General features: G+C 66.0%; 73 protein-coding genes, 6 tRNA genes, 1 pseudogene and 1 riboswitch (1 of these 81 running past the window's edge). Of the genes and pseudogenes, 48 read left to right on the forward strand and 32 right to left on the reverse strand.

Going from position 1 to position 82,429, the window contains the following annotated elements; all coding sequences use genetic code 11:
- Positions 1 to 775 carry the 3' portion of an RNA polymerase sigma factor gene (locus V9L18_RS14070; protein WP_337347786.1) on the forward strand. 539 nt of this gene lie to the left of the window's left edge, so only the last 775 of its 1,314 coding nucleotides appear in the window; its start codon lies beyond the left edge, outside the window; it ends in the stop codon at positions 773 to 775.
- A 190-nt stretch (positions 776 to 965) separates the two neighbouring features.
- Here the strand turns inward: V9L18_RS14070 and V9L18_RS14075 are convergent, their stop codons facing one another.
- Complete coding sequence (locus V9L18_RS14075) at positions 966 to 1,187, reverse strand: DUF7455 domain-containing protein (protein ID WP_310164642.1); 222 nt, start codon at positions 1,185 to 1,187, stop codon at positions 966 to 968.
- Between the two features lie 255 nt (positions 1,188 to 1,442).
- Between V9L18_RS14075 and V9L18_RS14080 the strand changes: the two genes are divergently transcribed.
- Positions 1,443 to 3,551 carry a DNA gyrase/topoisomerase IV subunit B gene (locus V9L18_RS14080; RefSeq protein WP_337347787.1) on the forward strand — a complete coding sequence of 703 codons (2,109 nt, stop codon included), beginning with the start codon at positions 1,443 to 1,445 and terminating at the stop codon, positions 3,549 to 3,551.
- A gap of 122 nt (positions 3,552 to 3,673) precedes the next feature.
- Here the strand turns inward: V9L18_RS14080 and V9L18_RS14085 are convergent, their stop codons facing one another.
- Both V9L18_RS14085 and V9L18_RS14090 read right to left on the reverse strand, forming a co-directional pair.
- Positions 3,674 to 4,669 (reverse strand): M56 family metallopeptidase, encoded by a 996-nt coding sequence (locus tag V9L18_RS14085; RefSeq protein WP_337347788.1) that lies wholly within the window; start codon positions 4,667 to 4,669, stop codon positions 3,674 to 3,676.
- Between the two features lie 6 nt (positions 4,670 to 4,675).
- Positions 4,676 to 5,062 carry a BlaI/MecI/CopY family transcriptional regulator gene (locus tag V9L18_RS14090; RefSeq protein ID WP_337347789.1) on the reverse strand — a complete coding sequence of 129 codons (387 nt, stop codon included), beginning with the start codon at positions 5,060 to 5,062 and terminating at the stop codon, positions 4,676 to 4,678.
- A gap of 259 nt (positions 5,063 to 5,321) precedes the next feature.
- Here V9L18_RS14090 and V9L18_RS14095 point away from each other — a divergent pair, with 259 nt between their 5' ends.
- The 3 genes from V9L18_RS14095 to cydD are packed head-to-tail and all read left to right on the forward strand — an operon-like array spanning position 5,322 to position 11,504.
- The gene (locus V9L18_RS14095; protein ID WP_337347790.1) at positions 5,322 to 6,926 is read left to right on the forward strand and encodes a cytochrome ubiquinol oxidase subunit I; all 1,605 of its coding nucleotides are present in this window, start codon (positions 5,322 to 5,324) and stop codon (positions 6,924 to 6,926) included.
- 18 nt (positions 6,927 to 6,944) lie between these two features.
- Positions 6,945 to 7,991 carry a cytochrome d ubiquinol oxidase subunit II gene (gene cydB / locus V9L18_RS14100; RefSeq protein WP_337347791.1) on the forward strand — a complete coding sequence of 349 codons (1,047 nt, stop codon included), beginning with the start codon at positions 6,945 to 6,947 and terminating at the stop codon, positions 7,989 to 7,991.
- A 3-nt stretch (positions 7,992 to 7,994) separates the two neighbouring features.
- Positions 7,995 to 11,504, forward strand: a complete 3,510-nt coding sequence (cydD, locus tag V9L18_RS14105; protein ID WP_337347792.1) for a thiol reductant ABC exporter subunit CydD — start codon at positions 7,995 to 7,997, stop codon at positions 11,502 to 11,504.
- Positions 11,505 to 11,506: 2 nt separating this feature from the next.
- Here cydD and V9L18_RS14110 read toward each other — a convergent pair whose 3' ends face one another.
- Positions 11,507 to 13,024, reverse strand: coding sequence for an FAD-dependent monooxygenase (locus tag V9L18_RS14110; protein WP_337347793.1), 1,518 nt, complete (start codon positions 13,022 to 13,024; stop codon positions 11,507 to 11,509).
- 164 nt (positions 13,025 to 13,188) lie between these two features.
- Here V9L18_RS14110 and V9L18_RS14115 point away from each other — a divergent pair, with 164 nt between their 5' ends.
- Complete coding sequence (locus V9L18_RS14115; RefSeq protein WP_337347794.1) at positions 13,189 to 14,181, forward strand: GNAT family N-acetyltransferase; 993 nt, start codon at positions 13,189 to 13,191, stop codon at positions 14,179 to 14,181.
- Between the two features lie 6 nt (positions 14,182 to 14,187).
- Here V9L18_RS14115 and V9L18_RS14120 read toward each other — a convergent pair whose 3' ends face one another.
- Entirely contained in the window at positions 14,188 to 14,706 is a 519-nt protein-coding gene (locus tag V9L18_RS14120) for a DinB family protein (protein WP_337347795.1), read from the reverse strand.
- Positions 14,707 to 14,715: 9 nt separating this feature from the next.
- Entirely contained in the window at positions 14,716 to 17,223 is a 2,508-nt protein-coding gene (locus tag V9L18_RS14125; protein ID WP_337347796.1) for a DNA gyrase/topoisomerase IV subunit A, read from the reverse strand.
- 89 nt (positions 17,224 to 17,312) lie between these two features.
- Here V9L18_RS14125 and V9L18_RS14130 point away from each other — a divergent pair, with 89 nt between their 5' ends.
- The 4 genes from V9L18_RS14130 to V9L18_RS14145 are packed head-to-tail and all read left to right on the forward strand — an operon-like array spanning position 17,313 to position 22,727.
- Positions 17,313 to 19,994 carry a bifunctional acetate--CoA ligase family protein/GNAT family N-acetyltransferase gene (locus V9L18_RS14130; RefSeq protein ID WP_337347797.1) on the forward strand — a complete coding sequence of 894 codons (2,682 nt, stop codon included), beginning with the start codon at positions 17,313 to 17,315 and terminating at the stop codon, positions 19,992 to 19,994.
- Between the two features lie 42 nt (positions 19,995 to 20,036).
- Positions 20,037 to 20,783 carry a DUF5998 family protein gene (locus V9L18_RS14135; RefSeq protein WP_337347798.1) on the forward strand — a complete coding sequence of 249 codons (747 nt, stop codon included), beginning with the start codon at positions 20,037 to 20,039 and terminating at the stop codon, positions 20,781 to 20,783.
- On the forward strand, positions 20,783 to 22,015 hold the full coding sequence (locus V9L18_RS14140) for an alkaline phosphatase family protein (RefSeq protein ID WP_337347799.1): 1,233 nt from the start codon (positions 20,783 to 20,785) through the stop codon (positions 22,013 to 22,015). Before V9L18_RS14135 ends, V9L18_RS14140 begins: the two co-directional genes overlap by 1 nt.
- Positions 22,008 to 22,727, forward strand: a complete 720-nt coding sequence (locus tag V9L18_RS14145) for a thymidine kinase (RefSeq protein WP_337347800.1) — start codon at positions 22,008 to 22,010, stop codon at positions 22,725 to 22,727. The genes V9L18_RS14140 and V9L18_RS14145 overlap by 8 nt, the downstream gene beginning before the upstream one ends.
- Here V9L18_RS14145 and sepH read toward each other — a convergent pair.
- Positions 22,724 to 24,079, reverse strand: coding sequence for a septation protein SepH (gene sepH / locus V9L18_RS14150; RefSeq protein WP_337347801.1), 1,356 nt, complete (start codon positions 24,077 to 24,079; stop codon positions 22,724 to 22,726). The two genes, V9L18_RS14145 and sepH, sit on opposite strands and share 4 nt — an antisense overlap.
- 292 nt (positions 24,080 to 24,371) lie before the next feature.
- Here sepH and V9L18_RS14155 point away from each other — a divergent pair, with 292 nt between their 5' ends.
- Positions 24,372 to 24,671, forward strand: coding sequence for a DUF4193 domain-containing protein (locus V9L18_RS14155; RefSeq protein WP_337347802.1), 300 nt, complete (start codon positions 24,372 to 24,374; stop codon positions 24,669 to 24,671).
- Between the two features lie 41 nt (positions 24,672 to 24,712).
- Here V9L18_RS14155 and V9L18_RS14160 read toward each other — a convergent pair whose 3' ends face one another.
- Positions 24,713 to 25,201 carry a DUF3093 domain-containing protein gene (locus tag V9L18_RS14160; protein WP_337347803.1) on the reverse strand — a complete coding sequence of 163 codons (489 nt, stop codon included), beginning with the start codon at positions 25,199 to 25,201 and terminating at the stop codon, positions 24,713 to 24,715.
- A gap of 95 nt (positions 25,202 to 25,296) precedes the next feature.
- Between V9L18_RS14160 and dut the strand changes: the two genes are divergently transcribed.
- The 4 genes from dut (at position 25,297) to V9L18_RS14180 (ending at position 27,768) form a co-directional block, all read left to right on the forward strand.
- On the forward strand, positions 25,297 to 25,818 hold the full coding sequence (gene dut, locus V9L18_RS14165) for a dUTP diphosphatase (protein WP_337347804.1): 522 nt from the start codon (positions 25,297 to 25,299) through the stop codon (positions 25,816 to 25,818).
- A gap of 147 nt (positions 25,819 to 25,965) precedes the next feature.
- Positions 25,966 to 26,679, forward strand: coding sequence for a DUF3710 domain-containing protein (locus tag V9L18_RS14170; protein ID WP_337347805.1), 714 nt, complete (start codon positions 25,966 to 25,968; stop codon positions 26,677 to 26,679).
- Entirely contained in the window at positions 26,672 to 27,025 is a 354-nt protein-coding gene (locus V9L18_RS14175; protein ID WP_337347806.1) for a hypothetical protein, read from the forward strand. Before V9L18_RS14170 ends, V9L18_RS14175 begins: the two co-directional genes overlap by 8 nt.
- Entirely contained in the window at positions 27,022 to 27,768 is a 747-nt protein-coding gene (locus tag V9L18_RS14180) for a DUF3159 domain-containing protein (protein ID WP_337347807.1), read from the forward strand. The genes V9L18_RS14175 and V9L18_RS14180 overlap by 4 nt, the downstream gene beginning before the upstream one ends.
- Here V9L18_RS14180 and V9L18_RS14185 read toward each other — a convergent pair.
- The 3 genes from V9L18_RS14185 to V9L18_RS14195 all read right to left on the reverse strand — a co-directional run bounded on the left by V9L18_RS14185 (position 27,735) and on the right by V9L18_RS14195 (position 31,579).
- Entirely contained in the window at positions 27,735 to 28,475 is a 741-nt protein-coding gene (locus V9L18_RS14185) for a potassium channel family protein (RefSeq protein ID WP_337347808.1), read from the reverse strand. The genes V9L18_RS14180 and V9L18_RS14185 overlap by 34 nt on opposite strands.
- Positions 28,475 to 29,146, reverse strand: coding sequence for a potassium channel family protein (locus tag V9L18_RS14190; protein WP_337347809.1), 672 nt, complete (start codon positions 29,144 to 29,146; stop codon positions 28,475 to 28,477). The genes V9L18_RS14185 and V9L18_RS14190 overlap by 1 nt, the downstream gene beginning before the upstream one ends.
- Positions 29,147 to 29,245: 99 nt before the next feature.
- Positions 29,246 to 31,579, reverse strand: a complete 2,334-nt coding sequence (locus V9L18_RS14195) for a SulP family inorganic anion transporter (RefSeq protein WP_443197952.1) — start codon at positions 31,577 to 31,579, stop codon at positions 29,246 to 29,248.
- A gap of 454 nt (positions 31,580 to 32,033) precedes the next feature.
- Here V9L18_RS14195 and V9L18_RS14200 point away from each other — a divergent pair, with 454 nt between their 5' ends.
- The 8 genes from V9L18_RS14200 (at position 32,034) to V9L18_RS14235 (ending at position 43,687) form a co-directional block, all read left to right on the forward strand.
- Entirely contained in the window at positions 32,034 to 34,001 is a 1,968-nt protein-coding gene (locus V9L18_RS14200) for an APC family permease (protein WP_337347859.1), read from the forward strand.
- Positions 33,998 to 35,389, forward strand: a complete 1,392-nt coding sequence (locus tag V9L18_RS14205) for a class I SAM-dependent RNA methyltransferase (RefSeq protein ID WP_337347810.1) — start codon at positions 33,998 to 34,000, stop codon at positions 35,387 to 35,389. Before V9L18_RS14200 ends, V9L18_RS14205 begins: the two co-directional genes overlap by 4 nt.
- Positions 35,390 to 35,555: 166 nt before the next feature.
- Entirely contained in the window at positions 35,556 to 38,366 is a 2,811-nt protein-coding gene (gene acnA, locus V9L18_RS14210; RefSeq protein ID WP_337347811.1) for an aconitate hydratase AcnA, read from the forward strand.
- Between the two features lie 130 nt (positions 38,367 to 38,496).
- On the forward strand, positions 38,497 to 40,470 hold the full coding sequence (dxs, locus tag V9L18_RS14215; RefSeq protein ID WP_337347812.1) for a 1-deoxy-D-xylulose-5-phosphate synthase: 1,974 nt from the start codon (positions 38,497 to 38,499) through the stop codon (positions 40,468 to 40,470).
- A complete protein-coding gene (locus V9L18_RS14220) occupies positions 40,467 to 41,084 on the forward strand; it encodes a DUF402 domain-containing protein (protein ID WP_337347813.1) in 618 nt (205 codons plus the stop codon). Before dxs ends, V9L18_RS14220 begins: the two co-directional genes overlap by 4 nt.
- A complete protein-coding gene (locus V9L18_RS14225; RefSeq protein ID WP_337347814.1) occupies positions 41,081 to 41,641 on the forward strand; it encodes a hypothetical protein in 561 nt (186 codons plus the stop codon). Before V9L18_RS14220 ends, V9L18_RS14225 begins: the two co-directional genes overlap by 4 nt.
- Positions 41,642 to 41,652: 11 nt before the next feature.
- A complete protein-coding gene (locus V9L18_RS14230; RefSeq protein WP_337347815.1) occupies positions 41,653 to 42,630 on the forward strand; it encodes an aldo/keto reductase in 978 nt (325 codons plus the stop codon).
- 25 nt (positions 42,631 to 42,655) lie between these two features.
- Positions 42,656 to 43,687, forward strand: coding sequence for a nucleoside hydrolase (locus tag V9L18_RS14235; protein WP_337347816.1), 1,032 nt, complete (start codon positions 42,656 to 42,658; stop codon positions 43,685 to 43,687).
- Positions 43,688 to 43,709: 22 nt separating this feature from the next.
- Here V9L18_RS14235 and V9L18_RS14240 read toward each other — a convergent pair whose 3' ends face one another.
- Entirely contained in the window at positions 43,710 to 45,134 is a 1,425-nt protein-coding gene (locus V9L18_RS14240) for a mycothione reductase (RefSeq protein WP_337347817.1), read from the reverse strand.
- A 276-nt stretch (positions 45,135 to 45,410) separates the two neighbouring features.
- On the opposite strand from V9L18_RS14240, the gene V9L18_RS14245 reads away from it, so the two are divergent.
- From V9L18_RS14245 to V9L18_RS14255, 3 genes are read left to right on the forward strand one after another with little or no spacing between them, the layout of a single operon-like run.
- Positions 45,411 to 46,265: an ECF transporter S component gene (locus V9L18_RS14245; RefSeq protein ID WP_337347818.1), complete on the forward strand. Its 855-nt coding sequence runs from the start codon at positions 45,411 to 45,413 to the stop codon at positions 46,263 to 46,265.
- A gap of 10 nt (positions 46,266 to 46,275) precedes the next feature.
- The gene (locus tag V9L18_RS14250; protein WP_337347819.1) at positions 46,276 to 47,019 is read left to right on the forward strand and encodes an energy-coupling factor transporter transmembrane component T; all 744 of its coding nucleotides are present in this window, start codon (positions 46,276 to 46,278) and stop codon (positions 47,017 to 47,019) included.
- A gap of 2 nt (positions 47,020 to 47,021) precedes the next feature.
- Positions 47,022 to 48,680, forward strand: coding sequence for an ABC transporter ATP-binding protein (locus V9L18_RS14255; protein ID WP_337347820.1), 1,659 nt, complete (start codon positions 47,022 to 47,024; stop codon positions 48,678 to 48,680).
- Positions 48,681 to 48,744: 64 nt separating this feature from the next.
- Here V9L18_RS14255 and V9L18_RS14260 read toward each other — a convergent pair whose 3' ends face one another.
- The 9 genes from V9L18_RS14260 to V9L18_RS14300 all read right to left on the reverse strand — a co-directional run bounded on the left by V9L18_RS14260 (position 48,745) and on the right by V9L18_RS14300 (position 58,901).
- Positions 48,745 to 50,919: a 3-hydroxyacyl-CoA dehydrogenase NAD-binding domain-containing protein gene (locus tag V9L18_RS14260; RefSeq protein WP_337347821.1), complete on the reverse strand. Its 2,175-nt coding sequence runs from the start codon at positions 50,917 to 50,919 to the stop codon at positions 48,745 to 48,747.
- Positions 50,916 to 52,193, reverse strand: a complete 1,278-nt coding sequence (locus tag V9L18_RS14265; RefSeq protein WP_337347822.1) for a thiolase family protein — start codon at positions 52,191 to 52,193, stop codon at positions 50,916 to 50,918. The genes V9L18_RS14260 and V9L18_RS14265 overlap by 4 nt, the downstream gene beginning before the upstream one ends.
- A gap of 121 nt (positions 52,194 to 52,314) precedes the next feature.
- On the reverse strand, positions 52,315 to 53,661 hold the full coding sequence (locus V9L18_RS14270; protein WP_337347823.1) for an HRDC domain-containing protein: 1,347 nt from the start codon (positions 53,659 to 53,661) through the stop codon (positions 52,315 to 52,317).
- Between the two features lie 39 nt (positions 53,662 to 53,700).
- The gene (locus V9L18_RS14275) at positions 53,701 to 54,351 is read right to left on the reverse strand and encodes a DUF3000 domain-containing protein (RefSeq protein WP_337347824.1); all 651 of its coding nucleotides are present in this window, start codon (positions 54,349 to 54,351) and stop codon (positions 53,701 to 53,703) included.
- A 61-nt stretch (positions 54,352 to 54,412) separates the two neighbouring features.
- The gene (locus tag V9L18_RS14280) at positions 54,413 to 55,519 is read right to left on the reverse strand and encodes a threonine aldolase family protein (RefSeq protein WP_337347860.1); all 1,107 of its coding nucleotides are present in this window, start codon (positions 55,517 to 55,519) and stop codon (positions 54,413 to 54,415) included.
- 30 nt (positions 55,520 to 55,549) lie between these two features.
- A complete protein-coding gene (locus V9L18_RS14285) occupies positions 55,550 to 56,299 on the reverse strand; it encodes an SDR family oxidoreductase (RefSeq protein ID WP_337347861.1) in 750 nt (249 codons plus the stop codon).
- A gap of 14 nt (positions 56,300 to 56,313) precedes the next feature.
- Positions 56,314 to 57,681 (reverse strand): DUF6421 family protein, encoded by a 1,368-nt coding sequence (locus V9L18_RS14290; RefSeq protein ID WP_337347825.1) that lies wholly within the window; start codon positions 57,679 to 57,681, stop codon positions 56,314 to 56,316.
- A gap of 165 nt (positions 57,682 to 57,846) precedes the next feature.
- The gene (gene msrB, locus V9L18_RS14295; protein ID WP_337347826.1) at positions 57,847 to 58,395 is read right to left on the reverse strand and encodes a peptide-methionine (R)-S-oxide reductase MsrB; all 549 of its coding nucleotides are present in this window, start codon (positions 58,393 to 58,395) and stop codon (positions 57,847 to 57,849) included.
- A gap of 14 nt (positions 58,396 to 58,409) precedes the next feature.
- Positions 58,410 to 58,901 carry a hypothetical protein gene (locus V9L18_RS14300; protein ID WP_337347827.1) on the reverse strand — a complete coding sequence of 164 codons (492 nt, stop codon included), beginning with the start codon at positions 58,899 to 58,901 and terminating at the stop codon, positions 58,410 to 58,412.
- 134 nt (positions 58,902 to 59,035) lie between these two features.
- Here V9L18_RS14300 and V9L18_RS14305 point away from each other — a divergent pair, with 134 nt between their 5' ends.
- Positions 59,036 to 60,322 carry an alpha/beta hydrolase family protein gene (locus V9L18_RS14305; protein WP_337347828.1) on the forward strand — a complete coding sequence of 429 codons (1,287 nt, stop codon included), beginning with the start codon at positions 59,036 to 59,038 and terminating at the stop codon, positions 60,320 to 60,322.
- A gap of 87 nt (positions 60,323 to 60,409) precedes the next feature.
- Here the strand turns inward: V9L18_RS14305 and ybaK are convergent, their stop codons facing one another.
- Genes ybaK through V9L18_RS14320 form a run of 3 tightly spaced genes read right to left on the reverse strand, consistent with a single transcriptional unit; the run spans position 60,410 to position 62,306 of the window.
- Positions 60,410 to 60,907, reverse strand: a complete 498-nt coding sequence (gene ybaK / locus V9L18_RS14310) for a Cys-tRNA(Pro) deacylase (RefSeq protein ID WP_337347829.1) — start codon at positions 60,905 to 60,907, stop codon at positions 60,410 to 60,412.
- A 15-nt stretch (positions 60,908 to 60,922) separates the two neighbouring features.
- Positions 60,923 to 61,384, reverse strand: a complete 462-nt coding sequence (locus V9L18_RS14315) for a SufE family protein (RefSeq protein ID WP_337347830.1) — start codon at positions 61,382 to 61,384, stop codon at positions 60,923 to 60,925.
- Between the two features lie 10 nt (positions 61,385 to 61,394).
- Complete coding sequence (locus V9L18_RS14320; protein ID WP_337347831.1) at positions 61,395 to 62,306, reverse strand: sulfurtransferase; 912 nt, start codon at positions 62,304 to 62,306, stop codon at positions 61,395 to 61,397.
- 220 nt (positions 62,307 to 62,526) lie between these two features.
- Between V9L18_RS14320 and zapE the strand changes: the two genes are divergently transcribed.
- Positions 62,527 to 63,564: a cell division protein ZapE gene (gene zapE, locus V9L18_RS14325; RefSeq protein WP_337347862.1), complete on the forward strand. Its 1,038-nt coding sequence runs from the start codon at positions 62,527 to 62,529 to the stop codon at positions 63,562 to 63,564.
- Here the strand turns inward: zapE and V9L18_RS14330 are convergent.
- From V9L18_RS14330 to V9L18_RS14360, 7 genes are all read right to left on the reverse strand, one after another.
- Positions 63,561 to 64,790 (reverse strand): benzoate/H(+) symporter BenE family transporter, encoded by a 1,230-nt coding sequence (locus tag V9L18_RS14330; protein ID WP_337347832.1) that lies wholly within the window; start codon positions 64,788 to 64,790, stop codon positions 63,561 to 63,563. The two genes, zapE and V9L18_RS14330, sit on opposite strands and share 4 nt — an antisense overlap.
- Before the next feature lie 131 nt (positions 64,791 to 64,921).
- Positions 64,922 to 65,194, reverse strand: a complete 273-nt coding sequence (locus V9L18_RS14335; protein WP_337347833.1) for an antitoxin — start codon at positions 65,192 to 65,194, stop codon at positions 64,922 to 64,924.
- Between the two features lie 176 nt (positions 65,195 to 65,370).
- Positions 65,371 to 65,442: transfer RNA gene (locus V9L18_RS14340), tRNA-Val, on the reverse strand.
- A 46-nt stretch (positions 65,443 to 65,488) separates the two neighbouring features.
- Positions 65,489 to 65,561: transfer RNA gene (locus V9L18_RS14345), tRNA-Gly, on the reverse strand.
- Between the two features lie 56 nt (positions 65,562 to 65,617).
- Positions 65,618 to 65,692 (reverse strand) — tRNA-Val (locus V9L18_RS14350).
- A gap of 40 nt (positions 65,693 to 65,732) precedes the next feature.
- A tRNA-Cys gene (locus tag V9L18_RS14355) sits at positions 65,733 to 65,803 on the reverse strand.
- A 48-nt stretch (positions 65,804 to 65,851) separates the two neighbouring features.
- Positions 65,852 to 65,924 (reverse strand) — tRNA-Gly (locus tag V9L18_RS14360).
- 237 nt (positions 65,925 to 66,161) lie between these two features.
- Here V9L18_RS14360 and V9L18_RS14365 point away from each other — a divergent pair.
- From V9L18_RS14365 to hisF, 14 genes are all read left to right on the forward strand, one after another.
- Positions 66,162 to 66,233: transfer RNA gene (locus tag V9L18_RS14365), tRNA-Val, on the forward strand.
- A gap of 104 nt (positions 66,234 to 66,337) precedes the next feature.
- The gene (locus V9L18_RS14370; RefSeq protein ID WP_337347834.1) at positions 66,338 to 67,195 is read left to right on the forward strand and encodes a cytochrome; all 858 of its coding nucleotides are present in this window, start codon (positions 66,338 to 66,340) and stop codon (positions 67,193 to 67,195) included.
- A gap of 64 nt (positions 67,196 to 67,259) precedes the next feature.
- Positions 67,260 to 67,862 (forward strand): peptide deformylase, encoded by a 603-nt coding sequence (gene def / locus V9L18_RS14375; protein ID WP_337347835.1) that lies wholly within the window; start codon positions 67,260 to 67,262, stop codon positions 67,860 to 67,862.
- A complete protein-coding gene (gene fmt / locus V9L18_RS14380; protein WP_337347836.1) occupies positions 67,859 to 68,779 on the forward strand; it encodes a methionyl-tRNA formyltransferase in 921 nt (306 codons plus the stop codon). The genes def and fmt overlap by 4 nt, the downstream gene beginning before the upstream one ends.
- Positions 68,776 to 70,326: an RsmB/NOP family class I SAM-dependent RNA methyltransferase gene (locus tag V9L18_RS14385; protein WP_337347837.1), complete on the forward strand. Its 1,551-nt coding sequence runs from the start codon at positions 68,776 to 68,778 to the stop codon at positions 70,324 to 70,326. The genes fmt and V9L18_RS14385 overlap by 4 nt, the downstream gene beginning before the upstream one ends.
- Positions 70,327 to 70,345: 19 nt before the next feature.
- A complete protein-coding gene (gene rpe, locus V9L18_RS14390) occupies positions 70,346 to 71,026 on the forward strand; it encodes a ribulose-phosphate 3-epimerase (protein ID WP_337347863.1) in 681 nt (226 codons plus the stop codon).
- A 40-nt stretch (positions 71,027 to 71,066) separates the two neighbouring features.
- Positions 71,067 to 71,219: riboswitch (FMN riboswitch) on the forward strand.
- Between the two features lie 174 nt (positions 71,220 to 71,393).
- Positions 71,394 to 72,542 carry a bifunctional diaminohydroxyphosphoribosylaminopyrimidine deaminase/5-amino-6-(5-phosphoribosylamino)uracil reductase RibD gene (gene ribD / locus V9L18_RS14395; RefSeq protein WP_337347838.1) on the forward strand — a complete coding sequence of 383 codons (1,149 nt, stop codon included), beginning with the start codon at positions 71,394 to 71,396 and terminating at the stop codon, positions 72,540 to 72,542.
- Complete coding sequence (locus V9L18_RS14400) at positions 72,542 to 73,177, forward strand: riboflavin synthase (RefSeq protein ID WP_337347839.1); 636 nt, start codon at positions 72,542 to 72,544, stop codon at positions 73,175 to 73,177. Before ribD ends, V9L18_RS14400 begins: the two co-directional genes overlap by 1 nt.
- Positions 73,174 to 73,884, forward strand: a complete 711-nt coding sequence (gene ribB, locus V9L18_RS14405) for a 3,4-dihydroxy-2-butanone-4-phosphate synthase (protein WP_337347840.1) — start codon at positions 73,174 to 73,176, stop codon at positions 73,882 to 73,884. The genes V9L18_RS14400 and ribB overlap by 4 nt, the downstream gene beginning before the upstream one ends.
- Positions 73,881 to 74,624, forward strand: coding sequence for a GTP cyclohydrolase II (gene ribA / locus V9L18_RS14410; protein WP_337347841.1), 744 nt, complete (start codon positions 73,881 to 73,883; stop codon positions 74,622 to 74,624). Before ribB ends, ribA begins: the two co-directional genes overlap by 4 nt.
- 18 nt (positions 74,625 to 74,642) lie before the next feature.
- Entirely contained in the window at positions 74,643 to 75,128 is a 486-nt protein-coding gene (gene ribH / locus V9L18_RS14415; protein ID WP_337347842.1) for a 6,7-dimethyl-8-ribityllumazine synthase, read from the forward strand.
- 96 nt (positions 75,129 to 75,224) lie between these two features.
- Positions 75,225 to 75,488 carry a phosphoribosyl-ATP diphosphatase gene (locus tag V9L18_RS14420; protein ID WP_028270786.1) on the forward strand — a complete coding sequence of 88 codons (264 nt, stop codon included), beginning with the start codon at positions 75,225 to 75,227 and terminating at the stop codon, positions 75,486 to 75,488.
- A 92-nt stretch (positions 75,489 to 75,580) separates the two neighbouring features.
- Positions 75,581 to 76,441 carry an ATP phosphoribosyltransferase gene (gene hisG / locus V9L18_RS14425; protein ID WP_337347843.1) on the forward strand — a complete coding sequence of 287 codons (861 nt, stop codon included), beginning with the start codon at positions 75,581 to 75,583 and terminating at the stop codon, positions 76,439 to 76,441.
- A 54-nt stretch (positions 76,442 to 76,495) separates the two neighbouring features.
- On the forward strand, positions 76,496 to 77,272 hold the full coding sequence (gene hisF, locus V9L18_RS14430; protein ID WP_337347844.1) for an imidazole glycerol phosphate synthase subunit HisF: 777 nt from the start codon (positions 76,496 to 76,498) through the stop codon (positions 77,270 to 77,272).
- A 54-nt stretch (positions 77,273 to 77,326) separates the two neighbouring features.
- Here hisF and V9L18_RS14435 read toward each other — a convergent pair whose 3' ends face one another.
- The gene (locus tag V9L18_RS14435; RefSeq protein ID WP_337347845.1) at positions 77,327 to 77,971 is read right to left on the reverse strand and encodes a TIGR03085 family metal-binding protein; all 645 of its coding nucleotides are present in this window, start codon (positions 77,969 to 77,971) and stop codon (positions 77,327 to 77,329) included.
- Positions 77,972 to 78,083: 112 nt separating this feature from the next.
- Here V9L18_RS14435 and hisI point away from each other — a divergent pair, with 112 nt between their 5' ends.
- From hisI to V9L18_RS14465, 6 genes and pseudogenes are all read left to right on the forward strand, one after another.
- Positions 78,084 to 78,476, forward strand: a complete 393-nt coding sequence (hisI, locus tag V9L18_RS14440; RefSeq protein ID WP_337347846.1) for a phosphoribosyl-AMP cyclohydrolase — start codon at positions 78,084 to 78,086, stop codon at positions 78,474 to 78,476.
- A gap of 120 nt (positions 78,477 to 78,596) precedes the next feature.
- Positions 78,597 to 80,174: an anthranilate synthase component I gene (locus tag V9L18_RS14445; RefSeq protein WP_337347847.1), complete on the forward strand. Its 1,578-nt coding sequence runs from the start codon at positions 78,597 to 78,599 to the stop codon at positions 80,172 to 80,174.
- Complete coding sequence (locus tag V9L18_RS14450; RefSeq protein ID WP_337347848.1) at positions 80,174 to 80,809, forward strand: Trp biosynthesis-associated membrane protein; 636 nt, start codon at positions 80,174 to 80,176, stop codon at positions 80,807 to 80,809. Before V9L18_RS14445 ends, V9L18_RS14450 begins: the two co-directional genes overlap by 1 nt.
- 71 nt (positions 80,810 to 80,880) lie before the next feature.
- The gene (locus tag V9L18_RS14455) at positions 80,881 to 81,168 is read left to right on the forward strand and encodes an HGxxPAAW family protein (RefSeq protein ID WP_337347849.1); all 288 of its coding nucleotides are present in this window, start codon (positions 80,881 to 80,883) and stop codon (positions 81,166 to 81,168) included.
- Positions 81,168 to 81,989 carry an indole-3-glycerol phosphate synthase TrpC gene (gene trpC, locus V9L18_RS14460; RefSeq protein WP_337347850.1) on the forward strand — a complete coding sequence of 274 codons (822 nt, stop codon included), beginning with the start codon at positions 81,168 to 81,170 and terminating at the stop codon, positions 81,987 to 81,989. Before V9L18_RS14455 ends, trpC begins: the two co-directional genes overlap by 1 nt.
- Positions 81,990 to 82,082: 93 nt before the next feature.
- Positions 82,083 to 82,429: pseudogene (locus tag V9L18_RS14465) on the forward strand (tryptophan synthase subunit beta); the annotation flags it as partial.

The following is an 82,429-nucleotide window of genomic DNA, read 5'->3' on the forward strand; positions in this document are numbered from 1 at the left end:
CAGTATGGACCCGAAGTTCAAGCGCGAGCTCGAATTCGTCATCCACGACGGCAAGCGCGCCAAGAACCACCTGTTGGAGGCCAACCTCCGGCTCGTAGTCTCGCTGGCCAAGCGCTACACCGGCCGCGGAATGTTGTTCCTGGACCTCATCCAGGAAGGCAACCTGGGCCTGATCCGCGCGGTGGAGAAGTTTGACTACACCAAGGGCTTCAAATTCTCGACGTATGCCACCTGGTGGATCCGCCAGGCCATCACCCGCGCCATGGCTGACCAGGCCCGCACCATCCGTATTCCGGTTCACATGGTCGAAGTCATCAACAAGCTGGCCCGCGTCCAGCGCCAGATGCTCCAGGACCTGGGCCGCGAACCCACGCCGGAAGAGCTGGCGCTGGAACTGGACATGACCCCCGAAAAGGTCGTCGAGGTCCAGAAGTACGGCCGCGAGCCCATCTCGCTGCACACGCCGCTCGGCGAGGACGGCGATTCCGAGTTCGGCGACCTCATCGAGGATTCCGAGGCCGTGGTTCCCGCGGATGCGGTCAGCTTCACTCTGCTGCAGGAGCAGTTGCACTCGGTTCTGGATACCCTCTCGGAGCGAGAAGCCGGCGTAGTGGCCATGCGGTTCGGCCTCACCGACGGACAGCCTAAGACTTTAGACGAAATCGGCAAGGTCTACGGCGTCACGCGTGAGCGCATCCGCCAGATCGAATCCAAGACCATGTCCAAGCTGCGCCACCCTTCGCGGTCCCAGGTGCTCAGGGACTACCTGGACTAAGACCAGTTGGATTGAAACAGGCACTACACTGCGGGCCGGCTGGCGCCGTGATCTGGTAGATCATGGCGCCGGTCGGTCCGTTTCTTTGTCCTCAACGTTTCCAAGGCGACCGCTTAAGTTTCCAAGGCGACCGCTTAAAAGGATCAGGACCCCTCCGTGGGAGGGGTCCTGATCCTTTTAAGCCTGCTGTCTAGTCGACTGCTACGGGTGCCTTCTCGTGAAGCCGGCCCGTCTCATCGTGCCAGTCGGAGCTCAAGGGCTTGAGTGTTGACTCGACTGCACGGGCATGGTGGCCGCAGAAAAGAAGCTCACCCCCGGAGGACTCGAGTACAACACGGACGTACGCCTGGGCTCCGCAACGATCGCACCGGTCCAGTGCGTTGAGTGTGCGGTCTGCCACTGCTGTTGTCATTTCGGCCTCCTTAGTAGATCTGTATGTCTATGTAACCAGTATTCGTAGCAATTCCATCGCAAGGATTGGGCAAGTTCGCTGTCCGCGTATCCGCAAGACTTGATCAAGAGCCATCTGCCGCATAACGGGAAGATAACGAGTGGCGTCTGCCACAGCTCCGGACAGGCGTGGGAGGCCGGTGTTCGACGCTTGTCAGACTAGGCTGGGGAAGGCGCCTTAGCGCCTGCTGTTCCGTCACTGAAGGAGTTCACAACCGTGGCACCGAGTTCTGATTACACCGCCCGGCACCTCTCTGTCCTGGAGGGCCTTGAGGCCGTACGCAAACGGCCGGGCATGTACATCGGCTCCACTGACTCCCGCGGCCTGATGCACTGCCTGTGGGAGATCATCGACAACTCCGTCGACGAGGCCCTCGCCGGTTTTGGACACGACATCAAGATCATCCTGCACGCCGACAACTCCGTCGAGATCCACGACGACGGGCGCGGCATTCCCGTTGACGTCGAGCCCAAGACCGGACTGTCCGGCGTTGAGGTCGTGTTCACCAAGCTGCATGCAGGCGGAAAGTTCGGCGGCGGCTCCTACACTGCGTCCGGCGGCTTGCACGGTGTGGGCGCGTCAGTGGTCAACGCGCTGTCCTCCCGCCTGGATGTGGAAGTGGACCGTGGCGGGAAAACCTACAAAATGTCCTTCCGGCGCGGTGAGCCGGGAAGGTTCAAAGATCCCGGGACCAAGTCCGACCCCGCTGCCACCTTCGAACCATTTGTTGAGGACTCCGTCCTGGACATCGTGGGCAAAGCCAAGCGCGGCGTCACGGGAACGCGCATCCGATACTGGGCAGACCGTCAGATTTTTACCCCCGACGCCAAATTCTCCTACGACGAACTCGCGGCGCGAGCCCGGCAGACCTCGTTCCTCGTACCCGGCCTGAAGCTGACCGTCCGCGACGAGCGCCGCGTGGCCGGCACTCCGGGCGAAGGCGGCCCGCACGAAGAGGTGTTCCACCACGACGGCGGTATCTCCGAGTTCGTGGATTTCCTCGCCGCTGATCCGGCCGTTACCGACATTTGGCGGTTGCACGGCTCGGGCAAATTCAAGGAAACCGTGCCGGTGCTGGACGAACGCGGCCACAGCCAGCTCGCCGAGGTTGAACGCGACTGCGAAGTGGACGTCGCACTGCGTTGGGGCATCGGCTACGACAGCACGGTCCGCAGCTTCGTCAACATCATCTCCACGCCCAAGGGCGGTACGCACCAGTCCGGCTTTGAGCAGGCGCTGGTGAAGACGTTCCGCAAGGCAGTGGAAAGCAACGCCCGTAAGCTCAAAGCCGGGAACGACAAAATCGAGAAAGACGATATCTTCGCCGGCCTCACGGCCGTCCTGACCGTCCGCCTTGCTGAGCCACAGTTCGAGGGCCAGACCAAGGAGATCCTCGGGACCTCGGCCGTGCGCGCCATTGTGGCCAGGGTTGTGGAGCAGGAAATCAACGCCAAGCTCAACTCAGCCAACCGTAATGACAAGGCCCAGTCGGCACTCTTGCTGGAGAAGATCGTCAGCGAGATGAAGTCCCGCATCTCGGCGCGCGTCCATAAGGAAACACAGCGCCGCAAGAATGCGCTGGAAACATCGTCGATGCCCACCAAGCTTGCTGACTGCCGTACGGACGACGTCGCCCGCTCTGAACTTTTTATCGTTGAGGGCGACTCGGCGCTGGGAACGGCCAAGTTGGCCCGGTCCTCGGATTTCCAGGCGTTGCTGCCCATCCGCGGAAAGATCCTCAATGTCCAGAAGGCTTCGGTAGGGGACATGCTCTCCAACGCCGAGTGTGCTGCCCTGATCCAGGTGGTGGGCGCCGGTTCGGGCCGCAGTTTCGACATCACCGCCGCCCGCTATGGCAAGGTCATCCTGATGACGGACGCCGACGTCGATGGCGCCCACATCCGCACGCTCCTGCTGACCCTGTTTTTCCGCTATATGCGGCCGATGATCGACGAGGGCAGGGTCTTCGCCGCTGTTCCGCCGCTTCACCGCGTGGAGGTGATCAATGCAGGCCAGAAGGCCAACGAGATGATCTACACGTACTCGGAGGCCGAGCTGCACGTCCTCCTGGCCCGTCTCGCCAAAGAGGGCAAGCGCTACAAGGAACCCATCCAGCGCTACAAGGGCCTGGGCGAAATGGACGCGGAGCAGCTGGCGGAAACTACCATGGATCCGCGGCACCGGACCCTGCGGAAGGTAGGGATCGAAAACGCCAAGCAGGCCGAGGACACCTTCGACCTGCTGATGGGCTCGGACGTCGCCCCGCGCAAGGACTTCATTATTGCCGGCGCGGCAAGCCTGGACCGGGAGCGAATCGACGCCTGACCGCGCCCCCATCGATTGCTCCACACCTGCCCTTTTGGACGCTCAAAACGGCCGTTGTGGAGCACTCGATGGTTGCTGATGCACCGAAGTACTCCTCGCTTTGAGGAAAGGTCCGGGCCCGCTCAGCCCAGCAGGCCGGGCACAATCAGCAATGCCGTGGGCAGAGCCAGCAGCAGGACGCAGCCCGCCAGGACACTTCCACGGATGGCAGTCGGGAGCTGCGGGCGCGGTGACAGCAACCTGCTGACCCTCGACGCGGTGGTCCGCGCAGAATCGGCCCCGGTGACACCTGCCGCGGTTTCGAGGCCCTCAAGGGCAAGGCCTGCCTGGCCTGTGGGCTGGAGCTCAGCCCCACGGTCTGCCGACACTGAACCGCTGGCCACGATCGCTATGGCCTTGATGAGGGTTGCCTTGCTCTCTGTTTTCAGGGCGACGTCATCAGCAAGCATCTCGATGAGCGAGTTCACGGACTCCTGCGCGAGCCGCGTGGTGGGAAGCCAGGGCAGGGCTTGCCGCCATGCGGCGAACGCCCAGAGCAGGAGATGGTGACGCTGGCTCAGGTGGGCGTTTTCGTGGATCAGGACGGCGCGCAACTCAGCTGGTTCGAGGGCCGCCATGAGGCCATCGGACAGGACCGTGACCGATCGTGCGCCGCCGGGAAGGCAGTAGGCCACTGGAGAGTCGTGGCTGATGACCACTGTTCCCGCCCCTTGGGTGGAGGGTGAGGCCAACAGCGCAAGGAGCTCGCGATGCCGCCGTCGCTGCCGTTCGATCTTGTAGTAGGTGAGCAGCAGGGTGAAGACCAGGTGTGCCGTCAGCAGGGCCGCGGCGGACAGCGCAAAGAGATGCCAGAAGCCGAGGGCTGTGGTGGGCGCATTAAAGAACACCATTCCCGCGAGTGCCCGCAGCCCGGCGATCAGGTTCTCGCCGATTGGTTCGAGGCCGTACACGAGCATCGCGCCGATCATGGAGAGTCCACCAGCGAGGGCGATGGCCTGCCAGAGGAGCATCGCGGTGAAGGGTGACCTCGCCGGCCACTGGGCGCGGGAAAGGAAGATAGGTACCGGCCACGCCAGGACTATCGCAAGGACCGCCAGCAGGTACGAGGTCCAGAACATGGCCCGCTAGATGTGGCCGAGCAATTTGCGCAGTGTTTCGGCTTCACTTTCGGTCACGGACCCAATGAACCTTGCCAGTACGGCTTCGCGGTCGGGGGCGGATCCCAGTACCTCATGCATGAGCTCCGCCGTGTGGTCTTCCCTGCTGGAAACAGCCTGGTAGCGGTGCGGCCGGGTGCCGCGCTCCCGCTCGACGAGGCCCTTCTTCTCCAGCCGCGAGAGGACCGTCAGTACGGTGGTAACGGCCAATTCCTTGCCTTCATGCCCCGCTGAGCCACCGGTGGCCTCGGTGCTTTGCGCCAACAGATCGCGCAGGGTGTTTGCCGTGGCTGCTTCATGGCCCGCCCAGAGCAGGTCCATCACTGCCCGTTCCAGTTCGCCCAGACTAGCCATTCCATACATCCTTTGATTCCCCGCACCGTTGGGCCCGAAGGCCGCGGTGACAACACCCGAACACTACAGATACAAATTTACCCCGTTTCTCCCTTACTTTCTACGCCAAGTAGAACAGTGGGCGCGCCGCGGCCTTGTGGGCCCGACGTGATGATGGAACTGTTGGTTTACAGTGCCCCACGCATTGTTCTACACTCGGTAGAAGTCAAGTTCTACGGGACGTAGAAAAGTTGAGACCCCGACAACAGTAGGGACTGCCTTGGACGCCTTGGAAATCGCACGCTGGCAATTCGGCATCACCACGGTCTATCACTTCATGATGGTGCCGCTGACCATCGGGCTGGGCCTGGTGGTGGCCATCATGCAGACCATGTGGCACCGGACGGGCAAGCAGGAGTACCTGCGGATGACCAAGTTCTGGGGCAAGCTCTTCCTGATCAACTTCATCATGGGCGTTGCCACCGGCATCGTCCAGGAGTTCCAGTTCGGCATGGCCTGGAGCGAATACAGCCGCTTTGTGGGTGACGTGTTCGGCGCTCCGTTGGCGCTGGAGGCGCTCCTTGCCTTCTTTGTGGAGTCCACCTTCCTGGGGCTCTGGATCTTCGGGTGGAAGCAACTCAAGCCCGCCATCCATCTGGCCTGCCTGTGGATCGCGGTTGTTGGCTCGCTGTTCTCTGCCTACTTCATCATCGTGGCCAACAGTTGGATGCAGCACCCCGTGGGTGTGGAAATGATCGACGGCCGGCCGGTCATGACAGACGCCTGGGCCGTCTTTACCAACAACACGGCCCTGGTTGCCGTTCCGCACACCCTGATGGGCGCACTGGCGGTGGCCGGCGGCTTCCTGCTGGGTATCGCCTGGTACCACCTCTGGCGGCGCCGGCGCGACGGCGTCGACACCGTGGACGTAGACGGCAAGGTGGTTCCGGGTGAGGCAGCGATCCCCGGCCGCGACCGCACCGACCACACAGTCTGGATCCGGTCCCTCCGCATCGGCGCCGTCGTCGCGATGATCTCATTCGCCGGCACCGCCCTCACCGGCGACCTGCAGGGCAAGCTCATGTTCGAGCAGCAGCCCATGAAAATGGCAGCCGCCGAGGCCGCCTGCCATGACGGCACCGGATTCTCGGTCCTGAGTGTCGGCAACCTCGGATCCGGCAACTGCGATGACATCGTGGCACTCATCGAGGTCCCGGGCATCCTGTCCTTCCTGGCGAAGGGCGACTTCACCACCGAAGTCAAGGGCGTCAACAGCCTCCTGGACCAGTACAAGGCCGACTATGGAACCAACCTGCCGGACAACCCGATTTACGGCGACCGCGCCGGCCAGGAGATCCAGTACGTCCCCGTCATGGAGGTCACCTACTGGGGATTCCGGATGATGATCGGGTTCGGCGGACTCGCCGCGCTTGCAGCCCTTGTGGCCCTGTGGGTGACCCGCAAGGGCACCGTGCCCGCGTCCCCGTGGCTGATGCGCCTGGCCGTCTTTGGCATCCTGGCACCATTTGGCGCCAACGCCGCCGGCTGGATCTTCACCGAAATGGGCCGGCAGCCTTTCGTCGTGGCTCCCAACCCCGACCTGAACGGCATCGACCAGGTCTTTATGTTTACCGCAGCTGCCGTCTCCCCGGGAGTATCGGCCGGGGAACTGCTGACTTCGCTGGTGGTGCTCACTGCCGTCTACGCGCTCCTGCTGGTGGTGGAGGTCAAGCTTCTGGTCAAGTACATCCGCGGCGGCATCGTCTCAGCCATGCCTGAGCTGGCCCACGCACCGGTGGACGAGAACGAGGACGCCACCCCTGGCGGCGAGGGTGGCCCCGGTTCCGGTAAGCCCGCGGACGATGTCCTGGCATTCGCCTACTAAGAGCAGAGGATACTTCGAATGGAACTGCTGCCCACTATTTGGTTCATCGCCATCGCGGTGCTGTGGACGGGATACCTCTTCCTGGAGGGTTTTGACCTCGGCGTGGGGATGCTGATGAAGCTCTTTGCCCGCAACAACACCGAACGCCGCGTGCTGCTCAACACCATCGGCCCGGTCTGGGACGGCAACGAGGTGTGGCTCCTGACCGCCGGGGGCGCAACGTTCGCGGCGTTCCCGCTGTGGTACGCCTCCCTGTTCTCAGCCCTGTACCTCCCGCTGCTCGTGGTGCTCGTGGCGCTCATCTTCCGCGCCGTGGCTTTCGAGTACCGCGGCAAGGTGGACACCGAGAGCTGGCGGGCGCGCTGGGACTGGGCCATCGCCCTGGGTTCGTTCCTGGCCGCTTTCGGGGTCGGGGCGGCCTTGGCACTCACCACTACGGGGCTGCCCCTGAACGCAAACGGCGACCGCGAAGGCGGCCCGTTCGCCTGGTTCAGCGGGTACGCCGTCCTGGGCGGGCTGGCAGTTGTCTGCTTCTCGCTGCTGCATGCCCTAACCTTCCTGGCACTGAAGACCGACGGCGACGTGCGGCACCGTGCGCGCAGCTGGTTCATCCGCCTGCTTCCTGTTTTGCTCCTGCCTCTGGCCGGATGGGCCGTCAGCGTCCAGGTCCTGTCCGGCAAGCCCTGGACCGTGGCCGCGGTGGCCGTTGCCGTAGTAGCCGCAGCAGTTGCCTGGTTCCTGGCCCGCAAGGGTGCGGAAGGACGGGCGTTCACCGCCCTCGGAGCCTTCCTGGTGCTGGGCAGCGCCTCGATCTTCGGCGCGGTGTTCCCTGTGGTCCTGCCCTCCACGCTCAGTCCGGAATTCAACCTCACTATTTCCAACGCCTCGTCCTCGGACTACACGCTGGGGCTGATGAGCATCGTGGCGGCGGTAGGGCTGCCCCTGGTCATCGCGTACCAGGCGTGGACTTACTGGGTCTTCCGCCGCCGCGTCAGCGCAGCCCACATCCCGGAAGCGCACAGCTTCCTCCCGGCAGTCGCCGTCAAAGCCTTTACCAAGGGCTGAGCCGTGCGCCCAGGCTTCCCCTCCGGCCCCGTTACCCGCTCAGCGATCTACTGGCTGGGATTCCTGGCGGCGCTGAAGGCGTTGTCCCTTGTCCTGATGGGGCAGGCGGTCGCCTCCATGCTTGCGGGCCTGGCCGCAGCGGACCCCGCGTGGGCGGACGGACTCGGCTGGGGGATGGCCGGCGTCGTCCTGCGGTCCGTCACTGTCTGGGCGCAGGCGGTGGCTGCCCGCCGCGCCGCCCTCGGCGTCAAAGAGGAGCTGCGGTACGGGCTGCTCGCCCGGGCGCTGCGGAACGGGGCCCGCACAGCCGGACCTGCCGACGGCGGACTGGCCGTCCTGGCCACCCGCGGGCTGGATGCGCTGGACAGCTACTACACGCAGTTTCTTCCCGCACTGGTGAACTGCGCGGCCATTCCGCTGCTTCTCGGGGCCCGGATACTGTTCGCCGACTGGGTCAGCGCCGTGGTCATTGTCCTCACTGTCCCGCTGGTACCTCTCTTTATGGTCCTGATCGGCCGGTACACGGAGGATAACGTCCGGGCTGCCCAGGCCACCCTGTCCCGCCTTTCCGCGCACATGCTCGAGCTCGCCAAGGGCCTTCCTGTTCTGGTGGGGCTGGGACGCGCAACAGCCCAGCGCAAAGCCCTCGAGGAGATTTCCGAGGAGTACCGGTCCCGGACCATGGGGACATTGCGCACCGCGTTCCTCTCGGCACTGGCCCTGGAGCTCATCGCCACGATCTCCGTGGCAGTCGTGGCAGTCTTCATCGGCGTGCGCCTTGTCCACGGCGACATGCCGCTGGAGGCCGGCATCCTGGCCCTGATCCTCGCGCCGGACTGCTACCTCCCGCTCCGCGAACTGGGCACCGCACACCACGCCAGCGACGACGGCCGTGCGGCGCTCGCAGAAACGAAGGCGGTCACCTCGGCACCCGAGCCCCGGCCGCTGCCGGCCAGCGAGGCCAAGGGCGGGGCCGCGGCCGGGGGCGCGGAGTCCCCGGGCCCTGAGGACGACGGCGATGCCGCGGCTGGTGCGGCAGCTGGCGGGGGAGTGAGCGTTACCGCACTCACGGTGACCTACGCGGGCAGGTCCGCGGCCGCCGTCGGGCCTCTCACCTTCACTGCGCCGTACGGACAGATCACCGCACTGGATGGCCCCAGCGGCACGGGGAAAAGCACCATTTTGGGCGTGCTGGCCGGGACGATCGGCGACGGTAACGGCACGGCCATCAGCGGCCGGCTTGCCGGCTTCGACCGGGACAGCGTGGCCTGGGTGCCGCAGCACCCGGTCATGGTGCAGGCAACGGTCCTCCACGAAGTGGCGCTGTACCTCGGTGGCGGAAGGAACGCAGCGGCCCCCGACGAAGCAACGGCCCGCGAATGCCTCGCCGCAGCCTCCGCAGGCCACCTTGCCCATAAACACCCGGCCGAACTGAGCCCGGGGGAGTTGCGCCGCGTGGCGCTGGCCCGCGGGCTGGCACGCGTCAGGTCCGGCGCTACGGTGCTCCTGCTCGACGAACCCACGGCACACCTGGACAGCGCCTCGGCGGCGCAGGTGGAGGCTGCCATCCTGGCGCTTCGCGGGCGGGTCACTGTCATCCTGGTGGCCCATGACGCCCGGACCCGGGCACTGGCGGACTATGTGGTGCCCGTGTCGGCCCAAGGCATCACGGATGCTTCCGCGCCGGTCAACCGGGCGCCGGAAGGCGCGGAGGCCGTACTCCCGGCGGGCAGCGACGGTGCCGCACAAGGCACGTCCGCAGCCGTGGCGGCAGCGGCTAGCGGAAGGTCCTGGCGGGACGGGGGCCGCGCTACGGGCCCACTGCTAACCCGCCTCCTCGCGCCCGTCGCGGGGCAATTCACCGGAGCAGCTGTGGTGGGGACCTTGGCGGCACTTTTCGCCGCCGCCCTGTCCGGGCTCTCCGGCTGGCTGATTATCCGGGCGAGCGAACAGCCGCCCATCCTGTACCTGCTCAGCGCTATCGTCGGTGTGCGGTTCTTCGGCATCGGCCGAGCCGTCCTTCGCTACTGGGAACGCCTCCTGGTGCACGATGCGGTGTTCTCCACCCTTACGCGGCTCCGCGGCCGCCTGTGGGAGTCACTCAGCCGCCGCGCACTGTCCCTTCGGCGGCTCCTGCAGGGCGGCAACGTCCTGGGCTCGGTGGTCACCGACGTCGACACCGTCCGGGACTTGCTCCCGCGGGTGGTCCTGCCGCCTGTGACAGCGGCTGCAGTTGCTGTCTCGGCACTCACCGCGACTGCCCTGCTGGTGCCTGCAGCAATTCCTGCCGTGGCGGCGGCCGCAGCCGCCAGCCTGGTCCTGGCCCCCGCGTCGGCGTTGTGGGCGGACCGGAAATCGGCGGCGGCGGAGCAAGACCTACGCGACGGCGTGCTCCGACGAACGTCCGCGGCATTGGATGCCCGGGCCGAGCTCCATGCTAACGGCGTATCCTCCAGGGTGCTCCGGGACCTCGCCGCTGAGGACCGGGCGGCCACCAGGGCTTCCCAACGTTCCGCTTGGGCTGAAGGACTGGGACAGGCTGTGACCACAGCTGCCTGCGGGGTGGCCGCGCTGGCCGTCGCCGTCCTTGCAGCCCCCCAGGTGCTCGCCGGATCACTGGCGCCTGCCACGGCCGCCGTGATTGTCCTGCTGCAGTTGGCGCTGGTGGAACCTTACGCAGCCATGACGACGGCGGTCCGCCAGTTTCCGGCCTTCCGCGACGTCATGCGCAGGATCGGCCGTTCCGGCGCCCTCGAGGGCATGCCACCGGCATCCGACGCCGACACAGGAACCACCGCCCACACAGACGCCGACGGCGTCGTGCGGCGTGATGCCCGCGCCGCTGGGGCGCCGGGCCTGGAACTTGAGGGAGTGGCAGCAGCCTGGCCGGGCGGGGACGCCGTGTTCACCGGGTTGAGTGTTTCAGCGGCCCCCGGACGCTGGTTGGCAGTCACTGGGCCGTCCGGCGCCGGGAAATCCACGCTGTTGTCCGTGCTGCTTGGCTTCCTCCCGCCGTCTGCCGGGCAGGTCCGCATGACCGGACGGGCTGCCTGGTGCCCGCAAGAGGCGCACCTGTTCGACTCCACGCTCCGCGGCAACCTGCTGCTGGGCCGCCCCACTGCGGGCGAGCCGGACACAGCTGACCGAGAGATGGCAGCGGCCCTCGCCGCCGTAGGCCTCAGCCAACTTGTTTCCCGCCTCCCTGCAGGGCTGGACACCAGGATCGGACCGGGAGGGTCGTTCCTCAGTGGCGGCGAGCGGCAGCGCCTGGCTGTTGCCCGGACGCTGATGACCGGGGCTGAGGTCATCCTCCTGGACGAGCCGACGGCCCACCTGGACGCCGAAGCGGGACGGGCCATGCTGGCAGACCTGCGGTCCGGACTGGCGGACCGGACGGTAGTCCTGGTAACCCATAACCTGGCTGACATCCGCCCGGAGGACGACCTCCTGGACCTTGCCCAGCCGGAATTTCCCGGTGCGGTACAACGCCCGGGCATGGTGCCGGCGTCGTAACCCTATGCCGTGGCCGGCGCTCCGAACCAGGTGGCGAGCGCGTCTCCAAGGCCCTGCCGGCCGGGGCTTCCCACCCAGGCCACGTAGCCGTCGGGGCGGATCAGGACGGCGGTGGGGGCTGTGACCGGCCCAAGCGCCGGAAGCTCCCAGGCGCCCTCGTATGTGGCGTCGACCAACTGGACCCGGTCCGGCCGCGGAACGGTGTCGAAGCCACCGGGCTCACCGAGGTTGAGCAGCACAGGCCGGGCATCGTGCAGTAAGGAAAAGACCCGCAGCGGGCCGTCGGCAGTGGCGAGGTCGAGATCGGGCATGCGGCGCCCGAGCAGCGGGTGGCCCTCGCCGAGGTCGTAGTGGATGTCCAGGCCGGACATCATGGCGGCGAAGCGTCTCCGTGGCTCGTCCATGCCCAGCAGTTCGGCCACGGTGTCGCGCAGAGCCTCGATGCGGTCATCGACGCGCATGAGGGCGACCTGCGCCATAGTGTTGCGAAGGACGCGGGCAGCGACCGGGTGGCGCTCGGCATGGTAGGTATCAAGGAGGCTCTCCGGCGACGTTCCGTTGACCACCTGGGCCAGCTTCCAGCCCAGGTTCGCCGCATCCTGCACGCCGGTGTTCAGGCCCTGGCCCCCGACCGGGGAATGCACGTGCGCCGCGTCGCCGGCCAGCAGGACCCGTCCCTTCCGGTAGGCAGCGGCCTGCCGGGTCATATCGGTAAACCTGGAGATCCAGGTGGGACTGTGGACCCCGTAGTCGGTCCCGTAGACGGCGATAAGGAGCTCTCGGAGGTCGCTCAGCGTGGGCTCGCCCGTGCCGATGTGCGGCTCGGCCAGCACCACACCCACGGTTCCACCTGGCTTGTAGATGACTTCTCCGTCCTTGATCTGGTATTCGACCTTGCCGAGGGCGTGCGTGCCGGAGGGTGTGCGGCGGATGCCCAGTTCCGGTTCTTCGGTCATCTCGACTTCGGCGCGCAGGGAACTCGTCGTCGGATCCCAGCCGGGAAAGTCGATACCCGCTGCTTTACGGACCAGGCTGCGTCCACCGTCGCACCCGGCCAGGTACGCCGCCCGCAAGGACTGCCCGTCCGAGAGAGCAACGTTGACGCCGGCTGCGTCCTGCAGAAAACCGGTCACCTCACGTCCCCGATAGAAAGTCACCGGCAGCTCACCAACCCAGCCGGCCAGGATGCGCTCGATGTGGTTCTGCCACAGGCCGAGGCCATAGTTGTGCCGGGTTGGAAAGTCACTCAGGTCCAGGCGGACCGAGGCGAAGCCCGCGACCTGGGCCACCTGCCCCTCAGCAAGGAACCGGTCGGCGATTCCACGCTGGTCGAAGATCTCAATCGTGCGCGCGTGCAAACCCCCGGCACGCGAACCGGGGAGGTCCTGGCTGGCGCGCCGCTCGACAACGGCAACGTCGACCCCCGCCAACGCCAGCTCTGCCGCCAGCATCAGCCCGGTCGGACCTCCTCCGGCGATCACCACGGCGTGCTCCGCATTCCTTGACACACTTTCAGTCATAGTGCTGCCCCCGTTTCCCTGCGTATTGGCGTCCGGCGATTATGCGCCCTCCTTGGGGGCTTGCCGCAAGCCCCCATGGAGGGCATACATTGGAAATGGAAGCGGTCTGCGGATCAGCTGGGAGGCTGGCTTCACGCGCAACATCCCTGGGTTAGCCTGTTCCAATGAACCAGGAACTCACAGTGGACTTTTCGGGGCTCCGGTGGCGGCCGGCAACAGCATCCGACGTACCGGCCTGGGCGGCCTTGATTGCGCGGACTGCCGCCGTGGAGAATCCCGTCTGGTTCGAGCGGGAGGCTGACCTGCAGCAACAGGTGGAATCCCGGAAAAACCCGCCAGCCGAGAACACGGTGCTGGGCCTGGATGACGACGGCGTTCCCCGGGCCTATGCGCGGATCTCCCGCAACCCGGGGGCTGGGAAAGCCCATGGCTTCGGCTGCGTGGACCCGGACTGGCAGCGCCGCGGGATAGGCAGGGCGCTGCTTGGCTGGCTGGAGGAACGCACCCGGCGACGTTTCGCCGCGGACCTTCCCGACGACGGAACACGGCAAGTGCCATTGTTGAGGATTGGCACCGAAGAGCAGCACCACCACCAGGGAAGGCTGCTTGAGTCTTCGGGGTATACCGTGGTCCGCTACTTCAATGAAATGCACCGGCCACTCAACCAGCCGTTGCCGGGGAACGTCCTCGGCAACGGCCTGGAACTGGCCGGTATGGTGCCGGGCCTCCACGAGCCGGTCCGCCTGGCGCACAACGACGCGTTCCGCGACCACTGGGGAAGCGAGCCGCGGGACGAGGAGTCCTGGAATTTCACGGTGAACCACCCGCAGGCCCGTGCCGACCTGAGCACGGTGGTCCTGGACAGCAGCACCGGGCAAGTGGCGGGCTACCAGCTGGCAAGCCACGACCCCGACATCGCCGTCCAGCGCGGCATCCGCGAGGGATATACGGAACTGCTCGGTGTCCGGCGCGAATACCGCGGGCGGGGGATCGCCCAGGCCCTCCTCGCCGACGCCATGCGCCGTTTCACCGACGCCGGCATGGACGTGGCTTCACTGGACGTCGATTCGGAGAACCCCACGGGCGCGCTGGCCCTCTACACCAAGATGGGCTACCGGCCGGTCAACACCAGCATGGCGTGGGACAAAGAGGTTTAAGCCCGCTCAGCCGTCCACATCGTGGAGGTGGTGGACGACGTCGTGCAGGAAGTACTGCGCGAGTGTCAGTACCGTGAACTCCGAGCCGTTGCTGCGCAGGCCTTTACGGTCCCACTCTGCCTGCCTGACGCCGGCAAAGGACTCGGCGACCTGTTCGCCTTCCGCGGTCAGCTCTGCACTGACGACGGCCGGGTCGGCGTTCGCATAATCCTTCTCGACGGCGGTCTGGTCCTGGTCCCAGTTCTCGAACCGGGCGTCATCGGCGTCGAGCATGAGGTTCAGCCGCTGGTCAAAGAGGGTGAAGACGTCGCGGACATGGCATGCGTACTCGAGCGGGGACCACGTGGCCTCGTCCGGGCGGTCGGCCACGTCAGGGCGGCGGAGCACTGCCCGCCACCTCGGAAGCATATTCTGCACCGTGCCGGGAACCGTGGCCGGTGTAACGGTGGAGGCGTCGAAGGAGCATTCCGGGCACGGCCGGGAAAGGACCCAGGTCCAGTCTTTGACATCGGGAACGATAACCATGGCAGCAGTCTAGGCCGGATCCGGCCAGGCCATGGCAGGACCCACCACATCAACTGGCTGGGACAGCGGGATGCCCGAACCATCCCGCCTGCCGTGCTCCTGCGGCAGGGAACGGGCCACGCCGGACGACGACGATGCCTTCGCCGGACCGTGTCCTGCCCAGCCAAGGAGCAGTGTGTCTTCACCCTTGAGGAACCGGTGCGCCCGGACCCCGGCGGTGGCGCGGCCCTTGGCAGGGTACTCGGCGAAGGCCGTCACCTTCGCTGCGCCGGGTGCCGTTCCGGGCAGCGCTCCGTTCGTTCCGGCGATGGTGACCACCACGGCGTCGTCGTCCCCGGGCGCCACCGCGCCGAAGAACACCACCTGGTCACCGGAGGCCAGTTTGATGCCGGCCATTCCGCCGGCCGTCCTGCCCTGCGGGCGGACCGTCCCGGCTCCGAAGCGGAGCAGTTGGGCCTGGCGGGTCAGGAATACCAGGTCCTCCTCCTCGGAAGCGGCGGGCGCAACACCCACCACCTGGTCCTTATCCTTGAGGGCAATGATCTCCCAGTCCTCCCGGTTCAGGGGGTAATCGGGCTGGACGCGCTTCACCACGCCCTGGGCAGTGCCGATGGCCAGGACCTGGTCCAGGGGAGCGAATGCCACCAAGGATTCGCCCTTGAGCAAGGTGATGAACTCCCGGGCCTGGACTCCGCCGGCGAGGTTCGGCAGGCCGGACATCGGGGGCAGGACTGGCATGTCCATGACCTGCAGGCGAAGCATCCGTCCCTGCGACGTCACGGCGGCAATTTCTCCGCGGGCCGAGGTTTTGACGACCGACAAAAAGACGTCGTGCTTCGACCGCGGACCCGATTCCGCGAGCGGCTCCTGGTTGGACGTGCGGGCGATCTGCCCGGACGCCGTCAGGATCGCCCAGCAGGGATCATCGGCGATTTCCAGGGCCAGTGGTGCCGCCTTGCCCTTGCCATTGGGTGCAGCCAATGCAGCGGCCACCGTGGGGGAGACGGCCTCGGACTCAAGCAGCACGGTCCGCCGGGGCGTGCCGTACTTTTCGGCGATTTCGCCCAGTTCAGTGGAAACCAGTTCGCGCAGCCGCTCCTCGGAGCCGAGGATGGCCTCCAGTTCCGCGATCTGGCGGCGCAGCTCGTCCTGTTCCTTCTCCAGCTCGATCCGGGAGTACTTGGTCAGCTGGCGCAGCCGCAGTTCCAGGATGTAGTTGGCCTGGATCTCGGAGAGGTCGTAGATGGACATCAACCGTACCCGGGCAGCCGCGGCCTCGTCGGAGGATCGGATGATCTGGATGACCTCGTCTATATCGACGATGGCCACCAGCAAGCCCTCCACCAGGTGCAGGCGGTCTTTCTTCTTGCCGAGCCGGAACACAGTGCGGCGGCGGACGACGTCGATCCGGTGCCCCACATAGACCGACAGCAACGCCACCAGGCCCAACGTCTGCGGCTGGCCGTCCACGAGGGTCACGTTGTTGATGCCGAAGGAGTCTTCCATCGGGGAGTAGCGGTAGAGCTGCTGGAGCACGGCATTGGGGTTGAACCCGTTCTTGAGCTCGATGACCAGGCGCAGCCCGTGCTTTCGGTCTGTCAGGTCAACGATGTCGCTGATCCCGGTCAGCTTCTTGCCGTTGACGGCGTCCTTGATCTTCTCGATCACCTTTTCCGGCCCCACCATGTAGGGCAGTTCCGTGACCACCAGGCCGGTCCGCCGTGCGGAGAGCTGTTCGATCTCCACCTTCGCCCGGGTCTTGAAGGATCCACGGCCGGTGGCGTAGGCATCGCGGATGCCGTCCAGGCCCACGATCCGGCCGCCCGTGGGCAGGTCCGGGCCGGGTACAAAACGCATCAGGTCATCCAGCGTGGCGTCCGGGTGGGCGATCAGGTGCCGCGCCGCGGAGATCACCTCCACGAGGTTGTGCGGGGCCATGTTGGTGGCCATCCCCACCGCGATGCCGGTGGCTCCGTTGACCAGCAGGTTCGGGAACGCGGCAGGAAGCACGTCTGGCTGGGTCAGCTGGTTGTCATAGTTGGGGACGAAATCCACCACGTCTTCGTCGAGGTGGTCCGTCAGGGTCAGCGCTGCCGCCGCGAGCCTGGCCTCGGTGTACCGCGGAGCGGCCGGGCCGTCGTCGAGCGAGCCAAAGTTGCCGTGTCCGTCAATGAGGGGCAGGCGCAGCGAAAAGTCCTGGGCCATGCGAACCATGGCGTCGTAGATGGCGGTATCGCCGTGCGGGTGCAGCTTGCCCATCACCTCGCCCACAACACGGGCGCTCTTGACGTGGCCGCGGTCCGGGCGGAGGCCCATCTCGCTCATCATGTACAGGATCCGGCGCTGCACCGGCTTCAGGCCGTCGCGGGCGTCAGGCAGGGCCCGGGAGTAAATCACCGAATAGGCGTACTCCAGGAAGGAGCCTTCCATCTCGGACGTGACGTCGATGTCCACGATGTGCTCGGTGTAATCGGAGCTGGAATCCACTGCTGGGGTTGGACTTTGGCGGCGGGCCATGGGGCTGGTAAATCCTTCTGGGGTACTGGTCTTTGCACTGATTGGCGGCACCGGGGTGTGCCGCGGGAGTTTTTGGCTAGGCTAAGCCTATGGTGGATCAGCCCGGGGACGGCGTATATCCGGAATATTGGGAAGCCGATGTCGTCTTGCGGGACGGCGGAACAGCGCATCTGAGGCCCATCCACCCGGCCGATGCCGACGCCGTGCAGGCCTTCCACACTGGCCAGTCCCAGGACTCCATCTACATGCGTTTCTTCGCCTTCAAAGCCAGGCTCTCCAGCAAGGAGCTCAAGCGCTTCACGGAGGTGGACTACAAGGACCGGGTGGCGTTCGTGATCACCATCGGCGGCGAAATCATCGGGATCGGGCGCTACGACCGGCTTGATGACCCTACCGAGGCCGAGGTCGCCTTCAACATCGCCGACGCGCACCAGGGCCGGGGCATCGGCTCGATCCTGCTCGAACACCTCGCAGCTGCCGCCCAGGAAAACGGGATCCGCCGGTTCAGCGCCGAAGTGCTCCCGGAAAACCGGAAAATGCTGATGGTCTTCTCCGACGCCGGTTACGACGTCAAACGCCACTTCGACGACGGCGTGGTCAGCCTCGAGTTCAACATCGGGCCCACGGACAAGTCCCGGGCCGTGATGGAATCACGCGAGCACCGTGCCGAGGCGAGGAGCGTGCGGGACCTGCTGACGCCGTCGTCCATTGCCGTGATCGGTGCCAGCCGCAAATGGGGGACCGTGGGCTACCAGCTGCTGGAGCACATCATCGAAGGCGGCTTCACCGGTCCCGTCTACGCCATCAATCCCGAGGCACTGGAACTCGCCGGGATGCTGTCGTTCGGCCGGCTGGCCGAGGTACCCGGTCCAGTGCAGCTTGCGGTCATCGCCGTCCCGTACGAGGAAGTTTCCACCGTGGTGGACGAGTGTGCCGCTGCCGGCGTCAAGGGCGTGGTGATCGCCTCTGCAGGCTTCGCGGACGACGGCGAACGTGGCCTCGCCCGGCAGCGCGAGCTTGTCCGGAAGGCGCGGGCGAACGGGATGCGCGTCATCGGCCCCGCCTCCCTGGGCATCGTTAACACCCACCCGGACGTATCGCTGAACGCGTCCATGGCCCCCACCCTGCCGCGGCGCGGCGGCCTGGGCCTCTTCAGCCAGTCAGCCGCCATCGGGGTGTCACTCTACGCCGCGTCCAGCCGTCGGCGGATGGGCCTCTCCACCTTCCTGTCGGCAGGAAACCGGGCGGACGTCTCCGGGAACGACATGATGCAGTTCTGGGAGGACGACGCCGACACCACCGCGGTGGCGCTCTACCTGGAATCGATCGGGAATCCCCGGAAGTTCTCCCGCCTGGCCCGGAGGCTTGCCCGCACCAAGCCGGTGATTGTGGCCAAGTCCGAGTCGATGGGCCTGCGCCTCCCGCCCGGGCACGCCGTCCGCACCACCCAGGCCCCTTCCGGTGCATTGGATGCCATGATGCGCCAGTCAGGCGTCATCAGGGTGGAGACCATCGAGCAGCTGATGGATGTGGCGCAGATCGTGGCGGGGCAGCCACTGCCGGCAGGCCCGGAACTGGCCATCCTCAGCAATTCGCAGGCATTGGGCAAAGTGGTGGCCGACAGTGCCATGGCCAATGGCCTGGGCGTGGGCTCCTTGGTCACCGGCCTGGACCTTGACGCCGGAATGTCCGTCGCGCTGCCTGCTCTCCGGCGCAGCCTCCAGGACACGCTGGCTTCGGAGCACGTGCACGCCGTCGTGGCGGCCCTCCTTCCGGCCCGGGGCCTCACCGTAGAGAACATCGCCGGGGTACTGGCCGAATGTGCCGCTGAAGCCGGGAAACCCGTGGTGGCCGCGTTCACCGGAATCCTGGACCCCTCCATCTATGTGGAAGGCATGGTGGGCGAAGCACCGGCCATACCGTGCTTTTCCAATCCCGGGGCGGCTGTGGCTGCGCTCGCCGCAGTGGTCAGGTATGCCGAATGGGTTGCGCGCGACCAAGGCCATTTCGTGGAACCCGTGGGATGCGATCCGGAGGGGGCGCGTGCAAGCCTGGATGAACTGCTCGCCGATGTCCACGGTGAGCAACTCAAACAGCTCAACCAGGCTGAAGCCGCTTCCCTTCTGGCTTATTACGGGATCCGAGTCCTGCCCTCCCTCGGATTTGAAACAGCTGACCAGGCCGTTGACGCCGCGGAGGCGCTGGGGTGGCCCGTAGCCGTCAAAACCACCGACCCCGGACTCCGGCACCGTCTTGACCTGGGCGGCGTGCGCCTGGACATCGAGGACGCCGAATCGCTGCGCCGGAACATCGAGCAGATGCGGCGCTCGCTGGCACCCTATGGCGCGCCCTCACTGGAGGTGCAGTCCATGGCGCCCGTGGGGCAGGCGTGCACCTTCCGGGCCATCGAGGACCCGCTGCTGGGCCCGGTGATCTCCTTCGGCCTGGCCGGCGACGCCGTCAACCTGCTGGACGACTGGGCCCACCGGGTGCCGCCGCTGTCCGCTGCCGACGTCAAAGACTTCATCCGCAGCCCCCGGGCGGCCCGCAAGCTCTTCGGCTACCAGGGCCTTCCCGCGGTGGATGTGGGAGCCCTGGAGGAACTCGCCGGCCGGGTGGCGTGGATGAAGGACAACCACCCGGAGATATCCCTCGTCGAATTCAATCCGGTGCTGTGCGGAACGCAGGGCGTGGCAATCCTTGCGGCGGACGTCCGGATCGGGAACGCGGCACAGCGTACGGACAGCGCCCGCCGTGCCATGCTGGGCTGACCGCAGTTAGCAAGTCCCCGGCCGATCTGTGAAAATGGGGGAATGAGCTCACAGCCTCCCACGTCGACGCCTCAACCGCCCGGCAATGACAACCAGGCCACCCGACCCCACAGCTCACACAGCCACAGCGCCCAGGGGCAGAGCCTTGACGGTGCCCTCCAAAAGGCCGGCTTCTACCCGCGGCTGGTGGCCGACGTCGTTGACGACGCCCTGGACGGCCGCGACTGCGTAGCCCACCTGGTGCACCTGGAGACGCACTTTGACCGGGCCGAAGTCCGGCGCCACATCACGGTCCTGGTCCTCACTTCTGACATGCTGGTGATCACCCACGTGGACGACCAGCAGCTGGACGAAGCCGGCGAACAAATTGTCGCGCAGATCTCCACCGAATCCGTTCCCGTGGCCCAGATCCGCTCTGTGGTGCTCAGCTACATGTATGCGCAGCCGCAAAACTACAAGCCCTCCGATCCCGTGCGCGAGCTGACCTTGGCCATCGCCTGGTCCGGCGGCCAGCGGCTGGATATGGGCCCGGCCAGCTGCGGGGACCCGCAGTGCGAGGCCGACCACGGCTACAGCGGCACTATCGCCCAGGAGGACATTGTGCTGCGGATCAGCGCCGAAGCAGACGGACTCCAGGCCGTTCAGGACGCCAAGCTCTTCGCCCGTGCACTGCGGGCCGTCAACACTGGGTCCACCTCGCCGGTCCTGCACACCGCGCAGTCCATGCAGCCCCGGTCGCGTGCCGGTGTCTTCGGAAACCGCCTCAGCCGCGGTCACCAGCAGCGCTGATGCCCGGCCACGGGAAAACTGCAGTCCCTCCACCCCCGGCCGAAAAAGCAGGTACGGCCACCCTGCCGCACGCTCCCGCCTTCGGTCAGCGCTCCATCGCGGACGTGCTCACCAGCGCCGCGGCAAGCCTGGGCGTGGAAGGGTTCGCCAACACATTGGACCTGCCGCCGTCGTCACGGGTCTGCGTGGTCCTGGCCGACGGACTGGGCCGGAACCTGCTGAAGCAAAAGTCTGCCCACACACCGTTCCTGCGGTCCGTGATGCAGAACGGGCAGGGCTCTGTCCCCGTCTGGCTGGACTCCACTTTTCCGTCCACCACCGCAGCGGCACTGGCCAGTTTCGGAACCGGGCTGGCTCCGGGCCAGCACGGGATGGTGGGCTATGACGTCCTGGACGCGGACCAGGACAAAGTGGTCAACATGCTCGGGAACTGGGACGCCGGCGTTGACCCGCTCACCTGGCAGCCATTCCCCACTGTTCTCGAACAGGCCGCCGCGTTCGTCGACGTCACTACGGTCAGCCTGCCGCAGTTTGGTAACTCGCCGATGACCCAGGCAGCCCTTCGTGGCGGCCGCTTCATCTCCGGCACAACCTCCCATGCCCGGACGGGCTCGGCCGCAGAAGCCATGGCGGCAGCAGCACCTGCCCTGATGTACTTTTACGTCAACGACCTCGATAAGGCGGGCCACCGGTACGGTTGCCAGTCAGAACAATGGGAACACCAGCTCGAGGAGCTGGACGCGACCGTCAAGCGACTCAACGCCTCCCTTCCTGCCGGAACGACCGTCCTGCTCACCGCCGACCACGGCATGCTTGACGTCCCGCCGCAGCAGCGGATCGACTATGCGGCGGATCCCGCCCTTATCGCCGGTGTGCGGCACACGGCGGGGGAGCCGAGGATGGTTCACCTCTACTTGGAAGATGGCGTCGACGGTGCGGGGCGCGACCGCCTCCTGGATGCCTGGCGGAACCGGTTCGGCGACAGGATCTGGGCATTCACCCGCGAAGAGGCGGTGGCCGGAGGACTATTCGGTGCCCTGCGTCCCGCCGTCGGACCGCGGATCGGAGACGTCATGATCGCGGCGCGGGACGCCCTTGCGCTGTATGACAAGCGTCGCGTCAGGCCGGCCGCCATGGAGGTAGTGGGCCAGCACGGCTCGCTGACCAAAGCCGAACGCGAAGTCCCGCTGCTGTGCTTCACTGCCGAAGGCAGAAAGGCCGGACGTGGCTGAGCTGGTGTTCTTCTCGGGGACCATGGACTGTGGCAAATCCACACTGGCACTGCAGATGGACTACAACCATCGTGCCCGTGGACGCGGCGGAATCAGGTTCAGCCGCAACGACCGCGCCGGCGGCTCCCGGATCTCCAGCAGGCTCGGCCTGGAAACCGACGCCGTGGAGGTTACGGACCACACTGACTTCTGGGACGAGGTGGTCACCCGGCGCACCCGCGGACAGCGGGTGGACTACCTGATCTGTGATGAAGCTCAGTTCTATTCGCCCCTGCAGGTGGAACAGCTGGCTCGGCTCGTCGACGAGATCGACGTCGATGTTTTTGCTTTTGGGATCACCGCGGATTTCCGCACGAGGCTTTTTCCCGGCTCCCAACGGCTGATCGAACTCGCCGACCGGGTTCAGGTCCTGCAGGTGGAGGCGCTGTGTTGGTGCGGACGGCGCGCAACACACAACGCACGCACGGTGGATGGCGTCATGGTGATGGAGGGTGCCCAGGTGGTGGTGGGCGATGTGGACATGGCTCTGGACCCTGCCGCGGCCGGTACCGAAGGCCAGCTGCCGGTAGTGGGCTACGAAACGCTGTGCCGCCGGCACTACATGCGGCGGGTCACTGCGCACGGAGCCAACATCATGGCCCAGCAGGACCAGTTGCTGCCGTTCGAGACGGACGCCTGCCTGTGGCGCGGTTCAGGCGGAACCGCGAGTTAGTCGCCCCTGGTCCCGAAAACGATCTCGTCCCAGCTCGGAATGCTGGAGCGTTTTGGCTTGGAAGGCTGCCTTTCGGGAACATCCGCATCGCGGTCGGCACGGCCGGCTGGAGCGGACTCGTCATGTGCGCGGCGCTGATTCCGGCCGCCCAGCAGTTCCTCAAGACCAAAGCTGGCCCCTGTGTGCGCTGGATTCTGCGCCGGCGCTGCAGGAGGAGCAGCCTCCGAAGGGCGGGCCGGGGACGCGACGATGGTGACTTCGCGGGTTTCCGTGCTCACGCCGTCGTGCAGTTTCAGCACGTCGTCGTCGTCTTCGTCTTTGTTGTGCAGGGGAATCAGGCTCAGCCGGGACAACATGGAGGGCCTGGCGTCGCGCCTGCGCGTGAGGGGATCGGCCTGCGCAGCCGGGGCGTCCGGCTCCGAGCCCGGTCCGGAGGGAGCAGCCTCGTGCTGCTCCGGTTCAGGCGGGACCTCGGACGGCCTCGGGTGGGCTGCCGGTACGCCGTGCGTGAGGAGCAGGGCCAAAGCGTCATCGGCGTCCTCATCCACACCAAGCCGCTGGCCGCGGCGGGAACGGAGCATGTCCAGCAGTCCGTCAGCATCCTTGCCAGGCTGCGGGACAGCCGTAGGGCCGGTGTGCACGCCGCCGGAATGGCGTGCGGCCGCTTCAGCGTCTGTCTCAAAATCAAAGGGCCGGTCCGAAACGGCTGTCAGCCGCCGCGCAGGGACAACGCCGTCGAGGGGCTCAAGTTCACTGAGCTGCTGGGCCCAGCGGTTGGCGTTCTGCAGGGACTTGCGGGCGGGGCTGAACGTCCACAGGGCCGGTGGTTCCTCGCCGATGCCGGCTGTGCCATCCTTTTTTGCTTCGAAACGGGCAGCAACAGTCCAGCTGCCGTCAGGGCGCCGCCACGAGTCCCACTCGACTGACGACGGTTCGATGCCGTGCGCCCTGAGCCGGTGCGCCACCATGTCGTCCAGCGACGGCGGGTTGTCGCCAAAAGCGGAACGGTAAGCATCATGACCGGGGGAAGGGGAAGCCACCTCGATTTTCCGGGCCTGCTGGGCGACGTACTCGCGCTCGGCAAGAACGGGCCCCTCATACCGCTCAACCTTGGCCAAGGGCAGGCCGGAAAGCTCCGCCACGTCCGCGGCGGTTGCGCCGCTGCGGATTCTTGCCTGGATATCCCGCGGGGACATGGCAACGGGCGGCACGGCGGATGCTGCCTTGGCCGACGACCGGCTGGCTGCCCGCAATGCTTCATCGATCGGCAGCTGGAACATCTCGCCGCCGGCTCCGCTCAACAGGAGATGCTCCCCGTCGTCGTGTACGCCTACAAGCCGTAGATCCTGCATACAAATCCTCCACCCTGGCATTACTATCAATCGAAACTCTGCCACCCGGCAGTCCCTTTTTGGGTCAAGAGCTAGGGCGCGCCGCGATATTCCGGGCGTTTCCGGGCCTCTCCCGGAAACGGCGGCGCCAGCCACCGCCGTTCTCGGCCGGCCTGGCGAGGGGCCGAAGCAGACTCTGGCTTTTAGCTCCGTCTTGCGGAAAGATGTGCCCCACGCAGGGCACAAACGCATACTGTCCAGCGTTATGCAGGTGGTAAACCGGCCACCGGAACTGGAGCGAGGTTAAGAGGAAATGGCCACCGATTATGATGCGCCGCGTAAGTCCGAAGAAGACCTCAGCGAGGACTCCCTTGAGGAACTGAAGACCCGGCGCTCGGACAAGCCCACGGCGGTGGTGGAGGAGGACGAGAGCGATCTGGCCGCTGGCTACGAACTCCCCGGGGCTGATCTTTCTGGCGAAGAACTCATGGTCCAGGTGGTCCCCGCGCAGGCCGACGAGTTTACCTGTTCGTCCTGCTTCCTGGTCCGGCACCGGTCACAGATCGCCAGGGAAAAGGACGGCCGGTTCTACTGTGTGGAGTGCGAAGGCTGATCCGGGAGCCGACGCGGCGGACCGTTGCCGGCGGGCAACCGCTACTTGCCGGACAGGGCCGCTGTAAGTTCTTCGGGGCGCCTCGTGGACGTGAGCCAGTACGGGGTCCGGTCGGACGGGTCGGTGATTTCGATCCTGACCACGGGGTCGATCCAGCCTCTGATGCAGAGATAGGCCAGCCCGTTGAGCCGGGTGCCCCGCTCGGCCGTCGCTTCCTTGGCCCGGAACGGCTGCACGCTGCCGACGAACCGGCGTTCGATTGTTGCGCGACCGACCGTGAGAGCGTCCTGGGTAACCGTGATGGTAGGGGTGGAGAGCACCAGCAGGACCGCCATGATGCCGAACAGGACTGCTGCCGCGGTGTATCCGGCGGCTGCACTGATGGGGGCGAACACCAGGATTCCGGCTCCGGCGATGCCGGCCACTATGATCCAAACCCACGGCGTTGGCCACAGTTTCTCCCGGAAAACAACCGATGGACTGGCGGAGGGGCTGTTGGGAACCGGCACGGCGGAGCTTGATTCGGGCATGCCCCCAGCTTTCCATCTTTGGGTGGCTATTTCATCTTGGCCCGGAACCGCCCAAGCTAGGCCGAATAAGCAGGCGGGCGTTAGAGTGAGTGACTGTGACTGACGAACTTGCCACGGTAGAAACCGCTTCCGAATCCCGGGCCCCTGCATTGCTCGGTGCCCCCACGCTGCAGGTACAGCTGAAAATGCTCGACGCCGGCCTGGAGGCCCCCTCCTACGCTCACCCGGGCGACGCCGGCGCGGACCTCCGCGCCCGTGAGGACGTGGTCCTGCGGCCGGGGGAGCGGAAACTGGTTCCCACCGGTGTGTCCATTTCCTTGCCTGACGGCTTCGTTGCGCTCATCCATCCGCGGTCCGGCCTGGCCACCAAGCACGGGCTGACCATCGTCAACGCACCCGGCACCGTGGATGCGGGTTACCGCGGTGAGATCTCCGTGACCCTCCTGAATACGGACCTGACGCAGGACATCGAACTGCGACGCGGCGATAGAATTGCACAAATGGTCATCCAACGGGTGGAGTACGCACAATTCGTCCGCGTCGATGAACTGGATGGGTCAGTCCGGGGTGCCGGCGGGTTCGGCTCTACCGGCGGATTCACCCCTCCCACTGCCTGACGCCTGCCGCAGGAGGACCGGTACGCAGCGGACCGGCCGCGCGGCCGCCAGCCGGCACGGATCGAATACGGCAGCTTATTACGGCAGCACCCAAGGGTTGACGGCGGGACCGCCGGCCAGGCACATTCACAACTAAGGAGACGACCCATGGTTTTTGGGCTCGGCAGGAAAGCCAAAAAGGAACAAGAAGCCGAACCGGATGCCCCGGCCTCGCCGGAGGAGTCCCCGGACGAGGCAACGGACGCATCGGGCCGCAGCGTGACCGGGCCTTTTGATATCTCCGAAATCGCCAGCCGTGACGGCTATGTGGACCTGGGCGCGCTCCTCATCGCACCCAGCGAGGGACTCCAGCTCCGGCTTGAAGTTGAAGAAGCCACCCAGCGCGTGGTGGCCGTGACCATGGACCTGAACGGTTCAAGCCTGCAGCTTCAGGCGTTCGCGGCTCCCAAGTCAGAGGGTCTCTGGGACGAGATCCGGGAACAGATCGGCCAGTCCGTGGGAAGCCAGGGCGGTCAGGTCGAGGAGGTCCAAGGCCAGTTCGGCACCGAGCTGGTGGCAAAACTTCCAGCAGGCGCCGCGGACGGAAGCCAAGGTTACCGGGTGGCCCGCTTCGTGGGCATTGACGGACCGCGCTGGTTCCTGCGCGGAGTCCTCGGCGGTGCCGCAGCCATGGACCGTGACGCCGCAGCACCCCTGGAAGCGCTGTTCCGAAAGATCGTGGTGATCCGCGGCGACAGCCCCATGCCGCCCCGCGACCTCCTCCAACTTCGCCTGCCCAAGGACGCCAGCACGACGCCGCCGCCGGGCGCTCCCGCGCTGCAGGAACCCGAACGCGGCCCGGAGATTACACAGATTGGCTGATTCCCCTCAGGGTGCCACATCCCCGCTCCGGGGAGCCGGAGTACCCGTCAGCGAGCTCCCGGACAAGGGTCGTGTGGCGTGCCACGGCTACATCGAATCGGTCACCTATGTCCCGGCCGACCAGACAGCGGCGTTCACGGCCATCGTCACTGATTCGGAAGGTCCCCGGGCGGGCACCCGGCCAGCGAAAGGCCGCCTTCGCGTCATCTGGCTCGGCCGCCGCCGGGTTCCGGGCATCGACGCCGGGACCGAAGTTCGGCTTGAAGGCATGCTGACACACAGCCAGGGCCTGCCCACCATGTTCAACCCACGCTATGAAATACTGTCCCGCCAGGAGAACGAATGACCGCGCCCCAGCAGCCAGAGAAGCCTTCCGAGCCGGCCCAGGAGCCGCCAACGATGGCAATGCTCGCCGAGGGTTACGCGGCCAAAGCCGGCCTGCACCGTACCCACGATGGCCGGATCGACGTTTTGCGCAGCGCCGGCGGTGTCCAGGGGATAGCGGAGAGCATTGTCCCCGGGCTGGTTTTCCTGATCTCCTTCACCATTACCCGCGACCTCACCCCGTCGCTGGTGGCAGCCCTGGCCTCTGCAGCAGTTTTCACTGTGGTGCGCCTGGTGCAGCGGCGGCCCCTGACCCAGGCCCTTGCCGGTGTAGTGGGTGTGGGAATCTCAGCCTGGCTAGCCAACACCACAGGTAAGGCCGAAGACTTCTACCTTCCCGGATTCATCACCAATGCGGCTTACATCGTGGCGATGATGGTGTCGATCTTCGTCAAGTGGCCCATTGCGGGGCTTCTGTTCGGCTTGATCCGCAACGAAGGCTTTGACTGGCGCAAGGACCCTTCCCGCCTGAAGGCCTACCGGCTGGGGACCTGGATCATCGTCGCTGTCCTCGCGCTGCGGCTGATCGTGCAGGTTCCCCTGTACCTCCTGGGCGGTGAAGGGCTCACGGCCCTGGCCACAACCCGGCTCATCATGGGTGCGCCGCTGTACATCCTGGGTGTCTGGATTGCCTGGCTGGTCACGCGGCCTGTCCCGGCGGGCGCCGGAACTCAGCCCTCGAAGCCGTCGTCCTCCGGAACCTGAGCTTCCGCCGGCTGGGCTTGGCGGTCGCCGTCGTCGGAGCCCTCGGCCGGTTCAGCAGAGAGCAGCGCGCGCAGCTCGTCCTCGGCCGCGATGGTGGTGACAAAGAACAGTTCGTCTCCGCCGTCGATCACGTCATCGCGACTGGGGGTTATCGGCGCGTGGTCCCGCAGGATGGCCACGAGCGTGGAGTCCTCGGGCCAGCGGATCTCGCCCACGGTCAATCCGATGGCGTGGGAATCGTGCGGAACCGTGAACTCCACGATCGATGACACCCCGGTCTGGAGCGTAAGCAGCCGGACGAGGTCGCCGATCTCCACTGCCTCTTCCACCAGGGCGGTCATCAGCTGCGGAGTGTTGACGGCCACGTCCACTCCCCAGGAATCGTTGAACATCCAGTCGTTCTTGGGATTGTTGACCCGGCCCACGGTGCGGCCGACGCCAAACTCGGTTTTGGCCAGGAGGGACACCACAAGGTTGACCTTGTCGTCGCCGGTGGCTGAAACCACGACGTCGGCGTCTTCCACTTTGGCGCCCTGCAGCGTACTGAGCTCGCAGGCGTCGCCCACCAGCCAGTGCGCACCGCGGAGTCCGCTGCGCCCAATGACCTCCGGCTTGAGGTCGATGAGCAGGATTTCATGCTTGTGCGCCAGCAACTCCCTGGCGATTGATGAGCCGACACTGCCGGCGCCCACGATGACGACTTTCACTACAACTCCTTGGCGGGTGCTTTGGCCAGAATGTGGGCGACCTGTGGGCTCCGGTCCACCAGCAGCATGGCGTGGACAGTGTCGCCGTCCTGGTAGGCCATGCCGGGTTCGGGAAGGATGCCCTCACCGAACCGGGTGAGGTAGGCGACCCGGATGTCAGCGGCCTTCTCGATCTCACTGATCCGGTGCCCGATCCAGCCGGCGTCGAGGTCCAGTTCCGCCAAGACCAGGCGGCCCGACGGTTCGCGGAAATCGCCGGCGAGGTGCTGTTCGGGAAGGATGCGCCGCAGGACCTGGTCCGCGCTCCAGCGCACGGCCGCGACCGTGGGAATACCGAGCCGTTGATAGATCTCCGCGCGGCCGGGATCGTAGATCCGGGCCACCACGTGCGGGACATGGAACGTCTCGCGGGCAACGCGGGTGGCCAGTATGTTGGAGTTGTCGCCGCTGGACACTGCTGCGAAGGCATACGCTTCGGCAACCCCCGCCTGCTTCAGCGTGTCCCTGTCGAACCCCACACCGGTGACTTTCCGGCCCGTGAAGCCCTGCCGGAGCCTGCGGAAAGCGCGGTCATCCTGGTCGATGATGGCCACGGAATGGCCCGCATCCTCGAGTGTGTGCGCCAGCGTCGCCCCCACCCGGCCACATCCCATGATCACGAAATGCGCCACCCGTATCTCCTCAACTTTCCTTGCCCGTTACTGCTGCTAGAACTCTACCGGCACGGGCACCGCGATCGTTCCGCACGGAGCGTCACAGGCACGGGCGGGCTAGCCAGACGCCACTGGGTCCCCGGTCCGGAGCCGCTGTGGCAGCGGGTGCAGGTGGCCGATTCCTTCCGCGGTGACCTGGAGGACGCGGGCCGTGGGAATGTCATAGAACAGGCCGGTGAGCTGGACGGCGCCGGACTCCAGGGCCCCTGCCACCGAGGGGTGGCCCTGGAGCCGCTCGAGCTGCACGGCGACATTGACCATGGCCAGCTGATCCACGGGATTGAAGCCCGCCTCCGCTGCCGCCCGCTGCACCGGGTGGCCGCCGCGGAAGGCCAGCAGGCTGGCGCGGGTGTGTTCAAGCCACATGTCGATTGGCCCTTTCGCCTGGTGGCCAGTTCCTCCGTCCAGCAACGCCGTCATCGCACCGCAGCCGCTGTGGCCGCACACCACCAGGGTCTCGACGGACAGTTTGCCCACCGCGAACTCCAGGGCGGCGTCGGTTGCCGCGTCGGTTCCCGATCTGCCCACCACGTTGCCCACGTTGCGGACGGTGAACAGGTCTCCCGGGCCGCTGCTGGTGATTACGTTGGGTACCACGCGTGAGTCCGCGCAGGTCAGGAAGAGGGTGGACGGGTCCTGGTAGGTGGCCAGTTCGCCCACATGCGGCTGAAGCAGGCCTGCGGTCCGACGGTGGTAGTTTTCGACGCCGGCCATGATGGGCTGCAGCACCGGCGCATCATCGCCGTCCGGCCTGGGAGGAGTTGGCGTCCGTCCCTGCCAGGCGCTCCACGGTGCGAACCCGCTGCGAACGGCGGACCGGGCGTCCCCGCGGCAGGGCGCTGAAGCGTGGGCATCTTCCAGGCTTGCAGTGCCGTGCTCCTGGACGGTGACGGAACCGCCGGTGGCCACATGGCGGGTCTGCCAGGCGTCCAGCGCGTCCTGGACCGGGTGGTCCAGGTAATCAACATCCAGCTCCAGGGTCACCTTCGTGCCGGCGGGGACAGCGGCGAGGACAGCGCTGAGCCGGGGCAGCGACAGAAAGCTGCACGAACCGTCGATGACGACGCGCCAGGCGCCGTCGGACCCTGATTCCGGGGAGGCGCTGACGGTAGCCCGCGCTATCCGCCACAGCACCAGTGCAATGGCCAGCAGCAGCCCGGTCAGCACGCCCACCAGCAGGTTGGCGAACACAACGATGGAGAGGGTTACCGCGTAGACGGGAAGGTCGCCGGTCCGGCGGGCGGTGCGGATGTCCGCCGGGCGTACCAGCCGGGCCCCGACGATGATCAGCAGCCCGGCGAGGACGGACTCGGGGATCAGTTGGATCAGTCCCGCCAGCAGGAGGGAAAAGACAAGCACCCAGACACCATGGAGCACCGCCGAGGACCGGGTCCGTGCCCCGGCCTCCAGGTTGGTGGCGCTGCGGACGATCACTCCCGTCACCGGCATGCCGCCCAGCAACCCGGACGTCACGTTGGCGGCGCCCTGGCCCATGAGTTCCCGGTTGAAGTTGGTCCGCGGGCCGTGATGCATCTTGTCAACTGCTACGGCCGAGAGCAGGGATTCCACGCTCGCGATCAGGGCGATAGTGACGGCGCCAATGACCGCGGCGGACCAGTTTCCTGCGGGCAGCTGCGGCAGGGACAGCGAATCCGTCAGGGATCCGCTGAAGGTGATCCGGTCTACGCCGAAGGGGAGTGAGAGCGCCGTGGCGGCGATGACCGCCACCAGCGGGCCGGGGACGCGGCGCACCGGCTCAGGCAGGCGCCGCCAAAGGAGCAGCGTTCCGATGACGGTGATGCCGAGCCCGGCAGCGGCAAGTTCGGCGGCGACTACGCTGGCGGGGATGGCAGCGATGTTACCGAGCGCTGAACTGGCAGACCCGGCTCCCAGCAGCACGTGGAACTGTTGGAGCACAATGGTGATGCCAATGCCGGCCAGCATGGCGTGGACCACCACGGGGGCAATTGCCAGGGCCACCCGTCCGAACCGTGCCAAGCCCAGCAGTGCCTGCAGCACTCCGGCCACGGCGGTGATGGCACACGTGGCCGGCCAGCCGAACTGGTCAACAAGTCCGGCCACAATCACCGTCAGGCCGGCGGCGGGTCCGCTGACCTGGAGCGGCGAGCCGCCCAGGCTTCCGGCCACGATGCCACCCACCGCGGCTGCGATCAGGCCGGCCATGATGGGCGCGCCCGAGGCCGCCGCTATGCCCAGGGATAGGGGCACCGCCACCAGGAAAACCACCAGCGACGCCGGGAGGTCGTACCGCAGCGCGTCAGCAAACCGCCTGCCGGCAGCCCAGCGGGGCCGTGGACCGGGGAACCCCGTTCCTTCGTCCTTGCTGCCGGGATCGTGAAAATTTTCCGTCGTAACAGGTGCTGTTCTCAAGGCAGTCCTTCGTTTGTCCGGTGGGTGGTGGCCACGCTATTGACCGGCCGTCGGCGCGTGCAAGGTGCCGGACAGTGAGAAGAAACACTCCGATTCCTGGCTCTCGCGTGCGTGGCAGGGGCGATTCCGGGGTTCCGCTGGCAGGGCGGCGGCGGGTCTTTTCCTGCCACGCCGCGGCGCACACCCCGGTGTCCCTTATTCAAGTCAAATTGCTGGCAAGGGCCGCTTTGAAGCCCTTATCGCCGCCAAAATCATTGGCTATAGCAGCCGACGGACCCGTGTGGTCTAGGCCGGTGACCGCCTGTTGCGCTATGACTGGACTGCCGCGGGTTTGTGTGGATGCCTACGGTGCGTCTGGGCCCTGATCCGGTCTGACGGCAGTGTCGTAAGGTTGCTCTAGTGCTCAACAGAAGTGGGGCGTCGTGAGTAGTCTCAAGGAACAAACGTGCTGACAATGCTGAACGCCATAAAAAGGGTGCTGGTGGGCCGGCCCTTCAGGAACGACAGGCTCGCCCACACCCTGCTCCCCAAACGGATCGCCCTTCCGGTCTTCGCCTCCGACGCCCTGTCCTCCGTTGCGTACGCGCCGGATGAAATCCTCCTGACCCTTGCCCTCGCCGGCGTCAGTGCAGTGGCATTCTCGCCGTGGGTGGGCCTCGCGGTCATGGTGGTGCTCTTGACTGTGGTGGCGTCTTACCGCCAAAACGTGCACGCCTACCCGTCCGGCGGCGGCGACTACGAAATCGCCAACGAGAACCTCGGCAAGTTCGCCGGCCTCACGGTGGCGTCGGCGCTGCTGGTGGACTATGTCCTGACCGTGGCCGTCTCCATGTCCTCGGCCGCCACCTACCTGACCACGGCTGTGCCTTCCCTGCACGGGCAACAGGCGCTCTTCGCCACCATCGGCGTCGTCATCCTTGCCCTGGTCAATCTCCGCGGAGTCAAGGAGGCCGGCACCCTCTTCGCCGTCCCCACATATATCTTCATGGCCTCGATCCTGGGCATGACGGCGGTGGGCATCTTCCAGGCCGCCACCGGCCAGCTGCGTGAAGCGCCCTCCGCGGGATTCACGATTGTCCCTGCCCCGGGTTTTGATGAAGGGCTAGTGGGCCTTGCCGGCGCCTTCCTGCTGCTGCGGGCGTTCTCCTCCGGCGCCGCGGCGCTCACTGGCGTGGAAGCGATCAGCAACGGCGTGCCCAACTTCAAGGTGCCCAAGAGCAAGAACGCCGCCACCACCTTGCTGCTGCTCGGTGTTATCGGGGCTTCCATGCTTGCCGGAATTATCTACCTGGCCAATGCCACGAAGGTCCACATTGTGCTTGACCCGGCCACGGAGTTCCTCTTGGACGGCAAGCCGCTGCCGGAGGGCTACATCCAGAGTCCTGCCATCAGCCAGATCGCCCAGACCATCTTCGGGCCCGGGTCCGTCGCCTTCTTTATTGTGGTGGCTGCCACCGGCGTGATCCTCGTTTTTGCCTCGAACACGGCCTTCAACGGGTTTCCGGTGCTCGGCTCCATCCTGGCCCAGGACGGCTACCTGCCCCGCCAGCTGCGGACCAGGGGTGACCGCCTGGCGTTCAGCAACGGCGTCCTTGCCCTGGCCGCCGGGGCGCTGGTGCTGATCCTGGCCTTCAACGCCGATGTCACCAAGCTGATCCAGCTTTACATCGTGGGCGTCTTTATCTCATTCACCCTCAGCCAGCTGGGCATGATCCGGCACTGGGGCCGGCAGCTCAAGCTCGCCAAGGACAAGGCTGTCCGGCTGCGCATGGCCAAGTCGCGCACCATCAACACCATCGGGTTCGGCATGACGGCCCTGGTGCTGGTCATCGTCCTGATCACCAAGTTCGAGCAGGGCGCCTGGATCGCATTGCTGGCCATGTTTGTCCTGTTCCTGATCATGTGGAGCATCCGCGCACACTATGACAACGTGGCGAAGGAACTGGCCGTGGATGAGGATTCCTCTCCGCGTGCCCTGCCCTCCCGGGTCCACGCCGTCCTCCTGGTCTCGCATGTGCGCAAGCCGGTGCTCCGGGCGCTGGCCTATGCGCGTGCCTCGCGGCCGTCACGGCTGGACGCCGTCACCGTGGACATCAATGCTGAAGAAACCGCGCACACAGTAGCCGACTGGGAAAAGCTGGACATCCCCGTCCCGCTGACAGTACTGGCGAGCCCCTACCGGGAGACCATCACGCCCATCATGGAGTACGTCAAAAACATGCGGCGCGATTCCCCCCGCGACCTCATCGTGGTCTATATCCCCGAATATGTGGTGGGCAAATGGTGGGAACAACTCGTCCACAACCAGACTGCGCTGCGCATCAAGACCCGGCTGCACTTCGAACCCGGCGTGATGGTGGCCAGTGTTCCGTGGCAGCTGAAATCATCCGAAGAAGCCAAGAACCTGCAGGATATCCAATGAGCTCGCATACCCAGACCCAGTTCCCTTCCAGCACCGAGGTTAAGGAACTCGTGCTCGACGTCGGCCCTGTGGCCCACGGCGGCCACTGCGTGGCCCGGCATGAGGGCAGGGTGATCTTCGTGCGGCACGCTATCCCCGGCGAAAAAGTCCGCGCCCGGCTGACCGACGCCGGTGATGCAGCCAAATTTTGGCGCGCCGACGTGGTGGAAGTCCTCGAGGCGTCCCCGGACCGTGTTGAGCACTTCTGGCACGCGGCCGACTCCCGACGCGCCTGGGCCCACGGCCACCCGCCGGTGGGCGGCGCCGAGTTCGGCCATATAGCGCTGGAACGCCAGCGAAGCCTGAAGGCTGCGGTCCTGACCGAACAGCTTCAGCGGCTCGCCGCCGTCGGCCAGTTCCCGGGCGGTGAGGTCACCGTTGAGGCGGTGGCAGGGAACAGTGCGGGGGCGGACCCAACGTACGACGCCGACACTGGCCTCGGGTGGCGGACGCGGGCCAGTTTCTCGGTCACCGCTGCCGGAAAACTGGGCATGCACGCCCACCGCTCCGACCACATCATCGCGCTGCGGGAGATGCCGCTCGCCTCTGACGGCATCAACCGGCTGCGGCTGTGGAATATTGACCTGCAGGGGATCGATCGTGTCGAGGTGGCCGCACCGGCCAACGGTTCACGTCCCCTGGTGCTGCTTGCCCCGGCTCCCGGGACGAAGCCAAAGCGGCTGAGCGCCATTGCCGCCCAGCTTCCGGAGGACGTCTCGGTGGCCACCTTCGATCCGCTCACGGACGACGTCCAGCAGTTGCGGGGACGCACCTGGGTGCAGGAATCCGCCGCGGGGCACGAATACCGGGTCACCGGCGCCGGCTTCTGGCAGATCCACCGCGACGCGCCCGAAGCACTTGTGGGGGCCGTCACAGGATTCCTGCACGACGGTGGCTTCCTTTCGCCCGGTTCCGTGGTGGCAGATCTCTATGCAGGCGCCGGACTTTTCACGGCGCCGTTGGCTGATGCGGTGGGCGAAACAGGCTCTGTCCTGTCGGTGGAAGGCGCTCCCGGCACCAGCAAGGACGCCCGAAAGAACCTGCACGGGGCGCCGCAGGTGGAGATTGCCCAAGGGCGGGTGGAACGCATCCTCCGCCAGAAACCACGCAATTTTGATGCCCTGGTGCTGGACCCGCCTCGTGCCGGTGCAGGCAAGGCCGTCGTAGGCCAACTGATCGCCGCGGGTCCGCGGGCCATTGCCTATGTGTCGTGTGACCCTGCATCCTTCGCCCGTGACGTGGGTTACTTCCAGGAGGGAGGATGGTCGCTGGCGGGGCTGCGCGCCCTGGACTTGTACCCGCACACCCACCACCTGGAGACGGTGGCTTTACTGGTGCCGAGCCGCTGACGCCGCAGTTATTTGGACTACTATGGCCCTTAGTAGTCCCACGTCGCGCTCCGTATTCACGGGTGACCCCATGTAATTTTTGCGGGCACGCACTAATTAGGCCTGCCTAACTAGCAAGCGGTCAACCGCGCGACAAAGATGAAACTGTTGCGAGAGGAGTCCTGCGATGAGCACTGTGGACAGCTTCGGTTCAAAAGGCAAACTTAATGTAGCCGGAACCGAATACGAAATTTTCCGGTTGAACTCCGTTGAAGGTGCAGAAAACCTTCCGTTCAGCCTCAAGGTATTGCTTGAAAACCTGTTGAGGACCGAGGACGGCGCGAACATCACTGCCGATCACGTTCGTGCCTTGGCAGGCTGGGATCCTGATGCCCAGCCAGATACAGAAATCCAGTTCACGCCTGCACGGGTGATCATGCAGGACTTCACCGGTGTTCCCTGCGTGGTTGACCTGGCGACGATGCGTGAAGCGGTCAAGGAGCTCGGTGGCGACCCCAAGCGGGTCAACCCCCTCGCTCCTGCAGAGATGGTCATCGACCACTCCGTGCAGATCGATGCTTTCGGTAACTCCGGCGCACTGGAGCGCAACATGGAGATCGAATACCAGCGGAACGGCGAGCGTTACCAGTTCCTCCGCTGGGGCCAGACCGCCTTCGATGACTTCAAGGTTGTTCCCCCGGGAACCGGCATTGTGCACCAGGTCAACATCGAATACCTGGCCCGCACGGTCATGACCCGCGAGGTGGACGGTGCCCTGCGCGCCTACCCCGACACCTGCGTGGGCACTGACTCGCACACCACCATGGTCAACGGCCTGGGTGTCCTCGGCTGGGGCGTTGGCGGCATTGAAGCCGAAGCCGCAATGCTGGGCCAGCCCGTCTCGATGCTCATCCCGCGCGTCGTCGGCTTCAAGCTGACCGGGTCCATCCCGGCCGGAGCCACCGCCACCGACGTCGTGCTGACCATCACCGAGCAGCTGCGCAAGCACGGTGTTGTGGGCAAGTTCGTGGAATTCTACGGCGAGGGTGTCGCCGCGGTGCCGCTGGCCAACCGCGCCACCATCGGCAACATGAGCCCGGAATTCGGTTCCACCGCCGCAATGTTCCCGATCGACGACGTCACATTGGACTACCTGCGCCTCACCGGCCGCTCGGACGAAAACGTGGCGCTCGTGGAATCCTACGCCAAGGAACAGGGCCTGTGGCACGATCCGTCGCGTGAGATCAAGTTCTCCGAGTACCTCGAGCTGGACCTGTCCACGGTTGTTCCCTCCATCTCCGGCCCCAAGCGTCCCCAGGACCGCATTGAACTGACCGATGCCAAGGAGCAGTTCCGCAAGGACATCCACAACTACGTGGCCATCGAAGACGGCAGCGTGGACGAGTCCCTGGAAGAGTCCTTCCCGGCCTCGGATGCACCGTCGTTCACGCACGCTGATTCCCACACCACGGAAACCGCACGCGTGGTCTCCGCCGCGAACGGCGCCAACGGACGCCCGTCCAACCCGGTCCACATCAAGACCGAAGACGGCCGCGAGTTCGAGCTGGACCACGGAGCAGTTTCCATCGCCTCCATCACGTCCTGCACCAACACGTCCAACCCCTCCGTCATGCTTGCCGCCGCACTGTTGGCACGCAACGCCGTTGACAAGGGCCTGACGTCCAAGCCGTGGGTCAAGACCTCTGTTGCTCCCGGCTCCAAGGTCGTCACCGACTACTACGAGAAGTCCGGCCTCACCCCGTACCTGGAGAAGCTCGGCTTCTACATCGTGGGCTATGGCTGCGCCACCTGCATCGGCAACTCCGGCCCGCTGGACGCCGAAATTTCCGAGGCCATCCAGGCCAACGACCTCTCGGTGACTGCGGTGCTCTCCGGCAACCGCAACTTCGAAGGCCGGATCAACCCGGACGTGAAGATGAACTACCTGGCCTCCCCGCCGCTGGTCATCGCCTACGCCCTGGCCGGTTCCATGGACTTCGATTTCGACACCGATTCCCTGGGCAAGGACGAGGCCGGCAACGACGTCTTCCTGAAGGACATCTGGCCCAACCCGGTCGAGGTCCAGCAGGTCATCGATTCCTCGATCGACAAGGACATGTTCGCCCGCGGCTACGAGGGCGTCTTCGACGGCGACGACCGCTGGAAGGCTCTCGACACCCCCGCCGGCGACACGTTCGCCTGGGACCCGAAGTCCACCTACGTCCGGAAGCCCCCGTACTTCGAGGGCATGAAGGCCCAGCCGGAGCCCGTCCAGGACATCTCCGGTGCACGCGTGCTGCTGAAGCTGGGCGATTCGGTTACTACTGACCACATCTCCCCGGCCGGCTCCTTCAAGTCGGACACCCCGGCCGGCCAGTACCTCCTGGCCAACGGTGTGGAGCGCAAGGACTTCAACTCCTACGGTTCGCGCCGTGGAAACCACGAAGTCATGATTCGCGGCACGTTCGCGAACATCCGCATCAAGAACCAGATCCTGGACGGCGTGGAGGGTGGATTCACCCGCGACTTCACCCAGGCTGACGGCCCGCAGGCCTACGTTTACGACGCCGCCCAGAACTACCAGGCAGCCGGCATCCCGCTGGTGGTCCTGGCAGGCAAGGAGTACGGCTCCGGTTCCTCCCGTGACTGGGCAGCCAAGGGCACCGCGCTCCTGGGCGTCAAGGCAGTCATCGCCGAAAGCTACGAGCGCATCCACCGCTCCAACCTGATCGGCATGGGCGTCCTGCCTCTGCAGTACCCGGCCGGAGAAAGCGCAGCAACCCTGGGCCTGACCGGCACTGAGGTTTTTGCGGTGGAAGGCGTCACCGGGCTAAACGAGGGCTTCACGCCCAAGACCCTTAAGGTGACCGCCACCGCTGAGGACGGCACCGCCAAGTCCTTCGATGCCGTCCTGCGCATTGATACCCCGGGCGAAGCCGACTACTACCGCAACGGCGGCATCCTGCAGTACGTCCTGCGTCAGATTTCCGCCAACTAGCGGCTTTCTGTACTCAGGCAAACACCCTGACGAAGCCCCGGCCGGTCACCGACCAGCCGGGGCTTCGGCTTTGGATTTGAGCCGAGGCGTTAGAGTTAACAGGCACGTCTACCACCTGAAGGAGGGGTCATTGGGACTCTTGGACGCCATCCGGAATCCGCAGGACCTGAACGAGTTGTCCGAAAAGCAGCTGGCGGAACTCGCCGGTGAGATCAGGAGTTTCCTGATCACGAACGTCTCCCAGACCGGTGGACACCTTGGACCCAACCTTGGGGTGGTTGAGCTGACGCTGGCCGTGCACCGCATCTTTGACTCGCCGCGGGACAGTATCGTTTTCGATACCGGCCACCAGTCGTACGTCCACAAGCTCCTCACCGGACGCCAGGACTTCAGCACACTCCGTCAGGAAGGCGGCCTGTCAGGCTACCCGTCCCGGGCCGAATCCGAGCACGACATCGTCGAAAGCTCACACGCTTCCTCGTCCCTGTCCTGGGCGGACGGTATCTCCCGGGCCCGGCAGCTCACCGGGGAAGGCGACCGGTACACCGTCGCGGTGGTAGGCGACGGTGCCCTGACCGGCGGCATGGCTTGGGAAGCCATCAACAACATCGCGGCCGATAAACGCCGCCGCGTGGTGATCGTGGTCAACGACAACGGCCGCTCCTATGCGCCCACCGTCGGCGGCTTCGCCGACTACCTGGCATCGCTGCGTCCCACCATCGACTCCTTCCGCGCTGCCCCCGCCTATGAGGGGACCCTCGACTGGTGGAAAAAGAAGCTCCAGAACAGCGGCCCCGTGGGGCAGTTCACCTACAAGAGCCTGCATGCCATGAAAAAGGGCATCAAGGACTGGTGGGCGCCCCAGGGCATGTTCGAGGACCTCGGCATGAAATACATTGGCCCCGTGGACGGGCACAACCTCCAGGCCATGGAGCACGCCCTGTCCACCGCCAGGAACTACGCGGGCCCGGTCATTGTCCACGCCATGACCGAAAAGGGCCACGGCTACGCTCCCGCCCGCGCCCATGAGGCGGACCAGTTCCACGCCGTCGGCATCATCGACCCCGAGACGGGCGAGCCCACGGGCAGTGCCGGCGCCCAGTCCTGGACCTCCGTTTTCGCTGACGAGATCGCCGAAATTTCCGATGAGCGGCCTGACATCGTGGGCCTCACCGGCGCCATGCTGATCCCCGTTGGCCTGCACAAATTTGCCGCCAGGCATCCCGACCGCGTGATCGACGTCGGAATTGCCGAACAGCACGCCTTGACCTCCGCCGCAGGCATGGCCTTCGGCGGGCTCCACCCGGTAGTGGCCGTCTACGCCACGTTCCTGAACCGCGCGTTCGACCAACTCCTGATGGACGTCGCCCTGCATAAGGCCGGCGTCACCATCGTGTTGGACCGGGCTGGCGTCACCGGGCCCGACGGCGCAAGCCACCACGGCATGTGGGACATGGCCATGGTCCAGATTGTGCCGGGACTGCACCTCGCGGCCCCGCGCGACGCCTCCCGTCTGCGGGAGGAACTCCGCGAGGCTGTAGCCATCAGTGACGCCCCCACCGTGGTGCGCTTCTCCAAGGGCACCGTGGGCGCCGAAGTCGAAGCCATCGAAAGGCTAAGCGACGGCGTGGATGTCCTGGCCCGACGTCCGTCCGGTTCCACTGAGAACGACGTCCTGATCGTCAGCGTCGGGGCCATGTCCGAACTTGCCCTGGACGTTTCCAACCGCCTCGGCGCGCAGGGAATCAGCACCACCGTGGTGGACCCGCGCTGGGTGTTGCCGGTCCGCCGTTCCATCATCGCGCTGGCCTCCCATCACCGTCTGGTCATCTGCATTGAGGACGGCGTCCGCGCAGGCGGAGTGGGGTCGCGGATCAGGCAGGAAATGCGCGCCGCCGGGGTGGACACTGCCCTGAACGAGGTTGGCCTGCCCGTGGAGTTCCTTGACCACGGCACCAGGAGCCAGATCCTGGAGCGCGTCGGGCTGACCGCCCAGCAAATAACGCACGACGTCGTCGCGCAGGTTTTGGGCACCAAGGTTCCGTTTGCGCGTCCCCTCCCGGGCCAGCAACACCCCACCACCGGCAGCCTTCCGATTCTGTGAGGGAAGAAGACGCACTGAAGTACCCGGGGGCAACCGGTGAAAGCGGCCCGGCGATACATACCAGCACCACACGCGTACCGGGCCCGCTGCAGCCGGGCCAATTGGTGGTGGCCCGGAACCGCAAATGGAACGGCAAGGCCCACTGGGTGGTCCCAGGCCGCTATCTGGGTGAGGACCGGCACGGCTGGTGGATTTTCCAGGGAACCAACGAATTCTGCTCCCGGCCCGGCGCCGCGTTCTACACCCGGTCCGATGCAGTGCTGCTGGTGCCGCGCTCGGGCGACTGGGTGGCCACGTTCTATGACGACGCCCACCCCAACGGGGTCCGTGTCTACGTTGACCTCGCCGTTGCGCACGAGTGGACGGACATCCGGCCCGCCGTCACCGAGTTCCATGTGATCGACATGGATTTGGATGTCATCCGCATGGCGGGCCGCGGCGTCTTTATCGATGACCAGGACGAGTTCGCCGAGCACCGCATCGCCATGAATTACCCGGACCGGCTGGTGGATGACATCCAGGCCGCCGCGGATGAGCTTTACCAGGCCGTCAAGGCACAGCACGCACCGTTCGACGGAACAGACGTCGAATGGTTCACGAAGGGACGGTCATGAGCGGAATCATCAGGGTCTACAAACGGGACGATGAGGGAGTGCTGCACTTCCGCGAAGGCTGGTTCGACGAGGACTACAGCCAGTTCGTGATGAACTATGGCGTTGTGGGCCACCAGAGCAAGACCGAAGAAACCGACGTCGCCGACGCCGCCGCGGCGGAGGGCCTGATGGATGCGTTTGCCGTGCAGTGCGCGGAGGACGGCTACGCCGAAATCCCCGACGAGGAGCAGTTTTGGGTGGTAGCCCAGTTCGCCCTGAAGACGAAGGAGGGCACCGACCGCGACCGCTACCTTGAGGAGAAGGCGAAGGATGCCCTCATCAGCCACCTGGCGTGGCGCGGGCTGGGCACGGTGGAACGCTCGGAATTCAGCGACTACAAGCTGAACATCTTCTGCCTTTGCCCCGACGTAAACAAAGCCGTCAACGCGATCAAGGTCTGCAGCCGCGGCGAGGATTTGGACTTCACCAAGCTCAGCATTGGCGCCGCACCCTTCACTGATCCGGACAGCTTCAAGCTCAAGCACTCGGCGAAGCCAGCCAACAGTTTCAGCCTCTAGGACGGAAGTCGATGACTGAATACCGACGCCTCGGAAACTCCGGCCTCACCGTTTCTGTTGTGGGCCTGGGCTGCAATAACCTGGGCCGGGCCCATACGGCCACCGAGTCCCAGGAGGCCACTGACGCCGTCGTCCACGCCGCCCTCGACGCCGGTGTGACTCTCTTCGACGTGGCGGACACCTACGGGCGCGAGCCCGGCCTTAGCGAGAGCATGCTGGGCAAGGCTCTGGCCGGGCGGCGGGACGAAGCCGTGGTGGCCACTAAGTTTGGAATGGACATGCACGGGGCCAATGGCCGCGATTTCGGCGCCCGCGGCTCCCGCAGCTACATCATCCGCGCGGCGGAGGCATCGCTGCGGCGGCTGGGCACCGACTGGATCGACCTGTACCAGTTCCACACTCCGGACCCGCTGACGCCGATCGAAGAAACCCTCTCAGCGCTCGATGACCTGGTGACGAGTGGGAAAGTGCGGTACATCGGGCACTCCAACCGCGCCGGCTGGCAGATCGCCGAAGCTGAGTTCGTGGCACGAACCGCCGGGGGTGCCCGGTTCATCTCCACCCAGAACCACTACAACCTCCTGGACCGGCGGGCGGAGCTGGAAGTCACCCCCGCAGCCGAGGCGTATGGCCTTGGCGTCCTGCCTTACTTCCCGTTGGCCAACGGGCTCCTTACCGGAAAATACTCGCCGGACACGGCGCCGGAAGGCACCCGGCTCAGCCATACCCGGACCCATCTGGTGCACGATGCCGACTGGGGCCAGCTCACACGGTTCAGCGCCTTCGCCGAACAGCGTGGCCTGTCGGAGGTTCAGGTGGCCTTCTCCTGGCTCGCGGCCCAGCCGTCGGTCAGCAGCGTGATCGCGGGGGCCACCAGGCCCGAACAGGTCCGCCAGAACGCGGAGGCCGTGGCCTGGGTGCCAACCCCGGCGGAGCTTGCGGAACTGGATGACATCTTCCCCAAAGTCCCCAAAGTGGCACTCTTCTAGGAAACGGCCTGAGGGAACGACGCCGATGACCAGGCTGCTGCTGGATGTGGATACCGGGATAGACGACGCCTTGGCACTGGCGTACCTGGCCTCGCTGCCGGAAGTGGAGTTCGTGGCTGTGACTGCGACCCCCGGAAACGCGGGCCTGCGCCAAGTGGCCTTGAACACGCTGGCCATGCTGGAGTTGTGCGGGCGTCCTGGGGTTGAGGTCGCCGTTGGCGCCGAAGTTCCCCTTTCCGTCCCCCTCGTGACCACCCCGGAGACCCACGGACCCCAAGGTCTTGGACACGCCGTGTTGCCACCGCCGTCCGGGTCAGTGTCCGCTCGGCACGCCGCCGATGTCTGGGTGGAAGCAGCACGCGCCCACCCGGGGGAGCTGACGGCGCTGATTACGGCGCCGCTGACGAATTTCGCCCTTGCCATCCGACGTGAACCGCGGTTGCCGGAATTGCTGAAACGGGTGGTGATCATGGGCGGAAGTTTCTACCACCAGGGAAACACCACGCCCACGGCAGAGTGGAACACCCATGTGGACCCGCATGCGGCCAAGGAAGTCTATGCGGCGTTCCGCGGGCTGCCGGAGGACCGGCTCCCCATTGTCTGCTCGCTGGACACCACGGAGCGGATCGAGATGCGGCCCGAGCACATAAGGCGGCTTTCCGCGGCGGCGGGCTGCGCCGTGGAGGAACTTGTGCTTCCCGAGCAGCCCGAGGGGCTCCGGAGCACGTCCGAGAACCCGCTGGTGCGGCACCTTTCCGATGCGTTGCGGTTCTACTTTGAGTTCCACCGGCACTACGACCAGGGGTACCTGGCGCATGTCCACGACTTCTTCGCCGCGGGCGTGGCAGCCGGCACGCTGGAGTACAGCACCCGGACGGCAACCGTCGACGTCGAGGTCGAGTCCACCTTGTTGATGGGGACCACCGTGGCGGACTACCGCAAGCTGTGGGGACATCCGCCCAACGCCCGGGTGGTGTCCGGGAACAACCCTGAACAGGCCTTCCAGGAACTCATCCGGTCCGTCGGCGCCCTCGCAGCCCGGCTGTACGAACGGTAAGTCCGGCAGTGACCTGTCAGTCCTACAGCGGAGCGTCGTCAGGCAGATCCACGTCCAGGGCCAGCAAGGCGTTCTCCACCACCTCGGTCAAAGCCGGGTGGATCCAGTAGGGGCCGCGCGCCAGCGTATGGACCGGCACGTCCGTGGCCATCGCCTGGACCAGTGGCTGGATGAGGATGGAGGCTTCGCGGCCCATGATGTGGGCTCCGAGCAGGCGTCCGGTGGACTTCTCAGCGACGAGCTTGACCACCCCTTCCTCGTCCTCCATGGCCCAGCCGTAGGCGGTGGAGCCGTAGTCCTGGACCGCCGTAACGATTTCCGTGCCTGGCGATGCCTGCGAGCGGGCGTCATCTTCGGTCAGGCCGACGGAAGCCACCTGTGGGTTGGAGAACACGGCAAACGGCACTGCCGTGTAGTCGATGGGCCGGAGCCGGTCCGGGTGTTCGAGGTTGTTCGCCACCACCCGGGCTTCCCGGTTGGCGACGTGCTTGAGCTGGTAGCTGTTCGCGATGTCGCCCAGGGCGTACACGCCGTTCACAGGCTGCCCGTTGGAGAGGACCCTGAGGTGGCGGTCCACGGACAGGGTGCTGTCCCCGTCCAGGTCAAAGCCGGCAGCCTCCACGCCCAGCCGGTCCGTGTTAGGCACCCGCCCCGTGGCCATCAGGACGATATCCGCCGGGATGCGAAGCGGCGTGCCATCATCATCGGAGAAAACGACCGTGACCGAGCCGTCGCCGTTGTCCTCCACAGCCTGGAGCGCGTATCCAAGCTCCAGCCGCCAGCGGCTGGCGGCTGCGGCTGCGAAACGCCCGGCGATCTCCCGGTCGTTGCCGCGAAGCAGTCTGCCGGAACGGTTTACCTGGGTGACGTCGGCGCCGAAGCCATGGAACACCGCGGCAAACTCCGCCGCGATGTAGCCGCCGCCCACAACCACCACTCTCCCCGGCAGGCCGTCAATGCGCATGACGGTATCGGAGGTATGTACCTGCGGCAGGCCGATCCCCGGAACTTCGGGCAGGACGGCCCGGGAACCGGCGGCCACTACTACCCGGTCCGCGGTGAGTTCCACGCCTGAATCCGTGACGAGCGTCCTGGGACCCGTGAACCGAGCGTGGTCCTGGTACAGGTCCACATTGTCGAGTTCATCCGCCCGGTACCGCCGGCCGGACTCGGAAATCGAATCGATCCGGCCAAAAATCCTGTCCCGCACGTCATTCCAGTGAACCTTATCCAGGCTCAGGTCCACACCGAGGCGGCCCGCTTCCGAGGGCGTGGCGGCAAGCCCGGCCGGGTAGACAAACATCTTGGTGGGGATGCAGCCGACATTCAGGCACGTACCGCCGAACACGCCGCCGTCGATCATCGCTACCTTCCTGCCGTCCCAGAACGGAGTAATCAGCGAATTTCCGGATCCCGAACCGATGATGGCCAGGTCGTAGTGGGGCATGCATCCGCCTTTCGTGAGGTCCTCCGCAGGACGGCGGGGGTGGGGTGGTGGAGTGGGCCTTTCCGTGAGTCTATGGCAGAGCTGGGCCGACGTCGGAACGCCGGCCTGCCGGAAATCGGCCGAAAACGGCCGGATAGCTGCGGGGTACCAGCCGGTAGACTGGATGGCGGACCGGCCGGCACCCAAACGCGCCGGTTGCCGCCGAGGTGACATAGGCGGCGTTCCGCATTGCCCGGGCTTTCCGGGCTTCCCAGCCTGAACCTTCGAAGGAACGCCATGTCATCGCCCTCCCTTACGCTGGAATCCCCAACCCCGGCCGCCGCCCGGAAACGCCGGTTGCTGGAAATCCTCGGTGCACTGGCCATCGCAGGCACCTACATCTACCTTGTGCTCAACCAGCCCGCGGACATCACTGGCGGACCGGGAAGCGCTTCGGCTCTGATCGCGCTCACCGGGTTCCTTGCCGGGGCCATCCTGCTGATTGTTGCCGTCCTGCCCACGCTGCCCGTCTCCACGCTGGTACTGATTCCCGTTGCGCTGGTGCTGAACATTGTGCTGGGCCAGTTTGTAGGCAGCACACTGGTGCCGTTCTATCTTGACGCCATCGGCACGGTCCTCATCGCGGTCCTGGCTGGACCGGCAGCCGGAGCCGCCACAGGCGCGCTGAGCAGTATCGTCTGGTCTTTCTTCAATCCGACTGTCCTCCCGTTTGCTGCCGGCGCCGCCCTGATCGGCTGCCTGGCAGGCCTTGCCGCCCGGTATGGACTGTTCCGCCGCTTTTACCTGGCACCGGTGGCCGGTTTCCTGACCGGGATCATCGGGGGTGTTGTCTCCGCGCCCATTGCCGCCTTTGTCTTCGGCGGCACGTCGGGGCTGGCGACCGGCGCCAGCGTGAGCGCCTTCCGCTCTATGGGGGACACGCTCCTGGCCGCCATTACCAAGCAGGCCCTGATCTCGGATCCCATGGACAAGGCCATCGTCTTCACCCTGGTGGCCATCCTGGTGTATGCCCTGCCTCGCCGTACACGCCTGCAGTTCCCCTTTGTGACGCGCCACCGCGTGTTGGCGGGCCACGGAACCGGCCGGCCGGCCAGAGAGACCGCCGGCGCACCTGCGGACCAGGCCTCCTGACCCTGCCCTGATGCGACTCCACCCGTTTACATCGCTGGCCGCCGCCGGCAGCACGGCAGTGATGACGACGGCGGCAGCGAGCCTGCCGCTGTCCCTCGCCGTGATTGCCGCAGCAGTGTGCTTGTCGGTTGCCGGGGGAGTGGAACGCCGGATGGCGGCGGCTGCTGCGGGAATTCTGGTTCCCCTCGTGTTGTCGCTCTTCATCCTGCATGGACTGTTCTTTCCCGAAGGCGCTGCCGTCCTGGCGCAATGGGGACCGGCGCGGGTCACCGTGGAAGGGCTGCAGTTTGCCCTCGACCGGGCCACCCAGCTCTCCGCGTCAGTGCTCGTGCTGCTGTTGTGCTCCTTTACCATCAGCGTTCCGGACTTGGTCGCCGCATTGTCCGCCCGGGGCGTTCATGCCCGTTTCGCGTTTGTGCTGGCCTCCACCCTGACCCTGCTGCCGGCCATCACCACGCGGCTGGGCAGGATCAGGCATGCCCAGGAGGCCCGCGGCCTGGTGATCACAGGGGGCGTTTTCCGGCGAATGACAGCTTTCCGGTGGCAGGCAGTGCCGCTGGTCCTGTCATTGGTAGACGAGGCCGGCACCCGGGCGGCTGCCCTGGAAGCCCGTGGCTTCGGCGGACCCGGGCCGCGCACCAGTTACCGTGAGGTGCCCGATCCGCCGTTCCAGCGCCGGCTGCGCCTGGTCCTCCTGCTCGCGGCCGCTGCGGCAACAGTGGTCCGCCTCGGGCAGTCATGGGTGGGTTCTTGAGGATGGCGGAAAGCTCCACCCCCGTACTGGCTGCGGGGATAGAAACATTCATTTATCCCGGCGATACGGAACCCGTCCTCGCCGGTGTGGACCTTTCCCTCGGTGCAGGCACACTGACGGCAGTGCTGGGCGGCTCCGGCAGCGGCAAATCAACACTGGGACGCCTGATTGCCGGGTGGCTGCTTCCCGGCAATGGTGGGAGCCTGACGGGATTCCTCGACCTTGGCGGTACGAGGCTGCAGTTCACTGGAGAAGCTGATCCACGAATCAACCCCGGGACGTGGGGCCGCGTGGTGGGCTTCGTGCCGCAGGACGCCGTGGCGGCCCTCTCCAGCGTCCGCGCAACGGTTGCCGAAGAGTTGGCCTTCGGGTTGGAAAACGTGGGAATGGATCGCGCCGGAATGGCCGCCGCCGTTGGGCGCACGGCGTCAAGGGTCGGCCTGGACCACCTGCTGGACAAGGACCCCGCAAGGCTTTCCGGCGGCGAACTGCGCCGCCTGGCCATCGGATGCGCCGTCATTTCCGGGCCTGCCGTGCTGGTGATGGACGAGCCGTTCGCTTCCCTTGACCGGGAAGGAGCCGAAAGCTTGGCGCTCCTGGTGCGGAACCTTGTGAAGGACGGCACCGCCGTCGTGGTCCTGAGCCAGAGGGTGGACGATTTGCTGCTCGACGCCGACACCTGGGTGCTGCTCAGCGGAGGTACGGTGGCGATAACGGGCATGCCCGCCCAAGTCGCCGGCTCCGGAGAGTTCGCAACGGCCGGCGTAGTGAGCCCGCGGCCGGGCACGGGGGCCAGTGTCCTGCCGGTCCGGGAAGAACTGGGAAACGGTGCTCCTGGCCTTGATGCACTTATCGCTGGTGCCACCGTTCTCAGTGCCTCTGTCCTTGGAGCAATGGTGCCCTGCCCGCCCGCGGTCGGACTGCGTGGCGTCTCGTTCAGCTACCGCCAACAACGCCGGCGCTGGCTCAAAACAGAGCCGGACCCCGCCGCGGCAGTGGTCCTTCAGAACCTCAACATGGAAGTACGCGCCGGCGAGATCGTTGCTGTCACCGGAGCGAACGGCGCCGGAAAGTCCACACTGCTGCGGCACCTCAACGGCCTGCTCCAGCCCACGGCCGGGACGGTCCTGGTCAAGGGGCAGGACATCGCCGGGCACCCAACGGGAAGGGTGTCCGGCGACGTCGGGCTCCTACTCCAGCAGCCCCGGGACCAGTTGTTCGAGCGCACCGTGGAACGGGAAGTCCGCTTCGGCGTGGAACGGTGGCCGGTCCGCCGGAAACCAGGCCGCCGGCCAGTCTTTACATGGACGGCCGCGCAGGGAGCTGCCGGGAGGCACCGCCATGACTCAGCAACCGCGCGGGCCGTCTCTGAAGCCCTCGCCGCCGTCGGCCTGGATCACCTCGCCGGCCGGCATCCGGCAGAACTTCCCACGTCCCACCAGCGCCTGCTGGCCCTGGCCACCGTGCTGGCCAGGCGCCCGTCTGTCCTTGCCCTGGACGAACCGACCGTAGCCCTGGACGGCCATGGACTGGCGGTCCTGGACCGCGTGGTCCGGTGTGCCGCCGCGGAGGGCGCCGCCGTCGTGCTGGTCACACACGACCTCGAGTACGCGCGGTCCCTTGCGCATCGGCTGGTGCACCTGCAGTCGGCCGCGCGCTGACCTCCCAGTGACCCCGGGCCAGATCCCGGTTCCCTGACGCCTTGGCCGGTTCCGGACGGGCAGGCTACGCGCTTGCTGGCGCCGCGGAACGGGATGCGGTGCCCGGTGCGAGGAACCGCTTGCCGTTCACCCGCTCGGAGGCGCCAACCCGGTCCAGGTACGGGGTGATGCCGCCCAGGAACATGGGCCAGCCCGCGCCGAGGATCATGCAGAGGTCGATGTCCTCCGGACCTGCCACTACGCCTTCTTCCAGCATCAGGCCGATTTCCTCGGCCAGGGCATCCTGGACCCGGCGCAGCACCTCGTCTCCGGTGGACGGCGAGGTACCGAACGACATCAGCGACAGGGTGGAGTCCGGGATTTCCTGCGTTCCGTCGGCCGCGGGGGCCCACAGCGACTTCACGCCGTTGTCGATCAGCTTCTTCAGGTTTGCGGACACCGGAAAGCGGTCGCCGAAAGCGGCGTGCAGGGACTCCTGAACGTGCTGCGCCACCGGCAGGCCCACCATGGCGCCCAAGGTGAACGGCGTCATCGGCAGGCCCATGGGCCGCAGGGCGTTGTCGGCAACCTCTGCCGGGGTGCCCTCGTCAAAGGCGGCCGTCACTTCGCCCATCAGCCGCAGCAGGATCCGGTTGACCACAAAGGCGGGGGCGTCCTTGACCAGCACAGCCGTCTTCTTCAAGCCCTTGGCGAGCTCGAAGGCGGTGGCCAGCACGGCGTCGTCTGTCCTGGGAGCCCGCACGATCTCCAGCAGCGGCATAACAGCCACCGGGTTGAAGAAATGGAATCCTACGAGCCGCTCCGGGTGTTCAAGATCAGCAGCCATGTCAGTCACGGACAAAGACGACGTATTGGTGGCCAGGATGCAGTCAGGCGAGACGATCGCCTCCACCTCGGCGAACACCTGCTTCTTGACGTTCAGCTCTTCGAAGACGGCCTCGATCACAAAGTCGGCGTCAGCAAAGGTGTCCTTGGAAACGGAGCCCGACACCAGCGCCTTAGTGCGGTTCGCGGCGTCCGGGCTGATCCGCTTTTTGCCGAGGAGTTTATCCACCTCGGCATGGACATAGCCAACACCCTTGTCCACGCGGGCCTGGTCGATGTCGGTCATCACTACCGGAACCTTGAGTTGGCGCGCGAACAGGAGCGCCAGTTGGCTTGCCATGAGGCCTGCGCCCACCACGCCGATCTTCGTGACCGGGCGTGCCAGCTTCCGGTCCGGGGCACCTGCCGGGCGCTTGGAACGCTTCTGGACCAGGTCCAGGAAGGCGTACACGGTGGCGCGGAATTCGTCGGTCTGCATCAGCACGGCAAGGGTTTGGCATTCCAGCTCCGCGGACTCTGCCTGCGTCATAGTGCGGTTGGCTTCCAGGATGTCCAGGACCTTGGCCGGTGCCGGGGACGCGTTGGACGTCTTGGCCTCCACGAACGCCTTGCCGGCCCTAACGGCTGCGGCCCAGCGTGCGGCAACTTCGGGATCGGAGGGGTCGACGGCGTTCGGCCGCTCCGGGACCACCTCACCTGTGATGACCTTGGCTGCCCATGCGAGGGACTGCTCCAGGAAGTCCGCCGGTTCGAAGAGTGCGTCGGCGATGCCGAGCCGGAAAGCCTCCGGCCCGGTGAGGGTCCGGTTGTTGCTGAGCGGGTTCTCGATCATCACCTTGACGGCGTTTTCGGGCCCGGTGAGCCGCGGCAGGATGTAGACGCCGCCCCAGCCGGGGACCAGGCCGAGCACAGCTTCAGGAAGCGCCAGCGCCCCCGCGCCGGTGGACACGGTGCGGTAGGTGGACTGCAGGGCGATCTCCAGGCCGCCGCCGAGGGCCACACCATTGATGAACGCGAAGCTGGGGACGCCGAGGTTGGCGAGGGTGGCGTAGACGTCGTGTCCAAGCTGGGCCATCCACAGGCCATGCTCCCTGTTCTCCAAAGACTTCACGGCGGAAAGGTCCGCCCCGGCAACAAGGAAGTACGGCTTGCCGGTCACGCCCACGCCCACAATTTCGCCCCGGGCGGCCCGCTCCTTTAATCCCTCCAGGACTATCCCGAGTTCCACCAGTGTGTTGGGCCCAAGGGTGGTGGGTTTGGAGTGGTCCAGGCCGTTGTCCAACGTGATCAGGGCAAACGTCCCGGGGCTGGACGTACCGGGGGCAGCAGGCAGTTCGATGTCCCGGACGTAGGAGTGCGTCACGGTTTCGTCGGGGAAGAGTTCGGCAAGCGTGGTGAAATCGGCGGCGCTCATGCTGCGGCTCCTTCGGTAGTGGCGTCGGTCTGCTGCGGGGCTGCGGTTCCGCTGTACTGGGCGTGGTGCGGGTTTTCCCAGATGACCGTGGCGCCCATGCCCAGGCCGATGCACATCGTGGTGATGCCGTAGCGCACGGAGGGGTCCTCCTGGAACTGCCGTGCGAGCTGGTTCATCAGCCGCACGCCGGAGGAGGCCAGCGGGTGACCCACCGCAATGGCGCCGCCGTACCGGTTGACGCGGGGGTCGTCGTCGGAAATCCCGAAATGGTCAAGGAAGCTCAGGACCTGCACTGCGAAAGCCTCGTTGATTTCGAAGAGTCCGATGTCATCGATGGTGAGCCCGGCGTTCTTCAGGGCCTTCTCGGTGGCGGGGACGGGTCCGATGCCCATGACTTCGGGTTCGACGCCTGCATACGCGTAGCTGACCAGGCGCATCTTCACGGGCAGCCCAAGCTCTGCGGCAGCTTCGGAAGAAGCCAAGAGCGCAGCCGTGGCGCCATCATTCAAGCCCGCTGCGTTGCCTGCCGTGACCCGGCCGTGGGCCCGGAAAGGCGTGCGCAGGGCGGCCAGGTCCTCGAGCGTGGTGCCTGGCCTGGGTGGCTCATCAACACTGTTCAGGTTCCAGCCTTCGCCCGGCTTGAGTGTTGCCACCGGCACCAGGTCGGGCTGGATCTGGCCCTTGTTGTATGCGGCGGCGAGTTTGTCCTGCGAGGCGACGGCGTAAGCGTCAGTGCGGCCTTTGGTGATGGCGGGAAAGCGGTCGTGCAGGTTCTCTGCGGTGTTTCCCATGTTCAGGGCGGCGGGATCAACGAGCCGCTCGGACATAAAGCGGGGGTTGGGATCGGCACCTGAGCCCATCGGGTGGTTGCCCATATGCTCCACGCCGCCGGCGATCACGACGTCGTAGGCACCGAAGCCGATGCCGCTGGCGGTGGTGGTCACGGCAGTCATGGCGCCAGCGCACATGCGGTCGATGGCGAACCCGGGGACCGTGCGGGGGAGGCCGGCCAGGAGCGCCGCGGTGCGTCCCAAGGTAAGGCCCTGGTCACCGGTCTGCGTGGTGGCGGCCACGGCCACTTCATCTACCCGCTCCGATGGCAGGGACGGATTGCGGCGGAGGAGTTCGCGGATGCATTTGACCATCAGGTCATCGGCGCGGGTTCCGGCGTAGATTCCTTTGTCGCCGGCCCGGCCGAAGGGTGTGCGGACGCCGTCAACAAAGACGACGTCGCGGACAGTGCGCGGATTTCCGCTGCTTCCGTGGTGGCTCACGTATAACTCCTCATCGAGACGTTGGCGCCGGTCAGTGGCCAAGGGGCAGCACTGGTCCGGACGGCAGTGCACCCTATGTTACTCGCCAGTAACTTAGTGTGCAAGGCTCGCTGAGGGGAAGTTACCCGGCTGCCGCGGCTGCCTTCGGCTCCTTCGGTTCTTTGGGCTCCTTGGGAGGCAAGGGTTGGGGATTGCGGAAAGCCGCCGTGATCAGTGGGGCAACCAGCCCGATCTGCCATTCACGGGCGCCCAGGTCGCGGAGTTCCGTGGATACCGATTCTTCGGTGATATCTGCGGGAGGCCGCCAGGCGATCCGGCGCAGGTAGTCCGGTGTCAGGAGGTTTTCCAGCGGAAGGTTCGTTTCTTCCGCCTTCTCCTGCAGCAGTGGCCGTGCCGTGGCCAGCCGGGCGGCAGCCTCCGGATCCCGATCGGCCCAGACGCGAGGCGGCGGCGGGGCGTTGGTGGGCAGGTGCAGCGGGGGGAGGTCCGCCAGGTCACGGGCAGCCGCGATGCAGCGGAGCCAGCGCGGAGCCTCGCGTTGGGCGGCCCTTCCGTGGAAGCCCTTGGTTCCGAGCAGTTGGGGAACAGTGGAAGGCATGGCTTTCGCGGCCGCCACCAGGGCGGAATCCGGAATGAGCCTGCCCGGCGCCACATCGCGTTTCTGCGCCAGCGAATCGCGCTCCAGCCACAGTTCCCGGACCGCGGCGAGTTGGCGCCGGTCACGGATCTGGTGCAGGCCGGAGGTCTTGCGCCACGGGTCTACCCGCGGCGGGGCTACGCCGGCAGCCAGGATGGCCGCGAATTCCTGCTCCGCGAATTCGAGCTTTCCGTCAGCCTCCAGCAGTTCGATGAGCTCCTCACGCAGTTCGGTGAGCACCTCCACGTCCAGTGCCGCGTAGCGCAGCCAAGGTTCAGGCAGGGGGCGGGTGGACCAATCGGCGGCGGAATGTTCCTTGGCCAGGCCGAAGCCCAGCAGTTGCTCGATCACCGCAGCGAGCCCAACGCGCGGGAGGCCCGCGAGCCGCGCGGCAAGCTCGGTGTCAAAGAGCTTGTCCGGCCACATACCCAGCTCGGAGAGGCACGGCAGGTCCTGGCTGGCTGCGTGCAGGATCCATTCCACCCCGTGGAGGGCATCGTTGATGATGTCCAGGTTCTCGAAGGGCTCAGGATCGATGAGCCAGGTGCCGGAGCCTTCGCGGCGGATCTGGACCAGGAAGGCGCGCTGGCCGTACCGGAAGCCGGAGGCACGCTCGGCATCCACCCCGGCGGGTCCGGTGCCGGCCGCGATGGCGGCGGCGCACCGCTCCAGCCCGGACTGCGTTTCGATGACCAAGGGCACGCCGTCGCGCGGTGCATCAAGGTCGATGACAACGGGGATGGGGCTGTCGAAGCCGTCCACGGTGATGTGGGGAGTAGTGTCAGCAGCCGGAGCGCCGGCTGTGGTGTTATCCGGAATGTGAGGGGTCATGGTGCCTTCAGTTTACCGACAAGGTGGTCCAGGGCCGGACTAGTTCCGGCGCCGGTTCGGCAGCGCCGAGACCCCGTCCGGCAGCGGCGGTAATCCCGCAAACGTGCAGACCATGTCCGACCACGCCTCCAAGTGGGCCGTGACGTCAGATGAGGCAGGTGTCCAGGATGCGCGCAGTTCGATGTCGATTGACCCTGGCCGGTCGGCGAGGGTGCCGAAGCTCTCCGAAAGGACACGGGTGGCGGTGCCGCCGGCGGCACGGTAGGGAGCCTTGTGGTTTTCCAAGGCCTCCACGAGCCAGGTCCAGGCCACGGTGCCCAGCATTTCGTCGTTGCCCATCTCCGGCTCCAACTGCGCACGGATGTAGGTCACGATCCGGAACTCGCCGTCCCAGACGGCGGAGCCGTCGGGATCGTGCAGCAGGATGAACCGGCCGGTGGCAAGCTCGGTGTCCTCCTCATCTTCCGTCCCCGCCGCGGCGGCGAGTGCCATCGCCGCAGGTCCGTGGAGGGGTGCGGTGGTGCCGGCGGTTCCGGAGGCCATGACCTCCGCGCCCAGCGCTACGGCGAAGGGCGCCAGGCGTGCCGGTGCCGGAATTTCCGCCAGGCGCAGTTCGCTGCGGCATTGTGCTTTCCTGAGGGTTCCCAAGGCGTGGAGAAACTCCGGGGGAACCTGGGCGAGTGCGTTCACCTTCGCAGGTTACGCAACAGCCGGGGACAGGCAGTGCAGGCTCGCCGTCGGCCACCTTTTGCTACGTGGCGGCATTGCCTGCGTTGTAGGCGGCCAGCTCCTGGCGGATTGCGGCCACAAAATCATCAACGTCCTCCTCGCTTGTATCGAATGAACACATCCACCGGACTTCCCGGGCTGCTTCGTTCCAGTCGTAGAAACGGAAAGATTCCCGAAGCCTGTCCGCTACGCCCTCCGGGAGGACGGCGAACACTCCGTTGGATTCAGTCTTTTGGGTTGGTTGAACCCCCTCGATCTTGTCCACCGCCGCACGCAGGCGGGTGGCCATCGCGTTGGCGTGGGATGCCGAACGGAGCCAGAGGCCATCCTCCAGGAGTGCGATGAACTGGGCGGACATGAACCGCATCTTCGATGCCAGCTGCATGTTCATCTTGCGCAGGTAGACCAGACCGTGGGCGGCCTCCGGGTTCAGGGCCACTACCACTTCACCAAAAAGCAGCCCGTTCTTGGTGCCGCCGAAGGACAGGATGTCCACGCCGGCGTCGCGCGTGAATGCCCTCAGCGGCACCTGCAGGTGTGCCGCAGCGTTGGCAAGCCTTGCCCCGTCCATGTGGAGCTTCATGCCCCGTGCATGGGCGTGGTCGGCGATGGCCCGGACTTCAGCGGGCGTGTAGCACGTGCCCAGTTCGGTGGTCTGGGTGATGGAGACGGCCAATGGCTGGGCGCGGTGCTCGTCGCCCCAGCCCCACGCCTCGCGGTCGATCAGCTCCGGCGTCAGTTTTCCGTCCGGGGTGGGGACGTGCAGGAGCTTGATCCCGCCAATCCGTTCGGGAGCGCCGTTTTCATCCATGTTGATGTGGGCGGTGGAGGCGCAGATGACGGCGCCCCAGCGGGGCAGCAGGGACTGCAGCGACAGCACGTTGGCGCCCGTCCCGTTGAACACCGGAAAGCTTTCGATGCCGGCGCCGAAATGGTCCTCCAGCAGTCCGTGGAGCCGCGCGGTGTAGTCGTCCTCGCCGTAGGAGACCTGGTGGCCGTCGTTGGCGGCCGCGAGGGCGGCGAGGACCTCGGGATGGACGCCCGAGTAGTTGTCCGACGCGAAGCCGCGCACGGACGGGTCATGCAGGCGGCCGGCGGTACGCGCGCCGGAATCGGCTGTGGTTGTCATCGCTTTGTTCACGCTTTCAGTCTAGGGAGGTCAGGTGGCCAGCAGGAGCCTGCGGCCGTTCAGTTCGTGTGCCGGCCGGCTGAACAGGCCAACGACGGCGGCAGCCAGGTCTTCGACGTCGGTGGCCCCGGGGAACTTCCGTTCCGGATGCTGCAGGCGGAGGTCCGCGTCAACGAGTGCCTTGACGACAAATACGACGGCGGCACTCCAGGGGGCAGCGCCCTCCCCTTCAGCGCTGGAGGCGGCGCGGCTGAAGCCTTCTGCCATGGCCATGGTCCAGGTTTCGGCGGCGGCTTTCGCTGCCACGTAACTGGCTGTGGCCGCCGTCGGATTGTCCACGGCCGTGGAGGAGACCATGGCAAACCTGCCTGTTCCGGAGGCGGCAAGGTCGTCGTAGAAGACCCGGGACACATTGCGGAGCGTGGTGATGGCGCCTCGCTCCAGGAAGTCCCAGTCGGCGTCGCTCTGGTCTGCAATGCCCTTCGCGCCGCGCCAGCCGCCCACCAGGTGGATGACGGCGTCCATTCGCCCGGCGGTTTCCGCGACGGAATCCCGGAGGCTCTGGACAGCCGCGAGGTCGGCGAGATCGCACACGAGTGGGGTGACGCCGTCGCCCGCCCGACCTGCTGCCGCTTCGATGCGGGCCCGGTCCGAGCCAACGGTGAAGACCCGCTGGCCGGCACGGTGGAGCGCGCCGGCCACGGCGATGCCGGACGAGCCGCTGCCACCGGTGACCAGCACGTTCAGTGTCGCTTCACTGTCCGGGATGTTCGCCTTCATCGCATCGGCTGCACTCACAGCGCGGAACTGCCAGTGATGCCGGCGGTGGATTCGATGACCGGGCGCATCTTCTTCTCCAGTGCCTCGTAGAACATGGACAGCGGGAATTCGTCATCGAGCACCTGGTCCGTGAGGCCGCGGGGAGCTCCGGCGAGGGGGAGGGCGTCCGGTCCCTTCGCCCAGACGGAGGCCGGATGCGGGGTGACCGTACCGGAGATCAGCTGGTACGCGGCGAGCCAGTGGGCCATTTTAGGCCGGTCGATGGAGCGCCAGTACAGCTCATCGATCCTGGCCCCGAGGGCGATGACCGCTTCCGCCACTTGGTCCCAGTCGATGCTGAGCCTGCTGTCCGTCCAGTGGAGGACGTGGTGCTGGTGCAGCCAGGCGAACAGCAGCTGGCCGCCCAGTCCGTCGTAGTTGCGGACCCTGCTGCCGGTGATGGCGAAACGGAAGATCCGGTCGAAGATGATGGCGTACTGGACCAGTTTGGCGTGGCGGCGGGCTTCAGGGCCGGCGTCCTCGTCCTTTTCAATCCGTACCGATTCGCGGAAGGCCGTGAGGTCGCAGCGGAGCTCCTCGAGGGAGTAGAGGAAAAACGGCATGCGCTGTTTGATCATGAACGGGTCAAAGGGCAGGTCTCCGCGCATGTGGGTCCGGTCGTGGATCAGGTCCCACATCACGAAAGTCGCCTCGGTCAGCTCCTGGTCCTCGAGGAGTTCCGCGGCGCCGGCCGGCAGTTCAAGGCGTGTGATCTCGGCAGCGGCTCGCAGGACACGGCGGAACCGGGCGGCCTCGCGGTCGGCAAAGATGGCGCCCCAGGTGAACGTAGGCGTCTCGCGGACGGCCACCGTCTCCGGGAAGAGGACCGCCGAGTTGGTGTTGTACCCGGGCGTGAAGTCCAGGAAGCGGATGGGCACAAAGAGCCGGTTGGAGTAGTCGCCGGCTTCCAGGGCGGCGATGAACTCCGGCCAGATGACTTCGATCAGCACCGCCTCCACGAGACGGCTGCTGCTGCCGTTCTGGGTGTACATGGGGAAGACCACCAGGTGCTGGAGGCCATCCTGGCGCTGCTCCTGGGGCTGGAACGACAGCAGCGATGCCAGGAAGTCCGGAATGCCGAAACCGGCGTCGGCCCAGGCCCGGAAGTCGGCGGTCACTGCCGCGAGATAGTCGGCGTCGTGGGGGAACCGGGGCACCAGTTCCTCAATGGATTCAACGATCGCTGCGACGTGGACGGCGGCTGCTGCGTGCCCGTCCTGGTCCGGGATGGATCCGTCCTGGGCCTGGAGCAGCTGGAGCGAGGTGGCGGCAGCCTTGATCCGGAGCCAGCCGGGATTGTCGGCGGAAATCCTCGCGGGGGCCATGATCGTGGTTTCAGTCATTGGAGGCAGCCTTTCTGGTTGCTTGGGCATCTACGGTGAGCGTAGCAAGCAACCAGACTTCCTAATGCAAAATATGGCTAAGCATAAGAAGCTCTCAGCCTCAGCGGGTTCAAAAGCGCATCCAGCTCCAGCGCCGGCCGTGGCTGGCGCGGGCGTCGCCGCAGTTCAAGACGCTGTACCGGACTGGCCGTCCCCACCAGGCTGATCCCCGCCGTCCTGTTCCGCGCCGTCCTGCTCATCCCGGGGCACCAGCTTTAGCGAGACCGAGTTGATGCAGAAGCGCTGGTCCGTCGGCGTGCCATAGCCTTCGCCCTCGAAAACGTGCCCCAGGTGTGAGTCGCAGGTGGCGCAGCGCACCTCAATGCGCTCCATCCCCAGCGTCCGGTCGTGGATGTACCGGACGGTCCCTTCCGCCAGTGGTGCCCAGAAAGAGGGCCAGCCGCAATGCGAATCGAACTTTTCGTTACTGGTGAAGAGTTCAGTGCCGCAGGCCCGGCACTGGTAAACCCCTGAGGTGTGGGTGTCCCAGTATTCGCCGGTGTACGGCCGTTCCGTGCCGGCCTCACGGAGCACGTGGTATTCCTCGGGAGTGAGCTCCTGCCGCCACTGCGCGTCCGACTTCACGCCCGCGCCGGCGGGATGGTCCGCCGGAAGCGTCTCTCGGATGGAATCCGTCGCCTTGTTGCCAAAAATCTTGTTTCCGAAGATGCTCATAGCCTGTTCAACGCTTACGAGTCACCGATAAATCCCGAGCCCGCATAGAGATGCAGGACAGGAATGCCCAACTGGTCCTGCGCCTTGCTGGCCCAGTCGGTGTGGAACGTGTCTGAAACAGCGTGCGGGCGGGTGACCACTACGGCCTGTGTTGCCCCGAGTTCCTTGACCTTGGCGACCAGACCCTTAACCGCCCCGCCGTCCACTACCTCGCCGGTCACTCCGGCCCCGAGTCCCTCGAGGGCGCCCAGGGACACAGCCAGCGTCTCTGATGCCTCCGCCCGTTCCACTGTGGGATCCGGGGCATGGCTGGTCAGCTCCCGGAACGCCTTGGAAATCTCCAGGAGCGACAGATGCTCCAGGAAGTCCACCAGCAGGTGCCTTTCCGTGTTGGCCGGGACCAGCAGCACAAGGCGCGCATCCGCCCCGTTCACCAGCCGTTCTATGTTGACGCGGTCGTCCGCGCCCAGGGGTTCTTCGGTCAGGATGACGATGGGATCGCTCATGCCATCAGCCTAGTCCTGTGCCTGTGCCGCTGCATCCATTTGCCCCGGCGGGCCCCGGCGGGCCCGGCGCTCCGCTGTCCGGGCCAGGAGTGGCGGAATATGGCGCACGGGCCAAGGACGGTAAGAATGGACCCATGGCTTCTTCTACACGGACCCCTGCCCCAAAGGCCACCGTTGCCCCCGCTGCCGACGCCGGGATGTCACTGCGGGCCAAGTGGACCATCGGCGGTGTGATCGGGGGCGGTGCCCTGGCCGGACTGCTGGCCACAGGGTCGTCAGCCCTGGCCCTGTACTTCGCGCGCAGGGTCATTACGCCTGCACCGCGGCGGGCGGCGGACCAGGAAGTGCTGGCTGTCATCCGTGAAGGCGAGGGCCGGCAGGTCATCCTGGCGGCCACCCCGGACACCACCGTGGACGGCGTGTATGGGTTCTTTTTCGACGGCGGCGAAGGCCACGCCCGCATTGGCCGCATCGTGTCGTACTCACCCGCGGAACGCACGGTCCTCCGTGAGGTCGAAGCCGTCTACAGCGGCGACCTCGACAGCGCCCACCGCGGCTGGTGGAGCGGCGCGCTCTATCCGACCCCGGAGGCCGCCGGCCTCCCGTCCGAGGATGTACTGATTGAGGTCGACGGCGGGCAGGCGCCGGCGTGGCTGGTGCGGGCGGGCGGCACATCCCGCACCTGGGCTGTGATGGTGCACGGCCGGGGAGCCACCCGCCAGGAGGCCTTGCGCGCCGTCGGTCCCGCCCTGGAACTGGGTCTGACCAGCCTGCTGGTGTCCTACCGGAATGACGGACTGGCGCCTTCAGCCGACGACGGACGCTATGGACTTGGATCAACAGAATGGCGCGACATCGAAGCCGCCATCGAGTACGCATTGGGAAATGGGGCCGAAGAGATAGTCCTTTTTGGCTGGTCCATGGGAGGCGCTATCTGCCTGCAGACGGCGGATCTGTCCCGGTACCGCCACCTGATCCGGGCCATGGTCCTTGACGCTCCGGTCATCAACTGGGTCAACGTCCTGGCCCACCATGCGGAGATTAACAGGATCCCGTCCCTCGTGGGTCGGTATGGCCAGCTGATGCTCGGCCACCCCTTGGGGCGCCGGCTCACCGGGCTCTCGGCACCGGTGGACCTCAAAGCCATGGACTGGGTGGCCCGGGCTGTTGAACTGCGCACGCCCACCCTGATTGTGCACAGCGTCGACGACGAATACGTGCCCTATGAACCATCCGCCCTGCTGGCCGAACGAAACCCGGAAATGGTCACCTTCGAAACGTTCAACCACGCTCGGCACACCAAGGAATGGAACGTGGATCCCGCCCGCTGGGAGCGCCTCGTCAAGGCGTGGCTCAGGCAGCAGCTGGCCCCGAGGGTCAACCCCGGCCAGATAGGCGTCACGGTTAGCCCAACTAAGTAGCAGCAGATGTCGTTTTGAGGCGTCTAAACGACATCTGCTGCTACCCAGTTGGGGGAGGGCGGGATTTCGCGGAGGACAAGACCGTCGCTAGGGTTTGACCGTTCCGATCGGGGCCGTGATTGCGGATGTGAGCCGGATCAGCTCAGCGGGCGCCAGCTCGATGTCCAGCCCCCGCCGGCCGCCGGAAACCAGCATCGTTTCCAAGGCAACGGCACTGCCGTCGATGACGGTGGGTGTGGGCTGCCGCTGGCCCAGCGGCGAGATTCCGCCGAGTACATAGCCGGTCCGGCGTTCGGCGGACTTGGGATCGGCCATGGTGGCCTTCTTCGCGTCCAGGGCAGCCGCGAAAGCCTTCAGGTCAAGATTGCCGCTGACGGGCACTACGCCCACCGCCAGCCGACCTTCCACCTCCACCATCAGCGTTTTGAAGACCCTCGCCGGGTCGATTCCCAGGGCTTCGGCAGCTTCGGCGCCATAGCTGGCCGCGGAAGGATCGTGGGTGTACGGGTGCAGCACAAAGGGAACGCCGGCCGCGGTCAGTACCGCGGTGGCCGGCGTTCCCTGCGAAGTGCTTTTGCGCCCCATAAGCCGAGCTGGCTGCTAGCTGTTCAGCCGGGCCGAGGCTGCGACCTTGCGCTTAATGCGGCCCAGCATGGCGGTCATGCCGCGCATCCGCAACGGTGTGATCGCACGGGTAAGGCCAAGCAGTTCAGGCATGTCATCCGGAACTGCCAGGATTTCCTCCGCGCTGAGCCCGTCGAGCCCCTCAAGGAGCACCCCGGCGAAGCCCCTCGTGGTGGGGGCTTCAGGCGGCGCCTTGAAGTACAGCCGAAAAGTGTCAGCCGAGCCGGCGTCGTTCTTTTCCGTCTCAATGGTCAGGAACAGTGGCGACTGGCATTCCACCACCTGCTCCAGGAGCTCAGGGTGGTTCTTCAGGCGGTCCGGCAACTCCGGAAGTTCCCGCGAGAACTCGAGCAGCAGCTGCAGCCGCTCGGGCTCCGTGAGGGCCTGGAAGTCGTCCACGATTTCCGCCAACGAGGCGGGCAAGGCATGAGTAGTCATCTACTCCAGCTTACGCCGGGACGGAGCCGCGCTCCGCACCCTTGACGATGGGAACGCGGACGGCGTTGCCCCATTCGGTCCACGAGCCGTCGTAGTTGCGGACGGTGTCGAAGCCCAGCAGGTACTTCAGGGCGAACCAGGTGTGGCTGGAACGTTCGCCGATCCGGCAGTAGGCCACAACGTCGTCGCCCTCGGTGAGGCCAGCCTCGCCGAGATACAGGGCTTCGAGCTCATCGCGGCTGCGGTATGTCCCGTCCGCTGCGGCTGCGCGCGCCCAGGGAATGGAGGCCGCAGTGGGGATGTGGCCTCCACGGAGTGCGCCCTCCTCAGGGTAGGCAGGCATGTGCGTGCGCTGTCCGGTGTATTCCTCGGGGGAGCGGACGTCGATCAGCGGCTTGCCGAGGTGTGCCAGCACGTCCTCTTTGAAGGCGCGGATGGGGGCGTCGTTGCGCTCCACCACCGGGTAGTCGCCCGGTGCCGGTGTGGCAGTCTCGGTGGTCAGGTCCCGGCCTTCGGCGATCCACTTGTCGCGGCCGCCGTCCAGCAGGCGGACGTCCTCGTGACCGAACAGGGTGAAGACCCACAGGGCGTAGGCGGCCCACCAGTTGGACTTGTCGCCGTAAATCACTACGGTGCTGCCACGGGAGATGCCCTTGGACGAGGCCAGGGCGGCAAAGGCCTTGCCGTCAACGTAGTCGCGGGTCACTTCGTCGTTGAGGTCGGTGTGCCAGTCGATCTTGACTGCTCCGGGGATGTGGCCGGTCTCATAGAGCAGGACGTCCTCATCGGACTCCACAACCACCAGCTTTCCATCGGCCACAGCGCCGCTTTCCAGGGCGGCGGCGAGCCACTCGGTGGAAACCAGGCGCTCAGGGCGGGCATAGGCTGCGAACTTCTCGTTCTGTTCAACTGGGTAGGACAAGGTGATGGCCTTTCATTCAAACGTACGGCGGACCTGCTGGAGGATGCTGGGAACCTGGGTTCAACACTAGCCACGGCGGCACACGAAATCCGCTGTTCCGTTAATAGAGGGAAATATGGGCTTCGTCACGCTCCGTGGCTGGCCCGTGCCCGGGGCGGGGAAGGCGTGCTGCATTGCCGGTATCCTTTCTGGGGACAACCCACCAGCAGAACGGACCACCTTGGTACAGATCGAACAGCTTGCCGCCCGCACTCCGGCAGTTTCGGTGGATGAGCTCCTTAAGGGCTTTTATCCTTCACCGCGGTTCGGCCAGGTCTCCTTCGCAAGTTACCGCCCGGACCCCAAGCAGCCGAGCCAGTCCCATGCAGTCCGGGAATTGGAAGGGTTTGCGCAGGGTGTGGGCGCAGGGAACGGTGGCGGCCTTTTCAAGAAGCTTTTTGCCAAGAAGGACACGTCCCGGGCCGGTATCTACCTCGACGGCGGCTTTGGTGTGGGCAAGACCCACTTGCTGGCATCTTTGTGGCACGCCGCGCCGGGACCTAAGGCTTTTGGCACGTTCGTGGAATACACCAACCTCGTGGGGGCGCTTTCCTTCCGCAAAACGGTGGAGGCGCTCAGCCACTACAAGCTGGTGTGCATCGACGAGTTTGAGCTCGATGATCCGGGCGACACCGTCCTGATGTCCCGGCTGATGCGTGAACTGGCCGACGCCGGCGTCAAGCTGGCTGCAACCTCCAACACCCTGCCGGGCTCGCTGGGTGACGGCCGCTTCGCCGCCGTCGACTTCCAGCGTGAGATCCAGGTTCTGGCGGATCAGTTTGAGGTCATCCGGATCGACGGCGAGGACTTCCGCCACCGGGGCCTGCCCACGCCGCCAGCGCCGCTCAAGAACAGCGAGCTATCCGCCCAGATGAAGGCCGAGTTCGACGGCAAGACCGTGGCGCAGGACGAATTCAGCACGCTGATCGGACACCTTGCCGGCGTGCATCCCAGCCGCTACCGGCAGCTCATCGAAGGCATCGACGGCGTGGTGTGGCGTAACGTCGAAACCATCACCGAGCAAGCCGTTGCCCTGCGGTTCGTAGTACTGGCAGACCGGCTGTATGACAAGGACGTGCCGATCCTGGCCAGCGGGGTTCCCTTTGACAAGCTGTTCACCGACGAGATGATGCACGGCGGGTACACCAAGAAGTACTACCGCGCTGTCTCCCGCCTGACTGCCCTTGCCCGGGAGGGCCAGAACCACGAACCGTCCTAAGGCTGGGGCACGCCCTGCCGCCCACGGTTCTTCAGAAGTGAACGTACCAGCAGGCCGGCTGCCAGTGCCCAGAAAGCGGCGCCGATGCCCGCGAAGCTGAGGCCGGACGCTGCAACCAGGAACGTGATGGACGCCGCGATCCGTTCCTCCGCCACTGCCAGCGCGGAGGACACCGAAACCGCCAGCGTCCCGATCAGGGCCAGCCCGGCAACAGCCTCCAGCAGGCCCGGGGGAGCGGCGCTCACCACCGTGACCAGGGCTGCAGAAAACAGGGCCAGGACTACATAGGCCAGGCCCGACGTGAAAGCAGCGATCCAGCGGCGGCTCGTGTCTTCGCCCGCTTCCTTACCTGCGGCCAGCGCAGCGCTGAGGGCGGCCAGGTTCATCGCGTGGCCGCCGAAGGGTGCACTGAGCATGGTTCCGGCGCCGGTCACCAGCATGGACGGCGCCCACGGTGTGGCGTAGCCGAAGGACTTCAATACAGCGACGCCAGGGATGTTCTGCGATGCCATGGTCACGATGAAAAGCGGCAGTGCGATGCCGGCGACGGCCTGCAGGCTGAAAGACGGCATGGTCCAGACGGGCGCTGGCAGGAATCCGCCCTCGAGGTTTCCCGCGCCTCCGGTTGCCAGGTGGACGGCAATCACCGCCAGGGCAACCGCGAGTGAGGCGGGCACGGACCATCGCGGTGCGAACCTCATCATCAGCAGCCAACAGATGATGACGGGAGCGACTTGAAGGGGGTTGGTTCCCAGGGCAGAGAAGGGCGCCAGGCACAGCGACAGCAGTACGCCCGCCAGCATGGCTTGCGCCAGGGACGTGGGGATGCCCGCCAGCAGCCTGCCCAGTGCCGGGATCAGCCCGGTGAGGCAGATGAGTACGCCGGTCACCAGGAAGGCTCCGACGGCGGCCGGCCAGCCGCCGTCGACCGTTCCGGCTCCCGCTAAAAGGGCAGCTCCCGGCGTGGACCACGCGAGCGTCACTGGAACCTTTGAACGCCAGGATAGCCAGAGTACGCCGACGCCGAAAATGAGGGTGAGTGCCAGCAGGCCGGATGCTGCCTGGGCAGGACTGGCGCCCACGGCGCGGAGCCCGGCAAGGACCACGGCGAAGGACGACGTGAACCCTACCAGTGCCGTCACGATGCCCGCCACGATCGGCTGCGAAAGGGGGCGGGACCGGCCGGTGGCAGCGTCCGGGATGATGGCTGGTGCGGGCTTTGGCATATCTGGCAGGTTACCGGCTCGTGCGCGGATGGCCGAAAAGCTGTGCTTAAACGCCAAAGGCGCGGGTGCCGCCTCCCGGCGGGACCCGCGCCCCCTTGACGTGCTAGGGCAAAGCCCTGGCCAAATCCTTTTTACGGAGCCTTGTCGACCGGCGGAACCGGCGGAACCGGCGGAACCGGGTTGACCGGAGGGACCTGCTCGCTGGCAGGTGCCTGGCCGGGCGTTCCGTTCTTGTCAACGAGCTTGGAAGCGCCATCCTGGATCTTGTCGACGTGACCTGCGTACTTGCCGCCGGTCTTGGTGTCGACGAAATCGCCGGCCTTGTTGATGCCGTCCTTGATGGCCTGCTCGTTGCCATGGATAAGACCTTTAGCCTTGCCCTTAAGATCGTCAATCAGTCCCACGAGCACCTCCCTTCAATCGCGGAGCCAGTTCGCTCCTCCGCAACCGATCCTAGCCCTGTCTCCTGGAGGTGCCAAGGTGCTGTGACAAAACCTGTAAAGTCGCGGCGGACCGGTGGCGACGCAAATCCGAAGAATCCGGGCAACAAAAAAGCAGCTCCGGCGGGGAGCTGCTGCTGTGGGCGATACTGGGATCGAACCAGTGACCTCTTCCGTGTCAGGGAAGCGCGCTACCGCTGCGCCAATCGCCCGGAACCGGAAGACCGGTTTATTGGGATGTTTTCTTGTAAAGAAGAGAGCGGACGACGAGATTCGAACTCGCGACATCCACCTTGGCAAGGTGGTGCTCTACCAGCTGAGCTACGTCCGCGTATGAAGTACGTTCCGGCCGGGCCGTGCGTACTGCATGAAGCAAGTTTCCTTGCTTGGTGGGCGATACTGGGATCGAACCAGTGACCTCTTCCGTGTCAGGGAAGCGCGCTACCGCTGCGCCAATCGCCCATTGCCATCCGGGATTAACCGGAAACCATGGTTTTCACCGAGGTGGGTACGGGATTCGAACCCGTGTATACGGCTTTGCAGGCCGCTGCCTCGCCTCTCGGCCAACCCACCGTGTAAGCGCCGGATCAAAAAGAGCCATTGCCGTGACAGTGTCCTGCGAGCGGACGACGAGATTCGAACTCGCGACATCCACCTTGGCAAGGTGGTGCTCTACCAGCTGAGCTACGTCCGCATTGTTAGCGTGATTCCGTGCCGTTTGGGCATTTCCTCGCGTTCCAACGAGTAAGAACTCTATAGGAGGTTCAGGGATTCTCCAAATCGGCGGCCGCGGACAGTGAGGTGATGCCCCTGGATCCGCGGAATCTAGGGGGATTCGGGAATTACAGGCCTGTAATTAGCAGGGTGCGCGCAGACCCTTGTTGCCCGATTTCCGAATCGGCGCAGGGTGGGCTAGCATTCAAATGCATCGGGGCGATTGGCGCAGTGGTAGCGCGCTTCGTTCACACCGAAGAGGTCACTGGTTCGAACCCAGTATCGCCCACCGATAACAAGGTCCGTTTCCGCTCCTTCGAGCGGAAGCGGACCTTTTTTATGTCCGGCTACTGTGCCTGCCATTCTGTCAGCCCCTTGTGAAAGAGTCTTTGTATGACTGATCCGCTTCTTGCCCATGCCACCGAATATGGCCGCATGTACGCGCGCTCCACGTCGGAGCCGTTCACTGTCCCGTCCATCACCACGGTGATCGGTCAACAGCCACACGGGCTGGACGGCTGGTTTGGGTACATGGGCGCCAACAGCTTGGCGAAGGATCCGTTGCTGGCTGACTGCCTCGGGAGTCCGGCGAAGATCCGCCAGGCGGTTAACCGGGCAGCGAAGGCCGCCGAAACGTACCGTGATGAGGCCGCCAAGCGCGGAGACCGCGTCCACAACTACTGCGAACAGGTGGCCCTCCGTGCCCTTGGCCGGCCGCACGCCATGAAGGAAACCCGGGAGGCGCTGGCCGCCAACGGGGAGGAAGCCTTCGCCGTGCGGTTCGACGAATGGTGGGAGCTGTACCGGGTGGAGCCCATTGCTCCAGAAATCACCATCTGGAACAAATCAGTCGGTTACGCGGGCACCCTGGACCTGGTGGCGAAGATTAACGGCAGGACCTGCGTGATCGACTACAAAACAAAGGGCACCACCCGGGACGGCACGGTCAAGCCCCTCGACGACAAAGTGGTCATGCAGCTCGTGGCTGGGATGAAGGCCGAGGAAAGCCTGGTGGATCCAGTCACCGGCGAATGGGAGGCCTGGAAATATGGCGAAGACCCCGTCCTCCTGGCAGTGGCCATCGGTGAAACCGAAGTCCGCCCGGTGCGGGCCAACCCTGAGGTCCTGAAACACCACTGGTGGAAGTTTTGCGCGCTGCGCCGTGTCTGGGAACTCTCCTCAGACACCATCAGTGCTGGAACAGCCTTGCTCCCCATCGCGCCGCCGCCTGTCCCGGCACGGACGGCATAGCCTCCTGCGCACCGCCTAAACTGGATTGGTTCCCCAATCCGCCAACCGTGAGGAAAGACAGCACATGGCCATTCTGAATATCCGCATCATCGGCGATCCTGTGCTCCGCACAGTGGCCGATCCCGTGACGGAGTTCGGGCCGGAGCTGGCCAAGCTGGTGGCAGACATGACCGAAACCATGGAGGACGTCGAGGGCGCCGGGCTGGCGGCGCCGCAGATCGGCGTCAGCCAGCGGGTCTTTACCTACCGCGTCGGCGGGGTGGACGGCCACATCATCAACCCCGTCCTGGAAAACAGTGACGATTACCAGCCGGACCAGGTGGAAGGTTGCCTGTCCATCCCCGGCCTGGGGTTCCCGGTCCGGCGTTTCCGGGCCACCAAGGTCACCGGCGTCGACCTCCACGGCAATCCCGTCACCGTCGAGGGGGAAGGCATGCTGGCCCGCTGCTTCCAGCATGAGACCGACCACCTGGACGGCATCCTCTATACGGACAGGCTGGAGGGTGAGGACCGGAAAAAGGCCCTGCGCTCTATCCGCAACGCCAACTACGAAGCTATTACAGAGCGCACGACGGCGAAGCGGGCTAAAACGGTCGGCTCCAGTTTCGGCGGTGGCAGCTTTGGCGGCACAGGCTTTGGTGCCACGGCATCCGGTGCGGCTGAATGAGGGTACTTTTCGCCGGCACTCCCGCGGTTGCGGTGCCGTCGCTGGATGCCCTCGTCAAGGCAGGCTTTGACATCGTTGCAGTGCTAACCCGCCCGGACGCGCCGGTGGGACGCAAACGCGTGCTCACGCCGTCGCCTGTTGCCCGCCGCGCCGCCGAACTTGGCATTGACGTCATTCATGCAGCCAAAGTGGATGCGGATGTGACAGCAAAGATCGCCGCCGTCAGCCCGGACGTCGCAGCCATTGTTGCCTACGGCGGACTGATCCCCCCGGCGGCCCTCGAGGTCCCCCGGCACGGCTGGATCAACCTGCACTTCTCGCTGTTGCCTGCCTGGCGCGGTGCCGCCCCCGTGCAGCGTGCGGTGATCGCAGGGGACGACGTCACGGGCGCGGTGACTTTCCAGCTTGAGCGTGGCCTGGATACCGGGCCCGTGTTCGGGACCCTGACCGAAAGCGTTGGCACGGAGGACACTGCCGGGCAACTGCTGGAGCGGCTGTCGCACAGCGGTGCCGTGCTCCTGGCGCAGACCCTCTCCGCCATTGACGCCGGACGGGCTGCCCCCCAACCGCAGCAGGGCGGCGTTTCACTCGCCCCCAAGCTGACCTTCGACGACGGCCGGCTGGACTGGAACCAGCCGGCCTTGGCTATCGGCCGGCGTGCCCGAGGGGTCACCCCCGAGCCCGGCGCCTGGACAACCCTCGACGGACAGCGGGTCAAGCTGGAGCCAGTCAGGCTCCGGCCGGATGTGGCGGACCTCGCGCCCGGTAGAGCGGTGTTCAGGGACAAGGGCGTTTTGGTGGGCACCGGCTCCCACGCGGTGGAACTCACGCGGATCCAGCCCTCGGGCAAAAAGATGATGGCCGCGGCCGATTGGGCACGCGGCATGGCTTCCCTTGAAAGCGTGGTGTTCGAATGAGTATGTCCGGCGGAACGACAGGCGGCGGCGGCCGGGGCGGCGGCCAAAGAGGCGGCCGTGGTGGCGGCGGAAAACGGGACAGCAGCCAGCGCAACGCCCAGGGCCGCGAACGCAACCGGCCCTCGCAACGGAGCTTCACCGAAAATGCGCCGGCGCAGCGGACCCGCCGGGCAGATCCCGCCCGGCTGGTGGCCTTCGAGGTCCTGCGAGCAGTGGCCGCGGAGGACGCCTACGCCAACCTGGTGCTGCCGTCCCGGATCCGCCACCACGGGCTGGACAAACGCGATGCCGGTTTCGCCACTGAGCTGAGCTATGGCGCCCTCCGCGGACAGGGCACGTACGACGCCGTCCTTGCCCGCTGCGTCGATAGGCCGCTGGACCAACTGGATCCCGCCATCCTCGATGCCCTGCGGATCGGCACCCACCAGTTGCTCGCTATGCGCGTGCCAGCCCACGCTGCACTGGACCAGACCGTTGGCCTGGCCCGCGCCGTGATCGGCGCAGGCCCGTCTGCCCTGATCAATGCGGTGCTGCGGAAAGTCACGGCACACACCCTGGACGAATGGCTGGACCTGCTGGTCGCCGGCGAAACCGATGAAACCAAGGTCGCTTCGATCAGGCATGCACACCCCGAATGGATCGTCCGCGCGATGCGCCAGGCCTTGGTGGCACACGGGCGGTCCGCCACCGAAATCAATGAACTGCTGGAAGCGGACAACGCGGCTCCCGTGGTCAACCTGGTGGCCCTGCCCGGGCTGGGGAGCCTCGACGAGGCACTCGAAAACGGAGCCACGCCTGGTGAACTGGTTGAGGGTTCGGCACTTTCCAGCGGCGGCGACCTCGGCAGGCTGGCGTCCGTGCGGGAAGGCACAACCCGAGTCCAGGACGTAGGCTCCCAGCTGGTGGCCCGCGCCTTGGCCGCCGTGGACCTTGAGAACGCCGCCAGCCCGGAATCCTGGCTCGACCTTTGCGCCGGGCCCGGCGGAAAAGCCGCGCTCCTGGCCGCCCTGGCCAATGCCCGGGATGCCACGCTCCTTGCGAACGAACCGGCACCGCACCGGGCAAAACTCGTCAGTCAGGCTCTCTCCGCCGTCCCCAGGGACGCTTGGCGCGTCCGTACCGGCGATGGCCGGGATGTCGGCACCGAGCAGGCAGAATCATTTGACCGCGTCCTGGTGGATGTCCCCTGCAGCGGCCTCGGTGCGCTCCGCCGCCGGCCGGAATCCCGGTGGCGCCGCACCCCAAAGGACCTCGCGGACCTGGGACCCCTGCAGCGCGACCTGCTCAAGTCAGCCCTGGCAGCTGTCCGCCCAGGCGGCGTGGTGGCCTACGTGACCTGCTCGCCGCACCCTGCCGAAACCAACGCCGTCGTAACCGACGTGATGCGCAAGCGCGAGGACCTGGAGCTCCTGGACGCCGGGGCGGTGCTCGACAGCGTCAGCCTCACCGGCAACCTCGGCGCCGGGCACGGCCTGACCGCCCAGCTCTGGCCCCACGTCCACAGCACGGACGCCATGTTCCTCGCCCTCATCCGTAAGAAGGCCTGAACTCATGAAAGGTTCCCCGATGACGCAATGCTGCATCAACCCGAGCATCCTCTCCGCCGACTTCGTCAACCTTGAAGCCGAGCTGCACCGCATCGGCAACGCTGACGCAGTCCACGTGGACGTGATGGACAACCACTTCGTTCCCAACCTGACTATCGGGCTGCCGGTGGTGCAGCGGATCCAGGCCGTCAGCCCCGTTCCGCTCGACGCCCACCTCATGATCGCCGACGCCGACCGCTGGGCCCCGGGTTTCGCCGACGCAGGCCTCGCCTCCGTCACTTTCCACGCCGAGGCATCCATCGCTCCCATCAAACTGGCGCGCGAACTGCGGGCCAGGGGCTCCAAGGCAGGTATGGCACTGCGGCCGGGCACGCCGGTGGAGCCCTATCTGGATATGTTGGCCGAACTGGACATGCTGCTCATCATGACCGTTGAGCCCGGCTTCGGCGGACAGGCGTTCCTGGACCTGACGCTCCCCAAGATCCGCCGGGCGAGAGCTGCCATCGACGGCTCAGGGATCGACGTGGCCATCCAGGTGGACGGCGGCATCACCGAGGAAACCATCACCCGTGCAGCCGAAGCGGGAGCCAACGTCTTTGTTGCCGGCTCCGCGGTTTACGGCGCAGAGGACCCTGCAGAGGCGATCGAACGGCTGCGCAAGGCGGGCAGCCAAACGTTACGCGCTGGGTCCCCGGAATAGTCAGCCCACCTTCATGGTTGTGGCAGAATAGCAACACACAATACGTGCTCCGGGGTCGGTGTAAGTCCGAACCGGCGGTGACAGTCCGCGACCCGCGAGCCGGCGCTTTCCCACCAGGGAGGGAACCGGCGGACGGTTGAACCGGTGAAATTCCGGTACCGACAGTTAAAGTCTGGATGAGAGAAGCACGTACAGCTGTATCTGCGGCGTCATTTGATGCCGCAGCGTTCTGCTGTCGTATACCCCCGGAGCCATCGCGGTTCTAGAGGGAAGGAACGACACCACATATGAACCCCTTGCGATGGCTCTTCGACGCCCTGACACCTCATGGCGTGGAATCCAAAGCCACCGGGCCGGCGGTCGCGCCATGACCGCGCCCACAAAGCAGCAACCCCTGGCCTCCGGGGAAGAAGCAGTGACGGCCTTCAGCTCGGCGGAAACGCAAGCCATGGACGCTGCCCTTGAAGCAGCCCTGCGCGGGCCCAGGGGCGCCAACCCCCTGGTGGGAGCCGTCGTCGTTGACGCCGAAGGCCGGCACCTGGCGACGGGCTTCCACCGCGGCGCCGGGACGGCCCACGCCGAGGCCGACGCCATTGCCCAGGCAGCGGCAGCCGGCCTGGACCTGCATGGTGCGACGATGCTGGTCACGCTCGAACCGTGCAACCACGTAGGCCGGACGGGGCCCTGCGCCCAGGCGATCATCGAAGCCGGAATCACGGACGTGATCTACGCCGTGGACGATCCCCACGACCCGGCGGCGGGCGGCGCCACCACGCTCCGGCAGGCGGGCGTCAGGGTGCGCAGCGGCCTGGCCGCGGGGGAGGCCCTCGAACTGAACCGGCAATGGTTCCAGGGTGTTGCCGAAAAGCGGCCGTACGTGACGCTCCACATCGCGCAGACACTCGACAGCCGCATTGCCGCCGAGGACGGGACCAGCCAATGGATCTCCTGCCCCGAATCACTCGCGGACAACCACGGTCTGCGGGGCAGGATCGACGCCATCCTGGTAGGCACCCAGACCGTTCTGATCGACAACCCCCGGCTGACCGCCCGCGACGCGTCCGGCGAGGTTTCCGGCAAGCAGCCCCTGCGCGCCGTGATGGGTCGGCGGGACATTCCGGCGGATGCGGCCATTTGGGGTGCGGACGGCCGGGTGCTGCACCTGCCCACGCGTGATCCCCGTGAAGCGCTCTCGCTGCTGTATGCAGCAGGAATCCGCCACGTCATGGTGGAAGGCGGCTCGCGGATCCTCAGCGCCTTCCTGGCGGCCGGCCTCGTCGACGAGCTGATCGTGTATCTGGCCCCCACGCTGCTGGGTTCAGGCACACCGGCGCTTAACGGGCTCGGCATCACCACTTTGCAGGACGCCCAGCAATGGGACTGGGACCAGTCCGACGGCGGCGCCGTGAGAACCCTGGGCCGGGACCTCCGGCTCCACCTGCGTCCGCACAATACTCAACCTTTGGAACCACAACCGGGCCTTGCGGCCGCGGAACCAGCCTTGGGAGGGCACTGATGTTTACCGGAATAATTGCCGAACAGGGACGGGTCCTCTCCGTTGAAAGGGACGGCGACACCAGTGCAACCGTCAGGCTCCACGCCCCGGCCAGCACCGAAGGGCTCGCCTTGGGCGGCTCGATCGCAGTCAACGGCGTCTGCCTGACCGCTACCTCCATCGACGGCAGGGACTTCAGTGTCGACGTCATGGGCGAAACCCTGATCCGGAGCACCATTGGCGAACTCTCCGCGGGTGACTCCGTGAACCTCGAACGCTGCGTCCCGGCCGGCGGCCGGCTGGACGGCCACGTTGTCCAGGGTCATGTCGACGGCGTCGGGCAGCTTCTGGAGCGGGAGCCCCTGGGCAACTGGGAGCGGCTTCGCTTCGGGGTGCCGGGCAACCTTGCCCGCTACATCGCCGAAAAAGGCTCCATCGCCATCGACGGCGTCTCCCTGACAGTCACAGCCGTCAGCGCGGCAGCTGAACCCGAACCCTGGTTCGAAGTGGGGCTCATCCCCACCACACTTGCGGAAACAGGCCTGGGCGCCAAGTCCACCGGCAGCAGGGTCAACCTCGAAGTCGACGTCCTTGCCAAGTACACCGAACGGCTGCTGGCCTTCAGCACCAGCGCAGCCACTGGAGGAAACCTATGAACGGCACTGCACACCTCGAGCCGGTAACCGCCGCAGCACCAGGCCTTGACCCGGTGGAAGACGCCGTTCGTGCCTTGGCGGCCGGCCGGCCGGTGCTGGTGGTCGACAACGAGGACCGCGAAAACGAAGGCGACATCATCTTCGCTGCCCAGCACGCCACCCCCGCACTGATGGGCTGGACCATCCGGTACAGCTCCGGCGTCATCTGCGTCCCGCTGTCCGGGGAACGTGCCGACGCCCTGAAGCTGCCGCCGATGGTCACGGTAAACGAAGATGCGAAGGGCACGGCCTACACGGTGTCCTGCGACGCCGCGGTGGGCGTCAGCACCGGCATCTCGGCGACGGACCGGGCCCTGACTGCCCGTATCCTTGCGGACCCCGGCGCCGGCCCGGCCTCTGTGACCCGGCCCGGGCATATATTCCCGCTGCGCGCAGTTGAAGGTGGAGTGCGTGAGCGCCCCGGCCATACCGAAGCGGCCGTGGACCTGTGCCGTCTCGCCGGCCTGGAACCCGTGGGTGTGATCGCCGAAGTAGTGTATGACGACGGTGAAATGATGAGGCTGGACGGGCTCCGTACCTTTGCTGCCGAACATGGTTGCCCGCTGATCTCGATCGAGGATCTGGTGGCCTACCTTGAAGCAGGTGGCACGGCGGCCCCCAGCGGCACCCGGGCAGGACGCCCGGGCGAAGAAGAGGAGAAACGATGACGGCGTCCGGGGCTACGGGCAACAGCCACCACAGCAGCCAGCGCGCGCAGGCGGGTAACGGAAAAGTCCACCATCCGGTCAGCGGCGGGCCCATCGTGCAGCTGCCGACGGCGTTCGGCGACTTCATCGCCCAAGCCTGGACCGATCTCGTCACCGGCGCCGAACACCTCGCAGTGAGTTCCCCCAACCCGCCCATGGACGGCAAGGCTCCCTTGGTCCGGCTCCATTCAGAGTGCCTCACCGGTGACATCTTTGGGTCCTACCGTTGCGACTGCGGCGAGCAGCTGGCCTACGCCCTGGAAATGATTCACGCATACGGCGGCACCCTGCTGTACCTGCGCGGACAGGAAGGCCGGGGGATCGGGCTGGCCAACAAGATCAAGGCGTACGCCCTCCAGGAGGCAGGCTTCGACACCGTGGAAGCCAACGAGCAACTGGGGCTGCCAGTGGATGCGCGTTCCTACAGCGCGGCCGCACAGGTCCTGGCGGAGATGGGCCTGCATGAGGTCCGGCTCCTGAGCAACAATCCGGACAAGCTGAACAGGCTCGCCAAGGCGGGCGTGAAGGTAGTGGAGATGGTTCCCACCGAGGTGCCATCGCGCGACCAGAACATCCGCTATCTGCAAACCAAGAAGGACCGCATGGAGCACCGGCTCACGCTGGACACCCATGTGGTGGCGGTGCCCGGCGCCGCCGCCGAATCTTTCCAGACCGAAACTTTCCAGCACGAACAAGACTGAACGGAACCCAACAGACACATGAGTGGCCACGGCGCACCCGAAATCGACCTCACTACCCTCAACCCGGCGGAAACCTCGCAGCTCAGGCTGGCCATCGTTGCCGCCAGCTGGCACACCCAGATCATGGACGGGCTCCTGGACGGTGCGCTCCGCGCCGCCAAGGACGCCGGAATCGGCGAACCCACCGTCCTGCGCGTGCCCGGCAGCTTCGAGCTCCCGGTCGCTGCCGCGCGGCTGGCACCGCACTTCGACGCCGTGGTGGCCCTCGGCGTCGTGATCCGGGGCGGCACGCCGCACTTCGAATACGTCTGCCAGGCGGCGACGTCGGGCCTGACCGACGTCAGTGTCGCCACCGGCGTGCCAGTGGGCTTCGGCGTCCTGACCTGCGATACCGAACAGCAGGGCCTCGACCGTGCCGGGCTGCCTGGATCCAGCGAGGACAAAGGCCACGAGGCCGTCACCGCGGCCCTCGCCACCGCCGTCGTGCTCAAGCAGTACAAGTAACACGGTGACGGGTGCGGTGTGTCTTCACTCACACCGCGCCCGTCATGCAACGGCTCAGCAGGCGCCCTCCGGCCCGCAGCAAGTAGGCTGTAGGGCGTGAAGAATTTCGAGACGCTGTTCGCTGAACTGAGTGAGAAGGCAGCCACCCGCCCGGCAGGCTCCCGCACCGTCGCTGAATTGGAGTCCGGAGTCCACGGCATTGGCAAGAAAGTCGTGGAGGAAGCAGCCGAAGTGTGGATGGCTGCCGAGTACGAATCCGATGAAGCCGCGGCCGAGGAAATCTCCCAGCTGCTCTACCACCTGCAGGTTCTGATGCTCGCCAAAGGCCTGACCCTGGAAGACGTCTACAAGCATCTGTAGCCACTGCAGCACCGTCCGGCCACCCCGGCCGGCCCGTGCCTTGCGTGGCCCGTTGCCTGATTCCTAGACTTCCCCAAACAAGAAAGACCCCCATGCTGCGAGTAGCCGTCCCCAACAAAGGCTCCCTGTCCGAAGCCGCCTCCGCCATGCTGTCCGAAGCCGGCTACCGCCAGCGCCGCGACACCCGCGAGCTGGTCATGGTCGACCCGGACAACGACATCGAGTTCTTTTTCCTCCGCCCGCGCGACATCGCCGTCTACGTCGGCCAGGGAACGCTCGACGTCGGCATCACCGGCCGCGACCTCCTGCTGGACGCCGAGGTGGAGGCTGAGGAACTGATGCCCCTCGGCTTCGCCGCCTCCACGTTCCGTTTCGCGGGCCCCGTGGGCGACTTCGCCAGCGTCCAGGAGCTCGAAGGCAAGCGCCTGGCCACCAGCTACGACGGCCTGCTCCGCGGCTACCTCGCCGGACTCGGCATCAAGGCCAAGGTAGTCCGCCTCGACGGCGCCGTTGAATCCTCCGTGCGCCTCGGCGTTGCGGACGCCATCGCCGACGTCGTCGAAACCGGCAACACCCTCAAGGCCGCAGGGATGGAGATCTTCGGGGAACCGATCCTCAAGTCCGAGGCCGTGCTGATCAAGCGCACAGAAGAAGGCGGCTCCGCAAACGGCACCGCGAAGGAAATCGAAGTCCTCATCCGCCGCCTCCAGGGTGTCCTGGTGGCGCGCCAGTATGTCCTGATGGACTACGACATCCGCAAGGAACTGGTGGAGCAGGCCGCAGCCCTGACCCCCGGCCTGGAGTCACCCACCGTCTCGCCGCTGCGCGATTCGGAATGGGTGGCGGTCCGTTCGATGGTGCCCAAGAAGGAAACCAACCGGATCATGGACGAGCTCTACGACCTGGGCGCCCGCGCCATCCTGGTCAGCAGCATCCACGCCTGCCGCATCTGAGCTGCCACCAGGCGGTCGAGCTGCCGCATCCACCCGAGAATTCCAGGAGTACCCATGGCTGTAGCTGTACGAGTCATCCCATGCCTCGACGTCGACGCCGGCCGCGTCGTCAAGGGCGTCAACTTTGAAGGTCTCCGCGACGCCGGTGACCCTGTGGAGCTGGCGCACCGCTACGACAATGCGGGCGCCGACGAACTGACCTTCCTGGACGTCACCGCGTCCTCCGGCAACCGCGAAACCACCTTCGACGTCGTCCGTCGCACAGCTGAGGAAGTCTTTATCCCGCTAACAGTCGGCGGCGGCGTCCGCGGCGTGGCCGAGGTGGATAAGCTCCTGCGTTTCGGCGCCGACAAAGCTTCGATCAACACGGCTGCAGTTGCCCGCCCGGACGTCATCGACGAGATCACCCGCCACTTCGGTTCGCAGGTTTTGGTCCTGTCGGTGGACGCCCGCCGCACACGCCCCGGATCCCAGCCCACGGCGTCGGGCTTTGAAGTGACCACCCACGGCGGCCGCACGGGCACGGGCATCGACGCCATTGCCTGGGCGAAGGAGGCCGCAGACCGCGGAGTAGGGGAAATCCTGCTGAACTCCATCGACGCCGACGGCACAAAGGACGGCTTCGACCTGGAGCTGATCCGCCTGGTCCGCGCCGCGGTGAAGGTTCCCATCATCGCTTCGGGAGGTGCCGGGGAGCCCGCGCACTTTGCCCCGGCCGTTGCCGCCGGAGCCGACGCCGTGCTGGCAGCCTCGATCTTCCACTGGGGCCCCGACGACATGATGTCCCAGGTCAAGCAAGCTATCCGCGAGGCAGGCTTCGAAGTCCGCTAATACAACAAGAACGGGGGGCCCCATCAAGGGCCCCGCGTTCATTTGTCATGGTTCTTAGAGGCCCACTTCGGCGGACTGGAGGAGGGCGACGGCGTCGGGCTGACCTTCGAACGTCACCAGTGCATGGCGTGTGCGGCCGTGGGCGTGCATCAGCAGTTCACCGGGCTCTCCGACGATCGCCACCGATACCGGTGCCCGCTTGGCCACGTGGCGCGGCCCGGAAGGCCGGACCAGGACAATGCCGAGGTCCACGCCGCGGTACAAAATGGCGGCGCGCTTGATCAGTTCGTCCCAGAGGGCCTCGGAATACGCTTCGTCGAGTTGCCGGGGGGCCCAGCGGTCCACGGCGCGGCGGATGTCCTCCGTGTGCACGAAGTACTCAATCAGGTTGGAGCTTTCGTCCAGCGCCTTGATGTTCATGGGTGACAGCGCCGGGGGGCCGGCCCGGAAGGTGTTCACCAGGCTGGTGTAATCATCTGCGGTCTTCAGCTTCGCGGCCAGCTTGGCGGTGGCTTTGTCCGAGGCCTTCGACAGGCTTTTGATGATGAGGCCCAGCCCCACGGCCGCCTTGCGTTCGCGAAGGTAAAGATGCGCGGCAAGGTCCCTGGTGCGCCAGCCTTTGCAAAGGGTAGGGGCATCAGGGCCGGCCGCCAGCAGGGTTTCGGCCAGGACTTCTCGGGACGGGTCGACGAAATGCATCACTTGTGAAACTAGCACGACACCGGGGGAGTTGGGCAGCAGAACCGCCACCCCGAATGTGCAGTTGTTCACACTCCGGCCGGGCCTGTGCAAAGGCACTAGACTTGGTCTGATGTCTGAGCAGCCCGCCTCCGCCCCTGCCCCTGGTTCACCCCTGCCCACTGCCGTCGCCGCTGCGCTGAAGCGGGACAGCGCCGGGCTGGTGGCCGCCGTCGTACAGCAGTTCGACACGAATGAGGTGCTGATGCTCGGCTGGATGGACGACGAAGCCCTGCACCGCACGATGACCAGCGGCCGGGTCACGTTCTATTCGCGCTCCCGCCAGGAATATTGGCGCAAAGGCGACACGTCCGGCCACGTCCAGTGGGTCAAGTCCGTTGCCATGGACTGCGACGGCGATGCGCTCCTCGTGCGCGTGGACCAGGTCGGTGCCGCGTGCCACACCGGCACCCGCACCTGCTTCGACGGCAGGGGCCTCGAAGTCCAGACCGGAACGGCCGCCTGACCACCTTCCCGGGAGACAACCCGGGGCGGGAGTCCGGCCAGGATCCCCACATACTTTCGGCAGCATACAACTGACGCCCTCCACCCGGCGTCGAAGAAGAACAGGCGGAAAAGCATAGCCATGCAGGACCTTGGAATCATCAGTCCGGGCCTCGAAGAGTTCCGCGAACTCGCAGGCAGCAGCCGTGTCATTCCCGTCCGCCTCAAGGTTCTGGCGGACGCGGAGACACCCATTGGCCTCTACCGGAAGCTCGCCCAGGGCCAGCCCGGAACGTTCCTGATGGAATCCGCGGCGGTCGGCGGGACCTGGTCCCGCTACTCGTTCATCGGCGCCAGGTCGCGCGCCACGCTCACCACGAAGGACGGGCAGGCCCACTGGCTTGGACAGCCGCCGGTGGGTGTGCCTGTGGACGGCAATCCCGTGGACGCCATCCGCGACACTATCGACGCCCTCCGCACTGACCGGTTTGATGGCCTGCCGCCATTTACGTCGGGCCTGGTGGGCTTCCTGGGCTGGGAAACGGTCCGGCACTGGGAACGGCTGACCAGCCCGCCCGAAGATGACCTGCAGTTGCCCGAAATGGCGCTGAACCTGGTCACGGACATGGCGGTGCACGACAACGTGGACGGCACCGTCCTCCTCATCGCCAATGCGATCAACTTCGACGACAGCTCCGAACGCGTGGACGAGGCCTGGCACGACGCCGTGGCCCGGGTCAAGGCCATGCTGTCGCAGATCAGCACACCCGTGGCCCAGCCTGTTTCCGTCCTGGAGCCCGCCGCCCTGGATTTTGCCTCCAGCGTGCAGGAACGCTGGGACGAAACCGACTACCTCGCAGCCCTGGACCGCGGCAAGGAAGCGATCGTCGACGGCGAAGTCTTCCAGGTGGTGATCTCCCGACGCTTCGAGATGGAGTGCGGCGCCTCGCCCCTGGACGTCTACCGGGTGCTCAGGAACACCAACCCCAGCCCGTACATGTACATCTTCAGCCTTGAGGACGCAGACGGCCGCGAGTACTCGATCGTTGGTTCCTCACCAGAGGCGCTGGTGACCGTGACCGGCGAAGAAGTTATCACCCACCCGATCGCCGGCTCACGCCCCCGTGGCAAGACAGTCGAGGGGGACAAGGCGCTGGCCGAGGAACTGCTCGCCGACCAGAAGGAACGCGCCGAGCACCTCATGCTGGTGGACCTGTCCCGCAACGACCTCTCCAAGGTCTGCGTCGCCGGGACGGTGGACGTCACCCAGTTCATGGAGGTGGAGCGGTTCAGCCACATCATGCACCTCGTCTCCACCGTAGTGGGCAAGCTGTCGCCGAAAGCCAAGGCCTACGACGTCCTGAAAGCCACCTTCCCGGCAGGCACCTTGTCCGGCGCCCCGAAACCGCGGGCACTGCGCCTGCTCGACGAACTGGAACCCCACCGGCGCGGCATCTATGGCGGCGTGGTGGGCTACCTGGACTTCGCCGGTGACATGGACATGGCCATCGCCATCCGCTCGGCGCTGCTCCGCGAAGGACGTGCCTACGTCCAGGCGGGCGGTGGCATTGTGGCGGACTCCGTCAACCCCACCGAAGCGCTGGAAACGGTGAACAAGGCCGCGGCCCCGCTCCGGGCAGTCCACACCGCCGGTTCCCTGCACAACATTTCAGCCGAGACCATTCCCGACGCCGGACCTACCACGCAGGGGGGCGCCTGATGCCGGTTCCGGACGTCGCCGCCGGCAACCCCTCCCAAGCCGCAGGAACTCCGGCCTGGGCCCGGAAGTCCACGCTGGTGCTGCTGGTCGCAGTACTGGCCCTGGCGGTGTTCGGCACCACAACGCAGACCTGGATCTCGGTCACCCTGGACCCGGACCAGGTGGGCCAGGCCGGCAGTGCCCAGGCGGCCCTGCAGGTGCAGGGAAGCAAGGCCGCCACCGCCGTCACGGCACTGGCACTTGTTGCCCTTGCCGGAGGACTGGCTGCGGCCATCGCCGGACGGATCGCGCGGTGGATCATCACGGCGATCATCGTGCTGGCCTCCGCCGGCATCGTCGGGGCGGCAGCCACCGTGCTGGCTGACCCGCTGGCCGCGGCACAGGGCTCCATCGCCGCCGCCACCGGGGTTAGCGGAAGCAGCGCCGAAGTGAGTGTCACCGCATTTCCGGCGATCGCCGTCGTCGTCGGTATCCTGCTGGCGCTCGTCGCCCTGCTGATCGTCCCGGCAGGCCGGCACTGGAAGGCACGCACAAAATACGACGCGCGGGCCACGGGCAGCGGGGCAGCCGCCGCAGGGCCGGTGGACGAGATCGACAGCTGGGACCGGCTTTCACGCGGCGACGACCCCACCTGAGGGCACCCGATAACGGGGTCCCGGCCAAAAAATGGCAGAATGTAAGCAGTATTGATCCTGAGGAGATTCACATGAGCAAAGCACCCGCGTCCGCGTCCAAGTCCGCCACGGAATCCGCTGTCCACCACGGCGTTGACCACAGCCAGGAACTCGGCCACGGCAACAGCCCGGCAGCCTGGACCTGCGTGATCGTGATGCTGGTCGGCGCGCTGGTCTGCTCCATCGCCTTCGTTATCGCAAACACCCCGATCTTCATCGCCGGCGCAGCCGTCATGGTCCTCGGCCTGATCCTGGGTTACGTCATGCGCAAGGCAGGCTACGGCGTCGAAGGCAGCAAGCTGAAGAACTCCGGCCACTGATGGCGACTGTTCTCGATGACATCAACGCCGGTGTCAGGGAGGATATGGAGGCCAGGAAGCGCCTTGTTTCCCTCGCGGAACTGAAGGACCTGGCCTCTGCCGCTGCCCCCGCGCGTGACGCCTGGATGGCCCTCGATGGACCGTCGGCCCTTCGGGACCAGCTGAAGGTCATCGCCGAAATCAAGCGCCGCAGCCCCTCCAAAGGCGACCTGGCCGCGATTGTGGATCCGGCCTCGCTCGCTGCGCAGTACGCCGACGGCGGTGCCGCCGTCATCAGCGTCCTCACCGAACAGCGCCGCTTCAACGGCTCCCTCGCGGATCTGGACGCCGTCCGCGCCCGGGTGGAGGTTCCACTGCTGCGGAAGGACTTCACCCTCGACGAGTACCAGATCTGGGAAGCCCGTGCCCACGGCGCGGACCTGATCCTGCTCATCGTCGCGGCACTTTCGGACAGCCAGCTCCAGGAATACAGCGCGCTCAGCCGGGAACTCGGGATGAACGTGCTGGTTGAGACGCACACGGAAGAGGAAATCGAACGCGCGGTCGCGGCACAGGCGCGCATCATCGGCGTGAACGTTCGCAACCTCAAAACGCTCGACGTCGATCGTTCGCTGTTCGCCTCCCTCGCCGGCATGATTCCGGCCGAGGCCCTGGTCATCGCCGAATCCGGTGTACGTGGCGTCGATGACGTCACCCATTACGCCGCCAGTGGCGCCAACGCCATCCTGGTGGGCGAAGCCTTGGTGAGCGACTCAACCCCGCGTGAGCGGATCGCCGAATTTACCGCGGCAGGCGCCGCAGCCATCGCCGCACGCGCCTAGCAGCGGCGGCCCCATCCCAGCCCGGTTGCCCAGGCGGCCATGGGATGCCGCATGACAACTATTTAGTGAAAAGTGAACAGGATGGTGAGACTGATGGCCGAAGCGCCGACAGCCGGCTCTGACGAAGGCTCGGTGGATGCATTCCTGCAGGGCGGCTCCCTCAAGCACGCCCCGGGACCCTACTTCGGCTCCTACGGAGGCCGGTGGATGCCCGAGTCACTGATCGCGGCCCTGGACGAGCTTGAGGACACGTTCGAAAAAGCCAAGGCTGATCCGGATTTCATCGCCCAGATCGCCGAGCTGAACAAGAATTACTCCGGCCGGCCGTCCCTCCTGACCGAGGCCAAGCGCTTTGCCGAGCACGCCGGGGGAGTGCGGATCTTCCTCAAGCGCGAGGACCTGAACCACACCGGCTCGCACAAGATCAATAACGTCCTGGG

It is taken from the genome of Pseudarthrobacter sp. CCNWLW217 (genome assembly GCF_037203985.1).
Taxonomy (GTDB): Bacteria; Actinomycetota; Actinomycetes; order Actinomycetales; family Micrococcaceae; genus Arthrobacter.

What these genes read in the sequence shown, in the direction of transcription:
- V9L18_RS14075 (WP_310164642.1), bottom strand. Translation starts at nt 1,187, where the DNA reads ATGACAACAGCAGTGGCAGACCGCACACTCAACGCACTGGACCGGTGC.
- V9L18_RS14085 (WP_337347788.1), bottom strand. Translation starts at nt 4,669, where the DNA reads ATGTTCTGGACCTCGTACCTGCTGGCGGTCCTTGCGATAGTCCTGGCG.
- V9L18_RS14090 (WP_337347789.1), bottom strand. Translation starts at nt 5,062, where the DNA reads ATGGCTAGTCTGGGCGAACTGGAACGGGCAGTGATGGACCTGCTCTGG.
- cydB (WP_337347791.1), top strand. Translation starts at nt 6,945, where the DNA reads ATGGAACTGCTGCCCACTATTTGGTTCATCGCCATCGCGGTGCTGTGG.
- V9L18_RS14110 (WP_337347793.1), bottom strand. Translation starts at nt 13,024, where the DNA reads ATGACTGAAAGTGTGTCAAGGAATGCGGAGCACGCCGTGGTGATCGCC.
- V9L18_RS14115 (WP_337347794.1), top strand. Translation starts at nt 13,189, where the DNA reads ATGAACCAGGAACTCACAGTGGACTTTTCGGGGCTCCGGTGGCGGCCG.
- V9L18_RS14120 (WP_337347795.1), bottom strand. Translation starts at nt 14,706, where the DNA reads ATGGTTATCGTTCCCGATGTCAAAGACTGGACCTGGGTCCTTTCCCGG.
- V9L18_RS14125 (WP_337347796.1), bottom strand. Translation starts at nt 17,223, where the DNA reads ATGGCCCGCCGCCAAAGTCCAACCCCAGCAGTGGATTCCAGCTCCGAT.
- V9L18_RS14130 (WP_337347797.1), top strand. Translation starts at nt 17,313, where the DNA reads ATGGTGGATCAGCCCGGGGACGGCGTATATCCGGAATATTGGGAAGCC.
- V9L18_RS14135 (WP_337347798.1), top strand. Translation starts at nt 20,037, where the DNA reads ATGAGCTCACAGCCTCCCACGTCGACGCCTCAACCGCCCGGCAATGAC.
- V9L18_RS14140 (WP_337347799.1), top strand. Translation starts at nt 20,783, where the DNA reads ATGCCCGGCCACGGGAAAACTGCAGTCCCTCCACCCCCGGCCGAAAAA.
- sepH (WP_337347801.1), bottom strand. Translation starts at nt 24,079, where the DNA reads ATGCAGGATCTACGGCTTGTAGGCGTACACGACGACGGGGAGCATCTC.
- V9L18_RS14155 (WP_337347802.1), top strand. Translation starts at nt 24,372, where the DNA reads ATGGCCACCGATTATGATGCGCCGCGTAAGTCCGAAGAAGACCTCAGC.
- V9L18_RS14160 (WP_337347803.1), bottom strand. Translation starts at nt 25,201, where the DNA reads ATGCCCGAATCAAGCTCCGCCGTGCCGGTTCCCAACAGCCCCTCCGCC.
- V9L18_RS14170 (WP_337347805.1), top strand. Translation starts at nt 25,966, where the DNA reads ATGGTTTTTGGGCTCGGCAGGAAAGCCAAAAAGGAACAAGAAGCCGAA.
- V9L18_RS14180 (WP_337347807.1), top strand. Translation starts at nt 27,022, where the DNA reads ATGACCGCGCCCCAGCAGCCAGAGAAGCCTTCCGAGCCGGCCCAGGAG.
- V9L18_RS14200 (WP_337347859.1), top strand. Translation starts at nt 32,034, where the DNA reads ATGCTGAACGCCATAAAAAGGGTGCTGGTGGGCCGGCCCTTCAGGAAC.
- V9L18_RS14205 (WP_337347810.1), top strand. Translation starts at nt 33,998, where the DNA reads ATGAGCTCGCATACCCAGACCCAGTTCCCTTCCAGCACCGAGGTTAAG.
- acnA (WP_337347811.1), top strand. Translation starts at nt 35,556, where the DNA reads ATGAGCACTGTGGACAGCTTCGGTTCAAAAGGCAAACTTAATGTAGCC.
- V9L18_RS14225 (WP_337347814.1), top strand. Translation starts at nt 41,081, where the DNA reads ATGAGCGGAATCATCAGGGTCTACAAACGGGACGATGAGGGAGTGCTG.
- V9L18_RS14230 (WP_337347815.1), top strand. Translation starts at nt 41,653, where the DNA reads ATGACTGAATACCGACGCCTCGGAAACTCCGGCCTCACCGTTTCTGTT.
- V9L18_RS14235 (WP_337347816.1), top strand. Translation starts at nt 42,656, where the DNA reads ATGACCAGGCTGCTGCTGGATGTGGATACCGGGATAGACGACGCCTTG.
- V9L18_RS14240 (WP_337347817.1), bottom strand. Translation starts at nt 45,134, where the DNA reads ATGCCCCACTACGACCTGGCCATCATCGGTTCGGGATCCGGAAATTCG.
- V9L18_RS14245 (WP_337347818.1), top strand. Translation starts at nt 45,411, where the DNA reads ATGTCATCGCCCTCCCTTACGCTGGAATCCCCAACCCCGGCCGCCGCC.
- V9L18_RS14250 (WP_337347819.1), top strand. Translation starts at nt 46,276, where the DNA reads ATGCGACTCCACCCGTTTACATCGCTGGCCGCCGCCGGCAGCACGGCA.
- V9L18_RS14255 (WP_337347820.1), top strand. Translation starts at nt 47,022, where the DNA reads ATGGCGGAAAGCTCCACCCCCGTACTGGCTGCGGGGATAGAAACATTC.
- V9L18_RS14260 (WP_337347821.1), bottom strand. Translation starts at nt 50,919, where the DNA reads ATGAGCGCCGCCGATTTCACCACGCTTGCCGAACTCTTCCCCGACGAA.
- V9L18_RS14270 (WP_337347823.1), bottom strand. Translation starts at nt 53,661, where the DNA reads ATGACCCCTCACATTCCGGATAACACCACAGCCGGCGCTCCGGCTGCT.
- V9L18_RS14280 (WP_337347860.1), bottom strand. Translation starts at nt 55,519, where the DNA reads ATGACAACCACAGCCGATTCCGGCGCGCGTACCGCCGGCCGCCTGCAT.
- V9L18_RS14285 (WP_337347861.1), bottom strand. Translation starts at nt 56,299, where the DNA reads ATGAAGGCGAACATCCCGGACAGTGAAGCGACACTGAACGTGCTGGTC.
- V9L18_RS14290 (WP_337347825.1), bottom strand. Translation starts at nt 57,681, where the DNA reads ATGACTGAAACCACGATCATGGCCCCCGCGAGGATTTCCGCCGACAAT.
- msrB (WP_337347826.1), bottom strand. Translation starts at nt 58,395, where the DNA reads ATGAGCATCTTCGGAAACAAGATTTTTGGCAACAAGGCGACGGATTCC.
- V9L18_RS14300 (WP_337347827.1), bottom strand. Translation starts at nt 58,901, where the DNA reads ATGAGCGATCCCATCGTCATCCTGACCGAAGAACCCCTGGGCGCGGAC.
- V9L18_RS14305 (WP_337347828.1), top strand. Translation starts at nt 59,036, where the DNA reads ATGGCTTCTTCTACACGGACCCCTGCCCCAAAGGCCACCGTTGCCCCC.
- ybaK (WP_337347829.1), bottom strand. Translation starts at nt 60,907, where the DNA reads ATGGGGCGCAAAAGCACTTCGCAGGGAACGCCGGCCACCGCGGTACTG.
- V9L18_RS14315 (WP_337347830.1), bottom strand. Translation starts at nt 61,384, where the DNA reads ATGACTACTCATGCCTTGCCCGCCTCGTTGGCGGAAATCGTGGACGAC.
- V9L18_RS14330 (WP_337347832.1), bottom strand. Translation starts at nt 64,790, where the DNA reads ATGCCAAAGCCCGCACCAGCCATCATCCCGGACGCTGCCACCGGCCGG.
- V9L18_RS14370 (WP_337347834.1), top strand. Translation starts at nt 66,338, where the DNA reads ATGACTGATCCGCTTCTTGCCCATGCCACCGAATATGGCCGCATGTAC.
- def (WP_337347835.1), top strand. Translation starts at nt 67,260, where the DNA reads ATGGCCATTCTGAATATCCGCATCATCGGCGATCCTGTGCTCCGCACA.
- fmt (WP_337347836.1), top strand. Translation starts at nt 67,859, where the DNA reads ATGAGGGTACTTTTCGCCGGCACTCCCGCGGTTGCGGTGCCGTCGCTG.
- V9L18_RS14385 (WP_337347837.1), top strand. Translation starts at nt 68,776, where the DNA reads ATGAGTATGTCCGGCGGAACGACAGGCGGCGGCGGCCGGGGCGGCGGC.
- rpe (WP_337347863.1), top strand. Translation starts at nt 70,346, where the DNA reads ATGACGCAATGCTGCATCAACCCGAGCATCCTCTCCGCCGACTTCGTC.
- ribD (WP_337347838.1), top strand. Translation starts at nt 71,394, where the DNA reads ATGACCGCGCCCACAAAGCAGCAACCCCTGGCCTCCGGGGAAGAAGCA.
- V9L18_RS14400 (WP_337347839.1), top strand. Translation starts at nt 72,542, where the DNA reads ATGTTTACCGGAATAATTGCCGAACAGGGACGGGTCCTCTCCGTTGAA.
- ribB (WP_337347840.1), top strand. Translation starts at nt 73,174, where the DNA reads ATGAACGGCACTGCACACCTCGAGCCGGTAACCGCCGCAGCACCAGGC.
- ribA (WP_337347841.1), top strand. Translation starts at nt 73,881, where the DNA reads ATGACGGCGTCCGGGGCTACGGGCAACAGCCACCACAGCAGCCAGCGC.
- ribH (WP_337347842.1), top strand. Translation starts at nt 74,643, where the DNA reads ATGAGTGGCCACGGCGCACCCGAAATCGACCTCACTACCCTCAACCCG.
- hisG (WP_337347843.1), top strand. Translation starts at nt 75,581, where the DNA reads ATGCTGCGAGTAGCCGTCCCCAACAAAGGCTCCCTGTCCGAAGCCGCC.
- hisF (WP_337347844.1), top strand. Translation starts at nt 76,496, where the DNA reads ATGGCTGTAGCTGTACGAGTCATCCCATGCCTCGACGTCGACGCCGGC.
- V9L18_RS14435 (WP_337347845.1), bottom strand. Translation starts at nt 77,971, where the DNA reads ATGCATTTCGTCGACCCGTCCCGAGAAGTCCTGGCCGAAACCCTGCTG.
- hisI (WP_337347846.1), top strand. Translation starts at nt 78,084, where the DNA reads ATGTCTGAGCAGCCCGCCTCCGCCCCTGCCCCTGGTTCACCCCTGCCC.
- V9L18_RS14445 (WP_337347847.1), top strand. Translation starts at nt 78,597, where the DNA reads ATGCAGGACCTTGGAATCATCAGTCCGGGCCTCGAAGAGTTCCGCGAA.
- V9L18_RS14450 (WP_337347848.1), top strand. Translation starts at nt 80,174, where the DNA reads ATGCCGGTTCCGGACGTCGCCGCCGGCAACCCCTCCCAAGCCGCAGGA.
- V9L18_RS14455 (WP_337347849.1), top strand. Translation starts at nt 80,881, where the DNA reads ATGAGCAAAGCACCCGCGTCCGCGTCCAAGTCCGCCACGGAATCCGCT.
- trpC (WP_337347850.1), top strand. Translation starts at nt 81,168, where the DNA reads ATGGCGACTGTTCTCGATGACATCAACGCCGGTGTCAGGGAGGATATG.